Below are 100,000 nucleotides of genomic sequence, written 5' to 3'. Positions count from 1 at the left end.
GTGGCTTGGGCTTCGATGAAGCTGCTGCCCAGCAAGCCGTTGTCTTCTATCGTGAAAATTATCGTCAAGCGGGGATGTTTCAAGTCCAACCATATCCGTTGATCGAAGAAACATTGCAGGAGCTGGCGCAGGAGCACGATTTGTATATCGCTACGTCGAAACCAGAAGTTTTTGCAAAAGAGATCCTGACCCATCTCAAGTATGATGGCTATTTCAAAGGAATCTATGGGGCGGATCTTGAGAATAAACGTGGCGAAAAAGCGGCAGTTATCCGCTACGCACTTACTGAGATCGAAAAGGAGCAAAAAGCGCAGCAAACCATCATGATCGGCGACCGTGAGCATGATATTTTAGGTGCAAAAGAAAACCAGTTACCGGCAATCGGCGTTTTATATGGTTTTGGGTCAAAAGAAGAATTGCTTGATGCTGGTGCGATCGCTTTAGCCGCTGAGACACAAGAACTCTTAGCGTTGATTCCAGATTCATTATAGAGAAAAAGAGCTGACAAGCACCTTACAAGGCGTTTGTCAGCTCTTTTGTTAAGCATTCGTTTGTTTCAACTGTGGAGAGGATTCCAATAAAAGATTGGTATCCAAATAGCCGCTTTCGTTTTTCAAAATCAAGGTTCCTGAAGTTGGGTGAACATCTAGAATCAGATGACCAGTCAAGAACATTTGATCATAGGTTGATGTAAAGAAAGTAAACTGATTGCTTGAGACTAACTCATTGTATGGGTCTAACGGTTCATCGATTGGTGTGATCAAAAAACGTTCGCCGATCATACAGCATCCAGCTGCTGAAGAAAATTGGTTCGATCCGTCATTACTCGTCAGAATATATAAGTCGTGTCCTTCTGGAAAGCGAGCAGCGGCAGTAGGGGTAATATGTAAGTCCATTTTGCATGATCTCCTTTTTGAAACGAATGAGCAACAAGCTGTTTCGTTTCGATATTTGTTGATAAACCAAGTGTATCACTCCTCTCAGGGATGTGACAGCAACTTGCTTTTCAACCAACCCAGCTTAAAGTTTTAGCAAGAAAAAGGCGATAATACCGATTATCAGCAAGAAAAGCCCTAAATACAAGAGCACAGTGACTGCAGCATGGAAAAAAGAGCGCATTTCTTTCACCTCGAATCATTGTTCTCCTTATTTTACTGCATAATTGCGGAACCAAGTAAGGACCTTCACAAATCTTAAAGGAAGTTTTAGGTCTCTTAAGAGTAGACCTCGTCCTTTTTTGTAACGCTTCCATTTTTTGTGGTAAAATAAAGAAAAGGAGGCGATTTGGATGTTACGTAATTCTCAAAATGTACTTGTTGCCTTAGATGGGTCGGATCAGTCAGAAAAAGCGTTCCAAGAAGCACTCGCGATTTGTCGTAGGAACAAAGCCAAATTGTATGTCCTCTCTGTTATCAACAATGCTGAGTTATCCACAAGTGCCTATGCTTTTGCGAAAATTTTTGATCAAGAAAAATTACGTGTGGAAACGGATATGTTGAAAAAAATCTATGATGCCAATCAACATGGGGTGGAAGATGTTGAGGTGATCGTTGAAGTCGGCGATCCAAAACGTTTTATCATTCATGCAGCGACTGAATTGTATCCAATTGATTTGATCGTTATCGGTGCAACTGGTAAAGGCACATTGACCCGAGCTGTCGTGGGCTCAACCACCGATTATGTCGTCAATCATTCGAAATGTACGGTGCTGGTCGTGAAGTAAAAATTTAAATTAAACGGAAAAAATATGTTATTTTTTAAGTTAGCACCAGGCATCTCCTTTCAAAAAAATTCAGTTTAGTTGAAAAATCTGCTCTCTTAGCTTTAGGAGAGCGGGTTTTTTGTTGTAAAAAAGAAGTGCCTAAAACTGAGCTGTGAGTAACGATTGAAAACCCATTTTAATCTTTTTAACAAAGAATAACTATGTAAATTGAACAAGTTTGACCATTAGAAGAGAAAGTTTGTTACACTTTTAATAAGCAAAAGATGTAGGAAAAGTATTGAAGAGAGGGGCTGATAATTTACTGAGTTTCCACGATTCAGCTGGTTGCAAGTGTTCTATCATTGGAAAGGAGAATGAAATGAAACGTGTTGCAGAAAACTATTTGGTTGTTTTTTCGATTCTTTTGCTGATTATATGGTTAGGCTTGATTCAAGTGAAGGAATATTCGCAAGAAGTAGTCCTGTCGATCATTTACTTTATTAATCTATATACGCTCTTGTTTAAATTTAAAGATGCAGCGAGGATGGTGAAAGCCGTTGTATCTGTCCTACTATTGTGTTTTACGATCTTATTTCTTTTGTATATCGCAGGGAATTAGGGGCAATACGAATGATTAAGTTAAGAAAATATCGCTATATTTTGGGAATTAGATGCACAAAAAAAGACAACGTCCGACAAACGTTGTCCTACCAAAGCCACTTGACGGGCTTGAACCGTCGACCTCATCCTTACCATGGATGCGCTCTACCAACTGAGCTAAAGCGGCGTGTTATTTAACACAAGATATAGAATACCGTAAAGGCGCTACTTTGTCAATCAGATTTTCGGATATTTCTTGAGAAAAACACTTTGCGGGAAGGGAAGTTTCTAAAAGGGGATTTTCTTGAAAAAAAGGATCAAAAAATCGATTTTTGCTCTTGCTAAATTATCTGACTATTTGGTATAGTACAGATAGATTCTTCCGGCATAGCTCAGTTGGTAGTAGCGCATGACTGTTAATCATGATGTCGTAGGTTCGAGTCCTACTGCCGGAGTATCAAAAACGACCTTCGTTTCGGAAGGTCGTTTTTTTTGATTGTGGATAGCCTGGAGATAATGGGTTCCCCAGTTTTTTCTCCAGAGCTCTCACTTCGCTGAGGAAATCTTCTGTACTAGTTCTTCATATAAGTCCGTCGTTTCGGCGGCTTTTTTATTTGTGTAAAAAACGGTTGGGCCATCCTTGGAGGTGACTTTTAAAATAGGTGTCGAATTTATGTCCACGAACATTCTGGCTGGTTCACCGGCAACGGTAAACTTACCGATTTGGTAACTGGCGGTTCCTACACCCATGGTACGAACACGAGGCGATGGCAAAGCTTCGATCAATTCCACCGTTTCTATATCTGCCAAAGAGACCGTTGTTTTCCCGGTCATTGGTGCATCAAAGGTGATTTCTTGTCCTTGCACTTCGCCGGTGATCGCATCAGGAGCGAAATCTAAGCGGTACATTGGAATGATGGTACCGACCATTAACACAAGTAAGAAGACAGCGGTGATACCTGCGACGATTTGTCCGCTGCGTTTGCCTAGATTGATGCCGATATTCATCCCAACACGGTCAGGAACGAACAGTCGCGCATCATTAGGATTGATGTAAAAACCATATCGCCAGTAAGCATCTTCGCCATAATAGCGCGGTTGTGCTGCTGGTTCTAAGAGCTGATCTTGTTTTTTACGCAGATCTAGCAACAAGAAGAAGGTAAAGACGATCAAGAAAACAACCAAAACAACAAAGAGCACTAAGAGGATAGTACTGAATGCTCCAGTGGCGGACATGGATGCCAGCGGGACAGTTAACAAGAGCAGCGTAATGGTACAAGTGACAGCGATCAATAAGGACCAATAGCGCTTTGTTAAATCATTGATGTGCTGGTCGATAGCTGAATCACCGCTGATTCCGCGAACGGGTAAGCGGCTGATGATCACCCAGAGATAGAGGAACAGCGCAAAAGTTGCTAAGGAGACGCCGCCCATCAAGTATCCTGTAGAAAGATCAGGTAACTGCCATGCTTGGTACAAACTGATCATCAACAAAATCCCCGCAGGAACGAGGCTATACCACGGCAGCATTCGCTTATTTTTGGCTTGAACGAGTTTCGTGTCGATCCGAATCGGATCGATGGGTAGTTCCCATCCATTGGCAAGGATCAATTGCCGCATTTTCCCGATGTAATGCACTTGCACCAGGTAAGCTGTCCCCAGCAAAGCGGCCATATAAAGCCAGAACAGGGTAAGGATGATGGAGTCAGATAAATTGAACAAAAAAAGGAGACTTGCTACACTAAATGTACCAACGATTTGTAAGATACGCTTGCGAAATTCTGTGATCAAGCTGTGGACGCTAGGATCATCCAGATGCTCAGGGGCAAGGGTATTTTCGAGTAAAACATTTTTGTGGGGGTTGCTGATCAAGCGTAAACCAAAGGCGGTCGTCCCGCAGAGGACAAGAGCAATAATGAAAAAAAGATAGGTCATTTGCATTCATTCCTTTCAGGAAATTGGTCCAGCAGTTGTTGAACATCGGTTAAAAGCGCTTGCTTGCTTTTGCCGTGTAAGAGAGCGGTTGCTAGTTGCAGTTGCAAGCTTTGGCGATACTCCGTTTCTTGTCCAGAAGTAAACGGTGGTGGCGCGGCAACGGCGGTTCCTTTGCGGCGATCCGTGACTAACAAGCCTTCTTCTTTGAGGGAATTGTAGGCTTTTGAGATCGTCATGGTATTGATGCCGATCTCTTCGGCTAGTTGACGGACGGATGGCAGCAATTCGCCAGCGGCCAAATCGCCTTTTGCGATACCGACAATGATCTGTTCCCGCAACTGCTGGTAGATGGGTTGATTGCTTTGGGTTTGAATATCAAATATCATCGAAAACAGCTCCTTTGTATTATATATATTAATACAAAGGATACAAAATAGCAACTGGTAATCAAATGAACAAGAATCGTTAGAAAAAAGTAAATAGCTTGTTACAGTTCTGTTTCATGGATCAGGTATCCTTTGACAGATACAACTTAGAGGAGGAACTTTTTATGAGCCAATCGCAAAGAACGGCTTACTTTGATAATGCAAAATTTCTACTGATGATCTTGGTCGTCTTCAGTCACTTACTACAGCCTTTTATCGGCGATCAGAAGTTTTATCATGACCTATATTATTTTATCTTCACTTTCCACATGCCAGCTTTTGTTTTTCTGGCTGGGTACTTTGCCAAACCGTTGACGAAGGGACACAAGCTTCGTGAGCTGATGAAAAAGTTCTTGCTGCCTTATGTCTTCTTTCAGGTGTTTTACACCGTCTATTACTGGTTGATCGGTCTACGGGAGTCGTTACAAATCCAACTGTTGAATCCGCAATGGGCACTTTGGTTTTTGCTTAGCATGTTCTTTTGGCAGCTCTCGCTGTTAGTCTTTCAAAAAATGTCTAAAAAGCAGGCGATCTTGCTGAGTATCGGCTTGAGTATCTTCGCTGGCTACGTGCCGTTTTTAAATCAAGTGTTGACCTTGCAACGGACCTTTGTCTTTTTGCCGTTTTTCATCATCGGGTTTTATTTTCCCAAAAATGAGATGCGCTTTTTACTGAAACCAAAGATTCGGACCATCAGTTTGCTTTTCTTACCGATCATCTACACCTTTATCGCGTTTTTTCATGGGATGAACAAGTACATGGTTTTTGGTTCCAAGCCTTATGACGATTACTTGAGCTATCCGTTGTTCGGCGGTCCCTTGCGTGCGGTCTTTTTCGTGATCGGGCTGATGGGGATCATCGGCTTTATGAGCCTCGTGCCCAGAGAGCACTTGTTTTTTACGAAGTGGGGCAAAAACACTCTGCTGGTCTATCTTTTACAAGGGATCTTCATCAAGGGCTTGCGGGCATTAGCGATCACCGACTTGAATCTATCGGTATTAGGCTTTGTGACGTTGGTGTTAGCCAGTGTTTTACTGACGATCTTGCTAGCCAGTCGCCCGATCCGCTTTCTGTATGCACGATTTGAACGAGGACTATCCTTTGTTTTACTTGGCTTTTTGCTTTTGATGCTCACCCTTTAAATCCTTGATACGAGCAACCGCTCTTAGAAAGATGATCCTTTCATTTTTCTAGGAGCGGTTGTTATTTGAGAGGCAGAGGCGTAAAATGGAAGGAACGGAAAGTGAAAGGATGAAGAAATATGTCAGAAATTTCAAAAAAGACCACCGCTGCCTTTGCGCAAGCGTATCAAGACAACAATAAACAAACGGCACTACAACGGAGTGTTGTGAAAAATGGGATCACCGCTTCTGCAGAAAACGTGTCAGCAAAAGTCAACAATGTGCCGGTTTTCTCAGTCGATGTGACAACAGGAAAAGTCTCAAACCAAAAACAATCAGGTCGCTGCTGGATGTTTGCCGCATTGAATACATTCCGTCATAAGATGCTGAATGATTTCAATTTAAAAGAATTTGAATTGTCGCAAAACCATACCTTCTTTTGGGACAAATACGAAAAAGCCAACTATTTCTATGAAAATATTTTAGCAACTGCCAACGAGCCTTTGACAAGTCGCAAAGTTGCTTTCTTGTTGCAAACCCCACAACAAGATGGTGGGCAATGGGACATGATCGTTTCGATTTTCCAAAAATATGGTGTCGTGCCAAAAACAGTCATGCCAGAAAGCAGCAACTCTTCTAATTCTCGTGATCTAAACAATTACTTAAACAAAAAACTGCGTAAAGATGCGGTTGCTTTGCGACAGCTAGTAGCCGAAGGCAAAACAGCTGAAGACATCCAAACAGCCAAAGAAGCGATGTTGGAAGACATTTATCGTTTCTTAGCGACTTCTTTAGGCACACCGCCAGAAACCTTTGATTTTGAATACCGTGATGAAGACAAAAATTATCACATTGATCGCAACTTAACACCACAAAGCTTTTATGAAAAATATGTTGGTGTTGACCTTGATGATTATGTCAGCATCATCAACGCACCAACTGCCGACAAACCTTACAATCAATCGTATACCGTAGAAATGCTCGGCAACGTGGTTGGCGGCAAAGAAGTCAAATACTTGAACGTCGATATGCCGACCTTCAAAAAATTAGCGATCGCTCAATTGGAACAAGGGGAGTCCGTGTGGTTCGGTTGTGATATCGGTCAATCTTCTACCAGAGATACTGGGATCATGGCATTAGATGCGTATGATATCAACGACCTATTTGATATCGACTTTACGATGACCAAAGCAGAACGCTTAGATTTTGGCGAAAGCTTAATGACCCATGCGATGGTCTTGACCGGTGTTGACTTGATCGATGGCGAATCAACCAAATGGAAAGTCGAAAACAGCTGGGGTGAAAAAGTCGGAACGAATGGCTTCTTCGTTATGAGCGATGCGTGGATGGATGAATACACCTATCAAATCGTGGTTCGCAAAGAGTTCCTGACAGCAGAACAATTGACTGCCTTTGAAGCAGAACCAACAGTCTTAGCACCTTGGGACCCAATGGGGGCTTTGGCGTAAGTCAGCAATTTCTATTGACCGCCTGAATATTTTCTGAAATTTTTCAAAAAAACGAAATGAAAAAATAACGAACCAGTTGCCGCAATCCAACTGTTAGGAAAGCAGAAATCCTAGCAGCATGGGGTGTGGTAACGGTTCTTTTTTTTATTTTCTGACAAAAAAGCGGTACCATCCCAGAAAACTGGAAACTTATTTATTGTAAGATGAAGCAAACTTCTTTAAAATGGAATAGTCACTAATGATGCCACACGTCTCATTAGAGTGAACTGTTGAAGAATGGTCACTGGGAACCTTTACTTCCTCTGACAGACTTTGTCATGTTTATTGAACAAAAGGAGGATTCAAATGACAAATCTGTTAACTATTATTGTTGTTCTACTTTTTGCTGCCCTTATTTATGGGTTCTACTTATTGCAAAAACGTCACGTGAAGTTTTCTAACCGGGTCTTTGTGGCGTTGTTCGTCGGGATCGTTTTTGGTGGTGTACTGCAGCTGATTTTTGGGACAGGCTCTGACGTTGTCACGCAAGCTCTTGACTGGATCACGATGGTCGGTAGCGGCTATGTAGCTCTCTTGCAAATGCTGATCATGCCCTTGATCTTCGTTTCGATCGTTGGTGCTTTCACCAAGATGAAAGAAAGCGAAAAAATCAAGAAGATCAGTTTTACGGTTCTTGCGACTTTGCTAGGGACAACGGCGATCGCTGCCTTGATCGGGATCGTGATGGTCATGGTCTTTGGTCTTGACGGTGCCAGCTTTACCGAAGGGGCAACGGAAACAGCGCGGATCGCAGAATTAGCGGAACGTTCGACACAAGTCCAAGATCTATCGATCCCACAACAAATCGTTTCCTTCATCCCAAGCAATGTCTTCGCCGACTTTGCTGGTACTCGTTCGACAAGTACGATCGGGGTCGTGATTTTCTCAGCCTTTGTTGGGATCGCCTTTCTTGGTGTCAAACGTAAATCACCGAAAGAAGCGGAAACTTTTGCGAATTTGATGGACAGCTTATATAAAATCGTGATGCGTATCGTCACGTTAGTTTTGCGCCTGACACCTTATGGCGTTTTGGCATTGATGACAAACGTATTAGCTTCAAGTGATTTTGAAGCCATCTTGAACTTAGGCAAATTTATCATTGCCTCTTATGCGGCTTTGATTTTGGTCTTACTCGTTCATTCATTATTGCTGATCGCTGTTCGGGTCAATCCAGTAACGTATTTCAAAAAGGCCTTTCCAGTCTTGAGCTTCGCCTTTACTTCTCGTTCAAGTGCGGGTGCCTTGCCATTGAACATCGAAACCCAAACCAAAGCGTTAGGTGTTGATGAAGCCACGGCTAACTTTGCAGGCAGCTTTGGTTTATCGATTGGTCAAAACGGCTGTGCGGGTGTTTATCCAGCGATGTTGGCAACGATCGTTGCACCAACGGTTGGGATCAATGTCTTTGATTGGCAGTTTATCCTGCTGCTAGTTGCAGTAGTTACGATCAGCTCATTCGGCGTTGCTGGTGTCGGCGGTGGCGCAACCTTTGCTTCATTGATCGTCTTAGGCTCAATGAACTTGCCGATCGCCATCGTAGGCTTAGTTATTTCTGTTGAACCATTGATCGATATGGCACGGACACTTGTTAATGTCAGCGACAGTATGGTTGCCGGAATAGTGACCAGCAGCCGTATCAACGAACTGGATCGTTCGATCTTAGATGATTCTGCGGCCGTGATCGAAGCCGAATAGAAACGTTTTGTAACAAGCGAAAGCAAAGAAAGACTGCGTGTGGTCTTTCTTTTTTTTGTCCGTTAAAGCTCAGCTCATAGAAAAATCTAGGTTTCAGTGCCCTTAATAGCGAAGTTTCTGCTATACTTTTAACTAGAATATCGCGGGAGGGATAAGCAATGACACAATTGATTCAACTAGAACGAGCAGCAAACGTCAGAGAACTTGGCGGCTATCAAACGACAAACGGCACGACGATCAAACGAAAAAAATTGATCCGCAGTGCGGCGATCAATGAATTGACTGCTTCAGATCAAGCAGTACTGGCAAACTATGGGGTCAATCAGGTCATTGATTTTCGCTCCATCGCTGAAGCCAATGCACAGCCTGATCGACCGATCGCCACAGCAAAGCAGCTTTTTTTACCTATTTTTAAAGAAGACGAAACGATGGTTTCCTTGTCGCCAGAAAGCTTGAAGCAGCGCTTGGAAGATGGGGAAGATGCCGAAGAGCAGATGAAAAAAGTCTACCGTCACTTTGTTGAAAGCGACTATGCCCGCCAACAATATCGGCAGTTCTTTGATCATGTGATCGACAATGCGGAAGGCGAAGGAGCAACCTTGTTCCACTGTACCGCCGGCAAAGATCGCACAGGCTTTGGCGCCTTTTTATTGCTGCATGTGTTGGCTGTGGCACCAACGACGATCAAAGAAGATTATTTAGCGACCAATCGCTATTTAGCGCCAATGCTAAAAGAAAAATTTGCCCCAATGACCCAGCATTTGCCGCAAGAGCTGTTAACGGCGATCACGGTTTTGATGAGTGCCAAAGAGAGTTTTCTTGATGAAAGTTTGGCTGCGATCGATCAGCATTTCGGTTCGGTCGATCAGTATCTTCTGCAAGGACTAGGGGTGACGAAAGAGGAACAAGCGTATTTGACTGCCCAACTGACTGAGTAAAGAAAGGGAGATCCGTATGGAGGAAGCATTGTTCGCAGCAATCGGGATGACCGGCTCGCTGACGCCCATCAGTGGTGGGGATGTCAATCAAACGTATCGGTTCACTACAGGAGAAAATCGCTATTTTTTAAAGACCCATCCTCATGTTTCATCGATGTTCTTTCAAGCAGAGATCAACGGCTTAGCTGAATTAGCCCCTTTCGTGCGAGTGCCAAAAATCGAACGTCTCGGTCAGACCGAAGAGGGGGCGTTTTTATTGATGGAATGGATCGATAGTGGGGAAGGACAGCAGCGACGCTTAGGCCAAAGCTTGGCTCGGCTTCATCAGCAGACGCAGGAGTCTTTTGGGTTTTACGAAGACAATTACATCGGCTTTTTGCCGCAAGTCAATCCGAAAACCACCGATTGGCTTGATTTTTATACAGTCTGCCGTTTGGATGTGCAAGTCGAATTAGCGAAGCTAGGTAATCGCTGGCATGCCAAACGGGAAGCCGCTTATCTGCGTTTGAAAGAATTTTTGCATGAGAATTGGCGTGATCGCAGCGTCACACCTGCTTTATTGCACGGTGATTTTTGGCGGGGGAATGTGCTATTCGATCAACAAGGAGAACCAGTGTTTCTTGATCCGGCAGTCGCTTATGGGGATCGAGAAATGGATATTGCGATGTCCCAGCTCTTCGGCGGTTTTCGTCAGGAATTTTTGGAAGGCTATCAAGAAGTCTACCCATTAGATGAGGATTGGCAAGAGCGACTGCCAGTGTATCAATTGTATTATTTATTGGTCCATTTGAATCAATTTGGCGAAAGCTATGGACCCAATGTCGATGAACTATTGAGTCGTTTTTAGGAGGCAATTAGAACTATGGCAGCAAAGTATCAAACCACGCATGAAGTGGCGTATTATGAATGTGATATCAACCAAACGATGACGTTTCCAGCCATGCTAGGCATCGCCATCAAGACATCAGAAGAACAAAGTGCGGCGTTAAACCGCGGACCGGAAGTCATCGCTAGTTATGGCTTGACCTGGATCATTACCAGCTATCACATAACGGTGACTCGTTTGCCGCGCGTAGGGGAGCAGATCCAAGTGGCGACCCAGGCGAGAGAATACAATAAGTTTTTCTGCTACCGTTACTTCTGGTTATTGGCAGAAGACGGAACGGAACTGGTCAAAATCGAGGCGGTTTTTGCGTTGATGGACCCTGAGACGCGCAAAGTCAGCAGTGTACCAGATGAGATCGTGGCGCCTTTTGGCAGTGAAAAAATCAAGCGAATCAAACGCTATCCGAAGATCACCCCTATCACCCAAGGACAATTTTTGCCGTATCGGGTGCGTTTTTACGATATCGATAGCAATCAGCATGTCAACAATGCCATGTATTTCAATTGGCTGATGGACGTCTTAGGCTATGAGTTTTTAACAAAACATGAAGTGACACAAGTGACGATCCGTTTTGATCGGGAAGTGGCTTACGGCCATTTGATCGAAAGCCATTTCCAAATCAATGAGAAGACAGTCGATGAAGCCGGCGAGGCTGTGCCGCTGCAAACGATCCACGAGATCAAGATCGGTGAGGATACTTACTGCGAAGCCATCTTTACTTGGCGAGAAAAATAAAACAACCCTTTTGCCTCCATTATCGGAATGGCAAAAGGGTTTTTGTTTGGTTAATTCTCCATGAAATCAGGCAGTTCATCCATGGTCAACCCACGGTTTTTCGCTATCAGCAATTTGATGCGGGCTTTTTGGCTATTGATGCTATTGCAGAAAATCACCCCAAGAGCTTGCAATTCGATCCCGCCGCCTAAGTAGTCATAGACCGGCTCGGCAACGCCGTTGAAGCAGCGAGAAACTAAGACGACTGGAATGTTTCTAGCGATCAGTTTTTTCAAAGGCTCTATGGTCTGCGGCGGCAGATTGCCAGCGCCTAAAGCTTCGATCACTAGTCCATCGATCAGCGAGTCGGCTAAAGCATCGAACAATTCCCCAGTCATCCCCGCATAGGCTTTGACGATCGGAAACAGACCGTCGACACGATCAACATCCAAATGGCGGTTATTTAACAGCTCTTGCATGAACAAGATACGGTGCTTTGTGACTAAGCCGATCGGACCTAATGTCGGGGTACGGAACGTCGCAATATTGGTGGTGTGGGTCTTCGTAACATAACGTGCGGAATGGATCTCATCGTTCATCACGACTAAGACGCCTTTTCCTATGGCATCAGGTGATTTCGCCACCCGAATCGCACTTTCAAAATTATACAGCCCGTCACTGCCGATTTCATTACTTGAGCGCATGGCACCAGTCACCACGATCGGTAACTGACCGCCGATCGTGGTATCTAAAAAGAAGGCTGTTTCTTCCAGCGTATCGGTTCCGTGAGTGATCACGACTCCATCGACACCGCTTAAATGCGCCAGCTGGATACGTTGTTTCAGCTGCAGCATCTCTTTTGGCGTCATATGAGGACTGGGAATATTAAAAATATCTTCGACGATCAATTCAACATCGTCGTCAATGTGGATCGGTGCATCCATCAGTGGATTGCTGACATCAGGGCTGACGCCGCCAGTCAGGGTGTCTTCTTTCATGGCGATGGTGCCGCCAGTGTGCAACACGAGAATTCGTTTCATTTTTTCATCACCTGCAATGATTTATTTACTCTTAACTCAAAACTATTGTATACTATTAAAATAAGAAAACAAGGAGCGATGGGAAAAAATGATTCGAATTGGTTGTACCACATTTAGTGAACATGGCAGTCTCGTGCAAAGAAAAAACTCGAAATTATTTGAGTATGCCCGTTATTTTCCGTTAGTTGAGCTGGATACCACCTATCATTTTTTGCCAAAAGAAAAAGATGTGCGCAACTGGTTGACCCAGATTCCCGAAAATTTTCGCTTTGTGTTGAAAGTCCATCAAAGTGTGACCACCCAAGGGGATTTACCAGATCAGTTGACCATGACTGAAGCGCTGCAGCTTTACAAAGAAGCGATCGCGCCAATGATAGAAGCGGGCAAACTATTTTGCCTACTAGCCCAGTTTCCCAACAGCTTTAAATGTACGAAAGAAAATGTCGCCTATTTAGACCAAGTGCGAGATTGGTTTGCGGGCTACCCCGTGGCGATCGAGCTGAGAGACAGCAGCTGGTATCAGCCAAAACTGTATCCGGGCATGATCGATTATATGAAGCGAAAACAGTTTTCCTTAGTAGTCGTTGATCAGCCAAAAAAGCTATCGACCACGATTCCCCTTGATCCAACCGTGACCAATCCCGAGTTTGTCTTGTGCCGTTTTCACGGACGCAACGACAGCGGCTGGACAGCGACAGGACCAGACGCCAAAAATCTGCGGACCTTGTATCGCTATGACCAAGCCGAACTAAGGGAGTTAAAACAAGCGGTCCAAGCCATCGAAGCCAATGCCAAAGAAGTCGCAGTGGTCTTCAATAATAATGCCGGTCGTGATGCCGCTGACAATGCTCGTGCATTGATCGATGCGCTGCAGATCGATTACGAAGCATTAAATCCTAATCAGCTGAAATTATTTTGAGGAGTCATATGATAAAAGCAATCTTTTTTGATATTGATGGCACACTGATTGCCAGCAACGGCAAGGCGCTTGCCAGTACCCGTGAAGCCATCAAACAAGCCCAAGCCAATGGCGTCCTCTGCGGCATTGCCACCGGACGTGGTCCGGTTGATTTAGAGAAGGTGATCGATTACTTGTCGTTAGACATGTTTATCACCTATAACGGCCAATATGTCTACACGAAGGAAAACTTGATTTATGCCAAACCATTTCCAAAACAAACGTTGGAAGCGATCGTAGACTACGCCGATGAAAATTACCGTCAAGTCATGTTTGGCGGAGAAACCCAGGTGGCTGGCAGCTTGACGATCCGTTTAAGCCAATCACCCGTCATGCAACGCTACTTGCGCTATGTGCCAAAAAAATTTCCCGTTGGCTTTTTGAAGAAAGTTTTGCAGCGCTTCAGTCCCAATCGCAACGCCAAACGCTATGAATCATTGGACATTTTACGAGAACCCATCTATCAGTGTATTATGCTGAGCCCTGAATCAGAGCGCGAAAAATTACGCTCCAAGCTGCCGCAATGTGATTTTAAGCGATCCAATGCCTATTCTGTTGACATCGTGCCGAAAAACGGTTCAAAAATCAAAGGCATCAAAGAGTTTTTGGCCTATGAAGGGATCGCGATGGAAGAAGCGATGGCCTTTGGGGATCATTTTAATGATGTGGAAATGTTAGAAGGTGTGGGGATCGGAGTTGCGATGGGCAATGCCCAGCCCATCACTAAAGCCAGTGCCGACTTTGTGACGGACACCAACGATCATGACGGCATCAAGAAAGCCTTGATCCATTTTGGCATCATTGCCGAGAATGCCCAAGCAAGGGAATAAAAATTAAGCAAGTAGCCAATCCATGAAGTAACATAGGAGACAGCGCAGAACCATGAAACAGAACCATGAGAAAAAGCAGAAAGAAGCGAGCAAAATGAGTCCATTTGAAATGACGGAAGAGTTTCATAAAACCTTTGATCCAACGCGACCGCCATATCCACAAGCTTTTTCAGCGGAAAAAGCCCAGTTTCGTGCTGGTTTTAAAATTGAAGAATTAGTTGAGTTCCTTTATGCTGCCAGCAACAATGACGAAGAGACCTTTCAAGCAGGCCTGGAGCATTTGCATCATGCGATCGATCAAGCCCAAGCCAAGCTGGCTGCCAAAAAACAGCCTGTCAGTGATTCTCTAGTAGAACAAGTCGATGCGCTCTGTGATCTGCTGTATTTTACCTATGGCTCTTTTTCACTGTTAGGGGTCGATCCAGCGCCGATCCTGGCTATCGTTCATGAAGCCAACATGGGGAAACTTTTCCCAGATGGGCAGCCCCATTATGATCCTGAGACCCACAAAGTCATGAAGCCGAACGATTGGGAAGAACGGTATGCTCCTGAACCGCGAATCAAGGCAGAAATCAAACGCCAATTGGCGCAAAAACAAGCGCAAGCCCAAGAATCGTCAGAATAAAACAGAAACGTGCCAGTTGCCCGTTCCGATTGCTTATCAGCAAAAGGAGTGGTGCAACTGGCACGTTTGGTTTAATCAAAGAAAGTGTAGTAAAGGGTTCTGACAGCGGCTTTTTCTTGTTCTTTGTGGATGCCGAACATGATGCTGACCTCAGAGGACCCTTGGTTGATCATCTCTAAGTTGATATTTTTCCGCGCAAGGGCAGCGGTACTGTCGGCAGTGATTCCGACTCGTTGACGCATTCCTTCACCAACAACGACGACCATGGAGAGATCGTGGGTCATTCGCAGTTCATCGGGATCGATCTCGTAGGCGATTTTGCGCAGCAGCTCTTCTTCCAATACTGGATTCAACTGGTTGGAGCGCATAATGATCGAGATATCATCGATTCCTGAAGGCATGTGTTCATAATTTAAATCAAAATCACGAAAAATCTCTAAGACTCGTAGCGTGAACCCAACTTCGCGGTTCATCAAGTATTTGCGGATATAGATCATACAAAAGCCTTCGTCACTGGCAACGCCGATCACCGGCTGATCCAAGTTGTCTCTTTGGTTGGTGATCAAGGTACCGGGATGACTTGGGTTATTGGTGTTTTTGATCACCACGGGAATTTTTGCATGGTATGAAGGCATCAACGCCTCATCGTGCAACACAGTAAAGCCGGCATAAGACAGCTCCCGCATTTCTCGGTAAGTCACTTCTTTGATGGACTCTGGATGATGAACGTAGCCTGGATGAGCAGAAAAAATCCCATCGACATCGGTAAAGTTTTCGTACAATTCTACTTGCAGACCAGCCGCCACGATGGCACCAGAAATATCTGATCCCCCTCGAGAGAAGGTACAGATTTCGCCGGCTTCTGTGTAACCAAAGAAGCCAGGAATCACTAAGATTTCAGAACTATCGCGCCATTGTGCGATCTTGGCGTACGACTTGTTCAAGATACGGGCGTTTTGGGGTTCATCCGTCACTAGCAACCCAAGTTCTTGCGGATTCATGTAGCGAGCAGCTAACCCACGACTTTGTAAAATCCCTGCGATCAATTTGGCATTGTTGTCTTCGCCGCTTGCCAAGACCGTATCATAAAGATGCGGATTGTCTTGGGTAGGCAGCGTTTGAAAAGCCGCCAATGATTGCCAGATGCGATCTAAATGGACCTGTTCGATATTAAAAGGGGCGGCGATCGCGGTATAGCGGGCATAGATTTCTTCGATTAAATCAGTAATTTCTTCTTGAGCACACAGGCGGGTACAGACTGCTAGTAATAGATCGGTGACTTTCTGATCGTCACTGGAACGCTTACCAGGCGCTGAAACAACGACAAACCGTCTTTTAGGATCACTTTCAATTATCGCAACAACTTTTTCGACTTGTTCGGCTGAGGCAAGGGAACTGCCTCCGAATTTCGCTACTTTCATTTGACATTACTCCTGTTCAAGCTTTTTACTAGAGTACAGTTTCAATAGGGAGAAATCAAGCGGTTTCTTGAAAAAAATCGGAAAAATCAGAAAAAAAGTCACTTGTTGATGTAAATTTCACGATTTGTTTTCATTATCGATGGAAAAGCCGTGAATGATTTTATTCAATGCGAAAAAAGTCGATCTTTTTTGCCTCAATCTAATGCTTGATTTTTTTCTTTATGCTATAATCTAGCGTAGATGCTTTTTTATAAAGGGACTGTCTGTCCTTTTTATGCTCAATGAACTTATCAATCAATCTGCTGATCAGCAGGTTTTAGACGAAACATGTATATTTGAAAATTGGAGGAACCACAAAATGGGAACTAATATCATCTTTGGAATTGTCATTGCCATCATCATCATCGCAGCGGTCTTGTATGCAATTGGCTTTTTCATGCGGAAGAAAAACCAAGAAAAGTTGAATGACTTGGAAAAACGCAAAGAAAATCTGTTTGACTTACCGGTGATCGAAGAAGTCGATGAAGTAAAAAGAATGCACTTGGTTGGTCAAAGTCAAAATACCTTCCGTGAGTGGAACCAACAATGGACAGATATCTCCACAAAATCTTTTGCTGAACTTGAGAGTCAAATCTTTGAAGTGGAAGAACTAAACGAACGCATCCGCTTTTTCAAAGCAAAAGGGGCGATCGTCCAAGCCGAAGCGACCATGGATGAGATGGAACGCCAAGTGGAAGAGATTCGCGCCGGCTTGAAAGAATTGCGAGAAAGTGAAGAACGAAATTCACTGGAAGTCCAAAAAGCGTTGGACGTTTACGAAGACTTGAAGAAGAAGCTACGGGATCAAGGGGAAGAATTCGGTCCTGCCTACAATGAGCTGCAAAAACAAATCAAAAACATTGAAATTGAGTTCACCCAATTTGTTACCTTAAATACTTCAGGCGATCCTGTGGAAGCACGGGAAGTGTTAGACCAAGCGGAAAAACACACCTATGAAGTGGAAGACTTAATGAAACGGATCCCAGCGGCGTACGAAGAATTAAACCGTACCTTCCCTGATCAGTTGAAAGAGATCCAAGATGGCTACAAAAAATTATTAGAACAAAAATATGTGTTCCCAGAAGCAAACTTCCAAGAAGAAATCAACCGTGTGAAAAAACGGGTTGAAAACTCCATGAACGATCTAGCGAAAACAGAAGTCGCTTCCGTTGAAGTGGCAAGCCGTGATACTGCAAGTGATATTGATGCCTTGTATACGGTGATGGAACGTGAGATCAATGCCAAGAAATATGTCATGAAAAATCGTCAGATCATCGAAGACTACATTGACCATGCAACGAAGAACAACCGTCAGTTGTTGATCGAGTTGGATCATACGGCACAAAGCTACACATTGAATCATAATGAATTAGGTCGCGTCCGTGGTTTCCAAACGGAAGTCGACGAATTGGCTCGTCGCAACAACGAGTACCTACCACAATTAGAAAAGCACGAAATTCCTTATTCAGAAGTGCAAAGCTTCTACAAAGATGCCTACAAGATTTTGGATGATGTGGAAAGCCAGCAAGTCGAAATCGATGATTCCCTTGCGGAATTACGTCGTGGCGAAAAAGTTGCGCAAGAAAAAGTGGAAAGCTTCGAATTCCGGCTACGCAACTTGAAGCGGTTTGTTGAGAAGCAACGCTTACCTGGTTTGCCAGGCGAGTATTTAGAATTCTTCTTCGTGGCAACAGATCGGGTGGAAGAATTAGGCAAAGAATTGAACAAGATTCGCATCAACATGCAAGAAATCAATAAATTGGTTTCTGTCTGTGAAGAAGATCTTGATCTTTTAGATGAACAAACGAAAGACTTAGTGGATGCTGCGGCATTGACTGAGCAAATGATGCAATATGCCAACCGCTATCGTCATTCTCATCCAGATATCAAGGCAGCGATCGACAAATCACTTTATTTGTTTAGTAAAGAATATCGCTATCAAGATGCGCTAGATGAAATCGGCACAGCGTTGGAACGAGTAGAACCAGGTGCCTTCAAACGGATCGAAAACTTCTACTTCAATAACCGCGACTTAGTATAATACGAAAGCCAGCAGTGAAAAACTGACTGGCTTTTTTCATGGAAAGAATGGCTCGCTGCATGAGTACCGCTTACGAAGGAAGGAAAAGTTTCCTTTAAATAAGGGCAAAGCCAGCGAGTCACCTTGAAACTCAGCCCAAGAGCAGTTATAATGGGAAAGAATTTTTTTAGAGAAAGGGTCCTATCATTGATCTATTTTGACAACAGTGCAACAACCGCTATTTATCCACAAGCTTTAAATACATATGTCCAAGTCAGTCAGCGAATCATCGGCAATCCCTCAAGCCTGCATGATTTAGGAAATCAAGCCAATCGCCTGCTGCAGCAATCACGTCAGCAGATCGCCGATCTGTTAAACGTTTCTTCCAAAGAGATCGCATTTACCAGTGGGGGAACTGAAGGAGACAACTGGGTCATCAAAGGGACTGCTATAGCGAAAAAAGCCTATGGAAATCACCTGATTATTTCCAGTATTGAACACCCTGCCGTCAGTGAAACAGCGGCTCAATTAGCCGAGTTAGGGTTTGAAGTCAGTGTTGTGCCTGTCGATGCCCAAGGCTTTGTCAACGTGTCAGAATTAGCAAAGTTAATTCGCAAAGAAACGATTTTGGTTTCGGTGATGGCGGTCAATAATGAGGTAGGATCGATCCAACCGATCCATGAGATCGCAACCGTGTTAGCGGACTACCCAACGATCCATTTCCATGTAGATGCCGTCCAAGCCATCACAAAGGTGCCACAAGAGCAATGGTTCAATGAGCGGGTCGATTTTGCCGTGTTCTCTGCACATAAATTTCACGGACCTCGTGGCGCCGGCTTTATCTATTGGAAACAAGGTCGTAAGTTGGCGCCATTTATGACCGGCGGTGGGCAAGAGCAAAATCAACGCAGCGGTACCGAAAATGTACCAGGGATCGTTGCTATGGCAAAAGCCCTACGTTTAGCGACCGAGCAAAAGGCTGAAAAGCCGAACCATGTTCAATTATTAAAAGGCTATTTGCAAGAAGCACTGGCTGGGTACGAGAAAGTCACGCTTTTTTCTGGCACTGAAGGGTTTGCGCCACATATACTTTGTTTTTCATTAAAAGGGATCAGAGGAGAAGTCTTAGTCCATGCCTTTGAAGAAAAGCAGATCTATCTTTCGACGACAAGTGCTTGTTCCTCCCGTAAAAAGATGGCCAGTAGTACGCTTCATGCGATGCACGTTCCGGAACAGTTAGCGACATCGGCTGTTCGTATCAGTTTAGATGAGAGTAATACGATGGCTGAAGTCGAACAGTTTCTGATCGTCTTCCACCAGTTGTACCAAAAATTTTCGAAAATCAATTAAGCACGACAGACCACTATAAAATCAATCCAAATCAAAGGAGTTTTCTCGTGAATTATTCAGAAATCATGGTTCGTTATGGCGAACTGTCAACAAAGGGCAAAAATCGTCGTAGTTTTATTATGCAATTAGCTTCAAACGTCAAACGTACCTTAGCAGATTATCCCCATGTCAAAGTTCATGCCGAGCGAGATCGCATGCACTTGCTATTGAACGGTGAAAACAGCCAAGAGATCATTCCTAAGCTGCAAAAAGTCTTTGGGATTCAAAACTTTTCCCCCAGCATTCGGGTCGAAAAAGATATCGAAGTATTAAAGAAAGCCGTTCAAGACGTCATGGCAGAGATCTATACGGGTGTTGAGACCTTCAAAATCACAGCCAAGCGCAGTGATCATTCGTTTGTGCAAGATAGCAACCAGTTGAATTTGACCTTAGGTAATGCGGTGATCGACCGTTTTCCTGATATCAAAGTCCAAATGAAAAAACCAGACATCAATTTGCGGGTAGAAATACGGATCGATGGCGCTTATTTGTCCTATGAAACGATCCAAGGAGCCGCTGGGCTGCCAGTGGGCACCAGTGGAAAGGGAATGTTGATGCTTTCTGGCGGTATCGATTCGCCCGTTGCAGGCTACTTTGCTATGAAACGCGGCGTTGAGATCGAAGCGGTCCATTTCGCAAGTCCTCCTTATACGAGTGAACAAGCATTACAAAAAGCCAAAGATTTAACGAAGAAGCTTGCGCCTTATGTAGGAAGCATTCAATTTATCGAAGTTCCGTTTACGGAAATCCAAGAAGAAATCAAAAACCGCGTACCGCAAGGTTATTGGATGACCATCACTCGTCGGATGATGCTGCGTTTGACAGATGCGATTCGTGAGGCTCGTCACGGTTTGATCATCTTAAATGGTGAATCATTAGGACAAGTCGCTTCACAAACTTTGCATAGCATGGTCGCCATCAATGAAGTAACCAATACGCCGATCGTGCGCCCAGTGGCAACGATGGACAAATTGGAGATCATTGAAGTTGCCGAAGCCATTGATACCTTTGAATTGTCGGTTCAGCCCTTTGAGGATTGCTGCACAATCTTTGCGCCTCCTCAACCAAAGACGCGCCCAAGACTGGATAAAGTACATCAATATGAAGAGCGTCTCGATATCAAAGGGATGATGGAACGGGCGATGGCTGGGTTGAAACTGGAAGCAATCACGGCAAATCAAGAAAAAGCAGCAACTGAATTCGCTGAATTCTTATAATAAACTCTCTTTTTTAAACTACGACCACAACTGTTATGGAATATTTGTGGTCGTTTTTCATCGTGTGAGAGAGTTTGTGAATATTTTCTTGCTATTGAAAATGGAACATGCTACACTCGATATGTGAATCATTTAACAAGGAGGGTGGACAGGATGGAAGCATTAAGAGATAAAAAACTTCCGAAAGCAACGGCAAAACGTTTGCCAGCTTATTTACGACACTTAAAATTACTGGATGCCTCAGGTATTCAGCGAATCAAATCAAAAGAGTTTGCAGAAATCACGCAAGTTCCTTCAGCCACGATCCGCCGGGATTTTTCTCATCTAGGAGAATTGGGTAGAAGTGGCTATGGCTATGATGTTCCTTATTTGATCGAGGTATTGAGCTATATTTTAGAAACCAATGAGGAGAAAAAAATCGCCTTGATTGGTTATGGAAATTTAGGAAAAGCGTTAGCTAACAACAATTTTCGCAGAAATGAAAATCTTTCCGTCATCGCGGTTTTTGACAATGATCCAGAAATGATTGGCCAGACCATTAGTGGACGTTATGTCTATGGAATGGACCAATTGGCGGAAGTCGTAGCAGAAAAAGGGATCACCGTAGCGATTTCGACTGTTCCTAGTCGCTATTCGCAAATGGCGATCGATGCGATCGTGGATGCTGGGATCACAGCAATCCTGAATTTTGCCCCTGATCCCGTCATCGTGCCAAAAGATGTCAATATCCAATACATTGATTTGACGACAGAATTGCAAACCTTGATCTTTTTTGATACGACCTACTCGCAAAAATCGAAAGTCTGAGCAAATCCTTTTCGTTTTTTGACAATCTTTCTTATACTGGGAGAAAATGCTATAGGAGAGATGTTATGCAAGTTACACGCAAAGAAACGGTTTATGAGATGCCCGGCAACCAACCAAAAGTAGGGGATAAAGCAGCTGATTTTCGCTTGAAAAGTTTAGAGGACAAGGAATACACACTGACTGATTTTTTAGGAAAACCAACGATCATCAGCGTTGTTCCCGATATCGTGACACGCGTTTGTGCGTTGCAGACCAAGCGTTTCAACCAAGAAGCAAGTCAATTGGATGATATAAATTTTGTAACGATCTCTAACAATACAAAAGAAGAACAAGCACAATGGTGCGGCCAAGAAGGCGTCGACATGATCATGCTTCATGATCCGGCGAATACCTTCGGTGAGGCCTATCAAATCATGATCCCAGACTTCGGTCATTTTGCCCGAGCAATTTTCGTTTTGGACCGTGAAGGCGTGATTCAACACGTTGAGATCGTTCCTGAGATCTCCCACGAACCGGATTATCAAGCAGCCATTGATGCGGCGAAAGCAAACCTCTGATTGACTTTCAAAAAAGTTCATTGTAGAATGTAGCAAGATGAAACAAGAATCTATGATAGCAAGACAATGTTCAAGAGGAGTATCAGTGACCCTGGCGGTCAGAGAGAAGTCGGTCGGTGCAAGACTTCCCCAGACACTGAAAAGGTAGCTTGAAGGTCTTTGATCCGAACCACGGTTTGTTTCTTGCAGACAAAGCCGCACAGTAAGATCAAGCGCGTCGTGAACGTTACCTCACGTCAAAGTGGCAGAGCAATCTGCAATTTAGGTGGTACCGCGTATCAGCGCCCTAATGCCTCGGCATTAGGGCGCTTTTTGCTGTGAATCACTGCGACTGGCCCACAAGTGGGACAGAGCAGATGATGAACAGTACTAGGCGACCGTAGGGAGCGTAGTAACCGTACTAGGAATCACTATGATTGGCCCACAAAGAGGGACAGAGCAGATGATGAACAGTACTAGGCGACCAAAGGGAGCGTAGTAATCGTACTAGGAATCACAGCGACTGGCTTGCGGAGCAAGACAGAATAGATGATGAACAGTACAAGGAGTCACCAAAATTGGTTCACGAAGTGAGCCATGACCTCTGTAAGCAACATTTTTTACCAACAATAAACAGTTAATAATTACCACCGCACTCATCCTGAACGATTCAAACATTGTCACGCTTTACTTGGCAACTGGCACCAAAAAAACCACACCAACCATTACGCTTAAAAAACGTAACTTTAGGAGGATCAACTATGACAGAAACTGAGAATCTATCCACCAAGTACAATCCCCAAGAAGTAGAAGCGGGGCGTTACCAAGATTGGTTAGAACATGACCGTTTTAAACCAAGCGGCAACAAAGAAGCAAAACCTTATTCTATCGTGATTCCACCACCAAACGTAACAGGAAAATTGCACTTAGGTCATGCCTGGGATACCACGTTACAAGACATCATCATTCGTCAAAAACGGATGCAAGGGTATGATACCTTATGGTTACCAGGAATGGACCATGCAGGGATCGCTACCCAAGCCAAAGTAGAAGAAAAGCTGCGGGAACAAGGAATTTCTCGCTATGACCTTGGTCGGGAAAAATTTGTTGAACAAGTATGGGATTGGAAAGAAGAATATGCCGGTCACATTCGGGAACAATGGGCGAAACTAGGCTTATCTCTAGACTATAGCCGTGAACGCTTTACGTTAGATGATGGATTATCCGAAGCGGTTCGTAAAGTTTTCGTGACGCTCTATGAAAAAGGCTTGATCTATCGTGGCGAGTACATCATTAACTGGGACCCTCAAGCCCGCACGGCATTATCTGATATTGAAGTGATCCACAAAGACATCGAAGGTGCTTTTTACCACATGTCTTACGAATTAGCAGATGGCAGCGGTGTGGTGGAGATCGCAACGACTCGTCCAGAAACAATGTTGGGGGATACAGCAGTCGCGGTTCATCCAGAAGATGAACGTTATCAAGCATTGATTGGTAAAAAAGTGATTTTGCCTTTGGTCAATAAAGAGATCCCAATCATCGCAGATGAGTACGTGGACCAAGAATTTGGAACTGGGGTCGTAAAAATCACTCCTGCCCATGACCCGAATGACTTCGAGGTCGGTAACCGCCATGACCTACCGCGGGTCAATGTCATGAATGATGACGGAACAATGAATGACTTAGCAGGTACCTACGCAGGCATGGATCGTTTTGCTGCTCGCAAGCAAATCGTGAAAGACTTAGAGGCGTTAGGTCGTCTGATCAAGATCGAAAAAATGGTCCATAGCGTAGGTCACTCAGAACGGACAGGCGTAGTAGTCGAACCTCGTTTATCGACACAATGGTTCGTAAAAATGGAACCATTAGCAAAACAAGCCATCGACAACCAAGAAACCGACGAAGCGGTGGACTTTTATCCGCCACGTTTCAACCAAACATTCTTACGTTGGATGGAAAATGTCCATGACTGGGTGATCTCTCGTCAGTTGTGGTGGGGCCATCAAATCCCAGCTTGGTACCACAAAGAAACGGGAGAAATGTATGTAGGTCTTGAAGCGCCAGCAGATGCCGAAAATTGGCAGCAAGATCCAGACGTATTGGATACATGGTTTAGTTCTGCTTTATGGCCGTTTTCAACAATGGGATGGCCAGATGAAAACAATGAAGATTTCCAACGCTACTTCCCAACGAATACATTAGTAACTGGTTACGACATCATTTTCTTCTGGGTAAGCCGTATGATTTTCCAAAGCTTGGAATTTACTGGCAAACGACCATTTGAAAATGTCTTGATCCACGGATTGATCCGTGATGAACAAGGTCGCAAAATGAGTAAGTCTCTTGGAAACGGGATCGATCCGATGGAAGTCATTGAACAATACGGTGCTGATGCATTGCGTTGGTTCTTATCAAATGGCTCTGCACCGGGACAAGACGTGCGTTTCAGCTATGAAAAAATGGATGCCGCTTGGAACTTCATCAATAAAATTTGGAATGCTTCCCGTTTTGTCTTGATGAATGTCAGTGAAATGACTGCAGAAGACATTGATTTTTCTGGTGAAAAATCAGTGGCGGATCGTTGGATCTTGACGCGCTTGAATGAAACGATTGAAAAAGTCACTGACCTTTTTGAACGCTTCGAATTTGGTGAAGCAGGTCGTCAATTATACAACTTTATCTGGGATGATTTCTGTGACTGGTACATTGAAATGTCGAAAGAAACGTTATACGGTGACAATGAAGCAGCGAAACAAGTTAATAAGAGCATCTTAGTCCATGTTCTTGATCAAATTTTACGCTTGTTGCACCCAATCATGCCATTTGTTACAGAAGAAATCTGGAGTAAGCTGCCGCATACAGGGGAATCATTAGTCGTTGCTGAGTATCCACAAGTGGCTCCACAATGGACCGATGAAAAAGCGGCGCAAGGGATGGAAGTGTTGAAAGAATTGATTCGTTCGGTTCGAAACATCCGAGCAGAAGTAAATACACCACTTTCGAAACCAATTACTTTGCTGATCCAAGCAAATGAGCCTGAGATCGAAGAATTCTTGATTGCTAACAAAAACTATATCGAACGCTTCTGTAATCCAGAAGAACTAGAAATCTCTAACAGCTTGCAAGCTCCTGAATTGGCGATGTCAGCCATCCTATCAGGTGCGACGATCTACTTGCCACTAGCTGGGTTGATCAACATTGAAGAAGAAATCGCGCGTTTGGAGAAAGAACTAGCGAAGTTCACCCAAGAAGTTCAACGGGTACAAGGCAAACTGGCGAACGAACGCTTCGTTGCCAATGCTCCTGAGGAAGTCGTGGCACAAGAACGCAGCAAAGAATCCGATTATCTTGAAAAACAAAAAGCCGTTCAAGAACGGATCGAACAATTACGCACAATCCAATAGGATGAGCACATCACGCGCAAACAAGCATCTCTCGAAGATGCTTGTTTTTGCTTAATCAATAGAAACAGGGCGAATAATTTTCTCGTTTAAAGGAAAGAAAATGGGAAAGCCGTTCATTTTTTGTTAAAATAGGAGCGAGGTGAGCGAGATGACAAGCGAAGAAGCAACAGCGTGGATCCATTCGCGTTTGACATTTGGGCAAAGACCCGGATTGATGCGTGTCGAAGCATTATTAAAACGGATGGGGAATCCTGAAAAAAAGGTGACCATGATCCATATCGCCGGCACGAATGGCAAGGGATCGACCGTCAGTTATTTGCGCAGTCTTTTAGAAGAAGCTGGGCAGCAAGTGGGGACCTTTACTTCCCCACACATTGAAGCGTTCAATGAACGAATCGAAATCAACGGACAATTTATATCAGATGAGGACTTGGTCGCTTGGGTGGAAAAAATCCAGCCGCTGGTTGCTGAAATTGATCGCGATGAAACGTTGACGGGCATTACCCAGTTCGAGATCATTACCGCTATGGCATTAGGCTATTTTGAAGAAAAAAAGGTCGATGTTGCGATTATTGAAGTTGGCTTAGGGGGACTCTTAGATAGTACCAACGTTATTTCTCCTATTTTGACCGCGATCACGACGATCGGCATGGATCACATGGATGTCTTAGGGGATACCATTGAAGCAATCGCTGCCCATAAGGCAGGGATCATCAAGCCGCAAACACCCCTTGTTACTGGCAATATCGTTGAAAGTGCGCTTTCGGTGATCGATTTGAAAGCTGCAGAAGCACAGGCACCTGCGTATCATGCAGGGCAAGAGTACCGTGTGACCTATCGTCATCCTGATGAAGAGTGGGGCGAGTTGTTTGATTTTGAAAATGAGCATGGCAAAATCAAAGGCTTGAAAACGCCGATGTTAGGCCGCCATCAACCAGAAAATGCCGGTGTGGCGATCCAATTGTATAGCCTGTATTGCGACCTACGACAACTGCCGTTTTCAGCCAAAGAGATTCGCAATGGCTTGCGAAAAGCCTATTGGCCCGCCCGAATGGAACGAATCAGTAGTGAGCCACTAGTGATTATCGATGGTGCCCATAACGTACACGCCATGGCTCGTTTAGTAGATACAATGAAAGAAGAGTTCAGCGACTATCGCATCCATGTGCTGTTCTCAGCCTTAGAAACTAAAAACGTCAATGAGATGCTTCAGCAATTGCTGGCGATTCCCCAAGCCGAGATTTATTTAACGACCTTTGATTTTCCCAAGGCACTGCATTTGGCAGACGGCTATCAGGAACTCGATAACAAACGAATCTCGACGGTTTCTTTATGGCAGTTTGGTTTGGCAGAGTTATTAGAAAAAATGACCAATGAAGATTTGCTGCTGGTGACAGGATCCTTGTATTTTGTTTCAGAAGTTCGTGAATTGTTGTTGGCAATAGGAGGAAGAAATGGCTAAGTTACGTGGTGTGATTTTCGATATGGACGGCTTGATTTTTGACACGGAGCTGCTCTACTACCAAGCAACTCAAATCGTGGCGGATCAAATGGGTATTCCCTATACAAAAGAGTTGTATCTAGCCTATGTAGGTGTTTCGGATGAAGAAGTTTGGGCCGCCTATCATGAACGGTTCGATGAGGCCTTTGGTCATCAGATGATTGAAGAATTTATTCAAGCGGCTTTTCAGCAAACGTTGGAAATGTTCCAACGGGGCGAGGCTGAATTGAAGCCAGGGATCCATGAGTTATTGCATTATCTTGATGAGAAAAAGATTCCTCGAGTGTTGGCGTCAAGTAACCAGCGCAAAGTGATCGACACCTTGCTGGAAGCAGCGGACTTAACGGCGGAATTTCCTGAGATCGTCTGCTTTGATGATGTCACACGGGCAAAACCAGATCCTGAGATTTTTGAAAAAGCCCACGCATTATTGGCGGTACCAAAAGAAGAATTGGTGATCCTTGAGGATTCGGCTAACGGTATTCATGCTGCTCATGGGGCAGGGATCTCAGTCATTATGATTCCCGATTTGATCGCGCCGACGACCATCATTGAAGAAAAAGTCTTGAAAGTCTTGCCTTCACTAGAGGATGTCCCAGATTTTTTAGAAACGGCTTTTTCTTTCTAATGGCGATTTTTTAAAAAGCATCGGAATCAAATAGTTTCTCCTTTGCGTATTTCTTATTAGACCGACGCAAAGGAGTTTTTTTATGATCAATGAAACAGTAATTCCCCAAAGCTCGTTTCCACGAGAGCGCTTAGTAGAATATGGAGTTGATGCCCTATCGAATCAAGAATTATTGGCCATTTTGTTGCGAACTGGCTCACGGCCCCTAAATGTCTTGGAATTAGCGGCTAGTGTCTTGAATCGTTTTGAAGAATTGTATGAATTAAAAGAAGCGACAATCGATGAATTACAAGAAATTCGTGGCGTCGGACAAATCAAAGCCATTGAGATCAAAGCGATGGTTGAATTAGGCGTGCGAATCCAGCGGTCTGTTCAACCAAAGTACGGCAAGATCAACTCCAGTATGGCGATCGCTCATCAGCTGATCCAAGAATTAAAAGACTTTCGTCAGGAGCACTTGCTAGGAATTTATTTGAATACCAAAAATGAGATCATTCAAAAAAAGACGATCTTCATCGGATCGTTGAATCAGTCGATCGCTCACCCACGGGAGATTTTTCATTGGGCGGTACGTTATAGCGCCGCACGTGTGATCGTCGTTCACAACCACCCAAGTGGAAGTCCTCAAACCTCGGAGGCAGATCTACTGTTTACACGCCGCTTGATCAAATGTGGGGACTTGATGGGGATCGAACTACTAGATCATTTGATTATTGGCGACAATGCCTATGTTAGTTTGCGAGAAGAAGGCCTCTGGCAACAAGAAAATTGCTGACACAACGGCTAATTTGCGAACATTATTAAAAATAAAGGTGAATTGTCTAATCGTCTGTCTTGCAAAAAAATACGGGCAAGTGTAAAATATTATTGTAATTTTGTTTGCTGAATAGATGTTGAAACGCACGTTAGGCCTCTATCGCACAAAGGCAATGTTACACATAATTAAGTGCTTATGCACGAGGAGGTTTTTTTATAATGGAACAAGGTACAGTAAAATGGTTCAATGCTGAAAAAGGGTTTGGTTTTATCTCTCGCGAAGACGGTACAGACGTATTTGTACATTTTTCAGCGATCCAAGGTGAAGGATTCAAAACTTTAGAAGAAGGTCAAGCAGTTACTTTCGACGTGGAAGATTCTGATCGTGGACCTCAAGCAGTTAACGTAAACAAAGCGTAAGCTTTTAAACAAACTGCCAGTAAGAACACTTTGAAATCAAAAACCCAAAAGACCATCAATTGATGGTCTTTTTTTTGCTTTTGGCAACGGAAAGGAAAAAGGGGAGTTCTCAGTAACCTGAGAACTCCCCTTGCATGTAAGACTATAAATCATCCGGCGTCATGATCATTGAAAGGATCATTGGATGACGTTCGGTTTTTTCAAATAGGAATGGCTGTAAAGCCGATGACATCGCTTCTCTTAATTTGTGCTCTGTGGGGTCTGGTTGGTTCAAGACTTCCCGCAACGCACGGAAGAGGATCTGCTGTGCTTCGTTGATCATCTCGCCGGATTCTCGCATGTAAACAAACCCACGCGAAAGGATATCTGGTCCAGCAAGGACTTCTTTCTTCGCCACATCGACTGTCGCTACTGCTAAGACGAGGCCTTCTTCTGAAAGAATGCGACGATCTCGTAAGACGACATTTCCGATATCACCGATACCGCTGCCGTCAACATAAACATCATTGGCATTGAAATGACCAGCCAAGCGAGCGGTATCCGCCGTTAAGGCCAACATGTCACCATTTTCCATAATGAAACAATTTTCTTTTGGTACACCGACATCTTGTGCCAATTGGGTGTGGATGTTCAGCATCCGAAATTCCCCGTGGACAGGCATAAAGAATTTTGGTTTCATTAGACGCAACATCAGTTTTTGTTCTTCTTGGCCACCATGACCAGAAGTATGGATGTTGTTCAATTTTCCATGGATCACGTTTGCGCCAGCTTCCAACAGCAAGTTGATCAGCTGATTGACACTCGTGGTATTTCCTGGGATCGGTGAGCTTGAAAAAATCACGGTATCATCTGGATGAATTTGGATTTGACGGTGGGTCCCATTGGCAATCCGACTCAAAGCAGCCATTGGCTCTCCTTGTGAACCCGTACAAAGGATCATGGTTTCGTTTGCAGGCAAACGATTGATCTCATGAGATTCTACAAAGGTTCCATCCGGCACCTTGATATAGCCAAGGCGCTGTCCGTTGACGATCGCATTTTCCATACTGCGTCCAAAAACGGCGATTTTACGTCCAGTCGCAACCGCCGCATCTGCAGCTTGTTGGAGACGGAAAATGTTGGAGGCAAAGCTGGCAAAAATGATCCGACCATCGATTTTTTCAAAAATCTTTTGGATCGAGCTGCCGATCGTTTTTTCTGATTTGGTAAAGGTTGGAATTTCTGCATTGGTACTATCGGAAAGGAGGCAAAGGACACCTTCTTCACCAATTTTTGCCATTTTGTGCAAGTTTGCTGGTTCGCCCACAGGCGTAAAGTCAAACTTGAAATCGCCAGTTGCGACGATATTGCCAGAAGGCGTTTTGACAACGACACCTAAAGCATCTGGGATACTGTGGGTCGTTCGGAAGAAGCTGATGGACGTTTTACGGAAACGAATCACCGTATCTTCATTGATTTCGTGTAATTCTGCGTCTCGCAATAAGCCATGCTCATCTAATTTGTTGGTGATCAAAGCAAGTGCCAATGGTCCCGCATAGATCGGGATATTGGCTTCCCGCAACAAGTAAGGGATTCCGCCAATATGGTCTTCGTGACCATGAGTGACGATCAAGCCTTTGACTTTCGGTAAATTTTGAACGATGTAGCTATAATCGGAAATGACATAGTCGATCCCAAGCAGTTCATCTTCGGGAAATTTGATTCCCGCGTCTATTAAGATGATCTCATCTTGGAATTGAACCCCATAACAGTTTTTTCCGATTTCGCCAAGTCCACCGACGCCGAATACGCCAGTCTCATTATTTTTCAGCGAAACTTTCATCTTAAAACTCCGCTAATTTGAAATCAGCGTTTTCTTTTTCGTAAGCTAAATGTTTTTCATCTAGTTCTTGAACGAACTCGATGTTGTATGGGGTATTTTGTTCAACCAGACGGCGTGCGATCACTGCATCGTCTGCTTCAATGTACAAAGAGTGGGTTTGTTCTCTCTTTGGGTTGCGGTCTTTTGTTTCTTGGTAATAAATTTTGTAAATCATATCTTTTCTCCTTTATCTGCTTTTCGCAGTAGTCTATTTGGTTGATGAATTCGCTGCATCACAAAATCGAGGTCCGAATAAAGTGACCTGAAAAGAAGGCTTCGAGAGCCGCTGCATGCTTTTTTCAGACAATCGTTGTGAGAAAAAAGAGAAAGCCTCGTCTTTGCTTTCCAAATGTCGTCATAAAAAATTCACCGGGTTTGTAAGTCGTTCCACTACAAGTATTCCTAGTTTATCACAGAAAAACGAATAAGTATAGAAACACGTCATTTTGAAAAGGCTTACTGAAAGAAAATGAAAGGACTATCCTCGAAGTTTACTTTTTTTCGCTGATAGTGCATTACAATAAGAATATTCCTATGCTATAGTAGAAGTAATGAAGTAAAAAAGGAGGGGATTTTTTGAAATTAATGTGGCACTATACGATGAGAAACAAAAAACTGCTGGTTTTTAATTTCATCTGTGTTTTTGGTTTTATTTTGATTGAATTAGGTTTGCCGACGTTATTGGCAAGAATGATCGACAAAGGGATCGCCGCTGGTGATCGCGACTACATATGGAAAATGGGTGCGGCGATGATCGCGATCACCATTGTGGGGATCACGATGAACATTTTGTTAGGCTATTTCACGTCACGTATCACCACTAACATTGTGGCAGATATTCGTGACGATCTTTTTGAAAAAGTCCAAGGCTATTCACATACTGAATATGAAAAAATCGGGGTTTCATCATTGATCACCCGTGTGACCAATGATGCGTATCAAATCATGCTGTTTATGCAAAGTATCTTACGGACGGGTCTGATGACACCCATGATGTTTGTGGTCAGCTTGTACATGGTCATGCGGACAAGTACACAACTAGGGTTGTATGTCTTGGGGGCATTGCCGATATTACTGATGGCCGTCATCGCCATTGCCAAAATCTCGGAACCATTATCCACCAAACAACAAGCCAATCTAGATAAAATCAATGGCATCTTGCGGGAAAATCTCTCTGGTTTACGAGTGATCCGTGCCTTCGTCAATGAAAAATTTGAAGAAAAACGCTTTGGCAAAGTCAACCAAGCCTATGCTTCTAGTTCTCGCAGCTTGTTTCGCTTGATGGCAACGGCACAACCAGGCTTTTTCTTCTTATTCAATATCGTGATGATTTTGATTATTTGGACGGGAAGTATTCAAATCGATCAAGGGCAGCTGCAAGTCGGTGACTTGATTGCATTTATCGAATACATCTTCCATGCGTTGTTTTCTTTCATGCTGTTTGCGACCGTCTTTACGATGTATCCACGAGCGGCGGTTTCTGCTCGCCGAATCCAAGAAGCGTTAGATGCGACTTCTGAAATCAAAGAGCCAGAACAGCCAGTGACAGAAACTAAGACGAAAGGCTTCTTGGAATTTAAAAATGTTACCTTTGCTTATCCAGGACATGCCCAAAGTCCAGTGATCCGTAATGTTAGCTTTACCGCTTCACCAGGGGAAACCGTGGCATTTATCGGTAGTACCGGGAGCGGGAAATCAACCTTGATCCAATTGATCCCACGTTTTTACGACGTCAGTGAAGGCCAAGTCTTGGTGGATGGCGTTGACGTTCGGGATTACAGCTTAACGACATTGCGCAACAAGATCGGGTTTATCCCTCAAAAAGCGTTGCTATTTACAGGGACGATCGCAGAAAACCTGCGCTATGGGAAAGAAGATGCCACGCAAGCAGAGCTGGAACGAGCGGCCGAGATTGCGCAAGCGGCAGATTTCATTTCTCGCACACCAGATGGCTTTGATGCTCACTTGGCAGAAGGCGGAACCAACTTCTCTGGCGGACAAAAACAACGCTTAGCGATTGCCCGTGCGGTGATCCGCCAACCAGAGATCTATATTTTTGATGATAGTTTTTCTGCATTGGATTACCAAACGGATGCAAAATTGCGGGCACGCTTGAAAAAAGAGACCACGGAATCGACCGTTTTGATCGTTGCTCAACGAGTAGGAACGATCATGAATGCCGATAAGATCGTCGTCTTGAACGAAGGCGATGTGGTTGGCATTGGCACCCACAAAGAACTGCTGCAAACTTGTCCAGTATACTACGACATTGCGGCGTCACAATTATCAGAGGAGGAGTTGGCACAATGAAAGCAATCTCTTCTTTAAAACGGTTAGGTGCTTACATCAAACCGTACAAAGTACAATTTATCCTAGTCTTGCTGTTTACTGTTGCAACCGTCGGCTTCAATGCGGCAATGCCGTATGTTTCTGGATTACCGACGACAGAGATCAGCCGCAACATCGCCGCTGGCGAAGGCGTTAATTTTGATTACGTGATCCTTTGCTTGATCTGGATCGCAGTCGTTGGTGTCGGTTACTGTTTCTCACAATTGATGTCAGGGCTGCTGATCACCAACGTTGTCCAATCGGCGATGCGAGATTTGCGGCAAGACATTGAAGAAAAAATCAATCGTTTGCCCGTTTCTTACTTCGACCGCAACCAGCAAGGGAATATCCTGTCACGGGTGACCAATGACGTGGATGCCGTCAGCGGTGCGATGCAGCAAGCCTTGATCGGGATCGTCAATGCCTTCTTAGGAATCGTTATGGCGGTTTCCATGATGTTTTATATCAATACCTACATGGCATTGGTTTCATTGATCATGATCCCAGCCTCCTTATTGATTTCTCGCACGATCGTCAAAAAGTCGCAAAAAGACTTCCAAGGCATGCAAAATGCGTTAGGGGATCTGAACGGCTACGTACAAGAAAACATGACTGGATTCAGTGTCTTGAAAGTGTATGGACGGGAAAAGCAAACACTTGAAGGGTTTAAAAACGTTAACCACCAGTTGCGCTATTACGGCTTTCGTTCTGCCTTTGTGTCAGGATTGATGATGCCACTGGTGCAAATGACCGCGTACTTTACCTATATCGCAATGGCAGTCATGGGTAGTTTTTACGTAATCAGCGGTGTGATCGTTGTTGGTCAGCTGCAAGCGTTCATTCAATACATTTGGCAAGTCAGTCAGCCAATGGGGAATATAACCCAGCTGTCTTCCGTTTTGCAAAGTGCCTCAGCAGCAGCAAAACGGGTCTTTGAAATATTAGATGAGGAAGAAGAGCCAGTCAATCAAACCGATATCCAATTGCCAGAACAAATCAGAGGCGACGTGACCTTTGAACATGTCGGCTTTGCCTATGATCCGAAAAAACCGTTGATCAAAGACTTGAACTTTGAAGTCAAAGCTGGACAAACCGTGGCGATCGTGGGACCAACAGGTGCTGGGAAAACCACCTTGATCAATTTGTTGATGCGTTTTTATGATGTCAATGAAGGGGCCATCAAGATCGACGGTATCGACACGAAGAAGATGGAACGTCATGATGTCCGTTCATTGTTTGGGATGGTTTTACAAGATGCATGGTTGTATGAAGGCACGATCGGCGACAACATTCGCTTTGGGAAATTAGATGCCACCGATTATGAAGTCGTTGATGCAGCGAAAACCGCCAATGTCGATCACTTCATTCGTACGATGCCGGATGGCTACGAGATGATCATCAATTCTGAAGGCGATAATGTCTCTTTGGGACAAAAACAATTGTTGACCATCGCCCGGGCAGTCATCTCTGATCCAAAGATTTTGATTCTCGATGAAGCCACCAGTTCGGTGGACACCCGCTTAGAAGCGCTGATTCAAAAAGCAATGGATAAAGTGATGGAAGGTCGTACCAGCTTTGTGATCGCCCATCGTTTGTCAACGATTCGTGAAGCAGATCTGATCTTAGTAATGGATCAAGGATCGATCATTGAAAAAGGCAATCACGAAACCTTGTTGGCAGCTGGCGGCTTTTATAGCCAACTGTATCAAAGTCAATTTTCAGAAGAAGCCGAGTAAGCCGAAAAGAGCGTCCAGTCTGACTGGCGCTCTTTTTGCATTGTCGCAAGGGTGGTGCTATAGTGAAAAAAGAAAGCGCAGATCCCTTTATGGATTGGAAGGAGAAGTTGATGGACAAAGAACAATCAGGGAATGAAACCCACAAAACAGTTTCGCCCGCCTCGTTGCAAGGAACACCTTGTTTTGTGGCAAAAAATGCGACGATCGTAGGAAACGTGACTCTAGGAAAAGAGAGTACGGTCTGGTTTCAAGCAGTGATTCGAGGCGATGCCAATCGCATCGAAATCGGCGCGCGTACCAATATTCAAGATGGAACGATCATCCACGTTGATCACGATGCCCCGACGATCGTGGAAGACGATGTGACTGTTGGGCATCAGTGTATGCTTCATGGCTGCACCATCAAAAAAGGGGCGCTGATCGGCATGAGCTCGATCGTTTTGAATCATGCAGTGATCGGCGAAAATAGTTTGTTAGGTGCCGGTTCGTTAGTGACGGAAGGAACCGTCATTCCGCCTAATGTGTTGGCGTTTGGTCGTCCGGCACGAGTGATCCGCCCGTTGACAGAAGAAGAAATCGCCAAAAATCAGGCAAACATCACGCATTACGTGGAAAATGGGCATGCTTACCAACAAGGCCAATATGGCGAAGTCTGACGCCGAATCCAAAGACGCAAAAAGGTGTACGAATTGCTTCGTACACCTTTTTTTATGCAAGCTTATTTCAATTTGTTTGATTCCATGATCTCGTCGATCAAGCCGTAATCTTTGGCTTCTTGTGCGGTCATGAAGTTGTCGCGATCGGTGTCGCGTTCAATCACTTCGATTGGTTGACCAGTACGTTCTGACAAGATTTTGTTCAGACGTTCGCGGGTTGCCAAAATGTGGCGGGCAGCAATTTCAATCTCAGTTGCTTGACCTTGTGCGCCACCTAATGGTTGGTGAATCATGATTTCGGCATTTGGTAACGCAAAACGTTTGCCTTTTTCACCAGCGGTCAATAAGAATGAACCCATAGAAGCAGCCATCCCCATAACGATGGTTTGGACATCGGCTTTGATAAAGTTCATGGTATCAAAGATCGCTAGACCAGCAGTAACGCTTCCGCCCGGCGAGTTGATGTACAAGTAGATGTCTTTTTCAGAATCTTGCGCGTCTAAGAATAAAAGCTGAGCAATGATCGAGTTTGCTAAGTCATCGGTTACTTGACCACTCAACATAATGATCCGGTCTTTTAATAGACGAGAATAGATGTCATACGCTCTTTCACCGCGAGATGATTGTTCAATGACTGTAGGAATTAAATTCATAGTGATAGTCCTCCTAAAAATCGTTATAGATATAGTTTAGCATAAAGTTTTCGCAATATCTAAGAGATAGTATACCGATTAGGTCAAGAAAGGTCAAATAAAAAGTTCGTTATCTTTTTTGCGAAACTTTCAAATATGATACAATATGAAAAAAGGAATGAGGAAGGATCGAAGAATGGCAGTAGCAATAGCAGGTTTGATCGGCGTCTTAGTGGGCGCATTGTTAGTAACCATCATTTTTAATTTACGCATTCGGTATGAGGAACAAAAAGAAAAACAACGCCGTTTGTTGGAGCATAAAGTCAAAGAAATCGAAACGTTGGTTTTATTGAATCAAAAAATCAGTGAGATTCTACAAAAACGGGTCATGCTGATGGATGAGTATGTCAGCTTTGATGCCTTTGACGACTGTTATATCACCATCGATGATTTTGCCTATCTACAATCTTTTGCGGCGCAAAACAGTTTTTATCTACCGAATTTTTTCTTGGAAGAATTTTTCAAAAAAATCGGAACACGTCGGGTGATTTTGTCGCCAGAGGAAACCGTTAAGATCGGTGGGTATACCTATAAAGGCGGCCGGATCATTATGGAAAATTTCCTTGATCAATTGGTTGAAATGGTCAATGAGCGTAAAAACCAAATGAAAAACATGACGAGCGAACCGTTGACCTATTTTTCAAAAACGATTTGATTCTACTGGTCAGCCATTTGCCTTGGTTAAGGCAACCGTACCAGAGTATCGACGGTTGCGCTTTTTTAACTGATCACACACACTCTTACTGCGATCATAGTAAGGGTGTTTTTCTTTGACCGAAACAAAGCGCTATTATTCATTAAGAGGTTCGAAACAAACAGAGGCTTTTTGGTTCTAGCAGATTCCATGGTAAAATAAAGAGTGAGAATGGAGTGAAAGAATGATGGTACAAATCGTTGCCCACCGCGGGAGTAGCGGCAACCGACCTGAAAACACGCTACCAGCATTTGCGGAAGCGGTGCGGGTCAAAGCTGATATCATTGAGTTAGATGTACATCTATCAAAAGATGGCGGCTTGATTGTCATGCATGATGAAACGGTTGATCGAACGACCAACGGCAAAGGTCGGATCTGTGATCTGACGGTTGCTGAACTAAAAGAACTCAATGCCGGCAGCTGGTTTTCTGAGGAATTCCAAGCCGCCAAAGTCCCCACGCTAAAAGAAGTGTTGGATTTACTTGCAGCGAAGAATTATCGTGGCATTTTGACGATCGAATTAAAAACCGATCATTATGAGTATGAAGGAATCGAAGCCAAAGTATCCGACTTATTGAATAGCCAAGAATGGCCTTTTACTCATTGGTATTGTTCCTTCAATATCGAGACCTTAGATCGGATGCATGCGATCGAACCGGATGCGACCCTTGATTTTATTATGGGACGCGGGGAAGACAAACCACCGTTGGCGCTCACCCGACCGTATATCGAAGGAATTCATCCTGCCTATCGCTGGGTCCAAGAGACAGCAACGGTCTTAACTGATTTTCCGATCGCGATCCGTCCGTGGACTGTCAACGAAGAAGCGGCGATTCGCACCTGCTTGGCTCTGGGGTTGACGGGGATCATCACCGATTTTCCAGAAAAAGCTCGGGCAATTGTGCAACAGGTCCGTGAGGAAACAAAAGGATGAAAAAAGTCTTAGTGATCGTGGGACCGACCGCAGTTGGCAAAACCGCCTTGAGTATCCAGTTAGCCCAAAAATACCAAGGGGAGATCATCAGCGGGGATTCCATGCAAATTTACCGTCAGTTAGATATCGGTACCGCCAAAGTGACGAAGGAAGAAATGGCAGGGATTCCTCATCATTTGATCGATATTCGTGCAATGACGGAAACGTACACTGCCGCTGATTTCCAGCAAATGGGGCGTGAAGCCATTGAGACGATCCAGCAGCAAGGAAAACTGCCGATCGTTGTGGGGGGAACAGGGCTATACATCCAAGCGCTTTTGTATGATTTTCGTTTAGGGGCAGAAGAAGGCGACCCAACGATTCGTCAGCGCTATGAACAAGAAGCAGCAGCCATCGGCAAAGAAGCTCTATGGCAAAAGTTGCAGGCGGTCGACCCCTTGGCAGCAGCGAAGATCCACTACAACAATGAGCGGAAAGTGATTCGTGCGTTGGAGGTTTTTGAAACGACTGGCGAAAGTATCGCTGCACCAAAAGAAACACCGCAAGTTTTGTACGATTTCTTCATGATCGGTTTAACCACTGAGCGAGCATTGTTATACCAGCGAATCAATCAGCGAGTGGACTTAATGATGGATCAAGGCTTGATCGAAGAAGCAAAAGCTGTTTTGCAGTATCCAGAAACGCAAGCCGCAAAAGGGATCGGCTACAAGGAATTTTTGCCCTATTTTCACGGGCAGGCCACATTGGATGAAACCATTGAGCAAATCAAGCAAAACTCACGCCGCTACGCCAAGCGGCAGCTGACGTGGTTCAATAACCGAGCAAAGCCCCGATGGATTGATTTAGTGAGACAACCTGAAGAACAACGTACCCTTGAAACAGAAATCAACCAATGGTTGGAGGAGAAAAGATGAGCCAAGAACGTGTGATTCTTGTCGGAGTAGAAACGGAGAAAAACTATCTTCATTTTGATTCTTCAATGAAAGAATTGAAAAGCTTAACAAAAACCGCCAATGGCGAAGTTGTTTTTTCACTGGTGCAAAAACGGCAGCAAGTCGATCGACAAACCGTGATTGGCAAGGGGAAAGTTGTGGAATTGCAGCAGTTGGCAGAAGCACATGAAGCAGATCTAGTGATCTTCAATCATGAACTGACACCAAGGCAAAGCCAGTTGATCGGTGATGCGCTAGAAGTGCCAGTGATTGATCGCGTCCAGCTGATCCTCGATATTTTTGCGATGCGTGCCCGTTCCAAAGAAGGAAAGCTACAAGTAGAATTGGCGCAGCTGGATTATTTGCTTCCACGTTTGATAGGGCAAGGAAAGAACATGTCTCGGCTAGGGGGCGGAATCGGAACGAGAGGGCCAGGGGAAACCAAGCTGGAGACCGATCGTCGACACATCCGCAACCGCATCACCATCATCAAACGGGAATTGAAGGAAGTGGCCGCCCATCGAGACCGGACACGCCAAAAGCGCAAAGACAGCCAAGTCTTTCAAATGGGCTTGATTGGTTATACCAATGCCGGAAAATCAACTATTTTAAATATTTTAACCAGTGCGGATACCTATGAACAAGACCAGCTGTTCGCAACACTCGATCCTTTGACGAAACGCTGGCGGATGCCGGAAGGATTTGAAGTCACCATTACCGATACGGTTGGCTTTATCCAAGAATTGCCGACCCAATTGATCGATGCGTTTCATTCCACACTGGAAGAAAGTCAAAACATGGACTTCTTGCTGCATGTCGTCGATGCCAGTTCCGAAGAACGGGTTCAGCAAGAGGAGACCGTCTTGAAGTTAATGGAAGAACTTTCTTTGACCCAATTACCGATGTTGACGGTCTATAATAAGGCGGATCGCATCGACGCCGATCAGTTTGTCCCAACGCTCTTTCCCAACGTCTTGATTTCGGCAAAGAGTACCAAAGGCAAAGAACGCTTGACTCAGGCGATCAAAATGGAGTTGATGCAGATCATGCAGCCTTATCATCTGGTTCTGCAAGCCGATGAAGGCAATGCGCTGAATCGTTTAAAACGGGAGTCACTAGTTTTGAGCAATGCCTTCGATGAAGCAACACAGACCTATCATATCAAAGGATTTGCGCTGGAGGATACCTATCCACTACGCAGAATGGCGCAAGAACAGGAATAAGCAGAAACGGTGCAACCGATGCACCGTTTTTTTTGTGGTGACAAAATTATGGGAGCATAAGTGGTTTGGCTTGCTTTGAACGCAAAAACCGAACATTTTTGGCTAAAGCACCATTTCTTCCATAAAAACAACTGCTTGAACATACGATCAAATCAAGGACCTAATGAAAAAATCAAAAAAATTTGCATTCATGTCACTTTTTCTAACATGAGGGGTTGACACGCAAAAAAAGAATTGGTATAGTTTCCATAAAGTTACGCAGCATCATTGAAACGGAGGGGAGCCAAGTTATGCGGGAAAAAGAATTGCGGCGCTCAATGTCAGTCTTTCCTATCGGAACAGTCATGAAATTGACCGATCTCACCGCCCGTCAAATTCGTTATTACGAAGAACAAGAATTGATCCACCCGGAACGCAGCGATGGCAATCGACGCATGTATTCGCTGAATGATATTGATACCTTGCTAGAGATCAAAGACTATCTTTCCGATGGACTGAACATGGCTGGGATCAAACGAGTTTATGAAATGAAAGTTGCCAAAGAAAAAGAAGCGAAGAACAAACCGCCGCTGACCGATGAAGATGTTCGTCGAATTTTTTATGATGAACTCTTGGCTCAAGGTGGATTGAATCAACAACAGCCATACCAGCAAAAAGGTCCACGAATGTAGAACACTTGTAGATCATTGCTGTGATATAAAAAAAGAATTGGGAAAAAGGAAGGGATACTATGCCAAAATTTGAAAGAACTGCCGAAGACATCAAACAAATCGTAAAGGATGAGAACGTGCGCTTTTTACGCTTGATGTTTACTGATATTTTAGGAACGAACAAGAACGTTGAAGTACCTGTAAGTCAATTAGATAAAGTACTGGAAAACAAAATGATGTTTGACGGTTCTTCTATTGAAGGATTTGTCCGTATTGAAGAAAGTGACATGTATCTGTATCCTGATTTGTCCACCTGGATGATCTTCCCTTGGGAAAGTGAACATGGCAAAGTGGCTCGTTTGATCTGTGATATCTACAATCCAGATGGCACCCCATTTGCAGGCGACCCTCGCGGCAACTTAAAACGGGCATTAGCAGACATGCAATCCCTTGGCTTTACTTCTTTCAATCTTGGACCAGAACCCGAATTTTTCCTATTCAAATTAGATGAAGCAGGCGAAATTACAACTGAATTAAACGACAAAGGCGGCTACTTCGATTTTGCCCCAACCGATCTAGGGGAAAACTGCCGTCGCGATATCGTATTAGAATTAGAAAGCCTTGGCTTTGAAGTTGAAGCGTCTCACCATGAGGTGGCACCAGGGCAACACGAGATCGACTTTAAATATGCGGACGCAGTGGAAGCATGTGACAACATCCAAACCTTCAAACTTGTCGTGAAAACTATTGCTCGTAAACACGGCTTGCATGCAACCTTCATGCCAAAACCATTATTCGGCATCAACGGTTCAGGCATGCACTGCAACATGTCCTTGTTCAAAGGCGATGAAAATGTCTTCTTTGATGAAGAAGGACCAATGCAATTAAGCCAAACAGCGTATCACTTCTTAGGCGGTTTGATTGAACACGCCCGTGCTTACACGGCTGTCTGCAACCCAACCGTCAACTCTTACAAACGCTTAGTGCCAGGTTACGAAGCGCCTGTATACGTGGCGTGGTCAGGACGCAACCGTTCACCACTGATCCGGGTACCAGAATCAAGAGGCTTGTCAACGCGTTTGGAATTGCGTTCGGTTGACCCATCCGCTAACCCATACTTAGCAATGGCTGTTTTATTACAAGCAGGACTTGATGGCGTTAGACGTGAGTTGACACCACCACCAGCTGTCGACCGCAACATCTACATCATGAACGAAACAGAACGTGCAGAAGCACAAATCGAAGATCTGCCATCAACGATCCACAATGCCATCAAAGCATTGCGTAAAGACCAAGTGATGATCGATGCTTTAGGCAAACACATCTATGCCAACTTTGTCGAAGCAAAACGATTAGAATGGGCAGCCTTCCGCCAAACAGTCTCCGAGTGGGAAAGAGAACAATACTTGGAACTCTATTAAAATCGCAAAAAAAAAGCCGCTAGAGATAAACAATCTAGCGGTTTTTTTATGATGAAACCAGCGTTTATCCTATTGATTCTGGTTTTATTTATTTCCGATCGTCAATAGCTGCTTGATCAAAATTTGAGAAAAAAACCATTGCAAAGCTAGAGCGGTTCTGTCTATAAGAAGCGTAACTCTTGACCATTGGGAAAAATCAAAAAATACCAGTCGGGCGAGGACTGGTAAGAGGAAGAAAAATAGTTTTGGTATAAAACTAGCATAGACCGTCAAAGTAAAATGAACCTTAAAAAGTAGAAAGTTTCTTGTAAGAAGTCCTTATTCGTCAAAGGTTTCCAGCTCAGACAGTATTTTTGCGGGGACTTCTGATTGAGGGACTTCATTGGGACCCGAGATGACACGGGTTTTACTGATCTTTGCTTTGACTAAGGTATTTGGCGCGAATGGCTTCACATTTTCACCAGAAAGATCAAAGGTCATGAGTTCTTTCTCGCCGTTTTTCTTAACAAACTCAAACGTGTACTTATACGTAAAGGAGCCATCGATTTTTTCACCGGAATCGCTGTACGTTTGGGTCTTTTCTGGGACTTTGTTGGGCGTGATGGCATAAGCCGTTATCCCTTGATAAGTTGTTGTGTAGTACGTGTAGCCAAAGTAGCCACCTACTGCTAAAATCAAAACGCCAAGCGTCAAAAGTAGTTTTTTCATGTGCATCGATCCTTTCAATTACTGGGTTTACTATAGCATGATGGAGCCAAAATCATTCATCGAAATGGATAACAATATTGTAAGTTTAGCATTTTTGAATAAAAATCCTGTAACTTTCTGTTTAACAATTGTGATAATGAAAAATATTTCTGAAACCTTCCTGCAATATTGTAATGTTATTCTCTTACTTGTGCCCGATAGCGGGACAAATAATCAAAAGAGAGGTTTTTTCATTTGAAAAAATTTGCATTTACAGTTGTTGCAGGATTTGGTTTATTCGTTGGCGGAACAGTTGTTTCAGCAGCAGAACAAACCCATGTTGTCAAACCAGGAGACACTCTATCTGGGATCGCTGCTACTTATCAAACAACGGTCGAAGACCTTTTAGCTTTAAATGATTCGATCGAAAATCCAAATATGATTTTTGATGGCGAAACATTGTTGGTTTCTAACGATGGCCAATCAGTAGAAAACAAAGAAACAAGTACGAAAGAAAGCACAGAAAAAAGTGAGTCTACAGCGACTGCTAACGTGAGTCAAACTCGTTCAAGCGTTCCTGGTGCTGGTTCTGGTGTCTTGAATCCAGTGGATGGGATCAACTATTTCAATGGTGTGAGAGAATCGTACTACTCACAAAAAGTCTTGCCAGGAGGCGGATTGAACATCCCTGGTCGCCATGTAGCATCAGACGGAACCATCCGTGATGCCGATGGATACATCGTTGTTGCCAGCGACAATCAACCGAAAGGTTCGACTGGTCAATCATCCTTAGGTGCCTACAAAGTCTATGACACAGGTGTTGGTCATAGCGGTATTGATGTTTATACGAATTGGTAAGCAAGTAGAATACTAGTAAAGACGAGCTTGTTTTAGAGCTCGTCTTTTTTGATTGGCGAGAAAAAATCGTTATCTGGTCTAGACTAATTATTGTAATCAAGCACAACCTGTGGTATTATTGGACTATACCAAATAGAAACGGAGCGCTGATCATGGAAATTATTCGCGTTAAAGATGCTGCTCAAGGCGGAAAGAAAGCTTTTGAATTGATACAAGAAGGTATGGCAAATGGCGCCAAGGTGCTAGGTTTAGCAACAGGAAGCACGCCAGAGACCCTTTATGCAGAAATGACTGCCAGTGAAGTTGATTTTTCAGAAATGACTTCAGTCAACTTAGATGAATACGTAGGACTAGGCGGCGAAGACGAACAAAGCTATCGCTACTTCATGAATGCTCATTTATTCAATAAAAAACCATTCAAAGAAACCTTCGTACCAAACGGCAAAGCGGAAGACTTAGAAGCAGAATGCCAACGCTACGATAGCGTGATTGCGGATCACCCAGTTGATATCCAAATCTTGGGTATCGGTCAAAACGGACATATCGGCTTCAACGAACCTGGTGCATCCTTTGAAGGAACGACCTCAGTCGTTGATTTGACTGAATCGACCATCAATGCCAACAAACGCTACTTTGATAAAGTCGAAGACGTCCCGACGACGGCAATTTCAATGGGAATCGGTTCAATTATGCAAAGCAAAAAAATCATTTTGATGGCATTTGGCGAAGTCAAAGCGGATGCGATCCAAAAAATGATTGAAGGACCTGTAACCAACGAATTACCAGCTTCTGTTTTACAAAAGCATGATGACGTAATCGTGATCATCGATGAGGCTGCTGCCAGCAACCTGTAAAACAAAATCAGCCCTTTTCAGTAATAAGTCAGAAGGAAAAATGAGCCATCCTCGCAGCTTCCCCCTGCGCTTGTGCAGTAGCGCCAGCGCAGCTGCGAGCAATGGTTTGTAGCTTACTTGCTTATTTTCTGAGGGGGCTTTTTTTATTTGGCTGATTCGGCGCTGTTTTTTTCTTTTTTTCATCAGAGATGCTATAGTTAAAAGAGAGAATACGAAGAAAAGAGGGATGCAAATGGTTGATATGCATTTATCTATTCCCGAAGTAGCGCTGAGATTGCTGCTGGCAATGATCATGGGAGGAGCGATTGGGTACGAGCGGCAATACAAAAGTCGACCAGCTGGTCTTAGAACCCATATCTTGGTTTGCATGGGGGCTTGTGTCATTGCTTTGATCCAAGTGGAGATCGCCACAGGTGCCATGCGAGATGCACTAAATCATCCAGATTTAGCAGGCGTGATTCGTTCAGACGAAGCACGATTGATCGCCCAAGTCGTCAGCGGGGTCGGTTTTTTAGGCGCCGGAACGATCATTGTGACGAAGCGCTCGGTGACGGGGTTGACGACGGCTGCTTCCTTATGGGCGATCGCCGGTTTAGGAATTGCCATCGGGATGGGCTTTTACACCATCGCATTAAGCAGTTTTATCGGGATCTTCTTTGCATTGACGATCGTTAAGCGGATCGTCCGCGTACCAACAGCAAAGAAATTAGAAATCCAGTACATCCACCGCACCGAGACCAAAGAGTTTTTGACGGAGTACTTCCAAGAGAAAAATATCGTGATCGAAGATGTCAATTTTGATGTCAAATTCATGGAAGACTATCGCATTTATACCAATATTTATACGATTGATCTTCCGCGAGGACTAGGCTTTTCTGAAGTGATCGAAGAATTGTCTGTCTACAAAAATGTCACGAAGATCCGCTTGGTGGATATTGCTTAACGGATATTGAATCAAAAAGCAGCAAGACACCTCACATTAGTGAGATGCCTTGCTGCTTTTTTATGATGCGTTAGACATTTGTAAGTAAAAGAAACACACAGTCAAAATAACGATCACGATTGAAGTCAGCAAATTGACCCCTTCATTCGTTACAAAGGTAAGACCGCCGACTTGCTTGGTGGCAACGTCGTGGTGGACTTTTTTTTCGGTGTATTGGTGACAGACAGGGCATTGATAGCGCACCTGAATCGTTGCGCCCAGTAAACTGTCCACGAGACTGCCGCAAAAGCCTAAGGCAGTCAAGGTCAGCCAGAGATCAAAGGAGAACGGCTTGCCGTTCAACCATAAGGCTGCTGCGAATAAACCAGTGATGGCGAGACTCCCTGCTAGGGAAGCGGCAGTTCCCAACCAACTGACACCGCCGGAAAGTCCCGGTGGTAATTTTTTTCCCGTTAGTAAGTGACGCGGTGGACTTGGACTCAGCACGCCGATTTCTGAGCCCCAAGTGTCAGCCGTACAGCTAGCGATTCCCGCCACAAATCCCCAAAGGAATAGCGGTTCTTTCGTCCAAAAGGCAAGCAGTAGCGCAAAGATGCTTGGTGCGATGTTCGCAAAGACTTGTTTTGCATCACGGCGAGCACCTTTGGCAAGCACAGCTGACTCTGGCTGACTGCGCATTTTCTTTAAAAGACCAATGATGCCAGAGCTGGCAAAGAAAAAGCCAATCAAAAAGATGCTGTACCACGGACCAAAGCCAATGACCAGTGTGCCGCAAAGAATCGCAGCCAGTGCGCCAGAAACAGTCAGCCACTGAAAGACGAATGCTGCCGCTGCAACGAATGTACTGGCAAACAAGCCCAGCATGAATTGATAGAAGAAAACCATTTGAACACTCCTTTGCGTATAGTGTAGCATAGGTCTCATTTATTTTACCGCAGTTAACAAAAAAATAGTCAGCTTGATAGCTTTTTACTCGTCAAATGAGAGCGTTTCATTTAAGCTAAAGGAGAGAGGTGATCCAATGAAAATCATAATTATAGGTGGGTCTTTTGGTGGTGTCAGCTGCGCCCGCGAAGCACGTCGATTATACCCTGACGCAGAGATTCTACTGATAGAAAAAAAAGCCCATCTTGGGTTTGTTCCAAGCGGCTTGTTATTGCTGATCGAAGGCAGGATCGCTTCGCTGGAAGAAGCATTCTTTTGTACGAAGGAGCAGCTGGAGGCAGAAACGATCGACGTAGCCTTAGAAGAAACCCTTCTAGAAGTCTTTCCTTCGGATCATCGGATTCGAACGGATAAGCGAGAACTAAGTTATGATCGACTCGTCTTGGCAGCAGGCTCTAGTCAGGATTCCACTGTTTTGCCGCAACCAGAAGAAGCACTGCTGACCTACAAAGAATATGAAGCAGCGAAGCATTTCTTGCAGCAATTGCCCCAAGCAGAGTCGATTACCATCGTCGGTGCTGGTCAAGCGGGGATGGAAGCGGCGAATACCTTGACGGCGATCGGAAAAAAAGTCAGTGTGATCGAATCAATGTCATATCCTTTGTTCAAGTACTTTGATCGCGATTTTTTGCAGCCCTTTTTAACGGAGATCGAAAAAAGCCCCAACTTGCAACTGCATTGGTCGGAGCCAACTTTGGCAGTCGTCAAAACGGAAACAGGCTTTCGGATCGAAACCGCCGATCAAGGCTATGAAAGTGACCTTGTATTGACGACAGTTAACGTTCATCCTCGCTTGCCAGAGGCATTTGCGGTCTTTGAATTACACAGTGATCAAACTATCTGGACAGATGCCTACTTGGAAACTTCTGCCACGGATATTTTTGCGGTCGGCGACTTGATCCAAATTCCAAATGCTATTACGAAAGATACGGTCTACATGCCCTTAGTCAACAATGCTGTTCGATCAGGGATCGCGGCAGCTCGCAATCTAGCAAGCAAAACAACTCCGTTTCGTGGTGGATTGCGGACAGTCGGTACACAATTGTTTGAGTGGTATTTAGCCAGTACTGGTTTGACCGAGTCGGATCAGTTTTTCTATGAATCCCCGATCGTCTGTCACACTTTTACGGCTGCCGCTTCCCTTTTTGATTCGACGCAGGTTCATGGAAAAGTGATGATCGATCAAGCCAGCGCCCGAATCGTTGGTGCGCAGCTATTATCAAAAGCCAATATTTTGGAAAAAATCAATTTATTAACATTTGCGATCGAGCAGCAGGCAACGATGGAGGAGCTGACCCAAAAAGACTTTTTCTTCCATCCACGGTTCACGAATGTGTTGGATCAAACCTTCATATGGTCGGGAAGTGATGCCGATGAGACTTGATCAGTTATTAGAAAAAAAAGAAGCAAAACAATTGCAGCTGCTCAAAAAACTTTTACTAGTTGGCGGTCAAATGGAGCTACATGAATTAGCGCTCTATCTTGGCATCAGTAAGCCTTCTCTGGAAAAGTATGTGGATGAGCTGCAAGATGAGTTGAAGCACTATCATGAGCAGTGTCGATTGTATTACCGAAATGGTTCACTGGTTTTTGAAATGAGTCCCACCTTTTCTCTTAACCAAATTGAATGGGCATTTTATCGTTCGGCATTGAAATTTCAAATTCTCGAGCATCTTTTACAATATCAAGAAGTGACGACTGTCCAGCTGGCACAAAAATTAACAGTCAGCGAGTCATCCTTATTTCGCAAAATCAAAGAGCTAAATGGCTTGCTAGCAGAATTCGAGTTAGAGATCTGGCAAGGAAAGCTGATTGGGGAAGAAACGCAGATTCGTTATTTCTATTTTGAACTCTTTTGGTATGTTCATTCTTTTGACAGTCAGCCATTGCCGATCGATGAGAAATATGTCGGTCTGATCACTCGCGGCCTGAACATGCGTTTTACGAAAGAAGCCCAGCAGCGCTTGTCCCTATGGCTGAGGATCATGAAAGCGCGACTGAAAATTGCTACTCAATCCTTTCAAGTTTTACGGGAGAAAATGGCACCTTACATGAAAGACCCTTTGTTTCAACAATTACGTGAGTTGGTATTTCGTGGCTTTGGCCATTACGCATTAGAAGTCAGAGAAGAGGAGGCGATGCTGCATTTTGTTTTTTTGTTGTCGTTCTCGGTGTTATCCGAACACGATCTGCAGGTGTATATGCTGCAGCGTTCTCGGTTTACGCCAACTGCCTTGACGGATACCTTGATTTTGGAACATATTTTGCATCTTTACCGCCCATCGTTTGTTCCTCGTGAAATGGAAGCCACTTGCTATGGTCACCTGCTGCAGATCCACAGCCGCGTCTATTTTTTCAAAGGGGATGTGGAAGTTTTTGATCGAGAAAATATTTGGCAGCTGGAAGCGCAGTTTTCCAGCCGCAACATTCAGCAAATCAGTCATGAACTATTAGGTAAGGCCTTAACAGAGTTAAATATCAAGCCGTCCGAGAAAAATAGTCTACTGATGATGACGATGGTCAAATACTTGAGTGTCATCACGATCATCGACTATCAAATCAATCGAGAATTTCGTGTTGGGATCGCCTTGAAAATGGATGAGCTATTTAAAGAAGCCCTCTATTATATGTGGCTGCTGTATCTCAAAAATTTGAATGGCGTAGTTGTCGAACGCTATCGTCCAGAACAAGAATATGATTTGATCTTGGCGAATTACGCCATCGAGACCAAAACACCGACCTATCGAATCAGTGAACTAGGTACCGCATATGATCGGGAAACGATCAAAAAAATGATCCGTGAACGCTTTAAATAGTGGATTTCGTCAATTTCTTAGAGATTTGAAAAAAAATTGACGAACCATATAGCAAAAGTTCAGCTAAAATAAAAGCAAGTCAGAAAGCGCTAACAAACAGCGCGTATAAAACCAAAGGGAGCGAATCAAATGGCAGAAAAAAATTATGTAATGGCGATCGACCAAGGAACCACTAGTTCAAGAGCAATTATTTTTGATCGTAACGGGAAAAAAATCGGCAGTTCACAAAAAGAGTTTCCGCAATACTTTCCAAAATCCGGTTGGGTAGAACACAACGCCAACGAAATTTGGAACTCTGTCCAATCAGTCATCGCAGGGGCATTTATTGAATCAGGTATCCGACCAGAAGCAATCGCCGGCATCGGCATCACCAACCAGCGTGAAACAACCGTGGTTTGGGACAAAACGACAGGCCAGCCGATCGCAAATGCAATCGTTTGGCAATCCCGCCAATCTTCACCGATCGCTGACCAATTAAAAGCAGATGGCCATACAGAGATGATCCATGAAAAAACTGGGTTAGTCATTGATGCGTATTTCTCAGCGACCAAGGTGCGTTGGCTTTTAGACAATATCGAAGGGGCACAAGAAAAGGCGGATAATGGTGAGCTACTCTTCGGAACGATCGATTCATGGCTTGTGTGGAAGCTGACAGATGGACAAGTCCATGTCACCGACTACTCAAATGCTAGCCGGACGATGCTTTACAACATTCATAAATTAGAATGGGATCAAGAAATTTTGGATCTTTTGAACATTCCAAGCTCGATGCTACCAGAAGTCAAAAGCAACTCAGAAGTCTATGGTCACACCCGCAGCTACCATTTTTACGGCAGTGAAGTACCAATCGCCGGAATGGCTGGAGACCAACAAGCCGCCCTCTTTGGACAAATGGCCTTTGAAAAAGGTATGATCAAAAATACTTACGGCACTGGGGCATTTATTGTCATGAATACGGGTGAAGAACCACAATTGTCTGACAATGACCTACTGACGACCATCGGGTATGGTATCAACGGCAAAGTCTATTATGCCTTAGAAGGAAGTATCTTCGTTGCTGGATCAGCGATCCAATGGCTGCGGGATGGTCTACGCATGATCGAGACTTCGCCACAATCAGAAGAAATAGCTGCCAAAGCAAAAGGTGATAATGAAGTGTATGTGGTGCCTGCCTTTACTGGATTGGGTGCGCCTTACTGGGATTCAGATGCAAGAGGAGCCGTCTTTGGCTTGACTCGTGGGACGACGAAGGAAGATTTTGTTCGGGCAACATTGCAAGCTGTTGCGTATCAATCAAAAGATGTCATCGACACGATGAAAAAAGATTCCGGTATCGATATCCCATTGCTGAAAGTCGATGGCGGGGCAGCCAAAAACGATTTATTGATGCAGTTCCAAGCGGACATTTTAGACATTGACGTACAACGAGCAGCGAATCTGGAAACAACCGCATTAGGTGCAGCTTACTTGGCAGGGCTAGCGGTTGGCTTCTGGAAAGACTTGGATGAATTGAAATCAATGGCAGAAGAAGGGCAAATGTTTACGCCAGAAATGCCAGCAGAAGAAAGAGACAATTTGTACGAAGGTTGGAAACAAGCGGTGGCAGCTACTCAGACCTTCAAATTCAAAGCGAAGAAAGAAGGCGAGTAAGCCATGACCTTTTCTCAGAAAGATCGGAAGGAAACCATTCAAGAAACGGCAAAGACCACCTATGATGTGTTGATCATCGGTGGTGGGATTACCGGCGCAGGGGTTGCTGTTCAAACAGCAGCGGCTGGGATGAAGACGGTTCTTTTGGAAATGCAAGACTTTGCCGAAGGGACGTCTTCGCGGTCCACGAAACTCGTTCATGGCGGTATTCGCTATTTGAAAACCTTTGACGTGGAAGTGGTCGCTGACACCGTGCGGGAACGGGCGATCGTCCAACAAATTGCTCCGCATATCCCGAAACCAGATCCGATGCTTTTACCGATTTACGATGAACCGGGGGCAACCTTCTCCTTGTTTTCTGTTAAAGTGGCGATGGATCTTTATGATCGCTTAGCGAATGTGACAGGCAGTAAATACGAAAATTATCTGCTGACGAAAGAAGAGGTCTTAGAACGCGAACCTCAGCTGCAGGCGGAAAACTTAGTCGGTGGCGGTGTCTATCTTGATTTTCGCAACAACGATGCCCGCTTGGTGATCGAAAACATCAAACGAGCACAAGCCGATGGGGCAGCAATGATCAGTAAAGCCAAAGTCGTCGGCATCTTACATGATGAGCAAGGCATCATCAATGGGGTAGAAGTGGAGGATCAACTGACAAACGATCGCTTTGAGGTTAACGCCAAAGTCGTGATCAACACGACAGGCCCTTGGTCAGACATCGTTCGTCAATTAGACAAGAATGATGAGTTGCCGCCACAAATGCGTCCGACGAAAGGTGTCCATTTAGTGGTCGATCGGGAAAAACTAAAAGTGCCGCAACCAACCTATTTTGATACTGGGAAAAATGATGGTCGGATGGTTTTCGTGGTACCAAGAGAAAATAAGACCTATTTTGGCACAACCGATACGGATTATACAGGCGATTTCGCCCATCCAACGGTCACGCAAGAAGATGTTGATTATCTACTGACCATCGTGAATGAACGCTTCCCTCACGCTCAGATCACCCTTGATGATATCGAAGCGAGCTGGGCAGGATTGCGTCCGTTGATTGTGAATAATGGCGGGTCTGATTACAATGGCGGCGGTAAAGGCAAACTATCGGATGAAAGCTTTGAACAGATCGTTGAAAGCGTCAAAGAGTATCTTGCAGATGAGCGGCAGCGACCAGTCGTAGAAAAAGCCGTAAAACAAGCACAAGAACGAGTAGAAGCCAGCAAAGTGGATCCATCGCAAGTTTCTCGCGGCAGCAGTTTGGAACGCTCAAAAGACGGACTATTGACGTTGGCAGGCGGAAAAATCACCGACTATCGTTTGATGGCGGAAGGAGCAGTCAAACGGATCAATGAATTGCTTCAAGAAAGCGGTGCTTCCTTCGAGTTAGTGGATTCAACCACGTACCCAGTTTCTGGTGGGGAGCTTGATGCAGCCAATGTAGAGGAAGAATTAGCGAAGTTGGCTGACCAAGCGCAAACCGCTGGGTTCAATGAAGCAGATGCGACGTATTTGGCTCATCTTTATGGGTCGAATCTTCCCCAAGTGTTGAACTACAAGACGAAGTTTGAGGGCTTAGATGAAAAAGAAAGCACTGCCTTGAACTATTCCTTGCATGAAGAAATGGTTCTGACGCCTGTCGATTATCTATTGCGTCGGACCAACCATATCCTATTTATGCGAGATACCTTAGATGAAGTCAAAGCCGGTGTCGTTGCAGCTATGACCGACTTCTTTGGCTGGGACGAGGAAGAAAAAGCAGCCCATGTAGCAGAATTGAACCAAGTGATCGCAGAATCAGATTTAACAGCCTTAAAAGGAGGAAAAAAAGATGAATGAAACAACCCAGATCTTTAGTGAATTTCTAGGAACGGCTATTTTGGTTTTGTTAGGGGATGGTGTGTGTGCGGCTGTCAATCTGAAAAAGAGTAAAGCGGAAGCCTCTGGCTGGATCGTGATCGCGATGGGCTGGGCGACAGCGGTAACGATTGCCGTTTACGTTTCAGGGTACATGGGACCTGCTCACTTGAATCCAGCCGTTACATTAGGCATGGCGATGACAGGGAATTTTTCTTGGAGCTTAGCTGTACCGTTTATGCTGGCGCAGATTGCTGGTGCGATCGTAGGGGCAATCCTCGTTTGGCTCAACTACTTGCCATTATGGGATGAAACAAAAGACCAAGGCGCGATTTTAGGTACCTTTGCAACAGGGCCTGCAGTTCGTAATTTAGTATCGAATACGATCACTGAAGTAATTGGTACCTTTGTCTTAGTCTTTGGCTTATTGGCTTTTGGTGCCAATACCTTTACGGATGGATTAAATCCCATCGTTGTTGGGATCTTGATCTTAGCGATCGGACTGTCTCTTGGTGGACCAACAGGCTATGCCATCAACCCGGCACGGGACTTAGGACCACGGATTGCTCACCAAATCTTACCAATCAAAAACAAAGGGACTTCCGATTGGGGCTATGCGTTAGTACCAATCATCGGTCCAATGATCGGTGCAGCGATCGCAGCTGGTTTGTTTATGATGTTGCCATTATAAACGATGTTATTTTAAGGATGATGCCTATTGGTATCATCCTTTTTTAATCTTTAGCGATTGTCATTGAATTTGCTAAAAAAACATGGTTAAATGAAAAAGCTGAAACAGAACGAAGGAAGGAGCTTTTGCGTGAAAAAAATTCTGCGCTTTTTCATGTGGGTGGCGATGGTCCTGATCGGACTCTTAGCTGCCGTTTTTCTGGCTTTTCAACTCTCCCCACGACCGGGGGCTTTTTTGATCGGTCATCTGTTTAACCAAGAAGTGACCATCAAGGATGAGGCAGCTTATCAAAAAAGTTTGCCGAATGTGACGGTCAAACAGGACTTGACGTATCAATCGGATTATCAACGTAGTACCTTTGATCTATATTATCCCAAAGAGGCACAAGGCCCTGTTCCAGTCATTTTTTGGGTCCACGGGGGCGGCTATGTCGGGGGAGACAAAGAAGGGGTCAAAGAGTTTGCGACCTATGTCGTCGATGAAACCAAAGCCGCTGTGATTTCGATTAATTATGAATGGGCACCAAGTCTGCATTATCCGGGACAGGTCAAACAATTAGCCCAAGCGGTAGACTCGATCAAAGCAGATGCCCAAGCATACCCCATGCTGGATTTCGATCAACTCTTCTTTGGCGGGGATTCTGCAGGAGCCCAAATTGCCGGGCAATATGTGGCGCTGCAAACCAATCCAGCGTATGCGAAGGAAATGTCCTTTGATCAAGACATTCCTGCATCGGCCCTGAAAGGGTTTATTTCCTATTGCGGCCCCCTTGATTTGAAGCAGATCGCCGGTACTTCTTCAGATGATCGCTTTATGAAATTCTTTGTCAAAACGGTGGCTTGGTCGTTATTAGGCAAAAAAGAATGGCAAGATAGTCCCCAACTGCAGGAGATCTCACTGGTGGATAAATTGACGGCTGATTTTCCACCAACGTATATCACGGATGGCAATGCCTATTCCTTTGAAGACCAAGGCATTGCCTTTGCCAACCAGCTGCAAGCTCTTGATATTCCCGTGACAAGTCGTTTTTACAAAGGGGATTCGGAAACGGTGACCCACGAATACCAATTTGATTATAGCTTGCCACAAGCACAGGCCTGTTTGACAGAAACATTGACCTTTATCAAAGACCAGCTGGCTCACTAAAAAACACCTTGTTTCTCACCCTCTATTGGCGAGAAACAAGGTGTTTATTTGTAAGCAAATCAATCAAGTCCGATGAAGTAGTCATCGTCTTTCATCGCTTCCACGGAACCAAGCAGATACCCGTTCCCAACTTGTGAGAAGAAGTCGTGATTGCTGGTACCAGTTGAAATACCGTTCATGACGATTGGATTGACATCGTTGGCGGTGTCTGGGAAAAGCGGGTCTTGTCCTAGATTCATCAAAGCCTTATTGGCATTGTAACGCAAGAAGGTTTTGACTTCCTCGGTCCAGCCGATCTCATCGTATAATTCTTCGGTATAACGCTCTTCGTTTTCATACAACTCATACAACAAGTCGTACATCCAGTCTTTCAGCTTTTGCTGTTCGTCTTCTGGTAATTCGTTGAAACCTAATTGGAATTTGTAGCCAATATACGTGCCATGAACGGATTCGTCACGAATGATCAATTTGATGATCTCCGCTACGTTCGCTAGTTTGTTATTGCCTAAGTAGTAAAGGGGTGTATAGAAACCTGAGTAGAATAAGAAGGTCTCTAGAAACACACTGGCGATTTTTTTCTCTAGCGGTGTCCCATTTTTGTAGATCTCATTGATTCGTTCGGCTTTCTTTTGCAAATATGGATTGGTGTTGGTCCATTCAAAAATATCAGCGATCTCCGCTTTTGTATTCAAGGTGCTGAAAATCGATGAATAGCTTTTTGCATGGACAGATTCCATAAATTGGATGTTGTTCAAGACCGCTTCTTCATGTGGGGTGCGGACATCTTTACGCAGTTGATCCATACCGCTTTCTGATTGAACGGTATCTAATAAGGTCAAGCCGCCAAAGACGTAGCCCACCGTCGTTTTTTCTAATGGTGATAGCGTCCGCCAATCATCAAGGTCATTTGATAAAGGGATCCGCGTATCTAACCAGAATTGCTCTGTTAATTTTTCCCAAGTGGATTTATCGATGATATCTTCGATCTCATTCCAGTTGATTGCTTCATAGTAAGTCTTACCCATAGTCGGTTCCTCCAATAATCGTATCAAGACAACAGCCGACCCGCTGTCAAGAAAGAGCAGGGGCGGGCGGTTAGTTCGTTTTCAGGCAAATGTTGGATTAGATGACACAGCTTTCACATTGGTTGCTGCCGATCTCTTCTGCATCATCTGTAAAGGTCCGTACATAGTAGATCGATTTGATGCCTTTGTGGAAAGCGTAGTGACGCAAGATGTTCAAATCACGGGTGGTTTGTTTTGTCGTTTCTTTCCATTCGTAAAGACCTTCTGGAATATCTGAACGCATAAACAAGGTCATACTCATCCCTTGATCGACGTGTTTTTGAGCAGTTGCGTAAACATCGATCACTTTGCGCATATCCATATCGTAGGCTGATTTGTAGTAGGCGATCGTCTCATTGCTCAAGTAAGGTGCTGGATAATAGATCTTGCCGATTTTCTTTTCTTGGCGTTCTTCGATCATCCGAGTGATCGGGTGGATGCTGGCACTCGTATCATTAATATAAGAGATCGAACCATTTGGTGCAACGGCTAAGCGGTTTTGGTGATACAAGCCGGTTTCTTTGACGGTTTGTGCCAATGCTGCCCAATCTTCACCAGTTGGTAAAAAGACGCCTTCAAACAATGCTTTGACTTTTTCCGATTTTGGTTGGTAGTCACCTTGGATATAATCGGTGAAGTAGCTGCCATCTGCATAAGCTGATTTTTCAAAGTTATGGAAAACTTCGCCTTTTTCTTTGGCGATGGCATTGCTTTCAACCAATGTCCAATAGTTCAACAACATGAAATAAAGATCAGTAAATTCAAGAGATTCTGGTGAACCATATTCCATTTGATTTTTTGCAAAATAGGTATGCAAGCCCATTGCGCCTAAACCGATCGTGTGGTTCAAGGCATTCCCATTTTGGATCGATGGTACCACGTCAATGTCAGACGCATCAGTAACGAAGGTCAAGGCACGAGTCATTGCTCGAACAGATTTCCCAAAGTCAGGGCTGTCCATCAAGTTCACGATATTGGTGGAACCTAAGTTACAGCTGATATCTGTTCCTAAAACCTCGTATTCTTGTTTGCCGTTGATCACAGATGGTGCTTGGACTTGAAGGATCTCGGAACAAAGATTACTCATGATGATCTTGCCATCGATTGGGTTGCTGCGGTTTGCGGTATCGATATTGATGATATAAGGATAACCAGATTCTTGCTGCAATTTAGAAATTTCGTTTTCTAAATCACGGGCTCTGATTTTGGTTTTGCGAATCCGTGGATTCATAACTAAGTTGTCGTATTCCTTGGTGATATCGACATAAGAGAAGGGTACGCCATATTCTTTTTCGACACTGTACGGACTAAAGAGATACATCTCTTCATTTTTACGCGTCAATTCGTAGAATTTGTCAGGTACGATCACACCTAATGATAAGGTTTTGACACGGATTTTTTCATCCGCATTTTCTTTTTTCGCTGATAAAAAGCTGATGATATCTGGGTGGAAGACGTTCAAGTAGACCACGCCAGCCCCTTGCCGTTGACCCAATTGGTTTGAATAGCTGAAGCTATCTTCAAACAATTTCATTACAGGCATTACACCACTTGCTGCACCTTCGTAGCCTTTGATAGGCGCGCCGGCTTCCCGCAAGTTTGATAATGTGATCCCGACACCGCCGCCGATCCGTGAAAGTTGCAGCGCGGAGTTGATCCCACGACCGATCGCGTTCATGTCATCAGTGATTTGGATCAAGAAACAAGAAACCAATTCACCCCGACGTTTGCGTCCTGCATTCAAGAAAGAAGGAGTTGCTGGTTGGTAACGTTGGTAGATCATTTCATCTGCCAAGCTCATGGCTAACTCTTCATTGCCATCCGCAAAGTAAAGGGCGTTGAAAGCGACCCGATCTTCGTAACGTTCTAGATACGCGGTACCATCATTGGTTTTTAGTGCGTATTGTGAATAAAACTTGTAAGCAGCCATAAATGATTTGAAAGTAAAGTGTTGCTCGTCTAAGAATTGATACAAGTCCTCAATAAAAGCAGGACGGTACTTTTTGATAAATTCTTCTTCTAAATAATCATTTTCAATCAAATAATTGATTTTGTCCATTGCAGTCGCAAAGGTTAAGGTGTTTGGTTCAACGTTTTCTTTAAAGAATGCCGCTAGGGCTTCTTTGTCTTTATTTAATGGAATTTGACCATCTACTGGACGGTTGATCTCATTATTCAATTTGAAATAACTGACATCTTTGATTTCTTTCAAGCTCATAAATGGCTAACCTCTTTTCTTGTTTTGTTCGTATAAAAAAGGACTTGCGGTCTGGACGACTGACAAATCCCTCAAAAGCATCACATTGAGAAAAATCTTAGCTCGCTAATTGACGTAGTTGATCTGGACGGAAACCGATGATCGTTTGCGCATCAGAGGTAATGACTGGCACACTTTGGAATCCTTGTTCTTTCAAAAATTCTAATGCTTCAGGCTCATTATCGATATTGATTTCTTCAAAGGCAATCTGATTTTCACTTAAAAAGCGTTTCGCCATTTTACATTGCATGCAGTTGTTTTTAGAAAATAGTTTGATATTCATAATTGTTTCCTCCGAGTTGTAATAGTTATAAACCTAGTATAAATAAGTCTCGGAGAAAGTCAACGAAAAAACACTATATCTTGTGCTTGTGAATTCGACATACACAATTTATAGTGTTTCTGTGTTTTTTATGCAAATGAAAAAAGCGGAAAATACGTAGAATTACAAGGTTTTTGCGTAATTATTAGAGGGGATATGCAATCAAAATGAGTAAAAAAAATCTCTATTGTGAAGGAAAATTCAAAGTTAAGTCGAAAACAGATTGACTTCCTGTGGAAATGGCTCTATTATAATGATAATCATTCTCAATTAAAGTAGGTTAATTAAAACAACACTTCACAAAAGGAGTAAGAACCAATGAAAATGGCGCAAACTCGGGCTTCTGGGACATACAAAATCGACTCGTTGGCAACCACCAAAGAAATCACGGCTCATTTAAACGATCTTGGCATTCGCACGGGAGTTGACATCGTTGTGGTACAAAAAGATCGCAAAGGCGGCATCATTTTGCACCAGGGAACGCGGATTGCTTTAGATGCAAGGGTCATGGAACAAATCGATGTCACAGAGATCCAGCAGCAAACCGTCATTACCTCTTTGGATCAGCTACAAGTCGGTGAAAGCGGGAAGGTCAATCAGATTGGTGCAAAAGGTGCTTTGCGCCGTCGTTTGATGGATATGGGTCTTACGAAAAACGTTCATTTGGAAGTAGTGAAACTGGCTCCATTGGGTGATCCAATGGAGATTCGGCTCCGCGGCTATGAATTGTCTTTGAGAAAGCAAGAAGCAGCGTTGGTTTTTGTCGAAAAAGGAGTCGAAACGGTATGACCTATCACTTTGCATTAGCAGGAAATCCCAATAGCGGGAAAACAAGTACTTTCAATCAATTGACTGGTGCCAAACAAACAGTGGGCAATTGGCCGGGTGTCACCGTAGAACGTAAAGCGGGGAGACTGCGAAAAGACCGGCACGTGTTGATCCAAGATCTGCCCGGGATCTATTCCTTGTCGCCTTATACGCCGGAAGAACTGATTTCCCGCAATTATTTGATGGAGGCATCGCTGGATGCGGTAATCAATATTATTGACGGAACTAATCTTGAGCGAAATCTGTATTTAACCTTGCAATTATTAGAAATGAATGTTCCCACCGTGGCAGCCATCAACATGATCGATCTATTAAAGAAAAAAGGCTTGCAGATCAACTTCGAAAAATTGGCTTACGGATTAGGGATTCCGGTAGTGGGGATCAGTGCTTTGAAACAACGTGGTTTAGCCAAAATGATCGAGGCAGCGAAGCACGCAGTCAACACACAACAGCTCCCTCCCCGCTACGATGATCGTTTAGAAGCTGGCTTGACCGAGATTATGGCGATTTTGCCAGAGAAGATCCCTCAGCAGCAAAAACGCTGGTTTGCCATAAAACTCTTTGAAAAAGATGAAGCGATTCAAGCAATGTGTAAACTGACTGATTCCCAGCAAGCAGTCCTTCAGGAGACGATTTCGATTTTAGAGATGATCTTTAAAGACAGCAGTGACGCCATTCTCGTTAATGAGCGCTATGGCTTCATTGAAGAATTGTTGGCGCTGGCAGTCATCAAGGAAACAGATCAGCACTTAGCCTTCAGCGACAAAATCGACCGCGTGTTGACCCATCGCGTATTGGCGCTACCAATTTTTGCCTTCATTATGTGGGGAATCTACTATTTATCGATTCAGACGATTGGCACGATCGGCACCGATTGGGTCAATGATGTATTATTTGGCAGCTGGATACCCGAAACAGCAGCGCACTGGCTAGAACAGCTGCGGGTCGCCCAGTGGCTGCAAGAATTGATTTTGGATGGCATCGTGGCAGGAGTCGGTGCGGTCTTAGGCTTTTTGCCGCAGATTTTCGTGTTGTTTTTTTGCTTGGCTATCTTGGAGGATTGTGGATACATGGCACGGGTGGCATTTGTCATGGATCGGTTGTTTCGCAAATTTGGTCTATCCGGCAAGTCGTTTATCCCTATGTTGATTGCCACAGGCTGCGGCGTGCCGGGGGTGATGGCAAGCCGAACGATTGAAAACGAAAAGGATCGTCGGTTGACGGTGATGGTCACGACCTTCATGCCTTGTTCTGCCAAATTGCCGATCATCGCATTGATCTCCGGAGCCTTTTTCCCTCAGTATAGTTGGGTCGCACCATCGGCCTATTTTGTCGGCATGGGCGCTGTGATTTTTTCAGGGATCGTCTTGAAAAAAACGCCGCTTTTTGCAGGTGATCTGGCACCATTCATTATGGAACTGCCAGCGTATCATTTGCCGCAGATCACAACGATTTTGAAAAGTGCCTGTGATCGAGCCATTGCTTTTGTAAAAAAAGCCGGTACGATAATTTTTGTAGCTTGTATCTTTGTCTGGTTTACCTCCAGCTACAACTTTGCCTTGCAGCGGGTCAGTGAAGACCAAAGCATTTTGGCCTTTTTCGGTCGACTTTTGGCGCCCCTTTTCGCTCCCCTAGGCTGGGGAACTTGGCGAGGCGCCGTGGCGACGATCACTGGCTTGGTGGCCAAAGAAAATGTGATCGGCACCTTCGGGATTCTCTACGGACAAACCGGTGAGTTGTCAGAAAGTGGGACGGAGATTTGGCAAGTGTTGCGCGGCGATTACACTGCTGTGGCGGCATACTCTTTCCTCGTCTTTAATTTACTATGTGCCCCCTGTTTTGCTGCCATCGGTGCGATCCACCGTGAAATGGGGGACAGCAAGTGGACATGGTTAGCCATTGGCTATCAATGTGGCTTGGCGTACTGCGCCAGTTTGTTGGTCTACCAATTCGGACACGTCATCTTTGAAGGCGGACACCTCACGCTAGGTGTTTTCGCGGCAATAGTCGTTACTGGTCTATTGGTATTTGCTCTGGTGAAGAAACCATTCCGAGGGAGTGCGCCCTTGATCCAAGTCGTAGGAGGCGAAAAATGATTGCTACAGTAATTCTAAGCGGACTGATCTTTGGCTATGGTGGCCGTGTGGTTTACCGTATGGTGAAAAAGGATCATTGTTCTGATTGCCACAGCAGTTGTCCCGTGAAGCATGAGGAAGCAAAGTAGCAGGTAGCTTCAGAAAGGAAAAATTTCTGAGGTCAGAGCTACTATAGAAACGAATGAAACAGTTCGATTACGATCGGGCTGTTTTTTTATGCTTTGTAAAATGACCTATTAAAGGGCTGATAAGTATAGTATAATTATTTAATAAAAAGATAATATTTAGTAGGGGTCGCAGGAAAAGGAGAAGGGAATCTAGTTAGAACGTAAATGAAGATAGGTTTTTGATAAAGCAGAGTGAAAGGGTGAGGGCATGAGACAACAACGAAGACAGGAACGTCAGAAACGCCAGCGGATCATTGCGGGGTTAAGTATAGCGCTGCTGGCAATCACACTTGGAGTGATTTATCTAGTGATTCAAGCGATAGGTATCCCCGAACAGCGTCTTACAGCAGAATCGACAAAACCGACAAAAACAATGCAAGAATCAAGTAGTTCTACCGAAACAAAGTCAGAAGTAAAAACCATCACAGTGACAGCTAGTGGTGATATGCTTTATCATACACCTGTTTATTTAAGCGCTTACGACGGAAAGCGTTATGATTTTGACAACGATTTTGAGCAGGTCAAACCGTTGATTGCATCGGCGGACCTTGCTTTAGGTGATTTTGAAGGAACCATCAATCCTAATAAACCGCTTGGCGGTTTTCCCCTATTCAACGCCCCTATCGATGCTGTTGCCAGCATCAAAGACGCGGGCTTTGATGTGATCGATCTTGCCCATAACCATATTTTAGATACGGGGATCGAAGGAATCAAAACAACGGCGGCTGCTTTTCACGATCAAGACTTGGCAACGATTGGTGTCACGGTCGACAACAGCGGAATCCTGGTCAAAGAAGTCAACGGGATCAAAGTTGCTCTCTTGGCCTATGCCTACGGCTTCAATGGCCTTGAAGAAAGCTTAACTCAAGCAGAGTATGACACCTATTTGAAAGACTTGTCGTTAGATAAAGTGGAAGCAGAGATCAAAGAAGCGGAAAGCTTGGCGGATATCACCATCGTGATGCCTCAGTCTGGTGTTGAGTATTCTTTAGAACCAACGGAAGAACAACAAACTGTTTATCGGAAGATGATCGATTTTGGTGCTGATATTATCTTCGGCGGCCATCCGCATGTAGCAGAACCAACCGAAATCATCGAAAAGGACGGCGAAAAGAAATTTATCATTTACTCAATGGGGAACTTACTGTCGAATCAACGTTATGAAACCGTCAATAACAACTATTGGACCGAACGAGGCGTCATTCCAGAAGTTGAAATCTCCAAAGAAGGGCAGCGGACCTATTTAAGCCAGATTGCCTTGCATCCAACTTGGGTCTCCAAAGAACCGATCCCTGATCGTACCTATTATGATCCAGAATACGGCGTCTTGCAGGCCTTTGATTTTCAAGTCTACCTTGCTGAAGATTATCTGCCAGATGGGCGATATGCCAAAAAGGTCCCTGAAGAAAAGCGCCAGCGGATCGAAACCGCCTACCATGAAATGCTGGAGCTGTTGGATTTGAAGTGGGAGCAGTGATGAGAAACTCAAAATGGCAAATACGGCAATCTGACAACGGTTGTTTTTTATAGGTTATCGAAAAAACGAATTATGAAATGAACGTTGATCCTTCCCACAAAACATGACACCATATCAGCATTTATGAACAAAAAATGACACCTCAAGCGGACAAAAATAAGTAATAATGTCAACATAAAGCATTCAGAAATGAGTCTGAATGGATTCAGTAAATGATTTCTGAATAAATGGGGAATGAAAGCAGGATGTGTCATGAGAATTATTATACTGACAAAAAACATATCATATGAGATTGATTTGCAGCGGGAGCTACAGATGTTGAGTCATGAAGTATTCGTAGGGAGAACTACGGAAGAGGAAGAATGGTTGATAGAAAGCGCCAAGTTATTTGACTGTTTATTTGTCAGTGAAACAATTGCTGATCCAGAATTTTTATTGATCAATCAGACATTGGCTCCTTATTATCAACAGCGGATCGTCCGCATTTTGGCAGGGGATCGTGAACAAGAAGGTATGATTGAAAAAGCTGAGAATGCCACGTACCTGAATCGCTCTTTTGTCGAGCTGAGAGAATTTTTAGCAGCATTACCACCAAATAGTCGTAAATTAGAAAAAGCATCCGTCACAAAAGAATCCTTTCCTAAGTTTCTTAGTCTACAAGAACAGATTTTTTTTAACAATTTAGGAGAAGAACAATTCATCAACCGGGAAGATTTGTGTTGGAAAATTTGGGGGAATGGTGGAACGAACTCAAGAAAATCCCAGTTGTCGATATTAGCGAAACGCATCAATGAAAAACTAGATGAATACGACTATACTGAAAAGCGGGTGCGAACCGCTTGGGGCAAAGGCTATATTTTACAATAAAAAGAACCAATGTGTGATAAGAAGTGTATTGAAGCTTTTTCTATCAAGAGTAAACCTCTTTAAATCAGTCTATTTTGTAGAAGCGACTCTGTTTTCAAATTGAGTCGTTTTTTTATATAAAAACATTAGTATTAAATGAGTGATGGTATTGAAAATTATGATAATGCTTTTTTTTAGTGTTAAAATAGAGATAATCAGTAATGAAAAGGAATACTGCAGGATTTAAAAAGTGCTTGGTAGAAAAGTGTTGTAGTATCTTTCAGAGGAGGAAATGGCGTGAAGAAGATTGAGTGTGTGATATTTGATTTGGACGGAACTTTATTGGATTCAAAAGAGTGCAGTGTTAAGGCAACAAAAGCAGCTTTTACAGAGATGGGACTCAAAGTACCCAGTGAAGTAGTCATTGAACACTATATGGGGATACCGATCGAAAAATCATTTTTAAAAATGTCAGAACAGCCATTAGATCAAGAAATCGCAGCGGAATTGATTCGGATTTTTCGTGCCTATTACCAAACATATGAAGAAAGTACCTTGAAAGTATTTCCTGAAATTCCCCATATCTTAGAGAGTTTAAATAAACGAAAGGTTCCTTGTTTCGTCGTTTCAAGTAAGAAGACAGCAGTCGTCAAACGAAACTTGGCTGCTCTGGATCTTGTGGATTTCTTTGAGGAAATCATCGGCTCAGATGCGGTGTCCCACTACAAGCCTCATCCAGAAGGAATCAATCAATTAGTAACGCAGTATCAGTTTGATCCGACCAAGACGATCATGGTAGGAGATGCTATTTTTGATATTCAGATGGGCAAAGCAGCTGGTGTCAAAACCATCGCCGTAACGTGGGGCAGCCACAATGCAAAAAAACTTTCTGCCGAAAAACCAGATGCTGTGGCAGAGACACCGCAGGAGATTTTAGATTATATTTATGCTTGATCCATTTTTACTGACACTGTCCCAAAGTCCATTCTATTTTTGACCTGTAGCGTGATAAAATAGTATGGACTGAACGTCTTCTTCCAACAAAATATTTAAGGTTTCGACCAATGATCGATAGATTCGATTATTGGTTTTTTTTGGTATGGATAGGAGGTGTCTTTGTTCCTTGAAGCAACGACTTTAACTATCTGTTGATTTTTATCGATATTGTAGTCATTTTCTTTTTACTAGAACCGATCTAGTTTCGTTCGAGCACTACTTTTTAGTAGAAGGAAACGAGTTGTCCGCCACTTTTTCACTCTTATTTCTCTTATTTAATAAAAAGTAATTATAAGAGGACACGAAAGGGAAACTATAATAGGAGTAACTGATTTTCTTAACGTGTCTGCACTGGTAAGAGCTAAGGACCCAATCACTTTTAGTCGTTTTTGGACAGCTAAGCTTCAATTTGTCTGAGCGAATAAAAACACCTAGTGGAAGAAAATCAAAGCGAGCAGAAGTGATAGCGCTACTTTCACCGAAAAAAACATAGATGTAAAGGAGTAAGGATATGATATCAGAAAATATCAAGGAACCGAAAGACTATTTGTGTTATTCAAAAGAAGTGTTGCTAAGTGTAGGGGTATTGACTGATTACCCAAAAATCTTCCATTATTATCAAGAACTCTGTGATGAATTTGAGCACATTTACTATGATCAATCAAAGAGTTTATTTGTTCAGCTTAAAGCACTTCTAGCAATAGATGCGCAGATTCAAATTTTACTGGAACTTTTTGAAAATAGTAGAACAAACTTATGCCAAGAGTTTTGTATGGATGAGCATGAAATAATTTGTATGATCAAAAATGATAAAAAATCTTATTATCGCGAGCTTACAGGCCAAAAAAACAATCAACTACCAAAATGGAGCTTAATTTATTTAAGTGAGGAGTAAGCACAATTTAGGAAAATTCAAACATCTCAAGAAAAAACACATGGAGCAATAGTGTGATGAACATGGAGTAAAGGAATAGAAAGAGCGACCACAATAACAGAATCCCATCTTATGATCAATTAAAATAGTCTAGCGCACTTTCCTTGTGATTTGTTATACTAATTCTAAGTAGCTGATCTTGACACCTTGTATTCAGCAAGTATGTTCTTGTGAGCGCTTTATTGATTGGTTAGAAAAGAGGAAATGAAATGACGAAGAAAATTATCTTTTTAGACGTAGATGGAACATTATGTGATGACGCGGGGAACGTACCAGAAAGTGCACGTCAAGCGATCACAGCGGCACATAAGAAGGGACATGAGTTTTTCTTATGTACCGGTCGTTCAAAAGCCGAAATCACAGAGGATGTACTAACGCTGCCCTTAAGCGGAATGATTGGTGCCGGCGGTGGTTACTGTGAAGTACACGATGAGGTGATTTTACACAAAGTTTTTGAAAAAGAAGCTTTATTAAGATTGGTCGATTTCTTAAAAGAAAACCAAATCGAATATTATTTAGAATCGAATCAAGGATTATTTGCAAGTACCAATCTACGAAATCGCTTGCTGGAGATCGTCTTGGCAGGTGAGCCTGTTGAAAGTGAAGCAGGAAAACAACGCGTTCAAACTATTCAGTGGTTCCTTGACTTACTGATTGAGGACGAAGCGAAAATTGATTATGATGACGTGAACAAAGTTTCCTTTATCAATCATTCGATTCCTTATGAACGGGTCCATGACCAATACCACGATCAATTCCAAATGATTCGCAGTACGGTACCTGTTTTTGGCAAAGACAGTGGCGAGATCGGCATCAAGAATATCCATAAGAAAACAGCTATCGATTTTCTCTTGAACCATCTAGGAATCGATAACAAAGATACATTGGCGTTTGGTGACGGCCATAATGATGTCGAAATGTTTGAAGCTGTTGCGACAGGAATTGCGATGGGCAATGCCTGTGAACAGCTATTGGCAGTAGCTGACGAGGTGACGGCTCGACCAGAAGACGGCGGGATTGCGCAAGCGTTACAAAAGCACGGTCTTGTGTAGCCACCAAAAAGCACGTCCAACACATGCTTTTTTATGCTAGTCAGGTTTCATAAAGACGATGGGAAACACCTTTTTTTGTTATTTTGAATAAGTATGAAAAAAGACTTGTTCTATAATGACGAGGAAAGCACGTGTCTAGTAAAGGTATTTCGCAAGCCTGTATAAGAATGAATGGGTGAATGCCCAAGCTACTGTTTATAGAAAATAGTAAAGGACCAAAACAAAACGAAGAATCGGTTCGTTTTGTTTTGGTCCTTTTTGCGGAGACAGCTCTTTATTAAGAATAATTGCTAGATTTACTTTGAAAAAAATCCAGAATATTTCGGAAAATACCATTGCTTATTTATGGCAAAACCATTAGTATTATTAGAAAAACTGATGGTGAATCGATGAAAAAGTTTAGTTTTAACAACGGAAAAGCCGGATCAGTGGCATGAAATAGGAGTGATAAGTGTGGAAGAGTTATGGAATGTATTGAAACCAGCCGAACAAGTCGAACTGAAATTAAGAAAATTGTATACGCAGCATCATTTTTCCCCTTATCACTCGAACAACTTTGAAGAGTATCGCAACTATCAGCAAAATGATCAGTTCTTACGTGGTTCTTCCATCATCACGTTTACGGGTACGGATGGTAGGACGATGGCGCTAAAACCCGATGTCACCTTGTCGATTGCCAAAAATACACCGTCTGGAGAAGCCCGCAGAGTGTATTATGTGGAAGATGTCTATCGACAGGATCGTCAAGCAGGGGAATACCAAAAGATCGATCAAATCGGTTTGGAGCTCATTGATCAAATCACGTGGGAAGATCAACTGGAGGTTGTAAAACTGGCTTGGGAAAGTTTGGCTCAGGTGGGAAAAGGGACCTTAGATCTGTCCCATATGGGGATTTTGGATGGCATCTGCCAACGCTTCCCCGAAGCGGATCGACAAAAAGTACTGCACTGCCTGCGGGACAAGAGTTCTCATGGCATGGATGCACTGACTGAAAAAGCTGGCTTGTCAGCAACAGAAGCTGAAAAATTAGCGAAACTGGTACGTTTGTCAGGTGATTTTGAAACCAAGTATCAAAAAGCCAAAGAGCTGCTGGCAGAATATCCGCAAGCTCAAGCTGGTTTAGCAGAACTGAAACAACTGTATCAAGCATTGCAAAAAGAACAACTGTCAGCCTCCATTCGGATAAGGCTGGATTTTTCGATTTTAAATGATGCCGATTATTACAGTGGCTTGCTGTTTCAAGGCTTTATCGAAGAAGCAAGAGAGACGATTTTATATGGTGGCCGTTATGATCGCTTGATGAGTCGGCAAGGCAAAGAGCAAGGGGCGATCGGGTTTGGTATGAAACTCAACCATGTAGGGCAAAAGGTGCCGACTGACAACGAAAGTTCAGGCTATTTGAACATTGCGCTACCTAAAGGCCGCATGGGGGATGCCGTATACGATTTGTTCACGAAAGCCGGTGTGGCTGCACAAGGTGTTTTCAAAGACAATCGCCAACTGATTTTTTGTGATGAAGAAAACAAACTGCGCTTTTTCTTAGTCAAGCCTAGTGATGTGGCAATCTATGTGGAGCACGGAGTGGCGGATATCGGTGTCGTAGGCAAAGATATTTTAATGGAAAGCAAGGCAGAAGTCATCGAATTTCTTGATTTGCATATGGGGGTCTGCCGTTTGGCAGTAGCAGCGCGTACGGATTTCGAAGAAGATTTCTCCCGCCCGCTGCGGGTCTCCACAAAATATCCGCAGATCACCCGCCAGTTTTATCAAGGATTAGGTCGCTCGGTGGAATTGATCCAACTGCATGGGTCGATTGAATTGGCCCCTTTATTAGGTCTCTCCGATGTGATCGTTGACATCGTCGAAACGGGGACGACACTAAAAGAAAATGATTTGGAAGTGATCCAAGACATCGCGCCGTCTTCAGCGCGCTTAGTGATCAACCACGCCACGTGGCGTTTCAAGCAAGAACGCATTCAAACAGTGATTGAGAAGGTGAGGGAGCAATTATGAGAATTTTTTCGACCCAAAAAGATACGATCGAAACGATTGTGGCAAGGAAACAGTCGGAAACGAAGGATGTTTCAACCGTTGTCGCCCAAATCATTGCCCGTGTTCAGCAGCAAGGAGATCAGGCGTTGTTTCAATTAATTAAAGAAATCGATCAAGTGAGCTTGACTTCCTTAACCGTCAGTCTTGAGGAGGTTGAAACGGCTGTCCAAGCCGTCTCCCCTGAGCTGCTTGAGGTGATGGAACAGGCGAAAGAAAACATTTTGGCATTTCATCAAAAGCAAGTCCAGCAAGGCTTTGTCTTGACGAAGGAAAATGGCGTTGTGATGGGACAGCGGGTCTTACCATTAGCAAAAGTCGGGGTCTATGTTCCTGGCGGCACAGCAGCTTATCCTAGTACGGTTTTGATGGATGTCCTGCCCGCAAAAATCGCCGGGGTCAAAAAAATCGTTATGATCACACCGACGGACAGCCAAGGAAAAGTGCCAGCTGCTATCTTAGCGGCAGCTTCCGTTGCTGGAGTGGATGAAATCTACAAAGTCGGTGGTGCCCATGGCGTAGCGGCATTGGCTTATGGGACAGAAACGATTCCCAAAGTCGACAAAATCGTGGGACCAGGAAATATTTATGTCGCCACAGCGAAAAAAATGGTGTACGGCGAAGTTGACATCGATATGATCGCAGGGCCCAGCGATGTGCTGATCCTCGCCGATGCCAGCGCAAATCCTCGCTGGCTGGCAGCGGATCTTTTGGCACAAGCCGAGCATGATCCCTTAGCGCAAGCAATCTTAGTCACAACAGAAGCTGCCTTGATTGAACAAGTCCAAGTAGAGCTTGACTTGCAGCTGAAGGAACTGCCTCGCAAAGACATTGCTGCTGCGGCGCTTGAATCTAGCGGAAAGCTGATTCTGGTTAAAGATTTGACCGAAGCTCTCACCATTGCCAATCAAATTGCTCCAGAACACCTTGAATTAGCAGTGGCAGATCCTTTTGCTTTGTTGGGACAAGTAGAAAATGCGGGTAGTGTCTTTTTAGGACATCATACACCAGAAGTGCTGGGAGATTATTTTGCTGGGCCAAATCATACCCTACCAACAGAAGGGACGGCTCGTTTCTACTCGCCGTTATCAGTGGATGATTTTATTAAGAAAAGCAGCTACTTGTATTACCCAGAAGCAGCCATGAAGGCGGCTGGTCCAGCCGTAGCGTTGTTCGCAGAAACCGAAGACTTGATCGGCCATGCCCGTTCGATCAATGTACGAAGAGAGGGAGAAAAATGACCTTTTTACATCAAAAGTATCACAAGCTGACTCCTTATACACCAGGGGAACAAGTAGACGAGCAAGCCGTTATTAAACTGAACACCAATGAAAGTCCTTATCCGCCAGCGCCAAGTGTTCAAGCAGCGGTTGCCGATGCCACTCACAAGCTGAATCGTTACTCGGATATTGCTGCTGCAGCGGTGACAACCCCTCTGGCTGCTTATCTTGGCGTTACACCAGCTCAACTGTTTCTCGGTAATGGCAGTGACGAAGTCTTGTCCTACCTCTTTCAAGGCTTCACGGAAAACGGCATCGCCTTTCCCGATGTGACCTACGGGTTTTATCAAGTATATAGTGCCTTGTACCAAGTCGCTGCCACCGTTGTTTCGCTGCAAGAAGATTTCTCGATCGCGTTAACGGATTACGATCCGCTCAAGGGGACTGTCATTTTTGCCAATCCCAATGCGCCGACTGGGGTTTATCAAGAACAAAGCGAAATTTGTGCCTTTCTAAAACGGCATCCTGATCGCTTAGTGATTGTCGATGAGGCCTATATCGATTTTGGCGGCTCTTCAATGGTTTCTTTGATCGATCAATACCCAAATCTCTTGGTTGTGGGGACGTTTTCGAAATCTCGGCAGTTGGCAGGGGCACGCTTAGGCTTTGCGGTTGCCAATGAAGGACTGATCCAAGACTTGAATCGGTTGAAATTTAGCTTGAATCCGTACAATGTCAATAGTTTGACCCAAGCCGCAGGTGCAGCCGTTTTGCAGGAACAAGCGTATGTCGATGAGAAGATCCAAGCAACGATCCAGGTGCGTGAGTGGAGCAAGCAAGCCCTAGCGAAACTCGGCTTTGAGCAGACCGACAGCCAAGGGAATTTTTTGTTTGCAAGGCACCCTGCGATTGCTGGGGAAGAGTTGTATCAGGCACTGAAAGAGCAGAAAATCTTCGTCCGCTGGTTTAATCAGCCCCGCATCAAAGAGTATTTACGGATCACGGTAGGAACGAAGGCCCAGATGGAACGATTGATGACGGTGTTAACAACGATCATAGAAGAGGTGAAGGAATGAGAAAAGCAGAAGTTACCCGTAATACGACTGAAACCAAGATCCACTTGCAGTTGACAATCGATGGTACTGGTCAGCAATCAATCAAGACTGGTGTGGGGTTTTTAGACCACATGCTGGAATTATTTGTCCGCCACGGTCGCTTTGATTTGACGTTGGTTTGTGATGGCGATACAGAAGTAGATGCCCATCACACAACAGAAGACGTTGCCATCGCCATTGGCCGAGCGTTTTCAGAAAGTCTTGGGGAGCGACGAGGCATCAAACGTTATGGTAGTATGCTGCTGCCGATGGACGAAGCCTTAGTCATGACAGCAATCGATATTAGCGGTCGCGGCATGGCAGTCGCAGAATTGGCGATACCGAGTGAAAAAATCGGACAGCAGTTTGATACGGAATTGGTTGAAGAATTTTTCATTGCTTTTGCCCGTGAATTAGGTGCTACGATCCATCTTCATCAAATCGCTGGCAAAAACAGCCACCACATTGTGGAAGCTTGTTTTAAAGGCTTTGGGCGTGCTTTAGGCGAAGCAGTAGCGATCAATCAAGCAGCCCCAGATGAGATCCCTTCAACCAAAGGGACGATCCAGTGATTCATGAGGGAAAAATGATTACGTATCTTCCACACAGAGGGATGAGATAAGGAAAGGGGCATATTATGTTAGCAATCATCGACTATGGTGTCGGCAATTTGTTCAGCTTGTCTCGTTCGCTGGACTACTTGGGTGTTGAGTGCCGAATCACGCGTTCTCTAGCGGAATTAAAAGCTGCCGACCGCATTCTTTTGCCCGGCGTAGGCGCTTTTGGCGATGCCCGCCAAAAGTTAGCAGAGTTGTCGCTGATCGAACCGATCCAAGAATTGGCAGCAGCTGGCAAACCCTTTTTAGGCATTTGTTTAGGGATGCAGCTGTTGTTTGATAGTAGTGAGGAGTTTGGCACACATGCGGGGCTCGGTTTGATTCCAGGACGGATCGTTTCCATGCAAAGCGCCTTTGAAGAAGCCAAACTGAATCTGAAAGTGCCGCAGATTGGTTGGAATCGGCTGACTGTCAGAAAGGAAAGTCCCCTCGTCAGCGGGCTAGGGGAACAAGACTTTGTCTACTATGTCCACAGTTATTTTGCTACTGATTGCCAAGAGTATGTCGTGGCAGACAGTGACTATGGTCTAGCGATTCCCGGTATTGTACAAAAAGACAATGTCTTCGGCACTCAGTTTCACCCAGAAAAAAGCGGGGCGGTCGGGTTGAAGATTTTAAAAGCATTTACGGAGGTGCCGCTATGAAAATTTTTCCAGCAATCGATCTGTTAGATCAAAAAGTGGTCCGTTTGTACCAAGGAGACTATGAGCAAAAAGAAGTGTTTGGGGACGATCCAGTAGCATTTGCTCGTTCATTTGAAGAAGCGGGTGCCAACTATCTGCACCTCGTCGACTTAGATGGTGCCAAAGCTGGCAAACTCCATTACTTTGATGTCGCAAAAAATATTGTCCAGCAGACCAATCTGTTTGTCGAAGTTGGCGGCGGGATCCGTGAGGAAGAAACGATCCAGCATTGTTTGGCAGCAGGCGTTCATCGGGTGATCCTCGGCACGATTGCCCAGAAAGACCCAGCATTCACAAAAGCGATGCTCAAGAAATACGGCGATAAGATCGCCATTGGGGTCGATGCCAAGGAAGAAAAAGTGGCCGTGGAAGGCTGGCTCGAGAAAACGGCAACAGACGCGTTTACTTTTTGCCAACAATTGGTGGAATGGGGAGCGCAAACGATCATCTTTACCGAAATCTCCCGTGACGGTACAGGAGAAGGCATCAATCTGCCACTATACGAAAAACTCAATCAATTGGATTGCGACATCGTGGCATCTGGCGGCGTGGCTTCATTGGCAGATATCAAAGGATTAAAACAGTTGGGCATCTCTGGCGTGATCGTCGGGAAATCCTTATATAACGGCAGTCTCCAATTGGCCGATGTCTTAGCAGCAGGGGAGGCAGAAGCATGATCGCCAAACGAATCATTCCTTGCCTTGATGTGCGAGATGGGCGAGTCGTGAAAGGGGTCAATTTTGCTGGCTTAAAAGATGTCAATGATCCAGTGACTTTGGCGCGCTTTTACAATGAACAAGGCGCCGATGAGCTGGTTTTTTATGACATTACTGCTTCTGCAGAAGAACGCGGCTTATTCACGGACATTTTGCAGCGCGTAGCGTCAGAAGTGTTTATTCCCTTGACGGTGGGGGGCGGCATCAATCAAGTAGCAGATTTTGAGCGAGTCTTAAACTGTGGCGCCGACAAAGTCAGCGTCAATTCGGGAGCGCTTCGCCGACCAGAGCTGATCGCAGAAGGCGCGAAACGCTATGGCAGCCAGTGCGTTGTTTTATCCGTTGATGTTCGCCGCGTCGGGGAGAACTGGCATGTGTTTGCCAAAGGCGGACGGGAAGATACAGGCTTAGAAGCATTGGCGTGGATTCACCAAGCTGAGCAGTTAGGTGCTGGTGAACTAGTCATCAACAGCATGGATACCGATGGCGTGAAGCAGGGGTTTGATCTCGACTTGCTGAAAGCTGTCAGCGAAATCACCAAATTACCGATCGTCGCATCGGGTGGTGCTGGCAAAAGTGCCGATTTTATCGAGCTGTTTCAATTGCCAAATATTGAAGCAGGGTTGGCGGCCTCGATTTTTCACTATGGCGAGGTAAAAATCCCAGAACTGAAAAAACAATTACAGGCCGTCGATATTCCCGTACGAATCGTATAGCGTTGGCGTTTTGATAGGCAATAGAAGGAGTGGATAACATGGTGCAAGTACGATTTGATGAACAAGGATTGGTTCCAGTGATCGTGCAGGATGTGGAAACGAATGAAGTTTTGACCTTGGCTTATATGAACCAAGAAAGTTTGACCTTGACCTTGAAAGATCGATTGATGACCTTTTATTCCCGCAGTCGCCAAGAATTGTGGCGCAAAGGAGAAACCAGCGGCAATTACCAGCATTTAGTATCATTGACCGCAGATTGCGATCAAGATGCTTTAGTCGCCAAAGTAAAAAAAGACGGACCTGCTTGCCATACAGGCACAGAAAGCTGCTTTACAGAAGTGCTTTATGGTACAGAATCCTCTCCAACCATCGATGCGTTGTATGAGCTGATAAAAGGTCGTAAAGATACGCCACAAGAAGGCAGCTATACCAGCTACTTGTTTGAAAAAGGCAGTGAAAAAATCTTAAAAAAAATCGGCGAGGAAGCAACCGAGGTCGTGATTGGGGCGATGAAGGCAGACCGTCAAGAAACCGTTTATGAGATTGCTGATTTGGCGTATCATACATTGGTTTTAATGGCAGAAATGGGGATTGATTTAGCGGCTATTCGCCAAGAGCTTGCCAAGCGTCATGTTGTGGACAAGAAAGTCAAACAAGAACGGATGCAATAACGGTCAGGATTTTTCAATAAAAAGAAATCAACTGACGATAAAAAGAAGCCCTTCAGCCATTGCTTGAAGGGCTTCGTAACCGTGGCGAAAAAGTTGATCTGCTGGTTCTTTGAGTGAGCACACAAACTGGCTATTTGTTTTCCAACTCTTCGATCAATTCTTTCATTTCTTTGATTTCTTTTTCCTGTGCGTCAATGATTTTTTCTGCAAGTTCTTTTACTCTTGGATCAGAAAAATCGGCATTTTTACTGGTTAAAATCGCAATCGAATGATGGGGAATCATGGCTTTCATCCAGGCCGTATCTCCCACGGCAGTTTGGCTTCTGACCATAAACAGTGAACCAAAAAAGAGTACAACACTGACAACTAGAATGCCGATATTCATTTTCTTGCTGTCATACATCTTCCACATAAACAACAGCATGATGATCGCCATCATCGCGCCCATCATTAGTGCCATAAATAGGCGGGTTTGGCTGAAAAAGATATGATCGAGGGCGTAGACATTGAAATACATCATACAAAACATAATCACCGTCGATACCCCAATCATTACCAAAAATTTCCCGTATTTCTTCATTTCTTTCCTCTCCTTTTTGTATACAAAATAAAAACAATAAAGCAATCCAAAACATCATTGTAACTGATGCTTTTTTTCGTTTATTGTTCTGTTAGAAGAAAATTACTCCCTAAATCAAGTATAGCGGAGGAAGTGGAAGGAGAGAAGCGATATACATCTGAACGAAAACAATGGATTCTCAGAGTAAAAAAGCGAAAACAGGATTACTCGTCTAGGTTTATTTGTTATAATCAACCTAAGAAATGGATGGTGTATAGAATGAATCACAATGATCGCTTGACGCGTTTACGCTATGCTTTGGATATCAAGGATACCGACATGGTGAAAATTTTTGAACTTGGCGGCGCTTCTTTCACAAAAGAAGAAGTAAGACAATTATTGAAGAAAAAAGATCCTGAGACCTACGGGATTGAGTGTACCAATGAGGCCTTCGAACGTTTCTTGAATGGCTTGATCCGCTCACAAAGAGGCACAAAGCCAGATGCTGGTGAACCTGTTTTAGAGCTAAACAATGGCAATGTGAATAATTTGATGTTGAAGAAAATAAAAATCGCCCTTTCCCTAACAACAGATGAAATGCTGGACATTTTCCAGCAGGCTGGAGTCAAAGTTTCAAAAGGTGAATTAGGCGCCATTTTACGCAAAGAAGGCCATCGCAATTACAAACCATGCTTAGACAAATATGCCCGCAACTTTTTAAAAGGATTGACGATCGAGTATCGGGATAACTAGTAAAAAATCAATAATAGGCTGAACTTACAATGGGCCGCCCAAAGAGATGCATGTTATGTGTCTCTTTTTTTGTGTGTAAATTAAAAAAAACAATTTAAATCAGTGATTATAACGCTAACTGAGGCCAAGCTTGGAGCATGAAGGAGCAGGTGAAGTGAGCGATCTGTTTGCTTGAATAACCTGTTTGTTAAAACCTGACAAGTTTGGTCATTTCTGATACAAATGTTGACGTGTTCAGAATGATGAACCATGTAATACTATCAAAATGAACAGGGGTATCCTGTGTCTAAAGATTGTAATTAACAAGTCGTCACCATCATCAGAAGGGGAAGTTTGTCGATAGGTGAAAGATAGGAAAGCGTATCGTATTTAAACGAATATAAAAGGAGAATGTTATGAAAAGGAAATTTTGGGGCTATTTGTCATTGGCGATCTTGTTAAGTCAGCCTGTGTTGGCACCTTTGGCACAAGTTATGGCTGAGGAACAGGAAACCATTCCATCAAACAAAGAAATCACGACATTAGGAACATTAGAAAAAGTGGAGGAGACTACTGAAACAGTCGATTCTTCTCGTATAAAAGAAGAAATCAACGGTGACACCACAAGTAACTCAGAATCGCAAGAAGTGGTTAATGATGATGAGAAAAGTGGCTCGACGGAAAGTACAGAAAAAAACCTCCCTGATTCAAGTAAAGACACAGCTAGCTCGGCAACTGAATCATCAGCGGAAATGAAAGAGGCATTCTCTAATCGAAGCGTTTCATTAGACGCTTGGATGCCGGATAAGAATTTGCAAAATGAGGTAGCGAAAGGGCTAAACAAAACAGTTGATACGATCACTCAAGAAGATATGGTGAATCTAAAACAGTTAGATTTTTCTTCTTTAGTCAAAGACACAGTAGTCGATTTTACTGGTTTAGAATACGCTAGCAACTTGCAAGCGTTATACACGACGTCTATTATTGCTACGAATGTTCCCCAAATCACTATGGCGGAAAATGCAACATTGTTTACCCGTCCTAATGTACTAGCACACGTTCTTCCAAAAGGATCTTTTTCAAATATCCACATAGGAAATTATGATGCCTATTTGACAGCCCAAGAATTAATTGGGGTTGGTCAATATCTTAGTGGATGGGTAACAGATTATCTGACGGTCTATGCAAGTAGCATGACGGATTTTTCTAAGTTAGAGCTATCTCCAGAACACCATCAAAATTCCCAACTATCTATTATGACTCAGGAGAAAATACTATTAGAGCCAATGCTAGTAAAAGATGGCCAATCTGATGTTCTTTATAAAGACCGTATGATGGTTGATACCCAAGGAAATGCGTTGCTCTCTTCTTTGTCCAACAAAAAGTATTCTTATTCGATTCGGGGGATAGATAAAAATGGCTATATCTTTTCCTTATATGAAAATGATGGGTTTGAACTGACTGAAGAAGGGATTCAATTTAAAAATATTCCCGCCAATGTTGACTATTTGTCAATCACTTCTCTGGTTCCTAATCGTTTATCCACCGAGAGAGCTGCTAGTACAGGTACCATTCAATATTTAGTGAATTATCAAGTACCTGTGAAGTATGTGAATACTGCAGAAGATGTTACGGTCAAGTATCTTGACGAAAACGGACAGACGCTTGCACCAAATGTCACTTTATCAGGGTATGTAGGCGACCCCTTTACTACGGAAGAAAAGGATATCTCAGGCTATACACTGAAAGAGATCCAAGGGGATAGGATAGGGACCTTCAGTGATGTCGCGCAAGAAGTCGTTTATGTCTATGAACGTAGTGATGCAGCGCCAGTTACCGTGAAGTATGAAGATACAGAAGGCAATGAATTGGCAGCACCAACCGTAATGAATGGCAAAATAGGTCTGCCCTATACAAGCGAAGCCAAAACGATCCCAGGCTGGTTTGTAGCTCAAACGCCAAGCAATGCTAATGGGACCTATAGTGAAACAGCTCAAGAAGTCGTTTATGTCTATGAACGTAGTGATGCAGCGCCAGTGACGGTAAGATACGAAGATAAAGAAGGCAATGAATTGGCAGCACCAACCGTAATGAATGGCAAAGTAGGTCTGCCATATGAAAGTGAAGCCAAAACGATCCCAGGCTGGTTTGTAGCTCAAACGCCAAGCAATGCTAATGGGACTTATAGTGAAACAGCTCAAGAAGTCGTCTATGTCTATGAGCGTAGTAATGCAGCGCCAGTGACGGTAAGATACGAAGATAAAGAAGGGAATCAACTATCTGCACCGACAATATTGAACGGCAAAGTAGGTTTACCCTATGCAAGTGAAGCCAAAACGATCCTAGGCTGGTACGTATCCCAAATGCCAACTAACGCCAACGGGACTTACAGCGAAACGGCACAAGAAGTCGTCTATGTCTATGAGCGAAGTGATGCAGCGCCAGTTACTGTGAAGTATGAAGATACAGAGGGGAATCAACTATCCGCCCCGACAGTATTGAGTGGCAAAATAGGGTTGCCATATGAAAGTGAAGCCAAAGCGATCCCAGGCTGGTTTGTAGCTCAAACGCCAAGCAATGCTACAGGTACATTTAGCGAAACGGCACAAGAAGTAATTTATGTCTATGAACGTAGCGATGCAGCGCCAGTTACTGTCAAGTATGAAGATACAGAAGGGAATCAACTATCTGCACCGACGGTATTAAGTGGCAAAATAGGTCTGCCATATACACGTGAAGCTAAAGCAATCAATGGCTGGTACGTTTCTCAAACACCAACTAACGCTAACGGGACTTACAGCGAAACGGTACAAGAAGTCGTTTATGTCTATGAGCGTAGTGATGCAGCGCCAGTTACTGTGAAGTATGAAGATACAGAAGGCAATGAATTGGCAGCACCAACCGTAATGAATGGCAAAATAGGGTTACCATATGAAAGTGAAGCCAAAGCGATCCCAGGCTGGTTTGTAGCTCAAACGCCAAGCAATGCTACAGGTACATTTAGCGAAACGGCACAAGAAGTCATTTATGTCTATGAACGTAGTGATGCAGCGCCAGTGATGGTCAAGTATGAAGATACAGAAGGGAATCAACTATCTGCACCGACGGTATTGAGTGGCAAAATAGGTTTACCTTATACAAGTAAAGCTAAAGCCATCCCAGGCTGGTACGTTTCCCAAATGCCAACTAACGCTAATGGGACTTATAGTGAAAATGCGCAAGAAGTTACCTATGTTTATGAACGTAGTGATGCAGCACTGGTTATCGTAAGATATGAAGACATGGAAGGAAATCAATTAGCTGAACCAACGATCCTTAATGGAAAAGTTGGCTTGTCTTATGAAAGCAACGCCAAAGAAATATCTGGCTGGCGGGTTTCAAAGACGCCTAAAAATGCAAAAGGTACCTTCAGTGATGCCGTCCAAGAAGTTATTTATGTTTACAGTGCTGATAAAGAGAATGAACCGGGAGAAGATTCAGGAAAAGATACACCAGAATCAGAAAACAAGACGCCGGACGAAGAGAACGGGAATAGCTCAGGAAATAACAGCAAGCAAACAAACACACAAACCAAATCAAAAAATAAGTTGCCTGCAACAGGAGAACAACTTACAGGTCAACGAATCATGGGCTTTTTGGGAGTCATCACTGTTCTGTTTTCTTTCGTAGTAATTTTGAGACGAAAAAGAAAAACTGAAAATTAAAAGCTTTTCAATAGAGAGGAAAGAGTATCCAGAATTGATTGTTTTCTGGATACTCTTTGTTTAACCCTATTTAAATATGAGCGAGAATATAGGTTTTTATCAGTTATCTTTCGAATGTTACGTTCTTGAATTCATCATTCAAGCCATCACGATAGGCAATAGTCAAGACTAATTTTCCTGTTGTTTTGTCATAGTCTTCCACGTTTAGTTCTAGAGAGAAGTTCTTAACATTGGCATCAATATAAGAAACAATTTCTTTTTCTTCCTCACCGATTTTTATCGAAAGTGTGCTTTCTCCTAATAAATTCGCCTCCTCCAGAACTGTTTTGGCTGAGCGTATTTCAGGCTGATAGAAGACAGTGTTTGTTTGAGTTAAATAGATTCTACTTATTCGCAACGGAACTGTGATCTTTCCAAAGTCATTTGAGACAACGATCCCAGGTTTATTACTAGGGGAGACAAAGACAGCGAGACTTATTAAAATTGGAACGAGTATACTAGCAACACTTGACCATACTATTTTTTTTGATATTTTCATTGATTTCAGTTCATTCAGCGAAGCATGAACACCTGTCCCCCCATTCTTTTTAATTAATGTAAGAAGTTAGCTTGATTATGGCGAAGATACTTTAAAAATAACTGTACTAATTTTCAACTTTATATAAGCGTAATTGATAGAAAGTAAAAGCTTTTGGAATTGTTGAAATGCTCAAAGGCTACCTAACTCTTCGATTGTAAATACTCCTAAAAACCGACTCTCTTGTTATCGTAGCAAAATATACGGTTTTTTACTTTTATTATTATAAAATAATTTTTTGATAAATAGCGCTTTGGACTGTTTTGTCGTCTTAAACTAGCTGTTAGAAAGAGCAATGTTCTCCAGACGTAGTAACTCGTAGTTCTAAGTAGTTGTAGCCATGATTTTGCTTATCCTAAATGATTCAGAAGGTGATAGTTTCAGAGACAGCTTCTTATAAAATGAAATAAGTAGTCAATGAATACACACTGAATGAAAATAGATCGTGAAAGGAGTATAATTACCTTAAAAATAAAGTTAAGAGGTATTATTATGTATAAATTTCTTTTAACTAAATTAGACCAAGATGTTTATGAATTGTTTGCGCATTTTTTTGAGCAGGCTTTGGAGCGTGAAAAACTAAATGTTCTTGCTGAAAAGACAAACTTATCAAAACGACGAATCGTCTTAGTTTTTGAGCGAGCACTCGATTTGCAAACGGCGTATCCTTATTTTGAGATTGCGTTGCATGAAGGTAGAGAGATGACGCTTTATTTTGCGCCGAATTTTCTTTTGTCTAAGCTTTATTCGGTCATGCTAGAAGAAAGCATGCCATTTCAAATTTTAGACAGACTCTTTAGTGATAAGTATGTGTCGCTGGAAGAAACCGCCCAACAACATTATGTCAGCAATCGCACGGTTCAAAGAAAACTAAAGGAAGTAGAAACGATTCTTGAAAATTATCACATTCGATTGAACCTAAAAAGAAAACCGCTTTTTGTGGGCGAAGAATACCGCATTCGGCATTTTTTCCACATCATGTATTGGCAGATCTATGATGCTACGAACGTGCGTTATAGTGGATTGACGAAACAAAGTGTCAGTACATTGAAGAAAAAGTTGACAAGTTATCCCAGTTTTTATCGCGGGATTGATCAGGAGAAATTTGTTCAATTGTTGGCGTTAAGTATTTATCGTTTTAAAAGAGGCTTTCCTGTAAAAGAGATTCCTCAAGAGATGAGGGAGATGAGGCATCTGACGATTTCCTTTGAAGAATTTAAAGAAGAGCTGATCAAGCCATTGCTAAGAGACAATTTGATTCTAAATGGGCTTCCAGAAACAGAATTTCTCTTCTTGTATTATATGTTTTCTGTCATGACGACGTACTTACCTGAAGAGATTCCTAGTCAGTTAACAATTGGGGATCATTTTTCTCCACGAGCAATCGCTGCAGCAAGGCTATTTGCGGAAAACGCTCAGAAAGTTTTTCTCGTTTCTGAAAGCAATATTGATTATCTGTTGGTCAATGCCTTGAATATTCATTCGGTTTCGCTTCTTTTTGCATCGAAAAATAAGATCGATGCCTTTGGAAAAAGCACCACGGACAAAGATTATCGCCGTGTCTTTCCTAAGATTTTTCCGTTTGTTCAGGAGATGTACGAATCGTTAGCGCAACAATCACCAATTTTTTCAACCATGTATGAAGCGAACAATCGCTTGCTTTTTCAATATAGTATGCTTCTTTCTCTGGTAGCGAAAATTGATCGTTCTACGGTTCGTATTTTTCACGAATCAAAATTCGGAAAAATCCAAGAAATCAGACAAAAGGAACGATTGAAGCACTGGTTTGGGTACACACTTTCATTTGTTTCCGAAAATCCCGATTTTGTCGTGACAGATTATCCCGTCAATCGGCAAGCTTTTATTGACCAAAATCCCAACGTCCAATTTTTTAAATGGAATAGTTTTCCAACGGGGGATCGCTGGCTTGAACTGATTGAAGCAGTTGAAAAGTTCCAGAATGAGTTTAGTCAAAAACATACGTAAAACTGTGGATTTCACAGTATGAAAAAAAGGAGGATTCTCAAAACCAGAGAATCCTCCCTTTTTTTAGTAGGAAGCGAAAAGTTTTGCACAGCGTTTCTCAGATTTCCTATGTAGTTTGTCAATCGCTCAATCGGCTATTGGGCTTGTTTACTTTTATGAAACTAAAATTGATACGATCCAACCCGAAGGTATCTAACAGGACTTTATTTGCTTCTAACAAACAAATGATTGGCGTCTCCTTTCCTAAAAAATATGTAATAATGCAGGCATAAAGATCTCGGTCAACAGAAACGTTTTACGAAAAAGCGAAGGTAAGAAAGAGTGTTCGAATCCTCTATTTAACGTAATGCTAGTGATTTCAGCCTAAAGGTCGATTTCCTTTCAATATTTCCATAGAGTACGCATCGACGTATTCGTTCCAACGATAAACACATAAACAGGATTTTACATAAGATTCACCAATCAATAGAACAGGAGGACTAAAGATGGAGTCAGCATTTAAGATCCATTCAATGGAAGAATATTTAAACTTCTACATGGAAGAAACGGAGCGGCTTTTTTTCAAGGAAGAGTTTCCAGAACTCAAAGAAAAGATTCTTGCCAATTGCTTCGAAATCAAACGAGCGATCCAAGAAATCAATCACGAAAACTTTTTTGAACAGTATGCGAGAATCAATACATTAGAAGCAGAGATTTTGATTATTTTGGAATGCAGTGAATTGCGGGGGAGTGACAATGTGGTCCCTTTTGCTGAGGCAGAAATTTTGCAAGTGGCGAAACAAGATAGCAAAACCTATTTTAAAGAAAGATGTGGGCTGACATTGATCGCGCCTACGCCCCATTCATTGCATTTTTCCGTGGAGTAGTTGAAGTAACAACAAAGATCATTCGTGAGGAAAAAGTGTTATAGGAAGTTTGAAAGGAGCCTTTCATTAAGGTTTGTGCAGGAGTAATTGTTTTACCAAAAGAAAAGGCTGCAGTTTTTTTATGCAACTTTGGAGGCATTGTGGAAAAAAGCTGTACCTTTGATATAAATTCATTCAACAAATAATTGGAGGTCACAGATGAATGCAATAGAAAAGAGGATCCAGTTTATTGTCGAAGCTGACAAGCTTAAAGCCATCCTTAGACAATCGACACTGATCTATGATAGAAACCAACGGGAAAATGATGCAGAGCACACCTGGCATTTGACATTATGTGCACTATTGCTTGCAGAACATATCGCAACCGAAGGGCAAGTGGATTTGTTGCGAGTACTCAAAATGTTAATTATTCATGATATGGTAGAAATCGAAGCAGGTGATACCTATTGTTATGATGAAGCTGGGTACCTGGATAAAGTACAGCGAGAACGGGAAGCAGCTACAAGTTTATTTTCTACATTACCGAGAGAACAATATGATGAATTTATGGATTTGTGGGAAGAGTTTGAGGAGATGGCAACCGTAGAAGCAAAATATGCAGCGGCAATCGATAGGTTACAGCCTGTCTTGCAGATATACTACTGTGACGGGAATACCTGGTTAGAAAATAACATTGATGTTGAACGCGAATTAAAACGAAACGAGGTCATCAAAGAAATTATGCCAGAAGTTTGGGACTATGTTAGAAAACTTATAGATGATGCCGTAAATAAAGGTTGGCTGAAGCAATAAAGCAAAAATCAATAAGCTGCTAAACATGAGCCGAAGTAGAAGAGCATCATCAAAATGAACACCAAATGTACTAGAAGAGAAGGAATGGTTATGAGTATCGGGGAAGTAGGGTATATTTTTACAAAGTATTTTATCGTAACAGTGTCTATTCTTACATCAATATATACAAGATCGTCAAAAAGCATTTAGATGAAGCGGAAACAATCGTGATTGCGACCGACAGCGACCGAGAAGGTGAAGCAATCGCCCGCTTGATTATCAACCTTTCGGGAAATAGCCGGAAAACCATTAAACGTTTATGGATCAACTCGCTTGAAACTAGCGAAATCAAAAAAGGATTTCAAAATTTGAAGGACGGACAGGCGTTTTATTCCACTTACAAAGAAGCAGAAACCCGACAAATCGTTGATTGGCTGGTAGGAATCAATCTCACCCGTCTTTACACGCTTTATATGCAGAAAAACGGCATGAGAGGCGTGTTTAGCGTTGGACGCGTCCAAACCCCGACTTTGTTCTTGATTTACCAACGCAACGAAGAAATCAAACATGCATTGGCACTTAAACTCTTATTACTGGAGTTAAATTCATATGATTTTTAATCTGCAAAAAAGTTTATAGCACCGTCGCTTATACCAGAAAATATAACAAACGCCGCATTGTTTTTTGTGCACTTTAATAATCTATTCAACTAAGGAATTAAGCTGGCTGTCAAGAGAGTAATATCGTATCGAATCTCAGGTGGAAATTTTCTGCGGTATCTTTTTTGACTGAAATGACATTAGTGTTTTTTGGGGATTGTGTATGTAAGTATTTTTTAAAATCATTTTAACAAGTTTTGGACAAAAATTCTCATGAAAAAACAGAATTTAAATAGCATGATAAATTAGAGAAGATAGTTTAATGTGCTTATAGGAACACCCCACTTTTACAGTCACAATCAATAACATTGCTACTTTCTTTCGAAATTGATAAGATTCTAAAGGATTGACAACGCTTGATAGTGAGCATAAACTTAATATACGCTAGTTAGTTTACAAGTGCAAACTAAAAAAGTATGATGTGTCATCTCTGAAATTCTCCCTGATTCAAGTCATAACCAGAGTACATATCGGTTATTTTTTGATTCCATATTTTTTCCTTTATGTGCTGAGGATTAAGGGGTACCAATTGTAATTGCGCGTTATATGGTCTTTGTTTAGAATCGCTCTCCAAAAAGCCAATTTTTTGCATAGAATTTTAGATGTGGTACCATTTATTAGAATTATTATAAATAAGAAGTAGGTATCATTGTTTTAGTAAAAAGACTAGGAGGAATGGAAGATGGAAATAGACTACAAGGATCATGGGAAGAAGCCGTATATCATTAATATTGAAGACGCCACCACAGGAAATGATAATTACCGGACGACCATTTGGACAGGCAGTAAACTGCAAGTCACCGTAATGTCCATTCAACCGGGCGATGACATCGGTTTGGAAGTGCACGAAGGCATTGACCAATTTATCCGTATTGAAGAAGGAGAAGGCGTGTGTAAAATGGGGCCTTCTAAAGATAACTTACATGTTCAACAAAAAGTGATGGATGATGACGCCGTATTTGTTCCGGCGGACATGTGGCACAACATCGAAAACACCGGTGATAAGCCGCTCAGACTGTATACCATTTATGCTGGTCCAGATCACCTTGAAGGAACGGTTCACCCTACTCATGAAGACGCCAAAAACGATCCAAACGAACACTGAGGTACACTAGGATGAAACAAAAGCCCTGCACCCGTATGGATGGTCCACTGGTGCAGGGCTTTTTTATAAAGGAGAGATGTGGTATGAGTGATTCATTGTTTCAATTAGAGAAGGTTGGTTTTCAGGCAAACGGAAACCAAATCCTTCAAGATATCTCTTTTACAGTAAACAAAGGGGAAGTGATTGTTTTTTCTGGTCCTTCTGGAAGTGGAAAAAGTACCCTTTTGAAATTAATTGGTACGCTGCTTTCCCCAACTTCCGGAAAAATTTATTATCGAGGTACGGATCTGCAAAAAATCGATCCTGTGGAGTATAGAAAAGAAGTCTCTTATTTCTTTCAAAACGCTTCTCTATTCGATGAGACAGTTCAAGAGAACTTGTCTTTTCCTGCCCGCATAAGAGAAGAAGGATTTGATCGGGAACGTGCAAAAAAATTGTTAGAACGAGTTCAAATACCTGAAACTTACTTATCGAAAGAGGTCAAGGAACTATCAGGAGGGGAAAAACAACGGGTTGCATTGGTCCGAAATTTGATGTATCAACCGAAAGTGTTGCTCCTGGATGAAGTTACCAGTTCATTGGACCAAGAAAACAGAGCGATTGTCCTTGATTTAGTCCGAGACATGATGAAAGACCAACAAACTACGGTGTTGGCCGTCACTCACAACCAGGAAGAAATCGACCAAGCTTCTCGTCTGATTACTATCAAAGGTGGAAAAATGGAGGAATCGAAATGACAAACAATTTGGAAATCAGTAATCTTTCTTTGCTTTTATCCTCTGTCCTCTTGATAGTTGCCTTGTTGATTGATTACAAAGAGAAATTGGGATTAGGAAACGACATTTTTATTGCGGGATTTCGCGCTGTCGTTCAATTATTCCTTATTGGATATGTATTGAGCTACGTATTACGAGTGGATAACAACTTTCTCACTTTAGCGATGGTTTTGTTCATTGTGTTCAACGCTTCTTATAACGCCCATACACGCAGTGAGGGGATCAACCGCTCTTTTAAAATTTCAACGACGGCTATTGGAGTAGGAACAGCCTTGTCCTTACTCATTCTTGTTTTTTCAGGAGTCATTGACTGGTCCCCTTCCCAAATCGTTCCAATTACAGGCATGATTGCCAGCAACGCCATGACTGCGATTGGAGTGACCTATCGGTCTTTGAATTCAAAATTTACGGACCAACGCCAACAGGTATTGGAAAAATTGGCATTGGGAGCCAATAAAAAACAAGCGTCCATGAGTATTGTAAGAGAAAGCGTCAAAACGGGCATGGCTCCTTCTATTGACCGAACAAAAACGGTTGGACTTGTCAGCCTACCAGGTATGATGTCAGGGTTGATTTTTGCGGGAATTGATCCTGTTCAAGCGATTCGTTACCAAATTGTTGTGATGTTTATGTTGATTTCAGTTACTGCGATTTCTTCGTTTATTGCTAGTTATATGGCTTACCGTGAGTTTTATAACAATCGCAGTCAATTAATTATATGATTTGGGATGATACACTACTCTTAAAACCAGTGGTTACAATTTTATGTAGTTAAAAGAAGACCTCACGAGAATAATTACAAAAAGAACTTCATTTTTTAAGGAAGAAGGATATTTTTGTCATCGAATCTTTGGAACGACTAGGGCGAAACTATGATGAAATTTTTTATATAGTGCAGCAACTGGATTGATTGAATCCTTTAATAAGCAAATCAAGAAATACAGCCACCGCAAGGAACAGTTCCAAAATGAAGAGTCGATGGAACGTTTCTTAGTCTCGTCTTTTGATACTCACAACCAAAAATTCCTAGGTCGCAGTCATAAAGGTTTCCAACAGGCCGAAGGCGAGCTCGAACAAATGCTGAGTCAACCGATGGAGAATTAGAAACAATCTACAGTAGGAAAGAACCATTTACACAAAATTATTGACGCTCCCAAGCTAAAACTCCTATTAATCGACCTACTAAAAATAAATAAAAAATTCTTTTCAATTTTTATTTATGGTATGACATAAATAAAGTAAAGTTATTCTTCTAGGTTAATCTTATTAATACTCTTTCTCACTAGTGTTGCATGCAACACTAGTGAGAAAGAGCATTAAATATACTGCAAGGCAAGACATTTGGTAATTGAAGAATAACAAGAAAAAAATAGCAGTCAGGTCTCTTGACAAAGTATAGTTGCTATTCTTTTTTTAGGCCCTACTTTAATGAAATTTTTGTTTGGAGGGAACGACTTCATTCCTTTGATTATTTCAGTTGAATTTAATAGAGAAGCCTGGCGTCTATTAAGAAATACTTTTCTTGATGAGCGTCAATTTTTTTAACGGAAATCTATCCTATACTAAATTCAGTAAAGAAAAAGGAGGAATCAAAGAAAGCTATTTTAAACAAACCAAAATTATAGGAGGAATAAATCATGACTGAAAATAAAGCTACTCAAGAAAGAACACCCCAAGAAAGATTGCAAGAAGAACAAGAACACAAGGAACATGTTCATCATACGAAAATTAATGCAGCGGCCATTGCGGATCATCTTTTAGGCAACATGCATACATTACATGTGAAACTGCACCAATATCACTGGTATGTAAAAGGAGCCAATTTCTTTACGTTGCATGAAAAATTTGAAGAGTGGTATAACGAAAATGAAAAATGGTTCGACAAACTTGCGGAGCGTCTAATTACTTCTGGGCATAAACCTGCTTCGACAACGGTTGAATTTGAAAAATATTCGATGCTTTCGGAAGATGCAGTTAATAAATACGCTAAAGCAGAAGACATGGTTGAAAATATTATCGAGGACTTCAGAAGCACTCGTGACCTAACTATTCGCGCGATTCGTTTAGCTCAAGACGAGGGTGACGATGCTTTAGAAGATACATTGATTGCTTTTAAAAATGACTTAGACAAGAACATTTGGATGCTGCAAGCGTTCATTGGTAAAGAAGCATTAGAAGATGATGACGCTCTTGATGAGGATGAAGATTAAGGTAAAAGTAGAAGCTGATTTAGGGATTGGAATTCTTTCCAGTCCTTTTTCCATTTTCTTGATGTGCATCAATTTTTTTGTAGTAAGAGACTTATATAATAAAAGCAGCGAATATAAACAAAATAAATAAAGGGGGAGAATGAATTGACTAAACATACCCATCATGAAATTGGCGACCACGCAGCCTGTATCCGCTTGGTTCCAATATTCAATCACTTAGAGGATAGCGCGATGAATTACATTGCTGAAAAAGCCCACACGAAACAGTATCAAAAAGGAGAGTTTCTGTTTCGTTCACAAGAAAAAGAGGATACTTTATATATTATCAATCGTGGGAAAATCCGTATTTATCGATTGGCAGACTCTGGCAAAGAGCAGCTAGTGCGGATCTTGAACCCTGGTGATTTCACCGGAGAATGGACCTTGTTCAACCCGGATGCAGTACACGAGGAATATGCCGAAGCAACCCGAGATACCGTTGTCTGTATGATTCAGCAAAAAGATGTTCAAGATTTTCTGGAACAATACCCAGCTATTTCTTTAAAACTATTGGCGGAAATGTCTAAACGGTTAGAAAGTTCAGAACGTCAAACGACACAAGTAGCCTTGGAGAGTGTCATTACCCGTTTAGTTTTGTTTTTGGCAGAAAATGTGGAACCTGAAATGGGCAACTCTCCCACCATCACCCTGCCGATGGAAAAAAAGGACATTGCTTCCTATTTAGGAACGACACCTGAGACCATCAGTCGCAAATTTGGAGAATTGGAGGACGAGGGATTGATTCAACAGCTGTCTGGGAAAAGGATCAAGATTCAGGATTTAGATGATTTATTGCTTTACAGCGAATAATCGGACACACTTTTTTCTACACGTTGGTGTTCTGTCGCTCTTCATTAACAACGGGACAGAACTCAGTGCTTTTGCTTCCATCTGTCCGTTTTTGGCTTTTTTAAGACAGAACGACCTTCATTCATTGGAAAAATAAAAGCACAAACATGATAACCCTCAAGTTTTTTTGTTTTATTTTTCTTTAAGATAGGGTTGTCGAACAAAACGTAAAAATAAGTAGGGGTGAATGTGCATTATTTTTGGGTGATAGTTGCCATCACGTTGTCAGCAGCGGGTGCATTCTTTGTCGTCCCTTTCACCAAGAACACGATTGGCGGCGAAGCAAAAACGTCTAACGTTGTTGAGGCAGATAGGTTAGCTATGGAAAAAGAAGAGGAAGTTGTAAAAGGAGCCGGCGTAATCGGACACGGAAAAGTGGCGTATTACGAAGCGAGTGACCAGGGAGATAAAAGTGTATTTACTGTTTGGTTTCCATGGAGCTTAGCCGGAATCTTGTTCAGCATCACCATGACTAGAATGACGCGAAAAATTGAAGAAATGAGCAAATAGAATGGAATTCGTATTAGGCGTTTTGAATCCCCATGCGGTGGAGATTGGTTCTGTTGTGATTCATTGGTATGGAGTCATTATTGCAGCGGGCATATTAGCGGCTCTCCAGTTGAGCACCAAGGAAGCAAAGAAAAAAGGACTGGAAGAGGATACCATTATCGATATGGCCTTATGGGCAATTCCGATTGGACTCCTCGGCGCTCGGCTTTATTATGTGTTATTTGAACTTGGTTATTATCTGCAAAATCCAGGACAAATCCTTGCGATTTGGAATGGCGGCATTGCGATTTATGGGGGATTGATTGCAGGAGGGGGTACGCTATATTGGTATGCAAAGAAAAAAGGTACTTCTTTGGCACTCGTTCTTGATATCTTAGCGCCCAATGTATTGTTAGCCCAGTCCATTGGTCGTTGGGGCAATTTTATGAATCAGGAAGCTCATGGTGGACCGGTTACTCGTCAATTCTTGGAAAATCTTTATTTATCTGAATTTATCATTGAACAAATGAATATCAATGGTACCTACTACCATCCGACTTTTTTATACGAGTCATTGTGGAGTTTGTTGGGCTTTGTCCTCATCGTCACTATACAGAACCGAAAACAGCTTTTGCGTCAAGGAGAAGTCGCTTTGAGTTACGTTTTGTGGTACTCAGTGGGTCGGTTCTTCATTGAAGGTATGCGAACGGACAGTTTATGGATTGGCGAGTGGATCCGCGTTTCGCAAGCCTTGTCTCTGGCCCTGTTTATTGGCGCGATTGTAGTATGGTTTATACGCAGACAAGATTATCCACCAATTTCTTATTATTCTGATGGCAATAAGGGGCAGAAAAAGACTATTAAGATGGTGAATTGAGCAAAAAGATAAAAAGAAGTGCAAAACTTGATATGCGTCAATTTTCGTTTGCTAAAAGTGAGCTATACTACAGTTGTAAAGAGGAAAAGGCAGTGTTCATTAATCTGCTGCCGATAAAATAAAAACACATAAAGGAGATAGGAATTATGGAAAAAGCTATATTGCAATTAGAAACGTTGTCTTGTCCAAGTTGTATGCAAAAAATTGAAGGTGCCGTGAAATCAGTTAACGGTATTGATAAAGACAGCATTAAAGTATTATTCAACTCCAGCAAAGTCAAAACCAATTTTGATTCAGCTGTCACTTCGATTGAAGAGATTCAAAAAGCTATCGAAAACGTAGGCTATCCGGTCCTTAAAGCAAAAGTCAAGGCCGCTTAACAGATTAAATGAACTAGGCAATTCTGGAAGAAAAGCTATTTTTCCAGGATTGCTTTTTTTGTTGCAATCCGATTCGAGGTGCTTAGAAACGATAAAAGAGAACTTTCTAAACTTGATGTCAGTCAATTAATTACTTAGGCAATTATCTTATACTGTGTTTATCAATAAAAGAGAAATTAAATTTGGAGGGAAAAAGCATGCAACAATATATATTAAGCAAGAAAAATGTTATCACCGTCATCAGTGGATTGTTAATCGTACTCGGTTTCTTCAGTCACTTTGTTTTAGAAAACGTAGGACTTTCAGAGTGGTCTTTGATCATCGCCTCTGTCTTTGGGATTACGCCAATTGCCATTCAAGCGTTTCAAGCAATGAAAGTCAAAGTCATCAGTATTGATGTCTTAGTCAGTATTGCAGCGATTGGTGCGCTTTTTATTCAAAATTATGAAGAATCGGCTATTGTCACGTTCTTATTCTTATTCGGACATTACTTGGAACAACGAACATTGAACCAAACGCGATCTGCTATCAAAGAATTGACTGAAATGGCACCCGAAAGCGCCTTGAAACAAATGGATAATGGCGAATTTGAAGAAGTAGAAGTGGATGATACAGATGAAGGGGATATCTTGCTCGTTAAAACGGGTGCGAAAGTTCCAGTAGATGGCATAGTCCTTACGGGTGAAGGGCATATCAATGAAGCTAGCATTACAGGTGAAGCTGTTCCAGTCAACAAGCTAGCTGATGCAGAAGTTTTTGCAGGAACCATTTTAGAAAACGGAACGATTCAAATCAGAGCTGACCGAGTTGGTGAGGACACCACATTTGGAAAAATTATTGAACTCGTGGAAGAAGCACAAGATTCTAAATCCGAAGCGGAACGGTTCATTGATCGCTTTTCTAAATACTACACACCAGCTGTCTTGGTTCTGGCAATTGTTGTATGGGCGTTCAGTCAAAATATTGAGTTAGCAATCACCATCTTGGTTCTAGGTTGCCCAGGCGCATTAGTTATCGGAGTGCCTGTCTCAAACGTTGCCGGTATCGGGAATGGTGCTCGTAACGGTGTTCTTTTAAAAGGGAGTGAAGTCATTCAAGACTTCAGCAATGTGGATACAATTGTATTTGATAAGACAGGTACTTTAACTGTCGGAAACCCAACCGTTGCAGCGACTGAACTGTATGAAAAAGATTCTGCTGAAACGCTTGGCTATCTGGCCAGTGTGGAACGGGAATCAGATCATCCATTAGCAAAAGCGGTCTTAAATCAAATTGGAGAAACAAATTTTTATCCTGTTGAAGGAACTGAAGTCGTGAAAGGCGGCGGAATCGTTTCAAGTGTAGCTGGACATAGAGTGGCTGTTGGGAATGTGGCCTTGATGGAAAAAGAAAATGTCACTCTCAGCAAAAAAGTGCAAAAAGATGTCAAACGGTTTGAACAACAAGGGAACTCTCTCGTTTTGACAGCGGTCGACGGTGAATTAAAAGTACTGATGGGCATTCGCGATCAAGTCCGTCCGGGTGTGAAAGCTAATTTGCAGGAATTAAAAGACTTGGGCGTGAAAAATCTAGTCGTTCTTTCAGGAGATAACCAAGGAACCGTTGATGTGGTCGCCGGCGAACTTGGTTTGACCGAAGCTCACGGCCACATGTTGCCGGAAGACAAATCGGCTTATATCGGAAAACTTCAACAACGTGGTCAAATTGTAGCCTTTGTTGGAGATGGCGTTAACGATAGTCCGTCCTTAGCTTTAGCAGACATTGGAATCGCAATGGGAAGCGGAACGGACGTAGCGATTGAAACATCCGATGTCGTTTTAATGAACTCGAACTTCAGCAACTTGCCTCACGCATTAGGATTAGTAAAAGCCACCGCAAATAATATGAAACAAAATATCGTGATTTCAATTGGAGTAGTGTTGGTCTTGTTGACCAGCGTCTTCTTCAGCGAATGGATGAATATGTCTATCGGAATGTTGGTTCATGAAGGTAGTATCTTGGTGGTAATTTTCAATGGCATGAGATTAATGAAGTATAAGTTGAAAGGTCGAAAAGAACAAAAAGAAGTATCAGCACCTGCAGAGAAAGTAAAAATATCTTAAGAATAAATTAGAAGAGGCTGAGACAATAGTCCATCCTTGAAATGACAAAAGCGGAAACTCAGATTTTTAAATCTGGGATTTTCCGCTTTTTTGAGTTCTTGAAAAAAAAAGAAGAGTATTGTATTAACGGCAGTTGATCGTAAGTTAATTATTTTAATGGGAATCCGTGACCAAGTTCGAGCAGGTGTTAAACAAGACCTACAAAAATTAAAATCACTTGGTGTTAAAAATCTCACTGTATTATCAGGGGATAATCAAGGCACAGTTAATTTAGTTAAAAAGGAGCTAGGATTATCCGAGGCTCATGGCGATATGTTACCTGAGGACAAGCAAGCGTTTCTAAAAGAAAGACAGTCTACTGGTGAAATTATTGCTTTTATTGGTGATGGTGTGAACGATAGCCCTTCTCTAGCTACTGCAGAAGTAGGGATTGCTATGGGAAATGGGACAGATGTGGCTATTGAAAGTTCAGATATTGTTCTAATGAATTCCAATTTTAATCGTCTCCCCCATGCTTTAGGTTTAGCTAAAGGGACATATGCGAATATGAGACAAAATATTCTAATTGCTGTTGGTGTGGTGATAATATTATTGGTTAGTTTAATATTTAGTGAATGGATGTCTATGTCGATAGGTATGTTAGTTCATGAGGCAAGTATTTTAGTAGTTATTTTAAATGCAATGAGATTAAGAAGATATCAATTAAGATAATTGATCTATGTCAATTATCTTAAAAGAAATGTCCTGTATAATTTATTTAAAGGAGTGATAGATATGACTAAAGCAACATTAAAATTAGAAACATTAACTTGTCCATCATGTTTACAAAAAATTGAAAGTGGTTTAAAACAGACAGCTGGTGTAGAAAAAGATTCTGTAAAAGTACTGTTCAATGCAAGTAAGGTAAAAGTAGATTTTGATGAAGAACAAGTCAATTTGAGTACAATTGAAAGAGCTATTGAAAACCTAGGATATTCAGTTATTAGTTCAAAAGTAAAGGAAGGTGTATAAAATGACAACAGTAAATGAAAGACAAGAAAAATTAGCTGCTGAAAAAGCATATAAAGAACACATTTATCATACCAAGATTAATGCTGTAGCTGTCACGGATCATATACTTGCTAATATCCATACCTTACATGTAAAATTACATCAATATCATTGGTATGTAAAAGGCACAAATTTCTATTCATTGCATAGTGTTTTTGAGAATTTATACAATGAGAATGAGACATGGTTTGATAAGATTGCAGAACGTTTACTAGCTTCAGGATTTAAGCCAGCTTCAACAACTACTGAATTTCAGGAATTTACAATAATTTCTGAAGATCCGTCTGAAAAATATTATTCTGCTGAAGAAATGGTCATACAGTTAGTAGAAGATTTTAGGACTAATCGTGAATTTACCGTTCGTGCAATGCGTTTAGCACAAGAAGAAGCAGATGATGCATTAGAAGATTTACTAATTAGTTATAAAGGTTACTTAGATATCAATATTTGGCAACTTCAAGCCTTTGTTAACAAGGATGCGTTAGAAGATGATGACTATATAGATAACGATTAATTAGGAGGAAAGCTGTATGGCACACCATCACCACGATAGTCATATAGATTGTATACGTTTAGTTCCGATTTTTAATCACCTAAATGAAGAACAAATGAGTTTAATTGCGCAATCAGCGCAAGAAGTACATTATGCAAAGAATGCGTTGTTATTTGGAAATGGTGATAAAGATGACACACTTTATATTATAAATAATGGGCGTGTACGTGTTTATAACTTAAATGAATCTGGTCGTGAACAAACTGTACGCATATTAAATCCTGGTGATTTTATGGGAGAAGTGGCTATTTTTCAAACTGAAAGTTACCATTCTAATTATGCTGAAGCAATATCAGAAGTGAGTATATGTAGAATTCATAAAAAGGATATGGATGACTATTTAGGCGCTTACCCAGAAATTATGAGAAGAATACTATCAGATGTTACGAAACGTTTACAGGTATCAGAAAAGCAAACGATGCAGGTTGGTATGGAGCAAGTAGAGTCTCGTATTATTGATTTTCTATCAGAATACGTTGAAGATGAAGAAAACCATACTTATGTGACTTTACCAATGTCGAAAAAAGATCTAGCCTCGTACTTGGGTACAACCCCAGAAACAATAAGTCGTAAGTTCTCATCATTGGAAGAGAGAGGTTTAATTAAACAGCATACTCAAAAATATGTTGAGATATTTGATTTAGATAAGTTATTATTTGCATCAAGTTAAGTTAAATGGTTCTGTGTCAAATAGTATTGGTCACCAACACTATTTATCATAGAACCCAATTTTTTAGTACAATGATCCATGGTGATATCCTTTCTTGGTGTAGTTTTGTTTTAGAAGCCTAGAAAGTCAGCATAATTATCAATCTCATTTTCGTAAATATAAGTGGCAATATCTTTCATCACACTTATTTTATTTGTTTTCGTTAATTCAAAATAACTTTCAACATCAGCACCACCATGACCAACTATTTCATCACGTGAATATTGATATTTTTCAGGATTATCCAAATGAATAAAATATCTAATCATTCCACGTCCTGAACCAACTTTTTGTGGTGCAGGCACATTCAAAGGTTCAATAATTTTCTCAACTGCTTTTAACGTAATCGGCCCATCAGCCGATAACATTACATGCCAATGCGGTTTTTTGATCGTTCCATCAGGATTGAAATCTTTATCATGCAAGGGACTTTCAATCCAACGCATATGCGTTTCGTCTAAAATCTCTCGCCAATTTTTTGGCGCACTCTCTGGATACACAATAAATGCCCAAACTCTTTCACTTCACTGACAACACATTCTACTAGCGTTTTTATCTGTTCAGCCGTTACACTCTTAGATTTCTCAAAGAAAGCCGTAAAACCTCTGTAAATGCCCTTAATTTCGTTTTTAAGCGACTTATTCTCTTTTTCTAAATCTTCAATTGTTTCAATATTCCGATTACTCTTACGCACTAAATCATTGTATTCTTTCACTAATTCGCTATATTTCCCTTTAACTTTAGTGATTTCTTTAGGTAAATCAGTTTCCACATATTTCTTTAATCGCTCATTTGAGCTATATAAATCTTCATAGCCTTGTATTAAAGCATTTAATTTATCTTTAGGAATAATCACATTTCCTGTTTTACGTTCTTCATTTTTCATAAATTCATGTCGCAACTTACCAATATCAATGGTTTCGCCACTTGGTACTTTGACCGTTTTCGTTTCGTCTTTTAAATCTAAACTCTCTTTCTTGATTGTTGGTGTTTTATCGTTCGATAACGCTAAAACTTCTGACTTCCGCTGTTCCAGCGTGGTAGTCATCTCTTTCAATTCGTCTTTCGCCTTTTTATATTCAGACACAGTTAAATTTTTACGCTCTGACCCTTTTTCGCCACGTTCAAGGTTAAACCCTCGCTCTTGCAAGTACGTTGGCAACTCGTCTTGTACCGCCTGAAAGGCTTGTCGATTAAAGACTGTCTTTGCAGATAGCTTATGTTCAGCGTTAAATGGCACAATCCCTAAGTGCATATGAGGTGTCGTTTCGTCCAAGTGAACTTGAGCGTAACGAATATTATTATCGCCAAATTTTTCAGCGAAGTAATCTTTCGCCTGTTCGAAAAAATCTTTAATTTCTTTATCGTCTTTATCTTTAAAAAATTGGTTGTCAGAAGTTATGATCCATTCGTTTATTAATACAGCATCTTTTCTGACGGCATGACTACTTGATTTGTTATCGTTAATAAATTGCTGAATATCCGTTTTGTAATTGTCTGTGCGATTGACCAAATCATAATTCAAATACGAGCGTTCCGTATCAATATCTTTGTTTGAATGATTGTCAGCTAACCGTTGATTATGATTACCCATTCCGACTAAATTTCCAGCTTTCATCTTTTGCATTCTTGCGACTAAATAACTCATCATAAGTCCTCCATTCTTTGGTTTGGCGAATTAGCGGTAAAAAAACGTATCTGAGGTTTGAGGTTAGGATTCAAAAAAATATAAGAAAAGCCCCATTTAAGGGGCTTTTTTATCTATAAAATAAAGTTCAGAAAAGTCTCAATCGTGCCACTTTCATACATGATGTATAGTCCAAGTGGAATGAATACTAAGGGCACAATGATTCGCTCGTATTTTTCAATTGTCTCGGATATTAACGGAATAGAAGATAGCACCCGACTAAGCTCGCAAAAGATAATTATGCCGATTGCAAACACAAGCAACGCCACGAGGGTCTGTGACCAATCTAACGAAGCAAAATAAGGTATATAGATACCTAAATTATCTCCGCCAGACGCAATTGTCAGCAATGTGACTGTCCAAAACAGTTGATTTGCCTTGCTTTGTTCTAATCTTTCAATAATTTCTTCCTCTTCTTCTTCCTCACCTTCTCCAACAATTGCAAAGCGAATCCCTAAATAGATAGGGATTAAACCAAGCAATCCAACCATCCATGCTTCAGGCACGAAATTGACGACATAAGCAGCAACTAAACTCGCCCCTACAAGTAAGCCAGTTCCTAGATATTGCCCCGCATAAATATGCCATTTCTGTTTATTCTGTGATAGCTGTGCAAATAAAATAATTAAAATAATTAAATAATCGATACTGGTGGAAATATAAACACCAATAGCAGATATGATTGTCTGTCCCATAAAAAAACCTCCTGTATTAGTCAGTAATAAATCAGCAGATTTTAGGAGAGCACAGACACATTAATTTAGCTATCGCTAATGGGTAATGTCGAACGTAGGAAAGCATTTTACTCCTCCTCAAAACGTAGTTACAAAGTAATTTCTAACTGGAATTCGGTGACTACTTCCTTGTAAAGTATAACCCACTATACTTTACAAGGTAAAGTGTGGGCTCTCCGAGGGGTCTTGCAGACGGCTCTGTCGGCTCTTTTGAGCCGAGTATCAGCGCACCCTTATGGTGCATTTAGCTGATACCTGTTTGACGTTTTGCTACTCTACCTTTTCGGTAGGTATGCAAACCTCAAACCAAAATAAAAACCCCCTTCGACTTTCGTCAGGGGGCTTTTATATTTAAGTGCATTTAATTTTGAAGATTACCCCCAAAATATAGACCAAAAACATCGATATTATTATTAATGGTTTGATGAAAACGAGTGATATTTTTGAACGTAAATTCATCACTATGATTTTCAAAGTATCTTCTTAACTGAATAATATTTTTTAAATCATTATCTGCAACAACAGTTAATAATTCATCTTTAAATTTACCAGTCATCTCTCAAAAATCTCCTAGCTATTTTTCTTCTTTAACCACATACCGTCAATCATCTTGTTGATTGCTAAAGTATTATTATTAATTGCCACGTCAAACCATTCATCTGATTTTTGAATACAAATCATTAAAAATTGTAATTATTATATTGATTTTTGGGATTCTTTTCCAGCTGGAATGGACGAGTTAGCGAAAATTTTTAGAATGGTTGTCATGGGTGAAGATACCGTAAAAGGAATTGCATTAACTATGGAAATATTGCGGATGCTGCGACTATAGCTAAAGAAGCCTTAGAGGCGTTCTGTGACTTACTACAAGAAGAAGGAAAAGGTTGCTTTAAAGATCCAGAAAAAATTGCCAAATCATTCAACGTGCATTTACCATGAGTTATCGTTTAGGTAGACTTGCACAAGAATCCATCAATGTCGTTCTAAGTGTTCTTGTACGTGAAATTCGTGCGCTTGAAAAGAACATCAAAGACTTGGAAAAGCAATCAAGCAATTATTTGTCGGCATTCGAGAATATCAATATTTGCCCGGTGTTCCAGGTATTGGAAAGGTGTACTCCACTTAATTAATCGTTGAAATCGGTCAAATTGAACGATTGGAAAATCAAACCAAAATTTCTGATATCGAAAAGACGATTCAGTTGATTGAATCGAAAATTGACGAACTAAAAAAAGGTGTGTGAGATAGCATGTCAAAGAAACGAATTCCGGTATTTTTAGACACGGAACATGAAGATGCTTTGAAAGAATTAAAAACCTATCTGCCCGTTGACGAGGATATTAAAGACAGTCCGATGATTCGATATGCACTACTTGAATTACTTAATCGGGTGAGAAAAGAAATAAATTTCGAAAAAAAAGTATTGGATTCTTTGTCATTATTAGAGATTATGACCAATGCAAAATTGGAGCAAGATCATACCAAAATACAAGAACTTTTTTCTTCTGATGTTTATCAAGAAGCAGTCACAATGAGTAAGAAAGTTGTTCGAAATAAGAACTATCGCTTCAAAAATAGGAAGGACGAATCAAAGAAAGAAGAAAAGAAAAAGGTCAAATCTGTTCAAGAAGATGTCAAAAAAGAACGTGATTTTAATGATATTGTTTCCCAATATTTACCAAAATAATTGAGGGTTGATGATGCCACCTAGGTGCCATCGGTAGTGGTATCTGGGTTTCACTAAAAAAGCCTCAATGATATCACTTTGAAATCTCTTAAAACTCAATAGGCACAGCCTATTTTCCACCTTCTAACTAGAAGGTGGGGGTATCTACCTTATGCTCTTTCATTGTTCTAACTCTTTTAGGCACTCACAAGATTCATAATGATTAAATAGCTGGAGGTTTTCTCATGCCAAGATTTACTTTAATAATTGAAAACGAGCCATTGGTTGCGTACCTCGAACAGCGAGCTAAGAAACAAACCTTTAATACAGGAAAGAAAGTCACTCGAAACGAAGTGATCAATCAGATTCTTCAAAATGAAATGATCAATGACCTAACGAATAAGAATGACGATCCTAGTCAATCATTTG

General features: G+C 42.6%; 92 protein-coding genes, 2 tRNA genes, 6 pseudogenes and 1 other annotated feature (1 of these 101 only partly in view). Of the genes and pseudogenes, 80 read left to right on the top strand and 20 right to left on the bottom strand.

Annotated elements, in window-relative coordinates; all coding sequences use genetic code 11:
- Positions 1–491: the 3' portion of an HAD hydrolase-like protein gene (locus A5870_RS13500; protein ID WP_086293358.1), read on the top strand. Its footprint begins 160 nt before the window's first position; 491 of the gene's 651 nt are visible here — the last part of the coding sequence; the start codon falls outside the window, past its left edge; its stop codon occupies positions 489–491.
- Positions 492–539: 48 nt separating this feature from the next.
- Here A5870_RS13500 and A5870_RS13495 read toward each other — a convergent pair whose 3' ends face one another.
- A complete protein-coding gene (locus A5870_RS13495; protein WP_015509034.1) occupies positions 540–896 on the bottom strand; it encodes an iron-sulfur cluster biosynthesis family protein in 357 nt (118 codons plus the stop codon).
- A gap of 392 nt (positions 897–1,288) precedes the next feature.
- Between A5870_RS13495 and A5870_RS13490 the strand changes: the two genes are divergently transcribed.
- A complete protein-coding gene (locus A5870_RS13490; protein WP_005237544.1) occupies positions 1,289–1,723 on the top strand; it encodes a universal stress protein in 435 nt (144 codons plus the stop codon).
- 358 nt (positions 1,724–2,081) lie between these two features.
- On the top strand, positions 2,082–2,321 hold the full coding sequence (locus tag A5870_RS13485) for a hypothetical protein (protein ID WP_086293356.1): 240 nt from the start codon (positions 2,082–2,084) through the stop codon (positions 2,319–2,321).
- A gap of 95 nt (positions 2,322–2,416) precedes the next feature.
- Here A5870_RS13485 and A5870_RS13480 read toward each other — a convergent pair.
- Positions 2,417–2,489: transfer RNA gene (locus tag A5870_RS13480), tRNA-Thr, on the bottom strand.
- 194 nt (positions 2,490–2,683) lie between these two features.
- Between A5870_RS13480 and A5870_RS13475 the strand changes: the two genes are divergently transcribed.
- Positions 2,684–2,757: transfer RNA gene (locus tag A5870_RS13475), tRNA-Asn, on the top strand.
- 91 nt (positions 2,758–2,848) lie between these two features.
- Here the strand turns inward: A5870_RS13475 and A5870_RS13470 are convergent.
- Entirely contained in the window at positions 2,849–4,237 is a 1,389-nt protein-coding gene (locus A5870_RS13470; RefSeq protein WP_170924069.1) for a hypothetical protein, read from the bottom strand.
- Positions 4,234–4,623 (bottom strand): GntR family transcriptional regulator, encoded by a 390-nt coding sequence (locus A5870_RS13465; protein WP_086293352.1) that lies wholly within the window; start codon positions 4,621–4,623, stop codon positions 4,234–4,236. The genes A5870_RS13470 and A5870_RS13465 overlap by 4 nt, the downstream gene beginning before the upstream one ends.
- 164 nt (positions 4,624–4,787) lie before the next feature.
- Here A5870_RS13465 and A5870_RS13460 point away from each other — a divergent pair, with 164 nt between their 5' ends.
- The 6 genes from A5870_RS13460 (at position 4,788) to A5870_RS13435 (ending at position 11,545) form a co-directional block, all read left to right on the top strand.
- Positions 4,788–5,804: an acyltransferase family protein gene (locus tag A5870_RS13460; protein ID WP_086293350.1), complete on the top strand. Its 1,017-nt coding sequence runs from the start codon at positions 4,788–4,790 to the stop codon at positions 5,802–5,804.
- Positions 5,805–5,923: 119 nt separating this feature from the next.
- Positions 5,924–7,252 carry an aminopeptidase C gene (locus tag A5870_RS13455; protein ID WP_086293348.1) on the top strand — a complete coding sequence of 443 codons (1,329 nt, stop codon included), beginning with the start codon at positions 5,924–5,926 and terminating at the stop codon, positions 7,250–7,252.
- A 345-nt stretch (positions 7,253–7,597) separates the two neighbouring features.
- Positions 7,598–8,986 (top strand): L-cystine transporter, encoded by a 1,389-nt coding sequence (locus A5870_RS13450; protein ID WP_086293346.1) that lies wholly within the window; start codon positions 7,598–7,600, stop codon positions 8,984–8,986.
- 158 nt (positions 8,987–9,144) lie between these two features.
- Complete coding sequence (locus A5870_RS13445) at positions 9,145–9,924, top strand: tyrosine-protein phosphatase (RefSeq protein ID WP_086293344.1); 780 nt, start codon at positions 9,145–9,147, stop codon at positions 9,922–9,924.
- A gap of 16 nt (positions 9,925–9,940) precedes the next feature.
- Positions 9,941–10,771 (top strand): fructosamine kinase family protein, encoded by an 831-nt coding sequence (locus A5870_RS13440; protein ID WP_086293342.1) that lies wholly within the window; start codon positions 9,941–9,943, stop codon positions 10,769–10,771.
- A gap of 15 nt (positions 10,772–10,786) precedes the next feature.
- Positions 10,787–11,545 carry an acyl-ACP thioesterase domain-containing protein gene (locus A5870_RS13435; protein WP_086293340.1) on the top strand — a complete coding sequence of 253 codons (759 nt, stop codon included), beginning with the start codon at positions 10,787–10,789 and terminating at the stop codon, positions 11,543–11,545.
- Positions 11,546–11,595: 50 nt separating this feature from the next.
- Here the strand turns inward: A5870_RS13435 and A5870_RS13430 are convergent, their stop codons facing one another.
- Positions 11,596–12,564, bottom strand: a complete 969-nt coding sequence (locus tag A5870_RS13430) for an asparaginase (RefSeq protein WP_086293338.1) — start codon at positions 12,562–12,564, stop codon at positions 11,596–11,598.
- Between the two features lie 88 nt (positions 12,565–12,652).
- Here A5870_RS13430 and A5870_RS13425 point away from each other — a divergent pair, with 88 nt between their 5' ends.
- From A5870_RS13425 to A5870_RS13415, 3 genes are all read left to right on the top strand, one after another.
- Entirely contained in the window at positions 12,653–13,483 is an 831-nt protein-coding gene (locus A5870_RS13425; RefSeq protein WP_086293336.1) for a DUF72 domain-containing protein, read from the top strand.
- An 8-nt stretch (positions 13,484–13,491) separates the two neighbouring features.
- Entirely contained in the window at positions 13,492–14,352 is an 861-nt protein-coding gene (locus A5870_RS13420; protein ID WP_086293334.1) for a Cof-type HAD-IIB family hydrolase, read from the top strand.
- 94 nt (positions 14,353–14,446) lie between these two features.
- Complete coding sequence (locus A5870_RS13415; protein ID WP_086293444.1) at positions 14,447–14,977, top strand: HAD family hydrolase; 531 nt, start codon at positions 14,447–14,449, stop codon at positions 14,975–14,977.
- 71 nt (positions 14,978–15,048) lie between these two features.
- On the opposite strand, the gene A5870_RS13410 is transcribed toward A5870_RS13415, so the two are convergent.
- On the bottom strand, positions 15,049–16,398 hold the full coding sequence (locus tag A5870_RS13410; protein ID WP_086293332.1) for an aspartate kinase: 1,350 nt from the start codon (positions 16,396–16,398) through the stop codon (positions 15,049–15,051).
- A 358-nt stretch (positions 16,399–16,756) separates the two neighbouring features.
- Between A5870_RS13410 and ezrA the strand changes: the two genes are divergently transcribed.
- The 10 genes from ezrA (at position 16,757) to A5870_RS13355 (ending at position 29,118) form a co-directional block, all read left to right on the top strand.
- A complete protein-coding gene (ezrA, locus tag A5870_RS13405) occupies positions 16,757–18,478 on the top strand; it encodes a septation ring formation regulator EzrA (protein ID WP_016611694.1) in 1,722 nt (573 codons plus the stop codon).
- Between the two features lie 186 nt (positions 18,479–18,664).
- Positions 18,665–19,807 carry a cysteine desulfurase family protein gene (locus A5870_RS13400; protein WP_086293442.1) on the top strand — a complete coding sequence of 381 codons (1,143 nt, stop codon included), beginning with the start codon at positions 18,665–18,667 and terminating at the stop codon, positions 19,805–19,807.
- 47 nt (positions 19,808–19,854) lie between these two features.
- Positions 19,855–21,063 (top strand): tRNA uracil 4-sulfurtransferase ThiI, encoded by a 1,209-nt coding sequence (gene thiI / locus A5870_RS13395; protein ID WP_086293330.1) that lies wholly within the window; start codon positions 19,855–19,857, stop codon positions 21,061–21,063.
- Positions 21,064–21,216: 153 nt separating this feature from the next.
- A complete protein-coding gene (locus A5870_RS13390; RefSeq protein ID WP_005237525.1) occupies positions 21,217–21,870 on the top strand; it encodes a redox-sensing transcriptional repressor Rex in 654 nt (217 codons plus the stop codon).
- A gap of 65 nt (positions 21,871–21,935) precedes the next feature.
- On the top strand, positions 21,936–22,427 hold the full coding sequence (gene tpx, locus A5870_RS13385; RefSeq protein WP_008377033.1) for a thiol peroxidase: 492 nt from the start codon (positions 21,936–21,938) through the stop codon (positions 22,425–22,427).
- Positions 22,428–22,484: 57 nt separating this feature from the next.
- Positions 22,485–22,719 (top strand) — a binding site (T-box leader).
- 448 nt (positions 22,720–23,167) lie between these two features.
- A complete protein-coding gene (locus A5870_RS13375; protein ID WP_086293328.1) occupies positions 23,168–25,813 on the top strand; it encodes a valine--tRNA ligase in 2,646 nt (881 codons plus the stop codon).
- A gap of 148 nt (positions 25,814–25,961) precedes the next feature.
- On the top strand, positions 25,962–27,275 hold the full coding sequence (locus A5870_RS13370; protein WP_086293326.1) for a bifunctional folylpolyglutamate synthase/dihydrofolate synthase: 1,314 nt from the start codon (positions 25,962–25,964) through the stop codon (positions 27,273–27,275).
- A complete protein-coding gene (locus A5870_RS13365; RefSeq protein WP_077454034.1) occupies positions 27,268–27,942 on the top strand; it encodes an HAD family hydrolase in 675 nt (224 codons plus the stop codon). Before A5870_RS13370 ends, A5870_RS13365 begins: the two co-directional genes overlap by 8 nt.
- A gap of 82 nt (positions 27,943–28,024) precedes the next feature.
- The gene (gene radC / locus A5870_RS13360; protein WP_086293324.1) at positions 28,025–28,717 is read left to right on the top strand and encodes a RadC family protein; all 693 of its coding nucleotides are present in this window, start codon (positions 28,025–28,027) and stop codon (positions 28,715–28,717) included.
- Positions 28,718–28,917: 200 nt separating this feature from the next.
- Positions 28,918–29,118: a cold-shock protein gene (locus A5870_RS13355; protein WP_005225155.1), complete on the top strand. Its 201-nt coding sequence runs from the start codon at positions 28,918–28,920 to the stop codon at positions 29,116–29,118.
- Between the two features lie 142 nt (positions 29,119–29,260).
- On the opposite strand, the gene rnjA is transcribed toward A5870_RS13355, so the two are convergent.
- Together rnjA and A5870_RS13345 are read right to left on the bottom strand one after the other, a co-directional pair.
- Positions 29,261–30,940 carry a ribonuclease J1 gene (gene rnjA / locus A5870_RS13350; protein ID WP_005225156.1) on the bottom strand — a complete coding sequence of 560 codons (1,680 nt, stop codon included), beginning with the start codon at positions 30,938–30,940 and terminating at the stop codon, positions 29,261–29,263.
- 1 nt (position 30,941) lies between these two features.
- Entirely contained in the window at positions 30,942–31,154 is a 213-nt protein-coding gene (locus tag A5870_RS13345) for a DNA-directed RNA polymerase subunit epsilon (protein ID WP_005225157.1), read from the bottom strand.
- Positions 31,155–31,555: 401 nt separating this feature from the next.
- Here A5870_RS13345 and A5870_RS13340 point away from each other — a divergent pair, with 401 nt between their 5' ends.
- The 3 genes from A5870_RS13340 to A5870_RS13330 all read left to right on the top strand — a co-directional run bounded on the left by A5870_RS13340 (position 31,556) and on the right by A5870_RS13330 (position 35,699).
- Positions 31,556–33,289: an ABC transporter ATP-binding protein gene (locus A5870_RS13340; protein WP_010747462.1), complete on the top strand. Its 1,734-nt coding sequence runs from the start codon at positions 31,556–31,558 to the stop codon at positions 33,287–33,289.
- On the top strand, positions 33,286–35,043 hold the full coding sequence (locus A5870_RS13335; RefSeq protein WP_005225159.1) for an ABC transporter ATP-binding protein: 1,758 nt from the start codon (positions 33,286–33,288) through the stop codon (positions 35,041–35,043). The genes A5870_RS13340 and A5870_RS13335 overlap by 4 nt, the downstream gene beginning before the upstream one ends.
- 62 nt (positions 35,044–35,105) lie before the next feature.
- On the top strand, positions 35,106–35,699 hold the full coding sequence (locus A5870_RS13330) for a gamma carbonic anhydrase family protein (protein ID WP_236598577.1): 594 nt from the start codon (positions 35,106–35,108) through the stop codon (positions 35,697–35,699).
- A gap of 62 nt (positions 35,700–35,761) precedes the next feature.
- On the opposite strand, the gene clpP is transcribed toward A5870_RS13330, so the two are convergent.
- Positions 35,762–36,352, bottom strand: coding sequence for an ATP-dependent Clp endopeptidase proteolytic subunit ClpP (clpP, locus tag A5870_RS13325; protein WP_005225161.1), 591 nt, complete (start codon positions 36,350–36,352; stop codon positions 35,762–35,764).
- Between the two features lie 175 nt (positions 36,353–36,527).
- Here clpP and A5870_RS13320 point away from each other — a divergent pair, with 175 nt between their 5' ends.
- The 6 genes from A5870_RS13320 (at position 36,528) to glnA (ending at position 42,245) form a co-directional block, all read left to right on the top strand.
- Positions 36,528–37,046: a hypothetical protein gene (locus tag A5870_RS13320; RefSeq protein ID WP_008377057.1), complete on the top strand. Its 519-nt coding sequence runs from the start codon at positions 36,528–36,530 to the stop codon at positions 37,044–37,046.
- Positions 37,047–37,269: 223 nt separating this feature from the next.
- On the top strand, positions 37,270–38,019 hold the full coding sequence (locus A5870_RS13310; protein ID WP_086293322.1) for a glycerophosphodiester phosphodiesterase: 750 nt from the start codon (positions 37,270–37,272) through the stop codon (positions 38,017–38,019).
- Complete coding sequence (gene miaA, locus A5870_RS13305) at positions 38,016–38,933, top strand: tRNA (adenosine(37)-N6)-dimethylallyltransferase MiaA (RefSeq protein ID WP_086293320.1); 918 nt, start codon at positions 38,016–38,018, stop codon at positions 38,931–38,933. The genes A5870_RS13310 and miaA overlap by 4 nt, the downstream gene beginning before the upstream one ends.
- Positions 38,930–40,174, top strand: a complete 1,245-nt coding sequence (hflX, locus tag A5870_RS13300) for a GTPase HflX (protein WP_008377064.1) — start codon at positions 38,930–38,932, stop codon at positions 40,172–40,174. The genes miaA and hflX overlap by 4 nt, the downstream gene beginning before the upstream one ends.
- A 290-nt stretch (positions 40,175–40,464) precedes the next feature.
- Positions 40,465–40,845 carry a MerR family transcriptional regulator gene (locus A5870_RS13295; protein WP_005225166.1) on the top strand — a complete coding sequence of 127 codons (381 nt, stop codon included), beginning with the start codon at positions 40,465–40,467 and terminating at the stop codon, positions 40,843–40,845.
- Between the two features lie 59 nt (positions 40,846–40,904).
- Entirely contained in the window at positions 40,905–42,245 is a 1,341-nt protein-coding gene (glnA, locus tag A5870_RS13290; RefSeq protein WP_005225167.1) for a type I glutamate--ammonia ligase, read from the top strand.
- A gap of 318 nt (positions 42,246–42,563) precedes the next feature.
- Here the strand turns inward: glnA and A5870_RS13285 are convergent, their stop codons facing one another.
- The gene (locus A5870_RS13285; protein ID WP_086293318.1) at positions 42,564–42,953 is read right to left on the bottom strand and encodes a YxeA family protein; all 390 of its coding nucleotides are present in this window, start codon (positions 42,951–42,953) and stop codon (positions 42,564–42,566) included.
- A gap of 234 nt (positions 42,954–43,187) precedes the next feature.
- Here A5870_RS13285 and A5870_RS13275 point away from each other — a divergent pair, with 234 nt between their 5' ends.
- The 3 genes from A5870_RS13275 (at position 43,188) to A5870_RS13260 (ending at position 45,587) form a co-directional block, all read left to right on the top strand.
- The gene (locus A5870_RS13275) at positions 43,188–43,790 is read left to right on the top strand and encodes a LysM peptidoglycan-binding domain-containing protein (protein WP_005225170.1); all 603 of its coding nucleotides are present in this window, start codon (positions 43,188–43,190) and stop codon (positions 43,788–43,790) included.
- 152 nt (positions 43,791–43,942) lie between these two features.
- Positions 43,943–44,644, top strand: a complete 702-nt coding sequence (gene nagB / locus A5870_RS13270; RefSeq protein ID WP_005225171.1) for a glucosamine-6-phosphate deaminase — start codon at positions 43,943–43,945, stop codon at positions 44,642–44,644.
- A 232-nt stretch (positions 44,645–44,876) separates the two neighbouring features.
- Positions 44,877–45,587: an MgtC/SapB family protein gene (locus A5870_RS13260; protein WP_074536356.1), complete on the top strand. Its 711-nt coding sequence runs from the start codon at positions 44,877–44,879 to the stop codon at positions 45,585–45,587.
- A gap of 60 nt (positions 45,588–45,647) precedes the next feature.
- Here the strand turns inward: A5870_RS13260 and A5870_RS13255 are convergent, their stop codons facing one another.
- Complete coding sequence (locus A5870_RS13255; RefSeq protein WP_086293314.1) at positions 45,648–46,472, bottom strand: DUF92 domain-containing protein; 825 nt, start codon at positions 46,470–46,472, stop codon at positions 45,648–45,650.
- Positions 46,473–46,608: 136 nt separating this feature from the next.
- Between A5870_RS13255 and A5870_RS13250 the strand changes: the two genes are divergently transcribed.
- The 6 genes from A5870_RS13250 (at position 46,609) to A5870_RS13225 (ending at position 54,686) form a co-directional block, all read left to right on the top strand.
- Positions 46,609–47,916: an NAD(P)/FAD-dependent oxidoreductase gene (locus tag A5870_RS13250; protein ID WP_086293312.1), complete on the top strand. Its 1,308-nt coding sequence runs from the start codon at positions 46,609–46,611 to the stop codon at positions 47,914–47,916.
- Positions 47,906–49,348 (top strand): helix-turn-helix domain-containing protein, encoded by a 1,443-nt coding sequence (locus tag A5870_RS13245; protein WP_086293310.1) that lies wholly within the window; start codon positions 47,906–47,908, stop codon positions 49,346–49,348. The genes A5870_RS13250 and A5870_RS13245 overlap by 11 nt, the downstream gene beginning before the upstream one ends.
- 129 nt (positions 49,349–49,477) lie before the next feature.
- Positions 49,478–50,998 (top strand): glycerol kinase GlpK, encoded by a 1,521-nt coding sequence (glpK, locus tag A5870_RS13240; protein WP_086293308.1) that lies wholly within the window; start codon positions 49,478–49,480, stop codon positions 50,996–50,998.
- A 3-nt stretch (positions 50,999–51,001) separates the two neighbouring features.
- Complete coding sequence (glpO, locus tag A5870_RS13235) at positions 51,002–52,831, top strand: type 1 glycerol-3-phosphate oxidase (RefSeq protein WP_086293306.1); 1,830 nt, start codon at positions 51,002–51,004, stop codon at positions 52,829–52,831.
- Positions 52,824–53,540: an MIP/aquaporin family protein gene (locus A5870_RS13230; RefSeq protein ID WP_005225178.1), complete on the top strand. Its 717-nt coding sequence runs from the start codon at positions 52,824–52,826 to the stop codon at positions 53,538–53,540. The genes glpO and A5870_RS13230 overlap by 8 nt, the downstream gene beginning before the upstream one ends.
- 90 nt (positions 53,541–53,630) lie before the next feature.
- A complete protein-coding gene (locus tag A5870_RS13225; RefSeq protein WP_086293304.1) occupies positions 53,631–54,686 on the top strand; it encodes an alpha/beta hydrolase in 1,056 nt (351 codons plus the stop codon).
- A gap of 59 nt (positions 54,687–54,745) precedes the next feature.
- On the opposite strand, the gene nrdF is transcribed toward A5870_RS13225, so the two are convergent.
- The 3 genes from nrdF to nrdH form a co-directional block, all read right to left on the bottom strand.
- Entirely contained in the window at positions 54,746–55,711 is a 966-nt protein-coding gene (gene nrdF / locus A5870_RS13220) for a class 1b ribonucleoside-diphosphate reductase subunit beta (protein WP_005225180.1), read from the bottom strand.
- A gap of 97 nt (positions 55,712–55,808) precedes the next feature.
- Positions 55,809–57,968, bottom strand: coding sequence for a class 1b ribonucleoside-diphosphate reductase subunit alpha (gene nrdE, locus A5870_RS13215; RefSeq protein WP_086293302.1), 2,160 nt, complete (start codon positions 57,966–57,968; stop codon positions 55,809–55,811).
- A gap of 97 nt (positions 57,969–58,065) precedes the next feature.
- A complete protein-coding gene (gene nrdH / locus A5870_RS13210; protein WP_005225182.1) occupies positions 58,066–58,290 on the bottom strand; it encodes a glutaredoxin-like protein NrdH in 225 nt (74 codons plus the stop codon).
- A 357-nt stretch (positions 58,291–58,647) separates the two neighbouring features.
- Here nrdH and A5870_RS13205 point away from each other — a divergent pair, with 357 nt between their 5' ends.
- The 16 genes from A5870_RS13205 to hisIE all read left to right on the top strand — a co-directional run bounded on the left by A5870_RS13205 (position 58,648) and on the right by hisIE (position 74,491).
- Complete coding sequence (locus A5870_RS13205; RefSeq protein WP_086293300.1) at positions 58,648–59,118, top strand: FeoA family protein; 471 nt, start codon at positions 58,648–58,650, stop codon at positions 59,116–59,118.
- The gene (gene feoB / locus A5870_RS13200) at positions 59,115–61,253 is read left to right on the top strand and encodes a ferrous iron transport protein B (protein WP_086293297.1); all 2,139 of its coding nucleotides are present in this window, start codon (positions 59,115–59,117) and stop codon (positions 61,251–61,253) included. Before A5870_RS13205 ends, feoB begins: the two co-directional genes overlap by 4 nt.
- Positions 61,250–61,381 (top strand): hypothetical protein, encoded by a 132-nt coding sequence (locus A5870_RS13195; RefSeq protein WP_005237465.1) that lies wholly within the window; start codon positions 61,250–61,252, stop codon positions 61,379–61,381. Before feoB ends, A5870_RS13195 begins: the two co-directional genes overlap by 4 nt.
- Before the next feature lie 247 nt (positions 61,382–61,628).
- Positions 61,629–62,897 (top strand): CapA family protein, encoded by a 1,269-nt coding sequence (locus A5870_RS13190; RefSeq protein WP_086293295.1) that lies wholly within the window; start codon positions 61,629–61,631, stop codon positions 62,895–62,897.
- A 252-nt stretch (positions 62,898–63,149) separates the two neighbouring features.
- Positions 63,150–63,764, top strand: coding sequence for a transcriptional regulator (locus tag A5870_RS13185; protein ID WP_077454014.1), 615 nt, complete (start codon positions 63,150–63,152; stop codon positions 63,762–63,764).
- A 276-nt stretch (positions 63,765–64,040) separates the two neighbouring features.
- Positions 64,041–64,697, top strand: a complete 657-nt coding sequence (locus A5870_RS13180; RefSeq protein ID WP_086293293.1) for an HAD family hydrolase — start codon at positions 64,041–64,043, stop codon at positions 64,695–64,697.
- A 553-nt stretch (positions 64,698–65,250) separates the two neighbouring features.
- The gene (locus tag A5870_RS13175; RefSeq protein WP_077454012.1) at positions 65,251–65,634 is read left to right on the top strand and encodes a DUF7006 family protein; all 384 of its coding nucleotides are present in this window, start codon (positions 65,251–65,253) and stop codon (positions 65,632–65,634) included.
- 248 nt (positions 65,635–65,882) lie between these two features.
- On the top strand, positions 65,883–66,725 hold the full coding sequence (locus A5870_RS13170; RefSeq protein WP_086293292.1) for a Cof-type HAD-IIB family hydrolase: 843 nt from the start codon (positions 65,883–65,885) through the stop codon (positions 66,723–66,725).
- A gap of 453 nt (positions 66,726–67,178) precedes the next feature.
- On the top strand, positions 67,179–68,738 hold the full coding sequence (gene hisG, locus A5870_RS13165) for an ATP phosphoribosyltransferase (RefSeq protein ID WP_010747551.1): 1,560 nt from the start codon (positions 67,179–67,181) through the stop codon (positions 68,736–68,738).
- On the top strand, positions 68,735–70,015 hold the full coding sequence (hisD, locus tag A5870_RS13160) for a histidinol dehydrogenase (protein WP_086293290.1): 1,281 nt from the start codon (positions 68,735–68,737) through the stop codon (positions 70,013–70,015). Before hisG ends, hisD begins: the two co-directional genes overlap by 4 nt.
- Positions 70,012–71,070 carry a histidinol-phosphate transaminase gene (hisC, locus tag A5870_RS13155; RefSeq protein WP_086293288.1) on the top strand — a complete coding sequence of 353 codons (1,059 nt, stop codon included), beginning with the start codon at positions 70,012–70,014 and terminating at the stop codon, positions 71,068–71,070. The genes hisD and hisC overlap by 4 nt, the downstream gene beginning before the upstream one ends.
- Positions 71,067–71,660: an imidazoleglycerol-phosphate dehydratase HisB gene (gene hisB / locus A5870_RS13150; protein ID WP_086293286.1), complete on the top strand. Its 594-nt coding sequence runs from the start codon at positions 71,067–71,069 to the stop codon at positions 71,658–71,660. The genes hisC and hisB overlap by 4 nt, the downstream gene beginning before the upstream one ends.
- A 65-nt stretch (positions 71,661–71,725) precedes the next feature.
- Positions 71,726–72,349: an imidazole glycerol phosphate synthase subunit HisH gene (hisH, locus tag A5870_RS13145; RefSeq protein ID WP_086293284.1), complete on the top strand. Its 624-nt coding sequence runs from the start codon at positions 71,726–71,728 to the stop codon at positions 72,347–72,349.
- A complete protein-coding gene (gene hisA, locus A5870_RS13140; protein WP_086293282.1) occupies positions 72,346–73,065 on the top strand; it encodes a 1-(5-phosphoribosyl)-5-[(5-phosphoribosylamino)methylideneamino]imidazole-4-carboxamide isomerase in 720 nt (239 codons plus the stop codon). Before hisH ends, hisA begins: the two co-directional genes overlap by 4 nt.
- Positions 73,062–73,820 (top strand): imidazole glycerol phosphate synthase subunit HisF, encoded by a 759-nt coding sequence (gene hisF, locus A5870_RS13135; protein WP_086293280.1) that lies wholly within the window; start codon positions 73,062–73,064, stop codon positions 73,818–73,820. The genes hisA and hisF overlap by 4 nt, the downstream gene beginning before the upstream one ends.
- Positions 73,821–73,858: 38 nt before the next feature.
- Positions 73,859–74,491: a bifunctional phosphoribosyl-AMP cyclohydrolase/phosphoribosyl-ATP diphosphatase HisIE gene (hisIE, locus tag A5870_RS13130; RefSeq protein WP_086293277.1), complete on the top strand. Its 633-nt coding sequence runs from the start codon at positions 73,859–73,861 to the stop codon at positions 74,489–74,491.
- A gap of 130 nt (positions 74,492–74,621) precedes the next feature.
- Here hisIE and A5870_RS13125 read toward each other — a convergent pair whose 3' ends face one another.
- Positions 74,622–75,071 carry a DUF305 domain-containing protein gene (locus A5870_RS13125; protein WP_086293275.1) on the bottom strand — a complete coding sequence of 150 codons (450 nt, stop codon included), beginning with the start codon at positions 75,069–75,071 and terminating at the stop codon, positions 74,622–74,624.
- A gap of 258 nt (positions 75,072–75,329) precedes the next feature.
- On the opposite strand from A5870_RS13125, the gene A5870_RS13120 reads away from it, so the two are divergent.
- Both A5870_RS13120 and A5870_RS13115 read left to right on the top strand, forming a co-directional pair.
- The gene (locus A5870_RS13120; RefSeq protein ID WP_086293273.1) at positions 75,330–75,803 is read left to right on the top strand and encodes a DUF1456 family protein; all 474 of its coding nucleotides are present in this window, start codon (positions 75,330–75,332) and stop codon (positions 75,801–75,803) included.
- A gap of 395 nt (positions 75,804–76,198) precedes the next feature.
- Entirely contained in the window at positions 76,199–79,486 is a 3,288-nt protein-coding gene (locus A5870_RS13115; protein WP_086293271.1) for a MucBP domain-containing protein, read from the top strand.
- A gap of 103 nt (positions 79,487–79,589) precedes the next feature.
- Here the strand turns inward: A5870_RS13115 and A5870_RS13110 are convergent, their stop codons facing one another.
- Positions 79,590–80,024 carry a hypothetical protein gene (locus tag A5870_RS13110; protein WP_005225210.1) on the bottom strand — a complete coding sequence of 145 codons (435 nt, stop codon included), beginning with the start codon at positions 80,022–80,024 and terminating at the stop codon, positions 79,590–79,592.
- 531 nt (positions 80,025–80,555) lie between these two features.
- Between A5870_RS13110 and A5870_RS13105 the strand changes: the two genes are divergently transcribed.
- The 18 genes and pseudogenes from A5870_RS13105 (at position 80,556) to A5870_RS13020 (ending at position 95,445) form a co-directional block, all read left to right on the top strand.
- A complete protein-coding gene (locus A5870_RS13105) occupies positions 80,556–82,049 on the top strand; it encodes a helix-turn-helix domain-containing protein (RefSeq protein ID WP_086293269.1) in 1,494 nt (497 codons plus the stop codon).
- Positions 82,050–82,534: 485 nt separating this feature from the next.
- Entirely contained in the window at positions 82,535–82,915 is a 381-nt protein-coding gene (locus tag A5870_RS13100) for a DUF7006 family protein (protein WP_005225213.1), read from the top strand.
- Between the two features lie 198 nt (positions 82,916–83,113).
- The gene (locus A5870_RS13095; protein WP_086293267.1) at positions 83,114–83,707 is read left to right on the top strand and encodes an HD domain-containing protein; all 594 of its coding nucleotides are present in this window, start codon (positions 83,114–83,116) and stop codon (positions 83,705–83,707) included.
- Between the two features lie 206 nt (positions 83,708–83,913).
- Positions 83,914–84,255, top strand: a pseudogene (locus A5870_RS13090) (DNA topoisomerase); the annotation flags it as partial.
- A 772-nt stretch (positions 84,256–85,027) separates the two neighbouring features.
- Complete coding sequence (locus tag A5870_RS13085) at positions 85,028–85,450, top strand: cupin domain-containing protein (RefSeq protein ID WP_002307506.1); 423 nt, start codon at positions 85,028–85,030, stop codon at positions 85,448–85,450.
- 83 nt (positions 85,451–85,533) lie between these two features.
- A complete protein-coding gene (locus tag A5870_RS13080; protein ID WP_002307505.1) occupies positions 85,534–86,187 on the top strand; it encodes an ABC transporter ATP-binding protein in 654 nt (217 codons plus the stop codon).
- Complete coding sequence (locus A5870_RS13075) at positions 86,184–86,948, top strand: ABC transporter permease (protein WP_086293263.1); 765 nt, start codon at positions 86,184–86,186, stop codon at positions 86,946–86,948. The genes A5870_RS13080 and A5870_RS13075 overlap by 4 nt, the downstream gene beginning before the upstream one ends.
- A 175-nt stretch (positions 86,949–87,123) precedes the next feature.
- Positions 87,124–87,330: pseudogene (locus tag A5870_RS13070) on the top strand (IS256 family transposase); the annotation flags it as partial.
- A 533-nt stretch (positions 87,331–87,863) separates the two neighbouring features.
- Positions 87,864–88,436 carry a Dps family protein gene (locus A5870_RS13065; RefSeq protein ID WP_086293261.1) on the top strand — a complete coding sequence of 191 codons (573 nt, stop codon included), beginning with the start codon at positions 87,864–87,866 and terminating at the stop codon, positions 88,434–88,436.
- A 144-nt stretch (positions 88,437–88,580) separates the two neighbouring features.
- Positions 88,581–89,285 carry a Crp/Fnr family transcriptional regulator gene (locus tag A5870_RS13060; RefSeq protein ID WP_003125436.1) on the top strand — a complete coding sequence of 235 codons (705 nt, stop codon included), beginning with the start codon at positions 88,581–88,583 and terminating at the stop codon, positions 89,283–89,285.
- 228 nt (positions 89,286–89,513) lie between these two features.
- A pseudogene (locus tag A5870_RS13055) lies at positions 89,514–89,851 on the top strand (hypothetical protein).
- The gene (gene lgt / locus A5870_RS13050; protein ID WP_086293259.1) at positions 89,836–90,690 is read left to right on the top strand and encodes a prolipoprotein diacylglyceryl transferase; all 855 of its coding nucleotides are present in this window, start codon (positions 89,836–89,838) and stop codon (positions 90,688–90,690) included. The pseudogene A5870_RS13055 and the gene lgt overlap by 16 nt, the downstream one beginning before the upstream one ends.
- A gap of 146 nt (positions 90,691–90,836) precedes the next feature.
- Complete coding sequence (locus A5870_RS13045) at positions 90,837–91,070, top strand: heavy-metal-associated domain-containing protein (protein ID WP_003103602.1); 234 nt, start codon at positions 90,837–90,839, stop codon at positions 91,068–91,070.
- 197 nt (positions 91,071–91,267) lie between these two features.
- The gene (locus tag A5870_RS13040; RefSeq protein ID WP_086293257.1) at positions 91,268–93,172 is read left to right on the top strand and encodes a heavy metal translocating P-type ATPase; all 1,905 of its coding nucleotides are present in this window, start codon (positions 91,268–91,270) and stop codon (positions 93,170–93,172) included.
- A gap of 102 nt (positions 93,173–93,274) precedes the next feature.
- Positions 93,275–93,883 (top strand): annotated as a pseudogene (locus tag A5870_RS13035) (HAD-IC family P-type ATPase); the annotation flags it as partial.
- A 63-nt stretch (positions 93,884–93,946) separates the two neighbouring features.
- Positions 93,947–94,183, top strand: a complete 237-nt coding sequence (locus A5870_RS13030; protein WP_005225223.1) for a heavy-metal-associated domain-containing protein — start codon at positions 93,947–93,949, stop codon at positions 94,181–94,183.
- Position 94,184: 1 nt separating this feature from the next.
- Positions 94,185–94,736: a Dps family protein gene (locus A5870_RS13025; RefSeq protein ID WP_086293253.1), complete on the top strand. Its 552-nt coding sequence runs from the start codon at positions 94,185–94,187 to the stop codon at positions 94,734–94,736.
- A gap of 16 nt (positions 94,737–94,752) precedes the next feature.
- A complete protein-coding gene (locus A5870_RS13020; RefSeq protein WP_086293251.1) occupies positions 94,753–95,445 on the top strand; it encodes a Crp/Fnr family transcriptional regulator in 693 nt (230 codons plus the stop codon).
- 110 nt (positions 95,446–95,555) lie between these two features.
- On the opposite strand, the gene A5870_RS13015 is transcribed toward A5870_RS13020, so the two are convergent.
- The 4 genes from A5870_RS13015 to A5870_RS13000 form a co-directional block, all read right to left on the bottom strand.
- Positions 95,556–95,984: a replication protein gene (locus A5870_RS13015; protein ID WP_206902100.1), complete on the bottom strand. Its 429-nt coding sequence runs from the start codon at positions 95,982–95,984 to the stop codon at positions 95,556–95,558.
- Positions 95,942–97,132 (bottom strand): MobV family relaxase, encoded by a 1,191-nt coding sequence (gene mobV / locus A5870_RS13010; RefSeq protein WP_086293248.1) that lies wholly within the window; start codon positions 97,130–97,132, stop codon positions 95,942–95,944. Before mobV ends, A5870_RS13015 begins: the two co-directional genes overlap by 43 nt.
- Before the next feature lie 113 nt (positions 97,133–97,245).
- Entirely contained in the window at positions 97,246–97,866 is a 621-nt protein-coding gene (locus A5870_RS13005; protein ID WP_005237707.1) for a CadD family cadmium resistance transporter, read from the bottom strand.
- 400 nt (positions 97,867–98,266) lie between these two features.
- On the bottom strand, positions 98,267–98,461 hold the full coding sequence (locus A5870_RS13000; RefSeq protein ID WP_086293246.1) for a hypothetical protein: 195 nt from the start codon (positions 98,459–98,461) through the stop codon (positions 98,267–98,269).
- 272 nt (positions 98,462–98,733) lie between these two features.
- Between A5870_RS13000 and A5870_RS17815 the strand changes: the two are divergent.
- The 3 genes and pseudogenes from A5870_RS17815 to A5870_RS12985 form a co-directional block, all read left to right on the top strand.
- A pseudogene (locus tag A5870_RS17815) lies at positions 98,734–99,028 on the top strand (IS110 family transposase); the annotation flags it as partial.
- Between the two features lie 126 nt (positions 99,029–99,154).
- Positions 99,155–99,592 carry a hypothetical protein gene (locus A5870_RS17410; protein ID WP_170924071.1) on the top strand — a complete coding sequence of 146 codons (438 nt, stop codon included), beginning with the start codon at positions 99,155–99,157 and terminating at the stop codon, positions 99,590–99,592.
- A gap of 224 nt (positions 99,593–99,816) precedes the next feature.
- Positions 99,817–100,000 (top strand): annotated as a pseudogene (locus A5870_RS12985) (hypothetical protein); the annotation flags it as partial.

The organism is Enterococcus sp. 2G9_DIV0600 (assembly GCF_002140615.1).
GTDB lineage: Bacteria > Bacillota > Bacilli > Lactobacillales > Enterococcaceae > Enterococcus_D > Enterococcus_D innesii.
This window is presented reverse-complemented; position numbering and strand designations above follow the sequence as displayed.

Bases quoted from the DNA above. Each gene is read 5' to 3' on its own strand.
- A5870_RS13375 (WP_086293328.1), top strand. From the start codon at position 23,168: ATGACAGAAACTGAGAATCTATCCACCAAGTACAATCCCCAAGAAGTA.
- A5870_RS13415 (WP_086293444.1), top strand. From the start codon at position 14,447: ATGAGTCCATTTGAAATGACGGAAGAGTTTCATAAAACCTTTGATCCA.
- A5870_RS13020 (WP_086293251.1), top strand. From the start codon at position 94,753: ATGGCACACCATCACCACGATAGTCATATAGATTGTATACGTTTAGTT.
- A5870_RS13285 (WP_086293318.1), bottom strand. From the start codon at position 42,953: ATGAAAAAACTACTTTTGACGCTTGGCGTTTTGATTTTAGCAGTAGGT.
- A5870_RS13355 (WP_005225155.1), top strand. From the start codon at position 28,918: ATGGAACAAGGTACAGTAAAATGGTTCAATGCTGAAAAAGGGTTTGGT.
- A5870_RS13425 (WP_086293336.1), top strand. From the start codon at position 12,653: ATGATTCGAATTGGTTGTACCACATTTAGTGAACATGGCAGTCTCGTG.
- A5870_RS13455 (WP_086293348.1), top strand. From the start codon at position 5,924: ATGTCAGAAATTTCAAAAAAGACCACCGCTGCCTTTGCGCAAGCGTAT.
- A5870_RS13075 (WP_086293263.1), top strand. From the start codon at position 86,184: ATGACAAACAATTTGGAAATCAGTAATCTTTCTTTGCTTTTATCCTCT.
- tpx (WP_008377033.1), top strand. From the start codon at position 21,936: ATGCAAGTTACACGCAAAGAAACGGTTTATGAGATGCCCGGCAACCAA.
- nagB (WP_005225171.1), top strand. From the start codon at position 43,943: ATGGAAATTATTCGCGTTAAAGATGCTGCTCAAGGCGGAAAGAAAGCT.
- A5870_RS13260 (WP_074536356.1), top strand. From the start codon at position 44,877: ATGGTTGATATGCATTTATCTATTCCCGAAGTAGCGCTGAGATTGCTG.
- A5870_RS13245 (WP_086293310.1), top strand. From the start codon at position 47,906: ATGAGACTTGATCAGTTATTAGAAAAAAAAGAAGCAAAACAATTGCAG.
- A5870_RS13440 (WP_086293342.1), top strand. From the start codon at position 9,941: ATGGAGGAAGCATTGTTCGCAGCAATCGGGATGACCGGCTCGCTGACG.
- A5870_RS13460 (WP_086293350.1), top strand. From the start codon at position 4,788: ATGAGCCAATCGCAAAGAACGGCTTACTTTGATAATGCAAAATTTCTA.
- A5870_RS13125 (WP_086293275.1), bottom strand. From the start codon at position 75,071: ATGAAGAAATACGGGAAATTTTTGGTAATGATTGGGGTATCGACGGTG.
- A5870_RS13410 (WP_086293332.1), bottom strand. From the start codon at position 16,398: ATGAAAGTAGCGAAATTCGGAGGCAGTTCCCTTGCCTCAGCCGAACAA.
- A5870_RS13445 (WP_086293344.1), top strand. From the start codon at position 9,145: ATGACACAATTGATTCAACTAGAACGAGCAGCAAACGTCAGAGAACTT.
- A5870_RS13185 (WP_077454014.1), top strand. From the start codon at position 63,150: ATGAGAATTATTATACTGACAAAAAACATATCATATGAGATTGATTTG.
- A5870_RS13030 (WP_005225223.1), top strand. From the start codon at position 93,947: ATGACTAAAGCAACATTAAAATTAGAAACATTAACTTGTCCATCATGT.
- A5870_RS13120 (WP_086293273.1), top strand. From the start codon at position 75,330: ATGAATCACAATGATCGCTTGACGCGTTTACGCTATGCTTTGGATATC.
- glpO (WP_086293306.1), top strand. From the start codon at position 51,002: ATGACCTTTTCTCAGAAAGATCGGAAGGAAACCATTCAAGAAACGGCA.
- A5870_RS13040 (WP_086293257.1), top strand. From the start codon at position 91,268: ATGCAACAATATATATTAAGCAAGAAAAATGTTATCACCGTCATCAGT.
- glnA (WP_005225167.1), top strand. From the start codon at position 40,905: ATGCCAAAATTTGAAAGAACTGCCGAAGACATCAAACAAATCGTAAAG.
- A5870_RS13295 (WP_005225166.1), top strand. From the start codon at position 40,465: ATGCGGGAAAAAGAATTGCGGCGCTCAATGTCAGTCTTTCCTATCGGA.
- A5870_RS13000 (WP_086293246.1), bottom strand. From the start codon at position 98,461: ATGACTGGTAAATTTAAAGATGAATTATTAACTGTTGTTGCAGATAAT.
- A5870_RS13430 (WP_086293338.1), bottom strand. From the start codon at position 12,564: ATGAAACGAATTCTCGTGTTGCACACTGGCGGCACCATCGCCATGAAA.
- rnjA (WP_005225156.1), bottom strand. From the start codon at position 30,940: ATGAAAGTTTCGCTGAAAAATAATGAGACTGGCGTATTCGGCGTCGGT.
- A5870_RS13190 (WP_086293295.1), top strand. From the start codon at position 61,629: ATGAGACAACAACGAAGACAGGAACGTCAGAAACGCCAGCGGATCATT.
- nrdE (WP_086293302.1), bottom strand. From the start codon at position 57,968: ATGAGCTTGAAAGAAATCAAAGATGTCAGTTATTTCAAATTGAATAAT.
- A5870_RS13095 (WP_086293267.1), top strand. From the start codon at position 83,114: ATGAATGCAATAGAAAAGAGGATCCAGTTTATTGTCGAAGCTGACAAG.
- feoB (WP_086293297.1), top strand. From the start codon at position 59,115: ATGACCTATCACTTTGCATTAGCAGGAAATCCCAATAGCGGGAAAACA.
- nrdH (WP_005225182.1), bottom strand. From the start codon at position 58,290: ATGAATATCAAACTATTTTCTAAAAACAACTGCATGCAATGTAAAATG.
- hisC (WP_086293288.1), top strand. From the start codon at position 70,012: ATGACCTTTTTACATCAAAAGTATCACAAGCTGACTCCTTATACACCA.
- radC (WP_086293324.1), top strand. From the start codon at position 28,025: ATGATCAATGAAACAGTAATTCCCCAAAGCTCGTTTCCACGAGAGCGC.
- clpP (WP_005225161.1), bottom strand. From the start codon at position 36,352: ATGAATTTAATTCCTACAGTCATTGAACAATCATCTCGCGGTGAAAGA.
- A5870_RS13495 (WP_015509034.1), bottom strand. From the start codon at position 896: ATGGACTTACATATTACCCCTACTGCCGCTGCTCGCTTTCCAGAAGGA.
- A5870_RS13345 (WP_005225157.1), bottom strand. From the start codon at position 31,154: ATGATTTACAAAATTTATTACCAAGAAACAAAAGACCGCAACCCAAAG.
- A5870_RS13450 (WP_086293346.1), top strand. From the start codon at position 7,598: ATGACAAATCTGTTAACTATTATTGTTGTTCTACTTTTTGCTGCCCTT.
- A5870_RS13485 (WP_086293356.1), top strand. From the start codon at position 2,082: ATGAAACGTGTTGCAGAAAACTATTTGGTTGTTTTTTCGATTCTTTTG.
- A5870_RS17410 (WP_170924071.1), top strand. From the start codon at position 99,155: ATGTCAAAGAAACGAATTCCGGTATTTTTAGACACGGAACATGAAGAT.
- A5870_RS13420 (WP_086293334.1), top strand. From the start codon at position 13,492: ATGATAAAAGCAATCTTTTTTGATATTGATGGCACACTGATTGCCAGC.
- hisH (WP_086293284.1), top strand. From the start codon at position 71,726: ATGTTAGCAATCATCGACTATGGTGTCGGCAATTTGTTCAGCTTGTCT.
- mobV (WP_086293248.1), bottom strand. From the start codon at position 97,132: ATGAGTTATTTAGTCGCAAGAATGCAAAAGATGAAAGCTGGAAATTTA.
- hisD (WP_086293290.1), top strand. From the start codon at position 68,735: ATGAGAATTTTTTCGACCCAAAAAGATACGATCGAAACGATTGTGGCA.
- A5870_RS13170 (WP_086293292.1), top strand. From the start codon at position 65,883: ATGACGAAGAAAATTATCTTTTTAGACGTAGATGGAACATTATGTGAT.
- hisA (WP_086293282.1), top strand. From the start codon at position 72,346: ATGAAAATTTTTCCAGCAATCGATCTGTTAGATCAAAAAGTGGTCCGT.
- hisIE (WP_086293277.1), top strand. From the start codon at position 73,859: ATGGTGCAAGTACGATTTGATGAACAAGGATTGGTTCCAGTGATCGTG.
- A5870_RS13105 (WP_086293269.1), top strand. From the start codon at position 80,556: ATGTATAAATTTCTTTTAACTAAATTAGACCAAGATGTTTATGAATTG.
- A5870_RS13100 (WP_005225213.1), top strand. From the start codon at position 82,535: ATGGAGTCAGCATTTAAGATCCATTCAATGGAAGAATATTTAAACTTC.
- A5870_RS13025 (WP_086293253.1), top strand. From the start codon at position 94,185: ATGACAACAGTAAATGAAAGACAAGAAAAATTAGCTGCTGAAAAAGCA.
- A5870_RS13115 (WP_086293271.1), top strand. From the start codon at position 76,199: ATGAAAAGGAAATTTTGGGGCTATTTGTCATTGGCGATCTTGTTAAGT.
- A5870_RS13470 (WP_170924069.1), bottom strand. From the start codon at position 4,237: ATGACCTATCTTTTTTTCATTATTGCTCTTGTCCTCTGCGGGACGACC.
- A5870_RS13320 (WP_008377057.1), top strand. From the start codon at position 36,528: ATGGCAGTAGCAATAGCAGGTTTGATCGGCGTCTTAGTGGGCGCATTG.
- glpK (WP_086293308.1), top strand. From the start codon at position 49,478: ATGGCAGAAAAAAATTATGTAATGGCGATCGACCAAGGAACCACTAGT.
- A5870_RS13465 (WP_086293352.1), bottom strand. From the start codon at position 4,623: ATGATATTTGATATTCAAACCCAAAGCAATCAACCCATCTACCAGCAG.
- lgt (WP_086293259.1), top strand. From the start codon at position 89,836: ATGGAATTCGTATTAGGCGTTTTGAATCCCCATGCGGTGGAGATTGGT.
- A5870_RS13250 (WP_086293312.1), top strand. From the start codon at position 46,609: ATGAAAATCATAATTATAGGTGGGTCTTTTGGTGGTGTCAGCTGCGCC.
- ezrA (WP_016611694.1), top strand. From the start codon at position 16,757: ATGGGAACTAATATCATCTTTGGAATTGTCATTGCCATCATCATCATC.
- A5870_RS13110 (WP_005225210.1), bottom strand. From the start codon at position 80,024: ATGAAAATATCAAAAAAAATAGTATGGTCAAGTGTTGCTAGTATACTC.
- nrdF (WP_005225180.1), bottom strand. From the start codon at position 55,711: ATGGGTAAGACTTACTATGAAGCAATCAACTGGAATGAGATCGAAGAT.
- A5870_RS13435 (WP_086293340.1), top strand. From the start codon at position 10,787: ATGGCAGCAAAGTATCAAACCACGCATGAAGTGGCGTATTATGAATGT.
- A5870_RS13205 (WP_086293300.1), top strand. From the start codon at position 58,648: ATGAAAATGGCGCAAACTCGGGCTTCTGGGACATACAAAATCGACTCG.
- hisB (WP_086293286.1), top strand. From the start codon at position 71,067: ATGAGAAAAGCAGAAGTTACCCGTAATACGACTGAAACCAAGATCCAC.
- A5870_RS13225 (WP_086293304.1), top strand. From the start codon at position 53,631: ATGAAAAAGCTGAAACAGAACGAAGGAAGGAGCTTTTGCGTGAAAAAA.
- hisF (WP_086293280.1), top strand. From the start codon at position 73,062: ATGATCGCCAAACGAATCATTCCTTGCCTTGATGTGCGAGATGGGCGA.
- A5870_RS13335 (WP_005225159.1), top strand. From the start codon at position 33,286: ATGAAAGCAATCTCTTCTTTAAAACGGTTAGGTGCTTACATCAAACCG.
- A5870_RS13065 (WP_086293261.1), top strand. From the start codon at position 87,864: ATGACTGAAAATAAAGCTACTCAAGAAAGAACACCCCAAGAAAGATTG.
- A5870_RS13175 (WP_077454012.1), top strand. From the start codon at position 65,251: ATGATATCAGAAAATATCAAGGAACCGAAAGACTATTTGTGTTATTCA.
- A5870_RS13365 (WP_077454034.1), top strand. From the start codon at position 27,268: ATGGCTAAGTTACGTGGTGTGATTTTCGATATGGACGGCTTGATTTTT.
- A5870_RS13490 (WP_005237544.1), top strand. From the start codon at position 1,289: ATGTTACGTAATTCTCAAAATGTACTTGTTGCCTTAGATGGGTCGGAT.
- A5870_RS13390 (WP_005237525.1), top strand. From the start codon at position 21,217: ATGGAAGCATTAAGAGATAAAAAACTTCCGAAAGCAACGGCAAAACGT.
- A5870_RS13195 (WP_005237465.1), top strand. From the start codon at position 61,250: ATGATTGCTACAGTAATTCTAAGCGGACTGATCTTTGGCTATGGTGGC.
- A5870_RS13310 (WP_086293322.1), top strand. From the start codon at position 37,270: ATGATGGTACAAATCGTTGCCCACCGCGGGAGTAGCGGCAACCGACCT.
- A5870_RS13085 (WP_002307506.1), top strand. From the start codon at position 85,028: ATGGAAATAGACTACAAGGATCATGGGAAGAAGCCGTATATCATTAAT.
- A5870_RS13255 (WP_086293314.1), bottom strand. From the start codon at position 46,472: ATGGTTTTCTTCTATCAATTCATGCTGGGCTTGTTTGCCAGTACATTC.
- A5870_RS13005 (WP_005237707.1), bottom strand. From the start codon at position 97,866: ATGGGACAGACAATCATATCTGCTATTGGTGTTTATATTTCCACCAGT.
- A5870_RS13370 (WP_086293326.1), top strand. From the start codon at position 25,962: ATGACAAGCGAAGAAGCAACAGCGTGGATCCATTCGCGTTTGACATTT.
- A5870_RS13045 (WP_003103602.1), top strand. From the start codon at position 90,837: ATGGAAAAAGCTATATTGCAATTAGAAACGTTGTCTTGTCCAAGTTGT.
- A5870_RS13230 (WP_005225178.1), top strand. From the start codon at position 52,824: ATGAATGAAACAACCCAGATCTTTAGTGAATTTCTAGGAACGGCTATT.
- miaA (WP_086293320.1), top strand. From the start codon at position 38,016: ATGAAAAAAGTCTTAGTGATCGTGGGACCGACCGCAGTTGGCAAAACC.
- hflX (WP_008377064.1), top strand. From the start codon at position 38,930: ATGAGCCAAGAACGTGTGATTCTTGTCGGAGTAGAAACGGAGAAAAAC.
- A5870_RS13080 (WP_002307505.1), top strand. From the start codon at position 85,534: ATGAGTGATTCATTGTTTCAATTAGAGAAGGTTGGTTTTCAGGCAAAC.